At 63.3% G+C, this 113,496-nt stretch carries 106 protein-coding genes (2 of these 106 cut by a window edge); 60 read left to right on the forward strand and 46 right to left on the reverse strand.

What is annotated here, in order from left to right; translation table 11 throughout:
* The 5 genes in view from JHX87_RS11615 to JHX87_RS11635 are tightly spaced (at most 39 nt apart) and all read right to left on the reverse strand, a layout consistent with a single transcriptional unit that may run on beyond the window.
* On the reverse strand, window positions 1-209 hold the 5' end (the start) of the coding sequence (locus JHX87_RS11615; protein WP_271886598.1) for an RluA family pseudouridine synthase. Its footprint begins 448 nt before the window's first position; 209 of the gene's 657 nt are visible here — the first part of the coding sequence; the start codon lies at window positions 207-209; the stop codon falls past the left edge of the window.
* Window positions 206-832, reverse strand: coding sequence for a LysE family translocator (locus tag JHX87_RS11620; RefSeq protein WP_271886597.1), 627 nt, complete (start codon window positions 830-832; stop codon window positions 206-208). Before JHX87_RS11620 ends, JHX87_RS11615 begins: the two co-directional genes overlap by 4 nt.
* Before the next feature lie 13 nt (window positions 833-845).
* A complete protein-coding gene (locus JHX87_RS11625) occupies window positions 846-1,238 on the reverse strand; it encodes a GFA family protein (RefSeq protein WP_271886596.1) in 393 nt (130 codons plus the stop codon).
* Window positions 1,228-1,680 carry a GAF domain-containing protein gene (locus tag JHX87_RS11630; RefSeq protein ID WP_271886595.1) on the reverse strand — a complete coding sequence of 151 codons (453 nt, stop codon included), beginning with the start codon at window positions 1,678-1,680 and terminating at the stop codon, window positions 1,228-1,230. Before JHX87_RS11630 ends, JHX87_RS11625 begins: the two co-directional genes overlap by 11 nt.
* Window positions 1,681-1,719: 39 nt before the next feature.
* On the reverse strand, window positions 1,720-3,303 hold the full coding sequence (locus tag JHX87_RS11635) for an OpgD/OpgG family glucan biosynthesis protein (protein WP_272833680.1): 1,584 nt from the start codon (window positions 3,301-3,303) through the stop codon (window positions 1,720-1,722).
* Between the two features lie 250 nt (window positions 3,304-3,553).
* Between JHX87_RS11635 and JHX87_RS11640 the strand changes: the two genes are divergently transcribed.
* The 7 genes from JHX87_RS11640 to JHX87_RS11670 all read left to right on the forward strand — a co-directional run bounded on the left by JHX87_RS11640 (window position 3,554) and on the right by JHX87_RS11670 (window position 9,058).
* Window positions 3,554-4,069 carry a DUF2478 domain-containing protein gene (locus JHX87_RS11640; RefSeq protein ID WP_271886593.1) on the forward strand — a complete coding sequence of 172 codons (516 nt, stop codon included), beginning with the start codon at window positions 3,554-3,556 and terminating at the stop codon, window positions 4,067-4,069.
* Window positions 4,069-4,341, forward strand: coding sequence for a sulfurtransferase TusA family protein (locus JHX87_RS11645; RefSeq protein ID WP_271886592.1), 273 nt, complete (start codon window positions 4,069-4,071; stop codon window positions 4,339-4,341). The genes JHX87_RS11640 and JHX87_RS11645 overlap by 1 nt, the downstream gene beginning before the upstream one ends.
* Window positions 4,342-4,353: 12 nt before the next feature.
* On the forward strand, window positions 4,354-5,331 hold the full coding sequence (gene mbfA, locus JHX87_RS11650) for an iron exporter MbfA (RefSeq protein ID WP_271886657.1): 978 nt from the start codon (window positions 4,354-4,356) through the stop codon (window positions 5,329-5,331).
* A gap of 22 nt (window positions 5,332-5,353) precedes the next feature.
* On the forward strand, window positions 5,354-6,022 hold the full coding sequence (locus JHX87_RS11655; protein ID WP_271886591.1) for a nitroreductase family protein: 669 nt from the start codon (window positions 5,354-5,356) through the stop codon (window positions 6,020-6,022).
* Window positions 6,022-6,948: an AEC family transporter gene (locus tag JHX87_RS11660; RefSeq protein WP_271886590.1), complete on the forward strand. Its 927-nt coding sequence runs from the start codon at window positions 6,022-6,024 to the stop codon at window positions 6,946-6,948. The genes JHX87_RS11655 and JHX87_RS11660 overlap by 1 nt, the downstream gene beginning before the upstream one ends.
* 28 nt (window positions 6,949-6,976) lie before the next feature.
* Window positions 6,977-7,777, forward strand: a complete 801-nt coding sequence (locus JHX87_RS11665; protein WP_271886589.1) for a crotonase/enoyl-CoA hydratase family protein — start codon at window positions 6,977-6,979, stop codon at window positions 7,775-7,777.
* A gap of 228 nt (window positions 7,778-8,005) precedes the next feature.
* Window positions 8,006-9,058, forward strand: a complete 1,053-nt coding sequence (locus tag JHX87_RS11670; RefSeq protein WP_271886588.1) for a hypothetical protein — start codon at window positions 8,006-8,008, stop codon at window positions 9,056-9,058.
* 82 nt (window positions 9,059-9,140) lie between these two features.
* Here JHX87_RS11670 and JHX87_RS11675 read toward each other — a convergent pair whose 3' ends face one another.
* Both JHX87_RS11675 and dapD read right to left on the reverse strand, forming a co-directional pair.
* Complete coding sequence (locus JHX87_RS11675) at window positions 9,141-9,593, reverse strand: YaiI/YqxD family protein (protein ID WP_271886587.1); 453 nt, start codon at window positions 9,591-9,593, stop codon at window positions 9,141-9,143.
* Window positions 9,590-10,411 (reverse strand): 2,3,4,5-tetrahydropyridine-2,6-dicarboxylate N-succinyltransferase, encoded by an 822-nt coding sequence (gene dapD / locus JHX87_RS11680; RefSeq protein WP_271886586.1) that lies wholly within the window; start codon window positions 10,409-10,411, stop codon window positions 9,590-9,592. Before dapD ends, JHX87_RS11675 begins: the two co-directional genes overlap by 4 nt.
* Window positions 10,412-10,576: 165 nt before the next feature.
* On the opposite strand from dapD, the gene JHX87_RS11685 reads away from it, so the two are divergent.
* Entirely contained in the window at window positions 10,577-11,356 is a 780-nt protein-coding gene (locus JHX87_RS11685) for an LOG family protein (protein ID WP_377776062.1), read from the forward strand.
* Between the two features lie 24 nt (window positions 11,357-11,380).
* Here the strand turns inward: JHX87_RS11685 and rlmN are convergent, their stop codons facing one another.
* On the reverse strand, window positions 11,381-12,553 hold the full coding sequence (gene rlmN / locus JHX87_RS11690) for a dual-specificity RNA methyltransferase RlmN (RefSeq protein ID WP_377776060.1): 1,173 nt from the start codon (window positions 12,551-12,553) through the stop codon (window positions 11,381-11,383).
* 136 nt (window positions 12,554-12,689) lie between these two features.
* Window positions 12,690-13,211 carry an invasion associated locus B family protein gene (locus tag JHX87_RS11695; RefSeq protein ID WP_377776059.1) on the reverse strand — a complete coding sequence of 174 codons (522 nt, stop codon included), beginning with the start codon at window positions 13,209-13,211 and terminating at the stop codon, window positions 12,690-12,692.
* 153 nt (window positions 13,212-13,364) lie between these two features.
* On the opposite strand from JHX87_RS11695, the gene JHX87_RS11700 reads away from it, so the two are divergent.
* Window positions 13,365-14,351 (forward strand): asparaginase, encoded by a 987-nt coding sequence (locus tag JHX87_RS11700; RefSeq protein WP_271886584.1) that lies wholly within the window; start codon window positions 13,365-13,367, stop codon window positions 14,349-14,351.
* A 115-nt stretch (window positions 14,352-14,466) separates the two neighbouring features.
* Here JHX87_RS11700 and JHX87_RS11705 read toward each other — a convergent pair whose 3' ends face one another.
* On the reverse strand, window positions 14,467-15,228 hold the full coding sequence (locus JHX87_RS11705; RefSeq protein ID WP_271886583.1) for a TSUP family transporter: 762 nt from the start codon (window positions 15,226-15,228) through the stop codon (window positions 14,467-14,469).
* 112 nt (window positions 15,229-15,340) lie between these two features.
* Between JHX87_RS11705 and JHX87_RS11710 the strand changes: the two genes are divergently transcribed.
* Entirely contained in the window at window positions 15,341-16,342 is a 1,002-nt protein-coding gene (locus tag JHX87_RS11710) for an NAD(P)H-dependent flavin oxidoreductase (RefSeq protein WP_271886582.1), read from the forward strand.
* Here JHX87_RS11710 and serB read toward each other — a convergent pair.
* Entirely contained in the window at window positions 16,332-17,210 is an 879-nt protein-coding gene (gene serB, locus JHX87_RS11715; RefSeq protein WP_271886581.1) for a phosphoserine phosphatase SerB, read from the reverse strand. The two genes, JHX87_RS11710 and serB, sit on opposite strands and share 11 nt — an antisense overlap.
* Window positions 17,211-17,413: 203 nt before the next feature.
* Between serB and JHX87_RS11720 the strand changes: the two genes are divergently transcribed.
* The 5 genes from JHX87_RS11720 to hspQ all read left to right on the forward strand — a co-directional run bounded on the left by JHX87_RS11720 (window position 17,414) and on the right by hspQ (window position 22,072).
* Window positions 17,414-18,556 carry a phosphoserine transaminase gene (locus JHX87_RS11720; protein ID WP_271886580.1) on the forward strand — a complete coding sequence of 381 codons (1,143 nt, stop codon included), beginning with the start codon at window positions 17,414-17,416 and terminating at the stop codon, window positions 18,554-18,556.
* Between the two features lie 118 nt (window positions 18,557-18,674).
* Window positions 18,675-20,264, forward strand: a complete 1,590-nt coding sequence (gene serA / locus JHX87_RS11725; protein WP_271886579.1) for a phosphoglycerate dehydrogenase — start codon at window positions 18,675-18,677, stop codon at window positions 20,262-20,264.
* 154 nt (window positions 20,265-20,418) lie between these two features.
* On the forward strand, window positions 20,419-21,141 hold the full coding sequence (locus JHX87_RS11730; protein ID WP_271886654.1) for a metallophosphoesterase: 723 nt from the start codon (window positions 20,419-20,421) through the stop codon (window positions 21,139-21,141).
* Window positions 21,142-21,145: 4 nt separating this feature from the next.
* Window positions 21,146-21,625 carry a CreA family protein gene (locus JHX87_RS11735; protein WP_271886578.1) on the forward strand — a complete coding sequence of 160 codons (480 nt, stop codon included), beginning with the start codon at window positions 21,146-21,148 and terminating at the stop codon, window positions 21,623-21,625.
* Between the two features lie 114 nt (window positions 21,626-21,739).
* The gene (gene hspQ / locus JHX87_RS11740) at window positions 21,740-22,072 is read left to right on the forward strand and encodes a heat shock protein HspQ (RefSeq protein WP_271886577.1); all 333 of its coding nucleotides are present in this window, start codon (window positions 21,740-21,742) and stop codon (window positions 22,070-22,072) included.
* Window positions 22,073-22,082: 10 nt separating this feature from the next.
* Here the strand turns inward: hspQ and JHX87_RS11745 are convergent, their stop codons facing one another.
* Complete coding sequence (locus JHX87_RS11745; protein WP_271886576.1) at window positions 22,083-22,577, reverse strand: ATP-binding protein; 495 nt, start codon at window positions 22,575-22,577, stop codon at window positions 22,083-22,085.
* A complete protein-coding gene (locus JHX87_RS11750; RefSeq protein ID WP_271886575.1) occupies window positions 22,577-22,903 on the reverse strand; it encodes an STAS domain-containing protein in 327 nt (108 codons plus the stop codon). Before JHX87_RS11750 ends, JHX87_RS11745 begins: the two co-directional genes overlap by 1 nt.
* A 304-nt stretch (window positions 22,904-23,207) precedes the next feature.
* Here JHX87_RS11750 and JHX87_RS11755 point away from each other — a divergent pair, with 304 nt between their 5' ends.
* The 3 genes from JHX87_RS11755 to JHX87_RS11765 are packed head-to-tail and all read left to right on the forward strand — an operon-like array spanning window position 23,208 to window position 26,427.
* Window positions 23,208-24,617 carry a circularly permuted type 2 ATP-grasp protein gene (locus JHX87_RS11755; RefSeq protein ID WP_271886574.1) on the forward strand — a complete coding sequence of 470 codons (1,410 nt, stop codon included), beginning with the start codon at window positions 23,208-23,210 and terminating at the stop codon, window positions 24,615-24,617.
* Window positions 24,618-24,630: 13 nt separating this feature from the next.
* Window positions 24,631-25,587: an alpha-E domain-containing protein gene (locus tag JHX87_RS11760; RefSeq protein WP_271886573.1), complete on the forward strand. Its 957-nt coding sequence runs from the start codon at window positions 24,631-24,633 to the stop codon at window positions 25,585-25,587.
* A 3-nt stretch (window positions 25,588-25,590) separates the two neighbouring features.
* The gene (locus JHX87_RS11765) at window positions 25,591-26,427 is read left to right on the forward strand and encodes a transglutaminase family protein (protein ID WP_271886572.1); all 837 of its coding nucleotides are present in this window, start codon (window positions 25,591-25,593) and stop codon (window positions 26,425-26,427) included.
* Between the two features lie 309 nt (window positions 26,428-26,736).
* Here the strand turns inward: JHX87_RS11765 and JHX87_RS11770 are convergent, their stop codons facing one another.
* Entirely contained in the window at window positions 26,737-28,710 is a 1,974-nt protein-coding gene (locus JHX87_RS11770) for a bifunctional 2',3'-cyclic-nucleotide 2'-phosphodiesterase/3'-nucleotidase (RefSeq protein WP_271886571.1), read from the reverse strand.
* A gap of 181 nt (window positions 28,711-28,891) precedes the next feature.
* On the opposite strand from JHX87_RS11770, the gene JHX87_RS11775 reads away from it, so the two are divergent.
* From JHX87_RS11775 to JHX87_RS11790, 4 genes are all read left to right on the forward strand, one after another.
* A complete protein-coding gene (locus JHX87_RS11775) occupies window positions 28,892-29,617 on the forward strand; it encodes a proteasome-type protease (RefSeq protein WP_271886570.1) in 726 nt (241 codons plus the stop codon).
* A gap of 128 nt (window positions 29,618-29,745) precedes the next feature.
* Window positions 29,746-30,279 (forward strand): VPLPA-CTERM sorting domain-containing protein, encoded by a 534-nt coding sequence (locus JHX87_RS11780; protein ID WP_272833681.1) that lies wholly within the window; start codon window positions 29,746-29,748, stop codon window positions 30,277-30,279.
* Window positions 30,280-30,596: 317 nt separating this feature from the next.
* On the forward strand, window positions 30,597-32,207 hold the full coding sequence (locus tag JHX87_RS11785; RefSeq protein ID WP_271886653.1) for a BCCT family transporter: 1,611 nt from the start codon (window positions 30,597-30,599) through the stop codon (window positions 32,205-32,207).
* A gap of 166 nt (window positions 32,208-32,373) precedes the next feature.
* Window positions 32,374-34,653: an NADP-dependent malic enzyme gene (locus tag JHX87_RS11790; protein ID WP_271886568.1), complete on the forward strand. Its 2,280-nt coding sequence runs from the start codon at window positions 32,374-32,376 to the stop codon at window positions 34,651-34,653.
* Window positions 34,654-34,695: 42 nt separating this feature from the next.
* On the opposite strand, the gene JHX87_RS11795 is transcribed toward JHX87_RS11790, so the two are convergent.
* The 3 genes from JHX87_RS11795 to pepT form a co-directional block, all read right to left on the reverse strand.
* Window positions 34,696-35,343, reverse strand: a complete 648-nt coding sequence (locus JHX87_RS11795; protein ID WP_271886567.1) for a hypothetical protein — start codon at window positions 35,341-35,343, stop codon at window positions 34,696-34,698.
* Window positions 35,344-35,482: 139 nt separating this feature from the next.
* A complete protein-coding gene (gene trhO, locus JHX87_RS11800; protein ID WP_271886566.1) occupies window positions 35,483-36,367 on the reverse strand; it encodes an oxygen-dependent tRNA uridine(34) hydroxylase TrhO in 885 nt (294 codons plus the stop codon).
* A gap of 69 nt (window positions 36,368-36,436) precedes the next feature.
* Window positions 36,437-37,672: a peptidase T gene (gene pepT, locus JHX87_RS11805; RefSeq protein WP_271886565.1), complete on the reverse strand. Its 1,236-nt coding sequence runs from the start codon at window positions 37,670-37,672 to the stop codon at window positions 36,437-36,439.
* 317 nt (window positions 37,673-37,989) lie between these two features.
* Between pepT and JHX87_RS11810 the strand changes: the two genes are divergently transcribed.
* The 3 genes from JHX87_RS11810 to JHX87_RS11820 are packed head-to-tail and all read left to right on the forward strand — an operon-like array spanning window position 37,990 to window position 41,516.
* Window positions 37,990-39,204 carry an IS256 family transposase gene (locus JHX87_RS11810; RefSeq protein ID WP_272833674.1) on the forward strand — a complete coding sequence of 405 codons (1,215 nt, stop codon included), beginning with the start codon at window positions 37,990-37,992 and terminating at the stop codon, window positions 39,202-39,204.
* Window positions 39,205-39,221: 17 nt separating this feature from the next.
* Complete coding sequence (locus tag JHX87_RS11815; protein ID WP_271883890.1) at window positions 39,222-40,910, forward strand: M10 family metallopeptidase; 1,689 nt, start codon at window positions 39,222-39,224, stop codon at window positions 40,908-40,910.
* 21 nt (window positions 40,911-40,931) lie between these two features.
* Window positions 40,932-41,516, forward strand: coding sequence for a DUF2585 domain-containing protein (locus JHX87_RS11820; protein ID WP_377776077.1), 585 nt, complete (start codon window positions 40,932-40,934; stop codon window positions 41,514-41,516).
* Here the strand turns inward: JHX87_RS11820 and JHX87_RS11825 are convergent.
* The gene (locus JHX87_RS11825; RefSeq protein WP_271883891.1) at window positions 41,513-42,172 is read right to left on the reverse strand and encodes an SDR family oxidoreductase; all 660 of its coding nucleotides are present in this window, start codon (window positions 42,170-42,172) and stop codon (window positions 41,513-41,515) included. The genes JHX87_RS11820 and JHX87_RS11825 overlap by 4 nt on opposite strands.
* A 314-nt stretch (window positions 42,173-42,486) precedes the next feature.
* Here JHX87_RS11825 and thiC point away from each other — a divergent pair, with 314 nt between their 5' ends.
* A complete protein-coding gene (gene thiC, locus JHX87_RS11830; RefSeq protein WP_271883892.1) occupies window positions 42,487-44,280 on the forward strand; it encodes a phosphomethylpyrimidine synthase ThiC in 1,794 nt (597 codons plus the stop codon).
* Window positions 44,281-44,829: 549 nt separating this feature from the next.
* Here thiC and JHX87_RS11835 read toward each other — a convergent pair.
* Together JHX87_RS11835 and JHX87_RS11840 are read right to left on the reverse strand one after the other, a co-directional pair.
* Window positions 44,830-48,279: an ExeM/NucH family extracellular endonuclease gene (locus tag JHX87_RS11835; protein WP_271883893.1), complete on the reverse strand. Its 3,450-nt coding sequence runs from the start codon at window positions 48,277-48,279 to the stop codon at window positions 44,830-44,832.
* A gap of 103 nt (window positions 48,280-48,382) precedes the next feature.
* Complete coding sequence (locus JHX87_RS11840; protein WP_271883894.1) at window positions 48,383-49,495, reverse strand: ROK family transcriptional regulator; 1,113 nt, start codon at window positions 49,493-49,495, stop codon at window positions 48,383-48,385.
* Between the two features lie 124 nt (window positions 49,496-49,619).
* Here JHX87_RS11840 and JHX87_RS11845 point away from each other — a divergent pair, with 124 nt between their 5' ends.
* From JHX87_RS11845 to JHX87_RS11865, 5 genes are all read left to right on the forward strand, one after another.
* On the forward strand, window positions 49,620-50,648 hold the full coding sequence (locus JHX87_RS11845) for a sugar ABC transporter substrate-binding protein (protein ID WP_271883895.1): 1,029 nt from the start codon (window positions 49,620-49,622) through the stop codon (window positions 50,646-50,648).
* A gap of 76 nt (window positions 50,649-50,724) precedes the next feature.
* On the forward strand, window positions 50,725-51,780 hold the full coding sequence (locus tag JHX87_RS11850; RefSeq protein WP_271883896.1) for an ABC transporter permease: 1,056 nt from the start codon (window positions 50,725-50,727) through the stop codon (window positions 51,778-51,780).
* Window positions 51,777-52,550, forward strand: coding sequence for an ATP-binding cassette domain-containing protein (locus tag JHX87_RS11855; RefSeq protein WP_271883897.1), 774 nt, complete (start codon window positions 51,777-51,779; stop codon window positions 52,548-52,550). Before JHX87_RS11850 ends, JHX87_RS11855 begins: the two co-directional genes overlap by 4 nt.
* Window positions 52,551-52,624: 74 nt before the next feature.
* Window positions 52,625-53,203 carry a nucleoside/nucleotide kinase family protein gene (locus tag JHX87_RS11860; protein WP_271883898.1) on the forward strand — a complete coding sequence of 193 codons (579 nt, stop codon included), beginning with the start codon at window positions 52,625-52,627 and terminating at the stop codon, window positions 53,201-53,203.
* A gap of 107 nt (window positions 53,204-53,310) precedes the next feature.
* Window positions 53,311-53,676, forward strand: a complete 366-nt coding sequence (locus JHX87_RS11865; protein WP_272833682.1) for a hypothetical protein — start codon at window positions 53,311-53,313, stop codon at window positions 53,674-53,676.
* 666 nt (window positions 53,677-54,342) lie between these two features.
* Here JHX87_RS11865 and arsC read toward each other — a convergent pair.
* Genes arsC through JHX87_RS11880 form a run of 3 tightly spaced genes read right to left on the reverse strand, consistent with a single transcriptional unit; the run spans window position 54,343 to window position 56,203 of the window.
* Window positions 54,343-54,732, reverse strand: coding sequence for an arsenate reductase (glutaredoxin) (gene arsC, locus JHX87_RS11870; RefSeq protein ID WP_271883900.1), 390 nt, complete (start codon window positions 54,730-54,732; stop codon window positions 54,343-54,345).
* The gene (gene arsB, locus JHX87_RS11875; protein WP_271883901.1) at window positions 54,729-55,742 is read right to left on the reverse strand and encodes an ACR3 family arsenite efflux transporter; all 1,014 of its coding nucleotides are present in this window, start codon (window positions 55,740-55,742) and stop codon (window positions 54,729-54,731) included. The genes arsC and arsB overlap by 4 nt, the downstream gene beginning before the upstream one ends.
* Entirely contained in the window at window positions 55,739-56,203 is a 465-nt protein-coding gene (locus tag JHX87_RS11880; protein WP_271883902.1) for an ArsR/SmtB family transcription factor, read from the reverse strand. Before JHX87_RS11880 ends, arsB begins: the two co-directional genes overlap by 4 nt.
* 128 nt (window positions 56,204-56,331) lie before the next feature.
* On the opposite strand from JHX87_RS11880, the gene JHX87_RS11885 reads away from it, so the two are divergent.
* Window positions 56,332-56,610 carry an SH3 domain-containing protein gene (locus tag JHX87_RS11885; RefSeq protein ID WP_271883903.1) on the forward strand — a complete coding sequence of 93 codons (279 nt, stop codon included), beginning with the start codon at window positions 56,332-56,334 and terminating at the stop codon, window positions 56,608-56,610.
* A 55-nt stretch (window positions 56,611-56,665) separates the two neighbouring features.
* Here the strand turns inward: JHX87_RS11885 and JHX87_RS11890 are convergent, their stop codons facing one another.
* Window positions 56,666-57,226 (reverse strand): SH3 domain-containing protein, encoded by a 561-nt coding sequence (locus JHX87_RS11890; protein WP_271883904.1) that lies wholly within the window; start codon window positions 57,224-57,226, stop codon window positions 56,666-56,668.
* 186 nt (window positions 57,227-57,412) lie between these two features.
* Between JHX87_RS11890 and tsaE the strand changes: the two genes are divergently transcribed.
* The 5 genes from tsaE to trxA are packed head-to-tail and all read left to right on the forward strand — an operon-like array spanning window position 57,413 to window position 66,165.
* Window positions 57,413-58,825, forward strand: a complete 1,413-nt coding sequence (tsaE, locus tag JHX87_RS11895) for a tRNA (adenosine(37)-N6)-threonylcarbamoyltransferase complex ATPase subunit type 1 TsaE (protein ID WP_271883905.1) — start codon at window positions 57,413-57,415, stop codon at window positions 58,823-58,825.
* Window positions 58,810-59,484: a nucleotidyltransferase family protein gene (locus JHX87_RS11900; protein ID WP_271883906.1), complete on the forward strand. Its 675-nt coding sequence runs from the start codon at window positions 58,810-58,812 to the stop codon at window positions 59,482-59,484. The genes tsaE and JHX87_RS11900 overlap by 16 nt, the downstream gene beginning before the upstream one ends.
* Window positions 59,477-62,422 carry a double-strand break repair protein AddB gene (addB, locus tag JHX87_RS11905; protein ID WP_271883907.1) on the forward strand — a complete coding sequence of 982 codons (2,946 nt, stop codon included), beginning with the start codon at window positions 59,477-59,479 and terminating at the stop codon, window positions 62,420-62,422. The genes JHX87_RS11900 and addB overlap by 8 nt, the downstream gene beginning before the upstream one ends.
* On the forward strand, window positions 62,415-65,786 hold the full coding sequence (gene addA, locus JHX87_RS11910; RefSeq protein WP_271883908.1) for a double-strand break repair helicase AddA: 3,372 nt from the start codon (window positions 62,415-62,417) through the stop codon (window positions 65,784-65,786). The genes addB and addA overlap by 8 nt, the downstream gene beginning before the upstream one ends.
* 58 nt (window positions 65,787-65,844) lie before the next feature.
* Window positions 65,845-66,165, forward strand: a complete 321-nt coding sequence (gene trxA, locus JHX87_RS11915) for a thioredoxin (RefSeq protein WP_271883909.1) — start codon at window positions 65,845-65,847, stop codon at window positions 66,163-66,165.
* 117 nt (window positions 66,166-66,282) lie between these two features.
* Here trxA and JHX87_RS11920 read toward each other — a convergent pair whose 3' ends face one another.
* From JHX87_RS11920 to tssH, 11 genes are all read right to left on the reverse strand, one after another.
* Window positions 66,283-66,846, reverse strand: coding sequence for a DUF4123 domain-containing protein (locus tag JHX87_RS11920; RefSeq protein ID WP_271883910.1), 564 nt, complete (start codon window positions 66,844-66,846; stop codon window positions 66,283-66,285).
* Window positions 66,847-66,868: 22 nt separating this feature from the next.
* Window positions 66,869-67,144, reverse strand: a complete 276-nt coding sequence (locus JHX87_RS11925) for a PAAR domain-containing protein (protein WP_271883911.1) — start codon at window positions 67,142-67,144, stop codon at window positions 66,869-66,871.
* Between the two features lie 29 nt (window positions 67,145-67,173).
* Entirely contained in the window at window positions 67,174-68,046 is an 873-nt protein-coding gene (locus tag JHX87_RS11930; protein ID WP_271883912.1) for a hypothetical protein, read from the reverse strand.
* A complete protein-coding gene (locus JHX87_RS11935) occupies window positions 68,046-68,861 on the reverse strand; it encodes a DUF2515 family protein (protein WP_271883913.1) in 816 nt (271 codons plus the stop codon). The genes JHX87_RS11930 and JHX87_RS11935 overlap by 1 nt, the downstream gene beginning before the upstream one ends.
* On the reverse strand, window positions 68,858-69,223 hold the full coding sequence (locus JHX87_RS11940; protein ID WP_271883914.1) for a hypothetical protein: 366 nt from the start codon (window positions 69,221-69,223) through the stop codon (window positions 68,858-68,860). Before JHX87_RS11940 ends, JHX87_RS11935 begins: the two co-directional genes overlap by 4 nt.
* Window positions 69,224-69,270: 47 nt before the next feature.
* Window positions 69,271-70,176, reverse strand: coding sequence for a bacteriophage T4 gp5 trimerisation domain-containing protein (locus JHX87_RS11945; protein ID WP_416381452.1), 906 nt, complete (start codon window positions 70,174-70,176; stop codon window positions 69,271-69,273).
* On the reverse strand, window positions 70,134-70,295 hold the full coding sequence (locus tag JHX87_RS18470; RefSeq protein ID WP_334220879.1) for a hypothetical protein: 162 nt from the start codon (window positions 70,293-70,295) through the stop codon (window positions 70,134-70,136). Before JHX87_RS18470 ends, JHX87_RS11945 begins: the two co-directional genes overlap by 43 nt.
* A 338-nt stretch (window positions 70,296-70,633) precedes the next feature.
* Window positions 70,634-71,140 carry a type VI secretion system amidase effector protein Tae4 gene (locus tag JHX87_RS11955; protein ID WP_271883917.1) on the reverse strand — a complete coding sequence of 169 codons (507 nt, stop codon included), beginning with the start codon at window positions 71,138-71,140 and terminating at the stop codon, window positions 70,634-70,636.
* Window positions 71,137-71,496 (reverse strand): hypothetical protein, encoded by a 360-nt coding sequence (locus JHX87_RS11960; protein WP_271883918.1) that lies wholly within the window; start codon window positions 71,494-71,496, stop codon window positions 71,137-71,139. Before JHX87_RS11960 ends, JHX87_RS11955 begins: the two co-directional genes overlap by 4 nt.
* A gap of 93 nt (window positions 71,497-71,589) precedes the next feature.
* Complete coding sequence (locus JHX87_RS11965) at window positions 71,590-72,066, reverse strand: Hcp family type VI secretion system effector (RefSeq protein ID WP_271883919.1); 477 nt, start codon at window positions 72,064-72,066, stop codon at window positions 71,590-71,592.
* 54 nt (window positions 72,067-72,120) lie between these two features.
* A complete protein-coding gene (gene tssH / locus JHX87_RS11970) occupies window positions 72,121-74,697 on the reverse strand; it encodes a type VI secretion system ATPase TssH (protein WP_271883920.1) in 2,577 nt (858 codons plus the stop codon).
* A gap of 206 nt (window positions 74,698-74,903) precedes the next feature.
* On the opposite strand from tssH, the gene JHX87_RS11975 reads away from it, so the two are divergent.
* From JHX87_RS11975 to JHX87_RS12050, 16 genes are all read left to right on the forward strand, one after another.
* Window positions 74,904-75,962 (forward strand): type VI secretion system protein TssA, encoded by a 1,059-nt coding sequence (locus tag JHX87_RS11975; RefSeq protein WP_271883921.1) that lies wholly within the window; start codon window positions 74,904-74,906, stop codon window positions 75,960-75,962.
* Between the two features lie 94 nt (window positions 75,963-76,056).
* Entirely contained in the window at window positions 76,057-76,572 is a 516-nt protein-coding gene (gene tssB, locus JHX87_RS11980; protein WP_271883922.1) for a type VI secretion system contractile sheath small subunit, read from the forward strand.
* A complete protein-coding gene (gene tssC, locus JHX87_RS11985) occupies window positions 76,572-78,047 on the forward strand; it encodes a type VI secretion system contractile sheath large subunit (protein WP_271883923.1) in 1,476 nt (491 codons plus the stop codon). The genes tssB and tssC (JHX87_RS11985) overlap by 1 nt, the downstream gene beginning before the upstream one ends.
* Window position 78,048: 1 nt before the next feature.
* Window positions 78,049-79,422, forward strand: a complete 1,374-nt coding sequence (gene tssC, locus JHX87_RS11990) for a type VI secretion system contractile sheath large subunit (protein WP_271883924.1) — start codon at window positions 78,049-78,051, stop codon at window positions 79,420-79,422.
* Window positions 79,419-80,207 (forward strand): type VI secretion system accessory protein TagJ, encoded by a 789-nt coding sequence (locus JHX87_RS11995; RefSeq protein WP_271883925.1) that lies wholly within the window; start codon window positions 79,419-79,421, stop codon window positions 80,205-80,207. Before tssC (JHX87_RS11990) ends, JHX87_RS11995 begins: the two co-directional genes overlap by 4 nt.
* A complete protein-coding gene (gene tssE, locus JHX87_RS12000) occupies window positions 80,200-80,697 on the forward strand; it encodes a type VI secretion system baseplate subunit TssE (RefSeq protein WP_271883926.1) in 498 nt (165 codons plus the stop codon). Before JHX87_RS11995 ends, tssE begins: the two co-directional genes overlap by 8 nt.
* Entirely contained in the window at window positions 80,690-82,468 is a 1,779-nt protein-coding gene (gene tssF, locus JHX87_RS12005) for a type VI secretion system baseplate subunit TssF (RefSeq protein ID WP_271883927.1), read from the forward strand. Before tssE ends, tssF begins: the two co-directional genes overlap by 8 nt.
* Window positions 82,465-83,442 (forward strand): type VI secretion system baseplate subunit TssG, encoded by a 978-nt coding sequence (tssG, locus tag JHX87_RS12010; RefSeq protein ID WP_271883928.1) that lies wholly within the window; start codon window positions 82,465-82,467, stop codon window positions 83,440-83,442. The genes tssF and tssG overlap by 4 nt, the downstream gene beginning before the upstream one ends.
* Window positions 83,426-84,535, forward strand: a complete 1,110-nt coding sequence (locus JHX87_RS12015; RefSeq protein ID WP_271883929.1) for an FHA domain-containing protein — start codon at window positions 83,426-83,428, stop codon at window positions 84,533-84,535. The genes tssG and JHX87_RS12015 overlap by 17 nt, the downstream gene beginning before the upstream one ends.
* Window positions 84,532-85,875: a type VI secretion system baseplate subunit TssK gene (gene tssK / locus JHX87_RS12020; RefSeq protein WP_272833683.1), complete on the forward strand. Its 1,344-nt coding sequence runs from the start codon at window positions 84,532-84,534 to the stop codon at window positions 85,873-85,875. The genes JHX87_RS12015 and tssK overlap by 4 nt, the downstream gene beginning before the upstream one ends.
* Entirely contained in the window at window positions 85,872-87,317 is a 1,446-nt protein-coding gene (gene tssL / locus JHX87_RS12025; protein WP_271883931.1) for a type VI secretion system protein TssL, long form, read from the forward strand. The genes tssK and tssL overlap by 4 nt, the downstream gene beginning before the upstream one ends.
* On the forward strand, window positions 87,314-90,784 hold the full coding sequence (tssM, locus tag JHX87_RS12030) for a type VI secretion system membrane subunit TssM (protein ID WP_271883932.1): 3,471 nt from the start codon (window positions 87,314-87,316) through the stop codon (window positions 90,782-90,784). Before tssL ends, tssM begins: the two co-directional genes overlap by 4 nt.
* Window positions 90,781-92,064, forward strand: a complete 1,284-nt coding sequence (tagF, locus tag JHX87_RS12035; protein WP_271883933.1) for a type VI secretion system-associated protein TagF — start codon at window positions 90,781-90,783, stop codon at window positions 92,062-92,064. Before tssM ends, tagF begins: the two co-directional genes overlap by 4 nt.
* 128 nt (window positions 92,065-92,192) lie before the next feature.
* Window positions 92,193-92,750 carry an ATP-dependent protease subunit HslV gene (hslV, locus tag JHX87_RS12040; protein WP_271883934.1) on the forward strand — a complete coding sequence of 186 codons (558 nt, stop codon included), beginning with the start codon at window positions 92,193-92,195 and terminating at the stop codon, window positions 92,748-92,750.
* An 84-nt stretch (window positions 92,751-92,834) separates the two neighbouring features.
* Window positions 92,835-94,136: an ATP-dependent protease ATPase subunit HslU gene (gene hslU, locus JHX87_RS12045; RefSeq protein WP_271883935.1), complete on the forward strand. Its 1,302-nt coding sequence runs from the start codon at window positions 92,835-92,837 to the stop codon at window positions 94,134-94,136.
* A gap of 56 nt (window positions 94,137-94,192) precedes the next feature.
* Entirely contained in the window at window positions 94,193-94,372 is a 180-nt protein-coding gene (locus JHX87_RS12050; RefSeq protein ID WP_271883936.1) for a PLD nuclease N-terminal domain-containing protein, read from the forward strand.
* A 33-nt stretch (window positions 94,373-94,405) separates the two neighbouring features.
* On the opposite strand, the gene JHX87_RS12055 is transcribed toward JHX87_RS12050, so the two are convergent.
* Both JHX87_RS12055 and JHX87_RS12060 read right to left on the reverse strand, forming a co-directional pair.
* On the reverse strand, window positions 94,406-95,005 hold the full coding sequence (locus tag JHX87_RS12055) for a Smr/MutS family protein (RefSeq protein WP_271883937.1): 600 nt from the start codon (window positions 95,003-95,005) through the stop codon (window positions 94,406-94,408).
* Window positions 95,005-95,664 carry a Tim44/TimA family putative adaptor protein gene (locus JHX87_RS12060; RefSeq protein ID WP_271883938.1) on the reverse strand — a complete coding sequence of 220 codons (660 nt, stop codon included), beginning with the start codon at window positions 95,662-95,664 and terminating at the stop codon, window positions 95,005-95,007. The genes JHX87_RS12055 and JHX87_RS12060 overlap by 1 nt, the downstream gene beginning before the upstream one ends.
* Window positions 95,665-95,776: 112 nt before the next feature.
* Here JHX87_RS12060 and JHX87_RS12065 point away from each other — a divergent pair, with 112 nt between their 5' ends.
* The 3 genes from JHX87_RS12065 to JHX87_RS12075 are packed head-to-tail and all read left to right on the forward strand — an operon-like array spanning window position 95,777 to window position 97,493.
* The gene (locus JHX87_RS12065) at window positions 95,777-96,304 is read left to right on the forward strand and encodes an FxsA family protein (RefSeq protein WP_271883939.1); all 528 of its coding nucleotides are present in this window, start codon (window positions 95,777-95,779) and stop codon (window positions 96,302-96,304) included.
* Window positions 96,305-96,359: 55 nt separating this feature from the next.
* A complete protein-coding gene (gene secB / locus JHX87_RS12070; protein ID WP_271883940.1) occupies window positions 96,360-96,881 on the forward strand; it encodes a protein-export chaperone SecB in 522 nt (173 codons plus the stop codon).
* A 6-nt stretch (window positions 96,882-96,887) separates the two neighbouring features.
* Window positions 96,888-97,493 (forward strand): HD family hydrolase, encoded by a 606-nt coding sequence (locus JHX87_RS12075; protein WP_271883941.1) that lies wholly within the window; start codon window positions 96,888-96,890, stop codon window positions 97,491-97,493.
* Between the two features lie 44 nt (window positions 97,494-97,537).
* On the opposite strand, the gene JHX87_RS12080 is transcribed toward JHX87_RS12075, so the two are convergent.
* From JHX87_RS12080 to JHX87_RS12090, 3 genes are all read right to left on the reverse strand, one after another.
* Window positions 97,538-97,849 (reverse strand): H-NS histone family protein, encoded by a 312-nt coding sequence (locus JHX87_RS12080; protein ID WP_271883942.1) that lies wholly within the window; start codon window positions 97,847-97,849, stop codon window positions 97,538-97,540.
* Between the two features lie 80 nt (window positions 97,850-97,929).
* Window positions 97,930-98,487: an ActR/PrrA/RegA family redox response regulator transcription factor gene (locus tag JHX87_RS12085; RefSeq protein WP_271883943.1), complete on the reverse strand. Its 558-nt coding sequence runs from the start codon at window positions 98,485-98,487 to the stop codon at window positions 97,930-97,932.
* Window positions 98,488-98,553: 66 nt separating this feature from the next.
* A complete protein-coding gene (locus JHX87_RS12090) occupies window positions 98,554-99,186 on the reverse strand; it encodes an SCO family protein (RefSeq protein WP_271883944.1) in 633 nt (210 codons plus the stop codon).
* Between the two features lie 88 nt (window positions 99,187-99,274).
* Here JHX87_RS12090 and JHX87_RS12095 point away from each other — a divergent pair, with 88 nt between their 5' ends.
* Together JHX87_RS12095 and JHX87_RS12100 are read left to right on the forward strand one after the other, a co-directional pair.
* On the forward strand, window positions 99,275-100,597 hold the full coding sequence (locus JHX87_RS12095) for an ActS/PrrB/RegB family redox-sensitive histidine kinase (protein ID WP_271883945.1): 1,323 nt from the start codon (window positions 99,275-99,277) through the stop codon (window positions 100,595-100,597).
* Window positions 100,598-100,799: 202 nt separating this feature from the next.
* Complete coding sequence (locus tag JHX87_RS12100) at window positions 100,800-102,248, forward strand: PAS domain-containing protein (protein ID WP_271883946.1); 1,449 nt, start codon at window positions 100,800-100,802, stop codon at window positions 102,246-102,248.
* A 12-nt stretch (window positions 102,249-102,260) separates the two neighbouring features.
* Here the strand turns inward: JHX87_RS12100 and JHX87_RS12105 are convergent, their stop codons facing one another.
* From JHX87_RS12105 to JHX87_RS12115, 3 genes are all read right to left on the reverse strand, one after another.
* Window positions 102,261-106,727: a translocation/assembly module TamB domain-containing protein gene (locus JHX87_RS12105; RefSeq protein WP_271883947.1), complete on the reverse strand. Its 4,467-nt coding sequence runs from the start codon at window positions 106,725-106,727 to the stop codon at window positions 102,261-102,263.
* A 14-nt stretch (window positions 106,728-106,741) separates the two neighbouring features.
* On the reverse strand, window positions 106,742-108,610 hold the full coding sequence (locus JHX87_RS12110; RefSeq protein WP_271883948.1) for an autotransporter assembly complex protein TamA: 1,869 nt from the start codon (window positions 108,608-108,610) through the stop codon (window positions 106,742-106,744).
* Between the two features lie 105 nt (window positions 108,611-108,715).
* On the reverse strand, window positions 108,716-109,645 hold the full coding sequence (locus JHX87_RS12115) for a glucokinase (protein ID WP_271883949.1): 930 nt from the start codon (window positions 109,643-109,645) through the stop codon (window positions 108,716-108,718).
* A gap of 283 nt (window positions 109,646-109,928) precedes the next feature.
* On the opposite strand from JHX87_RS12115, the gene JHX87_RS12120 reads away from it, so the two are divergent.
* A complete protein-coding gene (locus tag JHX87_RS12120; protein ID WP_271883950.1) occupies window positions 109,929-110,360 on the forward strand; it encodes a hypothetical protein in 432 nt (143 codons plus the stop codon).
* 3 nt (window positions 110,361-110,363) lie between these two features.
* Here the strand turns inward: JHX87_RS12120 and JHX87_RS12125 are convergent, their stop codons facing one another.
* Genes JHX87_RS12125 through JHX87_RS12135 form a run of 3 tightly spaced genes read right to left on the reverse strand, consistent with a single transcriptional unit; the run spans window position 110,364 to window position 112,542 of the window.
* On the reverse strand, window positions 110,364-111,104 hold the full coding sequence (locus tag JHX87_RS12125) for an amino acid ABC transporter ATP-binding protein (protein ID WP_271883951.1): 741 nt from the start codon (window positions 111,102-111,104) through the stop codon (window positions 110,364-110,366).
* Complete coding sequence (locus JHX87_RS12130; protein WP_271883952.1) at window positions 111,101-111,775, reverse strand: amino acid ABC transporter permease; 675 nt, start codon at window positions 111,773-111,775, stop codon at window positions 111,101-111,103. Before JHX87_RS12130 ends, JHX87_RS12125 begins: the two co-directional genes overlap by 4 nt.
* Complete coding sequence (locus tag JHX87_RS12135) at window positions 111,775-112,542, reverse strand: amino acid ABC transporter substrate-binding protein (protein ID WP_271883953.1); 768 nt, start codon at window positions 112,540-112,542, stop codon at window positions 111,775-111,777. Before JHX87_RS12135 ends, JHX87_RS12130 begins: the two co-directional genes overlap by 1 nt.
* A gap of 256 nt (window positions 112,543-112,798) precedes the next feature.
* On the opposite strand from JHX87_RS12135, the gene JHX87_RS12140 reads away from it, so the two are divergent.
* Window positions 112,799-113,496, forward strand: the 5' portion of a protein-coding gene (locus JHX87_RS12140; RefSeq protein WP_271883954.1) for a TRAP transporter substrate-binding protein. 271 nt of this gene lie beyond the right edge of the window; the window shows 698 of its 969 coding nt (coding positions 1-698); it begins with the start codon at window positions 112,799-112,801; its stop codon lies off the right edge, out of view.

Below are 113,496 nucleotides of genomic sequence, written 5' to 3' on the forward strand. Positions count from 1 at the left end.
CCCGAGGTATCCTGATCCAGCCTGTGCACCAGCAGGATGGTCGGAAAGGCGCCGCGCAGACGCTCGATCAGGCAATCGGCCTTGTCGGGACCGCGTCCGGGCACCGACAGCAGGCCCGCAGGCTTGCCCACCACCAGAATCTCGTGATCGGCATGCAGGATATCGGCCGCCTCGGGCGGCGGGTCATAGGTAAAGCCCTGCCCGGTCATTTCACCACAAGACGCACGGCCAGACCTGCGAACATGATCGCCGCTACCTTGTTCAGCAGGCCCAGACGCTTGCCGATGACCTGCCCGGCCAGACCGCCGGCCACGCCATAGCCGATGGTCACCAGCGTGCCGGTAAAGGCAAAGATCAGCCCAAGGCCCAGAATCTGCTGCCAGATCGGGCCAAAGGCCGGGCTGGTGAATTGCGGCAGGAAGGCCAGCAGGAACAGGACCGGCTTGGGGTTCAGGATATTGGACAGCGCGCCCCGCCGGATGATGTTCCAGGGCTTGCGCGCGGCCTGTGCGCTTGGATCGACCGGGCCGGCGGTCCAGCTTTTCCAGGCCAGCCACAGCAGATAGCCCGCGCCGATATATTTGATCGCCAGCAAAGCGCCCGGATGGGCCGCGACCACCGCGCCCAGACCGACCGTCGCCAGTGTCAGGTGGAACAGCACCCCCAGCCCGACGCCGAACCCGGCCAGGGCGCCCGCACGCGGGCCGCTCTGGATGCCGCAGGCGCTGGCAAAGAACACGTCCTGACCGGGCGCGAAATTCAGCGCCAGCCCGCCAAGGATGAAGGCAATCATCTGTGCCGAGGGAATATTCGCAAGCGTGTCCCAGATCATGTTCTGAACCCTGTCAAAGATCGCCTGCGGGGTATTCGGGCAACCCGTCCGCGATCGTGTAATAATCGCCCTTATCGGCGACAAAGATATGGCCGCGCAAGCTTAGTCCCGTCGGCTTGTCGATGGCGCCCGCCGCAATCGACAGATCCTGACGGCCATCGACGCGATAGAACAGCGCCGAGCCGCAATCGCCGCAAAATCCGCGTTCCGAGCTTTCGCCGGATCGAAACCAGCGCAGCGACCTGTCATCTGTCAGCGCCAGATCCGTGGCCTGACTGGCCGCCCAGACATGCCCGGACCAGCGGCGGCACTGGCTGCAATGGCAGGCCACCGCGCCGCCCTCTTGCAGCTTCGCCGTGAAACGGACCGCACTGCACAGGCATTGGCCCGTGATCTCAGACGTCATGGAACACCTCGGCCAGAATGGCGGCCAGCCGTGTTGCGTCTTCCTGGGTGAAGGCATCGGGCCGGTCGCTGTCGATATCAAGCACGCCGATCAGTCGGTCATCCGCGCCGAACACCGGCAGCACGATTTCCGAGCGTGTGCTGCTGGCGCAAGCGATATGGCCCGGGAAGGCATCGACATCGGGGACCAGTTGCACCTGCCGCGTCCGCGCCGCCGCGCCGCAGACGCCGCGCGAAAACGGAATGACCAGACAGCCATGCCCGCCCTGATAGGGGCCGATCTTCAGCAATTCGGGCGCGACGACCCGGTAAAAGCCGGTCCAGTCGAAGCGATCATCGGAATGATGCAATTCACAGGCAAGGGTCGCCATCAGGGCAACCTCATCCGTCTCGCCCTCGGTCAGGGCGCGAATCCGGGCGGAAAGGGCGTCATAATCACTCATGGCCGATCCATATTACGCCGCATCGGCCAAGAAAAGCGGTCAGGGCCGACTGGCCAGAAGTTTGCGCAGCTGCGACGGGAAAAGTTGCAGCAAAAGCGTCTCGGTCACCGCGCGGTCGGCGGTCGAGATATAGATCCGCAGATCTATGGGCTTATCCGTTTCGGGATCCATCTGGGCGAAGTCGATATCGACCGTCGCGCGCCAGTTTTCAGTGCCGACAATCGGGCGCACCGCCTGATTGAACATGTTGCCGTCCGAGGTCACGACATTCAGCGCCGGATCATCCTGTGGCGTCAGGCCGGGCGCCGTGAAATCGCAGACCAGCTTGACAACGTCATGGGGGCGGGGCTGGCCCGGAACACCGCCCGCGCCGAATCTGGTCGCGATGAAACGGCCCGACGGAGCCTGAATCGGCACATCCTCGACCCAGGACAGGCGATAGCTGAATTCATGTTCGGAACCGGCCAGCGCATCTTCGGCAGGGCGCCATAAGGCCACGATGTTGTCGTGAATTTCATCATCGGTGCGCAGCTCGACCAGCATCACCGCGCCATCGCCCCAATCGCCCTGCGGTTCGACCCAGGCCGAGGCGCGCTTTTCATAGAAGACGCCATCGTCCTGATATTCGTCGAAATCGCGTTCCCGCTGCATCAGACCGAAGCCCTGCACCGACGGGGCCTGAAAGGAGTTTGCCATGGTGCGCGGCGGGTTGTTCAGCGGTCGCCAGATCCGCTCTCCGCCCGCTGTCAGGATCTGCAGCCCATCGGAATCGTGGACCTCGGGGCGCCAGTCGGGGGCCAGATGACGGGAATTCTTGCCATACCAGAACATCGAGGTCAGCGGCGCAAGGCCCAGCCGCCGGATATCCTTGCGCAGAAAGATCCGCGCCGTCACATCCTGAATGGCGCCATCCTGCTGATGCGAGGCGATGCGATAGGCGCCGGTCACGCTTGGGCTGTCCATCAGCGCATAGGCCGTGACATCGCTGCCTTCGCCGCGTTCCAGCCAGAAACTGGTGAAGATGGGAAATTCCTCGGGGCCTTCGGGCATGGCCGTATCCACCGCCAGCCCGCGCGCGGACAGCCCGAACTGCCCGCTATAGCCCGAGGTCCGCCAGTAAGAGGCGCCCAGGAAGGCCATCCAGTCCCGGTCACCATCGGGGCCCTGAACGCGAAATCCCGCGAAGCCCCGCGTCTGGTCCAGCCCCTGGGCGGGATTGTCGGCGGGGATGTCGAACAGGTCCAGATCGAAGGGCACCTCGGTCGCCATGCCGTCCTGAACCGTGAAGATCCGCACCGGGTCTTTGAAATAGCGGCCCGGAAAGAACATCTGCACGCGCGAGGATCCGTCCACATCCTTCCACAGGGTGCTGTCGGGTTTGAAGCGGATCTGGTTGTGGAAATCGTAATCGACCTGTTCCAGAATATCGCGATCGGCGATTTCGGGCGGCTGATAGGGGCTGGCGGCAAGCTGTTGCGCCATCTGTGTCAGCGCATCCCAGGAAAAGGGCTGCGCCTTGGCCCCGCCGCCCTGGGCGAAGCTGATCCGGGGCAGCAGGAAAAACGCCCCCATTCCCAAGGCCGTCTGCAAGAAGGCGCGGCGATCAAAAGATTGGTCGTGCATAAGGTGCCCAATATGAAACGAAATTTGCCCTACAGCCTGCGCAGCGCGGCAAATTGCGCAAGACATCCGGTTCAGATTGGCCGAGTTTTGCTAATCCGGCAAGTGCGGCTGTGTGACAATCCGCCGAGCCCGGGAATGTGCTATGCTGCGCGGGGCGACCGTCGTGACTTTGCGGCAGCCCGCAAGGAAGGGCTGGACGAGCGCTTGGGGAAGGTGACAAGAATGGCCATGAAATCAAGGGAATCGCATTATGTTGGCCTGGTTCACGCTGACCGATGATGCCCCGGCGGGGGAAGCCAATCGTATTCTTGCGGCGCTGGTCCAGCGCCTGCAGGAGCGTGGGCTGGATCTGGCCGGTGCGGTCCAGCACAATCGCGACCGGGGCGCCGATTGCGCCTGCGACATGGATCTGTTGGTGATCGGGGATGAGGATCAGCCGATCCGGATCTCTCAGTCGCTGGGGGCGGAGTCCAGCGGCTGTCGGCTGGACAGCGGCGCGCTGGAACTGGCAGCGGGGCGGGTCTCGGCGCGGCTGCAGGGGGCGCAGCTGGTGATCGTGCCGAAATTCGGCAAGCAGGAGGCGATTGGCCGCGGCTTTCGCAGCGTGATCGCAACGGCGATGGAAAATGAGCAGCCGGTTCTGCTGCATGTGCCGCGCCAGCAGCGGCGGGCCTTTGATGCCTTTTGCGGCGGGCTGGCCGAAGAGCTGTCGCCGGACCGGCTGGATCACTGGTGCATGGCCAATGTCGCGGTGCAGGTGAGCTGATGTCCGTGACCGAGATCGATGCCCGCGACCTGCTATGCCCCTTGCCGGTCCTGCGCTTGCGCAAGGTTCTGTCGGGCCTGCCCGAGGGCGGGCGCGTGCGGATGCGGGCGACGGATGCGATGGCGCTGATCGATGTGCCGCATTTTTGCGCCGAGGCGGGCCATGCCGTGATCAGCGTGGATGAAATCGAGGCCGGGTTGCATGAGTTCGTCGTGGAAAGGGGGCTGTCTGCCCCCTCGGCCGCAGGCGGCCTCACCCCCGAGGATATTTGAGCACAAAAGATGATGTTGACCGTTCTGCAGCACAGGAAGCGTTTCTCTGATCTGTCGGAGATGGAGGTTCTGGCGCTGGCGATTTCCTCGGAAGAGGATGATGCGCAGATCTATCGCAACTGGGCCGAGTTCCTGCGGCGGGATTACGAGGCGACAGCGGCGATCTTTGACGGCATGGCGGCGGAGGAGGACGAGCATAGGCGGCGGCTGATCGAGCTGTTCCGGGCGCGCTTTGGCGAGGTGATCCCGGTGATCCGGCGCGAACATGTAGCGGGGTATTACAACCGGCGCCCGGCCTGGATGATGCAGACCATGTCGCTGGAGGCGATCCGTGACGAGTCGGCGCTGATGGAGCATGACGCGGCCGAGTTCTATACCCGCGCGGCGCAGGTCAGTACGGATGCGGCGACGCGGAAATTGCTGGGCGATCTGGCCGCGGCCGAGCGTGGGCATGAGAGCACGGCAGAGGAATTGCGGGCCGAGCATCTGGGCGGGGCCAAGCGCGAGGAAGAGGATGCGATCCGGCATCGCGAATTCGTGCTGACCTGGGTTCAGCCCGGGCTTGCGGGATTGATGGATGGCAGCGTGTCGACGCTGGCGCCGATCTTTGCCACGGCCTTTGCCACGCAGGATCCCTGGACGACCTTTCTGGTCGGGCTGGCCGCCAGTATCGGGGCCGGGATCAGCATGGGCTTTACCGAAGCCGCCTCGGATGACGGGGTGGTGTCGGGGCGGGGATCGCCGATCAAGCGGGGCATCGCCTCTGGGGTGATGACGACGCTGGGCGGTCTTGGCCATGCGCTGCCCTATCTGATCCCGCATTTCTGGACCGCCACGGCAATCGCGCTGGTCGTCGTCTTTGTCGAGCTGTGGGCGATTGCGTGGATCCAGCAGCGGTGGATGCAGACGCCCTTCTGGCGGGCTGTCTTGCAAGTGGTTGTGGGCGGTGGTTTGGTATTGGCGGCGGGGATCCTGATCGGGTCAGGATAGGGCCGCCTGAGGGAGGATCGCCATGAGTTACCAGCCATTGCCGCTGCCCGACCGGGTTCAGCTGTCATCCGACGACTCGCTGAAACAGGTTCAGGCCTTTCGCGACTATATGCGCAGGCGTCATTCGGTGCGGGAATTTTCCGACGCACCGGTCGATGCGGCGGTGATTCAGGCCTGTATCGAGGCTGCGGGCACAGCGCCCTCGGGGGCCAATCAGCAGCCCTGGCATTTCGTGGCCATCGCGGATCCGACGATGAAGGCGCGGATCCGGGAAGCGGCCGAAGAGGAAGAGCGCGCCTTTTACGCCGGTGGCGGCGGGGATGAATGGCTGGCCGCGCTGGAGCCGGTGGGCACCGGGCCGGAAAAGCCTCATCTGACCATTGCGCCCTGGCTGATCGTCGTTTTCGCCCAGCGTTACGGGATGCAGGAGGGGCAGCGGCACAAGCATTACTATGTGCCCGAAAGCGTCGGCATTGCCTGCGGCATGTTGATCGCTGCGATCCATCATGCCGGGCTGGTCACGCTGGAACATACGCCCAATCCGATGAAGTTTCTGAACGCGCTGTGCAACCGGCCCGAGAACGAAAAGCCAGTCATGATCCTGCCGGTTGGCCTGCCTGCCTCCGATGCCACCGTGCCCGCCGCCGCGAAGCGCAAGAAGCCGCTGGATCAGATCATGTCCGTCTTTTAATGCTGGCCGTCTTTCTGAAGACATTGCCGTTTTTCGGGCTGATCGCCCTTGGCTGGCTGGCCGCCAGAAGCCGCTTTTTCCCCGAGGAAGGGGCGGCCTGGCTGACCAGATTCGTCTTTTTCTTCGCGCTTTCGGCCATGTTGTTCCGATTTGCGGCGGGTCTGGATATCGGAGAGCTGTTCGATCTGCGCTTTGCATCGGCCTATCTGCTGGGATCGCTGCTGATCTGGCTTCTGGGGCTGACGGCGGCGCGCTGGCGCGGGTTGCCGCTGCCCGAGGCGGCGATGGAGGCGCAATGCTGCATGACGGGAAATACCGGCTTTCTGGGCGTGCCGATGCTGGTGCTGCTTTTGGGCGACAGGGCCATCGGGCCGGTGCTGATGGTGCTGACCATCGATATGCTGGTGTTTTCGACGCTGATCACCCTGATCGTGCATGCCAGCCGCAGCGGCGGGCTGCGGCTGGCCACGCTGCGGCCGATCCTGCGGGGCATCGTCGCCAATCCGATGATCCTGTCGATGGTGGCGGGGCTGCTGTGGTCCGCCTTCGATCTGCCGCTGCCCGGTCCGCTGGATGAATTTCTGGTGCTGCTGGGGGCGGCGGCCACGCCGGGCGCGCTGTTTGCCATCGGGGCAAGTCTGGCGGGGCGTCGGGTTCAGCGGCTGGCGGCCTCGGCCTGGCTTAGCTTTGCCAAGCTGGTGCTGCACCCGGCTGCCGTGGGACTTGCCGCGATGCTGTTTGGCGTGGAACATTTCGCCGCGGGTGTGATGGTGGCAGCGGCGGCGCTGCCGGTGGCCGGGAACGTCTATATCCTGGCGCAATATTTCGGTGTCGCACAGCAGCGTGTGTCGACGGCAATCCTGATTTCGACCGCCTGCAGCATTGTGACCCTGCCCCTGGTCATCCTGCTGATCGGTCAGACATGAACCAGTGAAGACGAGAGAGGAGACCCGGATGCGCGGACTCGACGATCTGCAATTGACGAATATCCGGCTGGAGGTCGATCAGGACGGCATTGCCGCCGTCACCCTGAATCGCCCGGCCAAACGGAACGCGCTGGATCTGGCGACGATAGATGAGCTGGTGGATATCTTTGCCACCTTGCCCCGCGCCGGTATTCGTGCCGCGATCCTGCGCGCCAATGGCGATCATTTCAGCGCCGGGCTGGATCTGGTGGAACATCACCAGAAGGAGCGCAGCGCCGCGGATTTCATGCATGTCTGCCTGCGCTGGCACGAGGCGTTCAACAAGATGGAATATGGCGGCGTGCCGATCATCGCGGTGCTGAAAGGCGCGGTGGTCGGGGGCGGGCTGGAACTGGCCAGCGCCGCGCATATCCGGGTGGCAGGACCCGACACCTATTTCGGCCTGCCCGAGGGGCAGCGCGGCCTGTTTACCGGCGGCGGCGCGACGATCCGCGTGGCCGACCTGATCGGCAAGGCGCGGATGATCGACATGATGCTGTCGGGGCGTTTGTATCGCGGGCAAGAGGCCGTGGATGTGGGCCTGTGCCAATATCTGGTCGAGGATGCCGAGGCGAAAGCGTGGGAGATCGCGCGGGCGGCAGCGCAGAACCCGCCCCTGTCGAATTTCGCCATCTGCAGCGCGATCAGCCATATGCAGAACATGTCGGCGCTGGACGCGGCCTATGCCGAGGCCGTCGTGGCCGGCGTCGTCAATACGCAAGAGGCGGCCAGGGAAAGGCTGGCATCCTTTGCCAAGGGCACTGCGGCCAAGGTGAAGCCGACAGGCTGATCCGGCGGCCTGCAGGTGGCGGCATCGGACGGATCTGCCACCTGAAGAGAACAGTTTTATTACAATGCGATATTTTTTGTGCGCCCAAAAACAGGCAGAATGCCTGTGATTGTTGGCGTCCGGCCCGATTTCGCGCGGGGCGATTATCAAATATAAGTGAAACTGAAAACTGCCGCGCCCGTTTCGCTGACTGAGGAAGAATTCTTTAGTCTCGATAGGTGAGGTAACATGACAGATATCCGACAGACAGGCGCCTATATGCGCGAAACCCAGCTTGACCGTGGCGGACGCTCGGCCTGGGGGGCGATCCTGGTGGGCAGCGTGATCGGCCTGGCCGTCTTCGCCATGCTCAGCCTTCTGGGGGTCGGACTGGGTCTGACAGCCATCGAAATCGGTGAGGATAATCCGCTGGGCGGCGTGCCGACCGCGTCGCCGATCTGGCTGTTTGTCAGTCAGATCATCTCGCTGGGCATCGGTGGTTTCGTGGCCGGCCGCCTTGCCGGTGTGCTGCACGGCATCGGCTCGATGCTGCACGGGGCCGCCGTCTGGGCGCTGTCCACGCTGGTGGCGGCATGGCTGGCCGTCAGCGCCAGCGTCGGCCTGTTCAACATGACCGGTTCCGCAATCGGCATGGTCGGATCCGCCGTGTCCAACGCCGCCAGCGCCACCGGCGGTGCCGTGCAGGCGATGATGCCCGAAGACGTCAACCTGCCGGATCTGGCCGTCAGCCAGCTTGGCCTTGAGGATCTGCCCGATCCGGTCGCCGCACGGCTGCGCGAGGCCGGGATCACGCCGGAAAACTTCCGCACCGAAGCGCGCGAGGCGTTCCGCGACGTGATCAGCCGGTCGGAACAGGCTCGCGCCCGCCGCGCCATTTCGAATTCCGCCGTGGATATCCTGCGCAACCCCTCGGATATCGAGGCAGAGCTGCAGCAGCTGGCCGATACGCTGGTCGGTGGTGAAGATGCCGTCCTGTCCGAGGAAGACCGTGCAGAGGCGCTGCGCGTCATGGAATCGCGTCTTGGCCTGACCCGGCAAGAGGCCAATGCCTATATCGATCAGGTCGAAGCGCGCCTGACCGAGGCGCGGGCCGAGGCCGAGGCCGCAATCGCCGAAGCGCGTCAGTCCTTCGAAGAGACCAAGGCCGCTGCCGTCGAAGCGGCAGATCAGGCGGCGGACATGGCTGCAGCGGCGGCGCTGATGGCGGCGCTGGCATCGCTGATCGGTCTGGTGGCCGCAGCGGCAGGCGCGCATCTGGGCCGACCGGTCGATATCGACTGATCAATCCCGCTGAAAAACCGAAAGCACCCGGTCTTCATGGCCGGGTGTTGTCATATCCGCATTCGTCAGGCTGACCCGGGGATCAGCCCGGCAAACCTGCCGCACGCAGCGCAGCGTCCAGCGATTGCAGGAAGCGAGACCTGTCAGCCTTGTCGAAGGATTTCCCGCCACCCTGATGAAAGGGATTTGCCGCCCGGATATCGGCCATCAGATCGCGGGTCGCCAGACGCGGGCCGATATTGGCGGGGGTCAGCACCTCACCATTATGCTGGATCACCTGCGCCCCGGCCTTCAGACAGCGATCGGCCAGCGGCAGATCCGCCGTCACCACCACATCACCGGGACCGCAGGTCTCGGCGATCCAGATATCGGCGACATCCGGCCCCTCGGCCACGATCTTCAGCGTGACCAGCGGATTTTGCGATGGTCGCAGACCGCCATTGCAGACCAGAACCATGGGAACGCGCAGCCTTGTGGCCACGCGCTCGGCCTCGGCCTTCACCGGGCAGGCATCGGCGTCGATATAAAGCGTCAATCGCGCAGCAATTCGTTGACCGAGGTCTTGGAACGCGTCCTGGCATCCACCCGCTTCACGATCACCGCGCAATACAGATTGATGCCGTTTTTCGACGGCATCGACCCGGCGACGACCACCGAACCGGCAGGCACTTCGCCATACATGACCTCACCCGTCTCGCGATCCACGATCTTGGTGGACTGGCCGATAAAGACCCCCATGCCCAGAACCGACCCCTCTCGCACGATGCAGCCTTCGACCACTTCCGACCGGGCGCCGATGAAGCAATCATCCTCGATGATGGTGGGACCGGCCTGAAGCGGCTCCAGAACGCCGCCAATGCCCACGCCGCCCGACAGATGCACATTCTTGCCGATCTGCGCGCAGGATCCGACGGTGGCCCAGGTATCGACCATCGTGCCTTCGCCCACATGCGCCCCAAGATTGACGAAAGAGGGCATCAGAACCGCACCCTTGGCGACAAAGGCGCTGCGGCGCACGATGGCGCCCGGAACGGCACGGAAGCCTGCGGCGCGCCACTGATTGTCGCCCCAGCCTTCGAATTTCGACGGCACCTTGTCCCACCAGTTGGACCCCTGCGGACCGCCCGACATCTCTTCCATGTCATTCAGGCGAAAGGACAGCAGAACCGCCTTCTTGGCCCATTGGTTCACATGCCAGTCATTGCCCCGCTTTTCAGCCACGCGCAATTCGCCCGAATCCAGCGCCTTCAGCGTCGCGTCGACCGCCTCGCGGACCTCGCCCTGCGTGGCGGCGGTGATATCGGCACGGTTTTCCCATGCGGCCTCGATGGCGGTCTCCAAAGCTTCGGTCATGCTGGCCTTCTCCTTGATCTGTCGCGTCCCGGTGGAATTTTCTCTCACAGGGCTATAAGCGTGAGTCAAAGCCCGCGCAATCCGCGCAGGCCACCTGATGAGGGCTGAATGAAAGAGAAAGAAGACCGCGAACGCGCCCATACCCTCACCCACAGCGACGAGGATATGCAGCGCGCGGACAAAATGGCCGACACCCCCCAGACCCGCGCCCCGGCCTATCGGCTGGCCTTTGCGGATCAGGATTTCCTGCTGCGCGAAGAGTTACGCCCGGTGCGATTCCAGCTGGAATTGCTGAAGCCGCAGGTCATTCTGGACGAACGCGGCATCGAATCCACGGTCGTGATGTTCGGCGGCGCCCGCATTCCCGAACCGTCAAAATCCGACAGCGCGCGGACCAGCACCCTGGCCGAATTGTCGAAATATTACGAACAGGCGCGCCGCTTTGCCTATATGATGACGCAGCGCAGCCTCGAGGCTTATGGCCGCGAATATGTCATCTGCACCGGCGGCGGTCCCGGCGTGATGGAGGCCGGCAATCTGGGCGCGCATGAGGCGGGTGGGCAATCCATCGGCCTGAATATCGTGCTGCCCCATGAACAGGCACCGAATGAATATGTGACGCCGGATCTGTCCTTCAACTTCCACTATTTCGCCATCCGCAAGATGCATTTCCTGATGCGCGCCCGCGCCGTCACGGTCTTTCCGGGCGGCTTCGGCACGCTGGATGAACTGTTCGAAACGCTGACCCTGATCCAGACACAGCGGATGAAACCGATCCCGGTCCTGCTCTTCGGCAAGGATTTCTGGGACAGGATCATCGACTGGAAGGCGCTGGCCGGGGCAGGCACCATCAGCGATGAGGATCTGGATCTGTTCCGCTATGTCGAAACGGCGGATGAAGCGGTCGGGATCATCGACAACTGGCAAGGCGCGACCCGGCCCTGACCGGCACCGCGCCGCCCGCCGGAGCTAGCCCGAGGCTTCGGCGGCGATCTGCGCCTTCGATTTGCGCCCACGCTCGGTCGCGGATTTCAGCTGGCCGCAGGCCGCCATGATATCCTCGCCGCGCGGGGTGCGGATCGGGCTGGCATAGCCCGCCTTGTGCACGATATCGGCGAAGGCCTCGATCCGCTCCCAGCTGGACCGCCGATAGGGCGCGCCGGGCCATTCGTTGAAGGGGATCAGGTTGATCTTGGCCGGAATCCCACGGATCAGCTTGACCAGCCGCCGCGCATCCGCATCGCTGTCATTCACCCCATCCAGCATGACATATTCAAAGGTGATCCGCTCGCTGTTGGACAGGCGCGGATAGTCCCGCAGCGCATTCAGCAGCACCTCGATATTCCAGCGCTTGTTGATCGGCACCAGCTTGTCGCGCACCTCATCCGTGGTGGCGTGGAAACTGACGGCCAGCAGACAGCCGATCTCTTCGGCGGTGCGGGCAATCTCGGGAACGACACCGCTTGTAGACAGGGTGATCCGGCGGCGCGACAGCGACAGCCCCTCGCCATCCATCACCACCTTCATCGCATTGCGCACGGCCTCGAAATTATACAGCGGCTCGCCCATGCCCATCAGCACCATATTGCTGACCAGCCGCGTCTCATCCTTCGGCGCACCGGGAACCGGCCACTCCTCAAGATCGTCGCGGGCCACCAGCAACTGCCCCACAATCTCACCCGCCGTCAGGTTACGCACCAGCTTCTGCGTCCCGGTATGGCAGAAGGAACAGGTCAGCGTGCAGCCCACCTGCGAACTGACACACAGCGTCCCGCGCCCCTCTTCGGGGATATAGACCGCCTCGACCTCATGCCCCCCGGCGATCCGCAACAGATATTTCCGCGTCCCGTCGGCACTCACCTGCCGGCTGACGATCTCGGGCACCGAGATGTCAAAACTCTCGGCCAAAAGCGCGCGGTAATCCTTGGCAAGATTGGTCATCAGCGCAAAGTCGCGGACGCCCCAATGGTAAATCCATTGCCAGACCTGCCCGACCCGCATTCTGGCCTGCTTTTCCGGCGTGCCTGCGGCAATCAGCGCCTCGCGCAATTCGTCACGCGTCAGGCCAACGATATTCATGCGGCCGGTTTCGGGCAGCTTGCGTGGGATGGTCAGAACATCCTGCGTGATGGGGGCAGACATTGGGATACCGGGATTTGCTGAAAGACCCGCACATAACCAGAAACGGGCCGGAAATCAACCGCCCCGCCGCCATTCTTCTTTGCGCAAATATCCTGGGGGAGTCCCGAAGGGACGGGGGCAACGCCCCCTGCCCCACTTACTGGCAGCGCTGCCGTGCCGTATTGGTCGCCGCCGTGATGCCGGACAGGCTGAACGTGTCCTTGGTCGTCGTCCCGCGCGAGGAACGGCCGGTCACCACAGCCGAAGATCCCGCCCGCAGCGCGCCGATCAGCTTCTCATCCTCGGCGGGGCTGCCGGTCCAGGCGCTTTCGCCCTCGGTGAACAGATTGAATTTCGCCCCGCCGATATCGACCTCGACCGTCGAGTCGGGCGCGAAAGGATACCCACCGGCAAAAGAGACTTCACCATTGCTGCCCGGGCGATAGGCCACATACAGGCGGATATCGCCGCGCGTCACGTCGACCTCTTTGCCGTCGCGGGTGTTCTGCGTCGCCTTGGGCGGAGACACGGCCCAGCACTCTTTCGGATTGCTTGCCGCAAAGACGGTCCAGTCACCTTCCGTCGCGACGACATTGGTGGATTCCTGCGCAGACGCAACGCCCAGTCCGCCAATCACGGCAAGGGCGGCGGTCAAGCCGCGCAGCGTGTTGATATTCATGCTCTGGCCTCCTGCCAAAAGTATTTCGCCATTCTTCGGGCGTTTTTCCCGATTACTGTGGTCTTTTCAACCATCTCCAATCAGGATAGCCAAAATGACGATGTGAAAAAAAGACCGCAAGGCAGAAAATCGCGCAATTGTCAGGGGAAATGGATGCGTTCGGCTGAATTAATCGAATTGTGGCGGGGCGGGCAACTGGAAAGCCTGCATCGCGGGCATGTGGTGATCTGCGACAAGCATGGGGTGGTCGAGGCCTGGGGAAAACCCTCTCAGATCATCTTCCCCCGCTCGTCCTGCAAGATGATCCAGGCGCTGCCGCTGATCGAAAGCGGCGCGGCGGATGATGCCGGGCTGACCGACCGCCAGCTTGCCCTGGCCTGCGCCAGCCATAACGGCGCGCGGCTGCATGTCGATGCGGTCGAGGCCTGGCTGAAAGATCTTGGCCTGTCGGAATCCGATCTGCGCTGCGGCAACCAGATGCCCGAGGACAAGGACGAAAAACGTCACCTGATCTGCTCGGAGACATCGCCCTGCCAGTATCACAACAACTGCTCGGGCAAGCATGCGGGCTTTCTGACGCTGAACCGCCACCTGAAAGGCGGCAGCGAATATGATGAGGTCGATCATCCCGTACAGCAGGCCATCAAGGACGCCTTCGAAGAGGTCACCGGCGAAACCAGCCCCGGCTATGGCATCGACGGCTGCTCGGCCCCGAACTGGTCCTGCTCGCTTGAGGGGCTTGGCCGCGCCATGGCCGCCTTTGCCAATCCCGGCAGCGACCGTCGCGGTCAGGCGATGCGGCGGCTGACCGATGCCATGCGCACCTATCCCGAGATGGTCGCGGGCGAAGGCCGCGCCTGCACCACGCTGATGCGGGCGATGAATCACAGCGCCGTGGTCAAGACCGGGGCCGAGGCGGTGTTTGTCGGCATCCTGCCCGAACAGGGTCTGGGCATCGCGTTGAAAATCCGCGACGGCGCCACCCGCGCCAGCGAGGCGGCGATTACCGCGCTGCTGGTTCATCTGGGCCTTCTGGATGAAAAGGATCCCGCTGTCGGCAAATACCTGACAGACCCGATGAAGAACTGGCGCGGCAAGGTTGTCGGCGAAATGCGGACCTCGCAGGGCTTTCCCGCCTGATCCGTCACGAAAGTGATGCAGAAACATGCTTGGATAGCCGTGCAGGTTCCTCCCTGCCCTGTTCCCAAGACGATCACAAAGGCGCCCGCTTGGCAGAGCGGGCGTCGATCCTTTTTCAGCCCAGCATCTGCCAGATCAGCCGCAGCGCCAGCGCGGTCGAGGTCACGACCAGCAGCGGCTTGATCAGCCGCGCCCCGATCCGCGCCGCCAGCCGCGCGCCCAGCATCGCCCCGAAAATCTGTGCCACGCCCATGGCAAGCCCGACCGTCCACAGCGGCGTCGCGACCACGGAAAAGGCCAGCAACCCGCCCAGATTCGAGGCGAAGTTCAGCAGCTTCGTATGGGCCGTCGCCTTCAGCACGCCGTAACCTGCCAGCGTGACAAAGCCGATCATGTAGAAAGAGCCGGCACCCGGCCCCAGCAAACCGTCGTAAAACCCCACCAGCGGCACCACGGTCGCCGCGAATAGCGCAGGCGAGATCCGCTGCACCCGGTCAAGATCGTTCAAGCCGGGTTTCAGCGCAAAGAACAGCGCGATCCCGATCAGGATGACCGGCAGGATCAGACGCAGCCCGTCAGTTGGCAGATAGCTGACCAGAATGGCCCCGATCATGCCCGCCAGCCCGGCAATCACCGCTGATCGCCATTGCTTGCGGATATCCACCAGCCCCCTGCGGGCATAGCTGATCGCCGCCGTGGCTGCGCCGAAAATGCCCTGCACCTTGTTGGTGGCCAGCGCCTGCACCGGCGGGATCCCCGTCAGCATCAGCACCGGCACGGTGATCAGCCCACCGCCTCCGGCGATGGCATCAACAAAGCCCGCAAGAAAGCCGGCGGCGATCAGGATCAGGAAGATCTCGGTGGTCAATTCGAACATGCGGTGCCAATGCGGTGTTATTGGCAATTTGTAAAGCCGCGCCGCCGCGTGGACTTCACCCGCTTGACCTTTGGCGCTATCCAGAAAGCGGGCTTGGCCAAGGGGGACGCGGATGTTACCGGAATTGACGCATCGGGTGGTTCAGGCCCCCATGGCGGGCAGCTCGACCGCCGCATTGGCCGTGGCGGTCTGCGAGGCGGGCGGCCTTGGCTTTGTCGCCGCCGGGGCGATCGATGCGGTGCGCACGGCACAGACCATTCAGGCGGTGCGGCAGGGCACGCGGAAAGATTTCGGCGTCAACCTGTTCTGCCATCGGCCCGCCCGGCGCGATGCCACGACAGAGGCCGCGTGGCTGCGCAAACTGACCCCGGAATTTGCCCAATTCGATGCCCGGCCGCCCACCGAGTTGCGCGAGATCTATCAAACCTTCCGCGTCGATGATGAGATGCTGCGGATGCTGGTCACCGAAAAACCGGCTGTCGTCAGCTGTCATTTCGGACTGCCGGAGCCCGCGCAGATCGCGGCCCTGAAGGCGGCGGGCTGTATGCTGTGGGCGACGGCAACCTCGACACAGGAAGCGCAGCGGATCAAGGCGGCGGGCTTCGATCTGATCGTCGCGCAGGGCTGGCAGGCGGGCGGGCATCGCGGGATCTTTGATCCGTCCGCGCCCGATACGCGGGCCGACACGCTTGATCTTGTCCGCGCCTTGCAACCCATCGGCCTGCCGGTGATCGCGGCCGGGGCGATCATGGACAGGCGCGATGCACAGGCCGCCATCGATGCGGGCGCCGTTGCGGTGCAATCCGGCACCGCCTTTCTGCTGTCACCCGAGGCGGCCACGCCGCCCGCCCATCGCGCCGCAATGGCCAGCGGGCAGACGCAGATGACACGCGCGATTTCGGGGCGTCCGGCGCGCTGTCTGGTGAACCGCTTTACCGCAATACCGGATGAAGACGCACCGGATTATCCGCTGACCTATGATGCGGGCAAGGCGCTGCACGCGGCGGCCAGCGCCAAGGGTCAGCACGGCTATGGCGCCTTCTGGGCCGGGACTGGCGCGGCCCGGGCGGTGGCGCGCCCCGCCGCCGAGACGGTGCTGGCGATCAGCCCGTGACGAAATCGCGCGCCGCGTAGCCTTGCAGATACAACAGCGCCGTCAGATCGCCATGGTTGATCCGTAGCGGCACCTGCGCCGCGACCGAGGGCTTGGCGTGCAGCGCGACGCCCGATCCGGCCAGTTGCAGCATGCCCAGATCATTCGCACCATCGCCCACGGCCATCACCTCTTTGGGGGTCACGCCGCGCCGCGCGGTCACGTCCAGCAGCGCCTGCACCTTGGCTTCGCGCCCCAGAATCGGCATCGCGACCTCTCCGGTCAGAAGGCCGTTTTCGGACAGCAGGACATTGGCGCGGTTTTCGTCAAAACCCAGCATCTGCGAAACCGGGCCGGTAAAGACCGTGAAGCCGCCAGACACCAGCATCGCATAGCCGCCATTGGCGCGCATGGTTGCGATCAACTCGCGCCCGCCCGGCGTCAGGGTGATGCGGCTGTCCAGCACCTGCCGCGCCACCGTATCGTCCAGCCCTTTCAGCAGGCCGACCCGCGCGATCAGCGCCTCATTGAAGTCCAGCTCGCCATTCATCGCGCGCGCGGTAATGTTCGCGACATGGGCACCGACGCCCGCGACCTCGGCCAGTTCATCGATGCATTCCTGCTGGATCATGGTCGAATCCATATCGGCCAGCAGGATCGTCTTGCGTCGGCCGTCCGAAGGCTGAATGGCCAGATCGAAGCCCTGATCCTTCAAACGCGCCCAGATCTGCCAGAAATCGGCAGGCTCGGCGGTCAGGTCGAATTCGGCAGCGACGCTGTCCTTCAACCAGTTGACCGGGCTGCCGCCCCAGTCATTGCGCAGCCCCTCGACCAAGGTAGGGGGCAGATCGGCGCGTGTCGGCGCGGCAAGGATGGTGACGGTGAACATGGCTACCTCGGCGAATAGGGGTTGCCGCCACATAGCGCGAAGCGGGGCGGCTGGCCAGATCGTGCGCCTTTCGGCAGGGCAAGGATCGGCGCGCGCCGCAACCCCGTCGCAAAAATATCTTGCAGGAGTCGTGGCATGGGTATATCGCCATCCGTGGGACACGCCGCCCCAACGCGGCGCTTTATAGCTGGAAGGCTAAGACTATGAGCATCAACGCTCCGGCTGCGCGACCGGTCAATCCGCGCTTCTCCTCGGGCCCTTGCGCCAAATTCCCCCAATATAATCTGGACCTGCTGTCGGATGCCCCGCTGGGCCGTTCGCATCGTGCGGCCATCGGCAAGGCGAAACTGGCCGAGGCGATCGACCTGACGCGCGAGGTTCTGGGCATTCCCGCAGATTACCGCATCGGTATCGTTCCCGCCTCGGATACGGGCGCGGTCGAGATGGCGATGTGGACCATGCTGGGCCAGCGCCCGGTCGAGATGCTGGCCTGGGAAAGCTTTGGCGAAGGCTGGGTCACGGATGCGGTCAAGCAGCTGAAGCTGGATGCCACGGTGCGCAAGGCCGATTACGGCAAGATCGTGGATCTGGCGCGGGTCGATTTCGACCGAGATGTGGTCTTTACCTGGAACGGCACCACCAGCGGCGTGCGCGTGCCGAATGGCGATGCAATCCCGGCGGATCGCGACGGCCTGACCATCTGCGATGCGACCAGCGCGGCCTTTGCCATGGAATTGCCCTGGGACAAGCTGGATGTGGTGACCTTCAGCTGGCAGAAGGTTCTGGGCGGCGAAGCCGCGCATGGCATGCTGATCCTGTCACCCCGCGCGGTTGAGCGGCTGGAAACCTATACGCCCGACCGTCCCCTGCCCAAGATTTTCCGCCTGACCAAGGGCGGCAAGCTGATTGAGGGCATTTTCCGGGGCGAGACGATCAACACGCCCTCGATGCTGGCGGTCGAGGATTATCTGGCGGCGCTGAAATGGGCGCAGTCGATTGGCGGGCGCAAGGCGCTGATCGCGCGGGCCGATGCCAATGCGGCCGCGGTGCGTGATTTTATTGCCGACAAGGACTGGATCGCCGATCTGGCCGAGGATCCGGCGACGGGTTCGAACACCTCGGTCTGTCTGAAATTCACCGATCCGGCGATCAGGGACGGCGCGGCATTTGCCAAGGCGGTGGCCAAGCGGCTGGAGAAAGAGGACGTGGCGCTGGATGCCGGGGCCTATCGCGATGCCCCACCCGGTCTGCGGATCTGGTGCGGATCCACGGTAGAGACATCCGATGTGGCGGCGCTGATGCCCTGGATCGAATATGCCTATCGCGCGGAGCTGGCTGCGCAGTGAATATGCGTCCCGCGACGGCGGGGGGCCAGCCCCCCGCACCCCCCGGGATATTTCAGTCAAAGAAGAAAATGCGCCTGAGAGGCCAATGCCCGGGCGCGGCGTATGAAGGATAAGTGACATGCCGAAGGTTCTTGTGTCCGACAAGCTGTCGGAAACCGCCGTTCAGATTTTCCGCGACCGCGGTGTCGAGGTGGATTACCTGCCCGATCTGGGAAAAGACAAGGAAAAGCTGGCCGAGGTGATCGGTCAATATGACGGGCTGGCCATCCGCTCTGCCACCAAGGTGACGGAGAAGCTGCTGGCGGAGGCCGCGAATCTGAAGGTGATTGGCCGCGCCGGGATCGGCGTCGACAATGTCGATATTCCCGCCGCCTCGAAAAAGGGGGTGATCGTGATGAACACGCCCTTTGGCAATTCGATCACCACCGCCGAGCATGCGATTGCGATGATGTTTGCCGTGGCGCGGCAATTGCCCGAAGCCAGCGTCAGCACCCATGCCGGGAAGTGGGAGAAGAGCCGCTTCATGGGGGTGGAGCTGTTCAACAAGACGCTGGGCGTGATCGGTGCGGGGAATATCGGCTCGATCGTCATCGACCGGGCGCTTGGGCTGCATATGAAGGTGCTGGCCTATGATCCCTTCCTGTCGGAGGAGCACGCGGCCGAGATCGGCGTGAAGAAGGTCGAACTGGACGAGCTGCTGGGCAAATCCGATTTCATCACCTTCCATGTGCCGCTGACCGACAAGACCCGCAATATTCTGTCGCGCGAGGCGATTGCCAAGCTGAAGCCCGGCGTGCGGATCATCAACTGTGCCCGTGGCGGTCTCGTCGATGAAGAGGCGCTGGCCGAAGCGCTGAAGGTCGGGCGCGTGGCCGGGGCCGCCTTTGACGTCTTTGCAGTCGAGCCTGCGACGGAAAGTCCGCTGTTCAATCTGCCGAATGTGGTGGTGACGCCGCATCTGGGCGCCTCGACCAGCGAGGCGCAGGAGAATGTCGCCCTGCAGGTGGCCGAGCAGATGTCGGATTACCTGCTGACCGGCGCGGTGCAGAACGCGCTGAACATGCCCTCGGTCACGGCCGAAGAGGCCGCCATCATGGGGCCCTGGATCAAGCTGGCCAGCCATCTGGGTGCCTTTGTCGGGCAGGCTACGGATGAGCCGATCAAGGCGATCAACATCCTTTACGACGGCGTCGTTTCCGAGATGAACCTGAACGCGCTGAATGCCTCGGTCATTGCCGGGGTGATGAAGGCCACGAACCCGGATGTGAACATGGTCTCGGCCCCGGTCATTGCGAAGGATCGCGGCATCCAGCTGTCGACCACCAAGCAGGACAAGGCCGGCGTCTTCGAGGGGTATATCAAGCTGACGGTGGTGACCGAGAAGCGCGAACGTTCGATCGCGGGGACTGTCTTCAGCGATGGGAAGCCGCGTTTCATCCAGATCCGCGGGATCAATATCGATGCCGAGGTTGGCGCGCATATGCTCTATACCCGCAACAAGGACGTGCCGGGGGTGATCGGTGCCCTGGGTTCGACGCTTGGCGATCTGGGCGTCAATATCGCGAACTTCACCCTGGGTCGCGAGACGGCGGGCAATGACGCCATCGCGATCCTGTATCTGGATGAGGCGATCAGCGATCAAGCCCTGGCCGCGCTGCAGAAAACCGGCAAGTTCCTGCAGGCCCGGCGTCTGCAATTCGAGATCTGAGCAGGCGGTTATGTGACGACCATGATCCCGGCCCGCGCGGCCGGGATTTTTCATGCTGGCAGCGGATAGGCTTTCCCGCCTTGCCATGACCAGCGATCCCGGCCAGACAGGCTGGGCTCAACTGTGTGACGCAAGGCTTTTTACCGGGGGCGGCATGTCGATCTATGCCATTGGCGATATTCACGGACATCTGGACCAGTTGCAGGCCGCGCATCAGCGGATCCGGAAGGATGGCGGGCCCGATGCGCCGATCGTCCATGTCGGCGATCTGATGGATCGCGGGCCCGAGTCGCGCGGTGTCGTGGACTATCTGATGACGGGCCAGGCCGAGGGGCGGCCCTGGATCGTTGTCCGGGGAAATCATGATCGCTTTCTGCCTAAATTTCTAAGCGATAAGGACTGGATTGACCCGATGCTCAGCGGTGGGGCGCATTGGTTGGACCATCCCGGGCTGGGCGCGGTGGCGACGCTGGCCTCTTACGGGGTCGACAGCGATCAGCCGCGTGATGAGGTCTGGGCGCAGGCGCGGGCTGCGGTGCCCGAAGATCACGCGAGATTTCTGTCCTCTCTGCCGCTTTATTACCTGCACCCGCTGGCGCTGTTCGTCCATGCCGGGGTCCGGCCCGGCGTCGGTCTGCGCGATCAGGCCGAGGATGATCTGCTGTGGATCCGCAAGGGGTTTCTGGAAAGTCGCGACGATTTCGGACCGTTGGTCGTGCATGGCCATACGGCGCTGGAAACGGCGCATCACCATGGCAACCGTCTGAATATCGATGGCGGCGCGGGCTATGGTCGGCCGCTTTGCGCGGTTGTCATTGACCAGAACCGCGCCCATCTTCTGACCGAAGAGGGGCGCGTGCCCCTGCAACCGGAGTGATGTGATGCGTCTTTTGTCTTATGTTGCGGTGCTGGCCGCGCTGCCCTTTCTTGCCACGGCCGAAGAGGTTGGCGAGGTCGGCGTCGACTGGGTCGGCAACGATATCGTCGTCGAGGCGATTCAGGATCCCAAGGTCAGCGGCGTGACCTGCCATCTGGCCTATTTCGACCGCTCGGTGATTGACCGGCTGAGCAATGGAAACTGGTTCGAGGATCCTTCGAACAGCGCCATCGAATGTTCGCAGACCGGACCCATCACGCTGGGCGATATCGAGCGCGGCAAGGGCGGCGAGGATGTGTTCAGCGAGGGGCGGTCGCTGATCTTCAAATCGCTGCGGGTCAAGCGGATCTATGATGAGCAGAATCAGGTGCTGATCTATCTGGCCCATGCCAATGAGATCACCCAAGGGTCGGCCAAGATGGCGATGTCCACCGTGCCGCTTTACACGCCGGGGCAAGCGGCCACACCGCAGGTCGCCGAGTAGCGCGGTTCAAGGCGGCAAAATCTGGCAACCTGTGATCCGGTGGACAGAATCGGTCAACAGGATTAGAACGCGGCAATTCCGGCCCACGGGGCCATGTCTTTCTGTGGAAGCGTCATGCAAGGTCAGAACCGCATCGCGAAATACAACCTCGGACAGGTCGTGCGGCATCGCAACCGGCCCTTCCGGGGGGTGATTTTCGACGTGGATCCTGAATTCGCGAATACAGAGGAATGGTATGATTCCATCCCCGAGGATTCTCGCCCGGCCCGGGATCAGCCCTTCTATCATCTCTATGCCGAGACCGAGGCGACCTATTACGTGGCCTATGTGTCAGAGCAGAATCTTGAACTGGACAGCTCGGGTGAGCCACTGGATCATCCCGATGTCTTCGAGATGTTCGGCGATTTCGAGGATGGGCGCTATCCGCTGGCGGTCCATCTGAACTGATCGCGGCGCCTTACGAGGCGGCGAAAGGCACGCTGAAATCCAGAAAATTCCGGCCGCCTTCGCGGTAATAGCACAGCGATTGTGTCAGATCCTGGATCAGGAACCAGCCGAATCCCCCCTCTTCCAGGTCGGGATAGGTGCCACCGGGCAGGTTGCGGGGCTGCAGACATTCGGCAGGCAGCAGCGGCCCGTCATCGGTAATGCCGCAGGCCAGCCCCGCCGGATGGCGCACGATGCTGAGATGGATCGAGGGTTTGGGATGGCCCGGATCGCGCAGATGCAGCACGCCCGCATGTTCTGTGATGTTGTTCATCACCTCGGCCAGGACCAGTTCCAGGCGGCCAAGCGTGTCCAGGCTGACATCGTCGCGAAAACGATCGCGGATATCCATCAGCGTCTGGCGCACCACCGCGGGATCGGCGCAAAGCACGCGATGGAACATCTTTTGCGTTGGTATGGACGGGCAGCCGTCCAGCCCGGCATTCTGCCAGTCGCGGGGGGGCATCAATCCCGTTCTCCGATAGCGCGGGCGCGGATTTCGAACACGCTGTCCATCCGCGTCAGGCGGAAGACCCGTTCGACATTCGGGGTCACCGCATCCAGCACGATCGGCAGGCTGGCGGGCAGTGCCTTGCGCACCGCGATCATGGCACCCAGACCCGAGCTGTCCATGAAATCGACGCTGCGCATGTCCAGCCGGACCGGCTTTCGCGCCTGAAGCACGATCCCCCGCAGCTTGTCCTTGAACCCCGTCGCAATGGCCGCGTCGATGCGCGGTTCCTGCACCGTCACGATCAGGTAGGGCCCGTCATCCGCCACGATCAGTTGCATTATGTCATCCCAAGTTTCGTTCTCGCCTGCCTTGGCTAACAGCAAATAGTTTCTGCTTCGTAACCGGCCCCAAAATCATCCGATCATTCTGCCCATCCGGCAAGAACCGATGCGGCACCCGCCCGTCAAATTGCTGCCTAATTTTCGGGCAGCGCATATCGAAACGCTTTCCCCGGGTTGTAAATCGCGGTGAAAAATCCCGCGATTCCGCCGATTTCCTGCGCTTCCTCTGTGGACTTCCCGCACTCTCCCCTCAATTCTTGGGCAGATGTGATTGCGCGGTACCGTCCTTCCTGGGGGGATTATGGACTATTATAATGAGATGTATTCCGGAACGAAGGTGCGAGAGCCTTATGCGCGCCTGAGTGAATGGGTCGAGACAATGCCGGCCGACTTCCGGCAGATGAAACAGGCCGAGGCCGAGGATCTGTTCCGGCGAATCGGTATTACCTTTGCGGTTTATGGCGAGGGCGGCGATCCCGACCGGCTGATCCCCTTCGACATGATGCCACGGGTTTTCGATCAGAACGAATGGCGCAGGCTTGAACGCGGCATCAAGCAGCGGGCGCGGGCGCTGAACGCCTTTCTGCGCGACGTTTATGGCCGAGGTGAGATCATCCGCGCGGGCCGCATCCCCGGCCGGCTGGTCTATCAGAACGAGGCCTATGAGAAGGCCGTCGTCGGCGTCGTCCCGCCGCGCGGCGTCTATAGCCATATCATCGGCATCGACCTTGTCCGTACCGGCAAGGACGAGTTTTTCGTGCTGGAGGATAACTGCCGCACGCCCTCGGGTGTCAGCTATATGCTGGAAAACCGGGAAATCATGATGCGCATGTTCCCGCAGCTGTTCCGCCAGAACCGGATCGAACCGGTGGACCAATATCCGGAACTGCTGCGCCGGACGCTGGAATCCGTGGCGCCGCCGAAATGCAAGGAACGCCCGACCTGCGTGATCCTGACGCCGGGCCATTTCAACAGCGCCTATTATGAACACAGCTTCCTGGCCAATCTGATGGGCGTGGAACTGGTCGAGGGACAGGATCTGTTTGTCGATGGCGAATTTGTCTATATGCGCACGACGCAGGGGCCAAAGCGCGTCGATGTGATCTATCGCCGGATCGACGATCCCTATCTTGATCCGCTGTGCTTCCGCCCCGACTCGATGCTGGGCGTGCCGGGGCTGATGGATGTCTATCGCTCGGGCGGGGTGTCGATCTGTTCGGCACCGGGTGCGGGCGTGGCCGATGACAAGGCGATCTACACCTTCGTGCCCGACATGGTGCGCTTCTATCTGGGTGAAGAACCGATCCTGAAGAATGTGCAGACCTGGACCCTGTGGAAAGAGGACGACTACAAGCATGTCATGGCCAATCTTCCCGATCTGGTGGTGAAAGAGGTCCATGGTTCGGGCGGTTACGGCATGCTGGTGGGGCCGAAATCGACCAAGGAGGAGATCGAGGTCTTCCGCAAGAAGATCGAGGCCAATCCGGGCAATTATATCGCCCAGCCGACGCTGGCCCTGTCCACCACGCCGACCTTCGTGGACGAAGGCATCGCCCCGCGCCATGTGGACCTGCGACCCTTCTGCCTGTGCGGAGACAGGATCGAACTGGTGCCGGGCGGTCTGACCCGCGTGGCGCTGAAAGAGGGCAGCCTTGTCGTCAACTCGTCGCAAGGCGGTGGCGTCAAGGACACCTGGGTCCTGTCGGAATAAGGAGGGGACAGAGATGCTAAGCCGTACCGCCGCAAACCTCTTCTGGATGGGCCGCCACCTGGAACGCGCCGATACCGCAGCCCGGCTGCTGGATGTCGGTCAGCGGATCACGCTGATGCCCAATACCGAAACAGGCTATCAGAACGAATGGAACTCGCTGCTGCAGGCGGCGGGGACAACAGACCTTTTCGCCCAGAAATACGGCGACAGTACCGAAGAGAATATTCAGGAATTCATCTTCTTCGATCGCGACAACCCGTCTTCGGTCGCCGCCTGTCTGGAAAAGGCCCGTGAAAGCGGCCGGATCGTGCGCACCGCGCTGACCAGCCAGGTCTGGGACGCGCTGAACCTGGCCTATCAGGAGCTGCGCAAGATGGAGCGGCGCCAGCGGTCCAAGCTGGATGCCGCCGCGCTGACCGATTTTACAACATCCGCCACATCCACCGTGCGCGGGGCGATCAATGCGACGCAATTGCGCAATGACGGCTGGCATTTCATGAATCTGGGCTATGGGCTGGAACGCGCGGATGCGACGGCCCGGTTGCTGGACGTGAAATATTACGTGCTGCTGCCCCGGATCGAATTTGTCGGATCGGGGCTGGATACCTATCAGTGGCAGGTGATCCTGCGGGCGCTGTCGGCGCATCGGGCCTATCACTGGGCCTATGGCGGCGATATTACCGCAGGCCGTGTCGCGGATTTCCTGATCCTGAACGGGGAAAGCCCGCGCTCGCTGCTGACCTCGCTTTACGAGGCGGTCTGGAACCTTGAGGGGCTGTCGCGCCGCTATGGGGATGGCGTCTCCTCGACCGCCCGCGACAAGGCGCGCGAGACGCTGGCCGCCCTACAGGCCCGCGATATCGACATGATCTTCGACGAAGGTCTGCATGAATTCCTGTCATGGTTCATTGGCGAAATCGGTGCGATTTCGACACTGGTCCATGAAGATTACCTGCTGGGAGGGGCGTGAGCGATGAAACTGGAGGTGACGCATCAAACCGTCTATCGCTATGACCACCCGATCCGGAATATCGTGCAAAGCCTGCGGCTGACGCCTTCGGTTTTCGAAGGGCAAAAGACGCATGACTGGAAGATCGACGTATCGGATGGCATCAAGGGGCCGGGCTTTCGCGACGGTGCGGGCGACTGGATCGAGGGCTGGACCATCCGCGGCCCCGCGACCGAGGTCGTCATCGCGATTTCAGGCAAGGTCGAGACCCGTGACACCGCAGGCGTTCTGCGCGGTTACCGCGAGGTGATCAATCCGCTGGCCTATCTGCGCGACACGGCTGCGACGACGCCGGATGAGGCCCTGCGCGAGGCCGCCGGCAGCGTGACCGAACATCGCGATGCGCTGGATCTGTCGCATCAGTTGTCGGCGCAGGTCGCCGACCGGATCGCCTATATGCCCGGCGTGACCGAAACCGCGACAACGGCGGCGGATGCGCTGAAACTGGGTCAGGGCGTCTGTCAGGACCATGCGCATGTGCTGATCACGCTGGCCCGTCTGCGCGGCCTGCCTGCGCGCTATGTCTCGGGCTATCTTCACAGCACGGCGGATGGTCAGTCCCATGATGCCGCCCATGCCTGGGCCGAGATCCATGTCGAGGGGCTTGGCTGGGTCGGCTTCGATGCCGCGAACCGCTGCTGCCCGGATGAGCGCTATGTCCGGTTGGGATCCGGCCTCGATGCCTCGGACGCGGCGCCCATTCGCGGCGTTGCCGCCGGGCAGGGCGCGGAAGAGCTGGACGTGGCCGTGCGGGTAGAAGAGGTTGAGAAGTTCCAGTCGCAAAGCCAGTCGCAGACATGAAACGGTGCCCTGCGATGGGCGGCTTTCGTGCATCGCAGGGGGCGCTTTGTATGTGGGCCACGGAACGGCTGGCGGCAGGTCATCTGAGCATGGTCGCCCGTGAGATTCCTGAATTGCCATTGTTGCGCGACGGGCCGGTGTAGGATTGGATATTTGTACAAAGGGGAAAGACACGCCGTCATCGCCCCGATCGGCCAGCCTGATCGCAGCTGGCCGAAAGAGAGTATGAGCCGGACGGCGCCTTGATGCAGGCGCGCCCATCGGTGGCCTTTTATGACGCGGTATCAGGCCGTTTCGTCGGTCTGCCCGCTACAGATACAGGCGATAGCGGGCAAAGCCGTTTTCGCCATCGCCCGCCGCCTCGACCCGCGCGCCCTTGATATCTTCCAGATAGCCGGCGCCGGCGGGGCCGCTGTCAAACAGCACGGTCGCGCCATCCAGCGGCTGGAAGGACCAGTTGCCATCGGCCTTGGGGTCGATCACGCCCTGTTCGACGATATAGCGAACGATCACGTCGCGATTCGTGTCCGGCCCCTCAAAGACGATGGTGCTGCCATCATTGCCCGGGAAGGAGCCGCCACCCTCGGCGCGATAATTATTCGTGGCGACGATGAACTCTGCCGCCGGATCCAGAGGCTGCCCGTCATATTTCAGATCGACGATGCGATTGGCCTCGGGGGCCGCGACCGCGCCGTCCCTGTCGAATTTCGCCGGTTGCGACAGGTCGATGCGATAGGTCACGCCGTCGATCACGTCGAAATTATAGCTGGGGAAATCCGGGTTCAGCAGCATCTGATCGGCCTTGCCCGGCGTGATCTGGTTGAAGGCGCCGGCGCTGCGTTCCAGCCAATCCTTGACCTCTGCGCCGGTGACCTTCACCGCGCGGATCGTGTTGGGATATAGATAGAGATCGGCGACATTCTTGATGGCGATATCGCCCGCCGGGACATCGGTGTAATAATCCGGCCCGCCGCGACCGCCCGCCTTGAAGGGCGCCGCCGCCGACAGGATCGGCAGACCCTCATGCGCCGTGCCCTGCATCATCTGGGCAATGTACCAAGTCTGCGCGTTCGAGACGATCTGGACCGAGGGATCATCGGCGATCAGCGCGAAATAGCTGTAAAGAGGGGCTGCGGTTTTGCCCACCGGACGGCGGATGTAATCCAGCGTCGCCTGATGTTCGGGGGCCACGCTGTCCGCGACCGCCGCGACGCTGTCGACCAGCGGCGTGACATTGCGATCCGCATCACGTTCATAGATCGGACGCGCCTCGGACTGATGGCTGAGGATGGCCCAGCCATCCCCCCGCCGCTCCAGCAGCAGATCGACCAGCCCCATGTGAGAGCCCCAGAACCCGGCCATCACCCCGGGCTTGCCGCCAATCGTGCCGGTGGCGTTATCCACGCCCTCGGTCCCGTCATAATCCGGGCCGGGAAAGACCAGATGCGAATGGCCGGTCAGGATGACGTCGATCCCCTCGACCCCGGCCAGCGGAATGGCGGCGTTTTCCATGCCGGGCTCATGCACAGCCGCGCCGATGCCTGAATGGCAAAGCGCAATGACCAGATCCACGCCCTCGGCCCGCAGCTTCGGCACCCAGGCCTGCGCCGCAGCGACAATATCGCGGGCGGTGGCCTTGCCCTCCATATGCTTGCGGTCCCATTGCGTGATCTGGGGCGGCACAAAGCCGATGATGCCGATGCGGATCGGATGGACCTGTCCGGCACCGTCGGCCAGATTGCGTTCGATGATCTGATAGGGCGGGATCAGGGTCTGGTCCTGATCCGGGCTGTCGCCTTCGGCCGTGGCGACATTGGCGCAGACCAGCGGGAAGTCCGCCCCTGACAGCGTATTGTGCAGAAATTCCAGCCCGTAGTTGAATTCATGGTTGCCGAGCGTACCGCCCTCGACGCCGACCGTGTTCATGGCGATGATGACCGGATGCATCTGGCCCTTTGCCATGCCACGTTCATAGGCGATGTAATCGCCCATCGGGTTGCCCTGCAGGAAATCGCCATTGTCCAGCAGGATCGAATTCCCGGCCTCATCCCTGACGGCCTGGATCAGCGCGGCGGTGCGCGCCAGCCCGACCGTATCGACCGGCTTGTCGGCGTAATAATCATAGGGCCACAGATGCACATGCAGGTCAGTGGTTTCCATGATCCGCAGATGCGCCTGACCGGATTGCGCCCGCGCCGCGAAGGGATGCAGCACGGCCAGACCCAGACCGGCGGCGCCCGCCTGCAGGATACCCCGGCGGCTGATCGAGAACAGATGGGCCATCGTCACCTCCCTGACCGTTTCGGGGGGATCATGCGCGCGACGGCCACGGAATGCGAGTCCCGATCCCGATGCCTGCGACAGATTTGCCGCAACGGGCCCGCGGATGACCCCTGCCCGAAAGCATCAATTGCGATATCGCAATCGCTTGCGTAAACAGCGCGCAGTTTTTGACGGGATCGTAATGACCTATTGTGTCGGATTGAAATTGAATGCGGGCCTGGTGTTGCTGTCGGATACGCGCACCAATGCCGGGCTGGACAATATCGCCACCTATCGCAAGATGTTCATCTTCGAGGAACCGGGCGAGCGTGTGATCGCGATCATGACCGCCGGATCCCTGTCGGTGACGCAGACCACGCTGGCGCGTCTGGATGAGGCGATCCATGACGACATGGCGGATGAGGCGACCTCGATCATGAAGGCCCCGACCATGCTGCGGGTGGCGACGATCATCGGCCATACCCTGTCGGCGACGCGGCGCGAGATCATCGGACAGATGCAGGATTTCAGCCAGCAGGCCTCGGCCAGCATGATCGTGGCCGGTCAGCGCAAGGGCGGGGACATGCGGATGTTCCTGATCTATCCCGAGGGCAATTTCATCGAAGCCACCGATGACACCCCCTATCTGCAGATCGGCGAGCACAAATACGGCAAGCCGATTCTGGACCGCGTGGTTTCGCCCGCGACGTCCCTGGCGGATGCGCAGAAGGCGGTGCTGCTGTCGATGGATTCGACGCTGCGGTCAAACCTGTCCGTGGGGATGCCGCTGGATCTGACGATTGTCGAAAAAGACGCCTGCACCGTCACCGCACAGCGCCGGATTCTGGAAGGCGATCCCGATTTCATGGAGATGAGCGCCGCCTGGTCTGCCGCGCTGCGCGACAGTTTTGTGAAGGTGACGATCTAGGGGCCGCGACCGATGGCTTGCCCGAAGTCCCTGATTTAATTTCCACAAACGGAATTCCTCTGCTAGCATCCCTGCGAGCCATTCTGATTTGGGAGATTGATGCCATGAAGGCAATTCTACTTGGTGCGATGCTGACGCTGGCAGGCGCGGCAACATCCGCATCTGCGGCGGTGTATGACTGGGTTTACATCTTCAACAAGGGATTTGAAGCGCCTGATGTTGCGGTCGCGGGAACGATGGAAGGGACGCTGCAGGATGATCTTGATACGATCATCGTCTCTTCTGTGACCTCTGCCTCTATCGGGGGCGAGGCGCTGACAGGGCCGCTGTACACGTCTGTCGTCTCTGTCGGAGAGACCAATACGACACCCGGCTATGTGACGCTGAGCGGTGCGTCCATGGATCTCTGCGTTGCCTATGGGCCCGGCTGCAATGACGAGGAGCGTGGCGGCGGCATCCTGTTCTCCCTGCAACCACAGGTCAGCTTAGCGCTTGCGGTTGCAGACTTGAACACGGACGCGCTGCTGCTGGAGGTGTTCAATCCCACGGCATGGACCATTACCGAACGCGCACCGGCGCCCGTGCCGCTGCCTGCTGCGGGCTGGATGCTGCTTGCGGGTGTGGGCGCATTGGCGATCCGGCGCAAGCGTCGCGATGCATAATCCGGGATATGGCCGCGAAGATATTCGCGGCCGTCCCATTTGCAATTCTGCCGCAATAAATCCTGATTTTGAAACGCAGCGAATTTCACTATAACAAACTGAACAGTTTGATTTTTGCGCTAACGCTGGCCTTTGCGGGAATATTCCGTTAGAAGCCCAGCCTTCAAATAACACGACGCCGCGAATAACCGCCCGCGTCGCAAATTAATCCCGAAAAGCGCAAAAGGATCACCATGACAAATCTTGCCGATCCGGCAGGCGTAATATCTGCGTCCCCGGACGATGAAGTTCTGGAAGACACCGCAACCGAAGACGTGATGCCTTCGCCCGAAGGCCCGACCGAGGTTATCGAAACCGATTATGAGATTGGCCAGCATAATATCAGTCATTCGGTGACATTCGATTTCGACGTTCACAAGCCGGTCTTTCTGGTCTCGTCGCTTACCATCATTATTTTCACCATCGCCACGCTGACCTTTCAGACCCAGCTTGAACCGGTATTTACCGGGATGCGGAATTACCTGACGGCCAAGCTGGATTGGTTCTTCCTGCTGTCGGGCGATGTTTTCGTGCTCGTCGCCCTGGCGCTGGCGATTTCACCGCTGGGCAGCATCCGCATTGGCGGCCCCGACGCAACGCCGGATTATTCCCGTGCCTCATGGCTGGCGATGCTGTTCGCGGCGGGCATGGGGATCGGCCTGGTATTCTATGGCGTTTCTGAACCGATGAGCCATTATGAAAGCGCCATTGGCGGGATCACGATGGAAAACGGCCTGCGCACCGACTGGGCGCCGCTGGGCGGGGCCGAGGGCAACCCGGCCGAGGCGCGGCAACTGGCCATGGCGGCCACGCTGTATCACTGGGCGCTGCACCCCTGGGCGATGTATGCGCTGGTGGCGCTGTCGCTGGCGATCTTTGCCTATAACAAGGGCCTGCCGATGACGATGCGCTCGGTCTTCTACCCGCTGCTGGGGGAACGCATCTGGGGCTGGCCCGGCCATGTCATCGACATTCTGGCCATCATCGCGACCATCTTCGGGCTTGCCACCTCTTTGGGCTATGGCGCGGAACAGGCGACCGCCGGCCTGGGCTTTCTGTTCGGGATTCCCGCCGGGATGACGACCAAGATCCTGCTGATCGTCGCGATCACCTTCGTTGCCACGATCTCGGTCGTGGCCGGGATGGATAACGGCGTGAAGCGGCTGTCCGAATTCAATATGGTCATGGCCTTCGCCCTGCTGCTGTTCGTGCTGTTCGCGGGCCCCACGCTGGCCATCCTGACCGGCATCTGGGAAAGCGCCGCGGCCTATGCCCGCGACTTCATCCCGCTGTCGAACCCCTTCGGCCGTACCGATGACAACTACCGTCAGGGCTGGACCGCCTTCTACTGGGCCTGGTGGATCAGCTGGTCACCCTTCGTCGGCATGTTCATCGCCCGCGTCTCGCGCGGTCGTTCGGTACGCGAGTTCATTCTGACCGTGCTGATCGTGCCCTCGGTCGTCTGCCTTGTCTGGTTCACGACATTCGGCGGCACCGCATTGTCGCAGGTGGCCGATGGCTTCAGCGGCGTGCTGAATGCCGATCTGGAACTGAAGCTGTTCGAGATGCTGTCGCAACTGCCGCTAACCGAAATCAGCTCTTTGATCGGGATCATCCTGGTGATGGTGTTCTTCATCACCTCGGCCGATTCCGGGTCGCTGGTGGTGGACACGATCGCCGCCGGGGGCAAGCTGAACGCCCCGACGCCGCAGCGCGTGCTGTGGGCCTCTTTCTCGGGACTGCTGGCGATTGCGCTGCTGCTGGGCGGTGGTCTGGCGGCGCTGCAGGCCATGGCCGTCTCGACCGGGTTCCCCTTCACGCTGGTGCTGCTGGCGGCCACCTGGGCGCTGGTCAAAGGGCTGCAGGGCGAACGCCGCGAGGTTATCTGAGGACGCCTGCGCCGGGCGGCACGCTGCCCGGCGCATCCCGCAGGTGCGACGCCGATCCCACGCACTCTTTACCGTTCCGAACGACATTATATTCATCCAGCCCCGTTGAGGCTTCCCGCCACTGCGGGTTAATCATGTCGTCAGGTCATGAGGGGAGGGGATTTTCATGAAAGACAAATCGCGCCGCGGCACACGCATCACAGCGGAAGAGGCACTTGCCTATCACAAAGAGCCGCGTCCGGGGAAATACGACATTGTCGCCTCGACCCCGATGACGACGCAGCGCGATCTGTCGCTGGCCTATTCGCCGGGCGTGGCCGTGCCGGTGCAGGTCATCGCGGACCTGCCCGAAACCGCCTATGACTATACCACCAAGGGCAATATGGTCGCCGTGATCAGCAATGGCACGGCGATTCTGGGTCTGGGCAATCTGGGGGCGCTGGCCTCGAAACCGGTGATGGAGGGCAAGGCGGTTCTGTTCAAGCGCTTTGCCGACGTGAATGCCATCGATATCGAGCTGGACACCGAAGATGCGGACGAGTTCATCAATGCCGTCCGGCTGATGGGTCCGACCTTTGGCGGGATCAATCTGGAAGACATCAAGGCGCCGGAATGTTTCATCATCGAGCAGCGCCTGAAAGAGATCATGGATATCCCGGTGTTCCATGACGATCAGCACGGAACCGCCGTGATTTGCGCTGCCGGCCTGATCAATGCGCTGGAACTGTCGGGCAAGAAGATCGAGGATGTGAAGATCGTCCTGAACGGGGCAGGCGCGGCGGGCATTGCCTGCCTTGAACTGCTGAAATCCATGGGCGCGCAGCACGAAAACTGCATCATGTGCGACACCAAGGGGGTCATCTACAAGGGCCGGACCGAGGGCATGAACCAGTGGAAATCGGCCCATGCCATCCAGACCGACCTGCGGACGCTGGAAGAGGCGATGAAGGGCGCGGATGTGTTTCTGGGTGTCTCGGCCAAGGGGGCGGTCACGCCGGAAATGGTCGAGGGCATGGCCGATAATCCGGTCATTTTCGCCATGGCCAATCCCGACCCGGAAATCACCCCCGAGGATGCCCATGCCGTCCGCCCCGATGCCATCGTCGCCACCGGGCGCAGCGACTATCCCAATCAGGTCAATAACGTCCTGGGCTTCCCCTATCTGTTCCGCGGTGCGCTGGACGTCCATGCCCGCGCCATCAATGACGAGATGAAGATCGCCTGTGCCCAGGCGCTGGCCCAGCTTGCGCGCGAGGATGTCCCCGATGAGGTCGCCGCCGCCTATGGCCGCAAGCTGCAATTCGGCCGCGACTATATCATCCCGACGCCCTTTGACCCGCGCCTGATCCATGTCGTGCCGCCCGCCGTGGCCAAAGCCGGGATGGAAACCGGCGTGGCCCGCCGCCCCATCGAGGATATGGCCGCCTATACCCAGACCCTGCGCAACCGGATGGATCCGACGGCCGCCATTCTGCGCAGCATGCATGCCCGCGCCCGTCAGAAACAGGCCCGGATGATCTTTGCCGAAGGCGACGATCCCCGCGTCCTGCGCGCCGCCGTCGCGTGGCAGCGCAATGGCATGGGGCAGGCCATCGTTATCGGCCGCGAAAGCGATGTGAAGGAAAAGCTGGAGGCCGCGGGCCTGGCCGATGCCGTGCGCGAATTGAACGTCGTGAACGCCGCCAATTCCCGGCATATGGAGGCATATCACGATTTCCTCTATTCCCGCCTACAGCGTCAGGGCGTGGACCGCGAAGACGCCGAACGCTCGGCCAATCGCGACCGCCATGTCTTTGCCGCGCTGATGCTGGCGCATGGGCATGGTGACGGTCTGGTCACCGGCGCGACCCGCAAAAGCGCGCATGTGCTGTCGGAAATGGGCAAGGTCTTCGACCTGCGCCCGCAGGATGGCGCGGTGGGCATCACCAGCGTGCTGCATAAGGGCAAGATCGTGCTGATCGGCGACACGCTGGTCCATGAATGGCCCGAGGCCGAGGATCTGGCCGATATCGCCATGCGCGGCGCGCAGGTCGCCCGTGGTCTGGGGCTGGAGCCCCGCGTGGCCTTCCTGTCCTTCTCGAATTTCGGCTATCCGCTGAGTGAGCGCGCGATCAAGATGGCCGAGGCGCCCAAGGTTCTGGACAGGCGCGGCGTCGATTTCGAATATGAGGGCGAAATGACCGTGGATGTCGCGCTGAACATGGATTCGGCCGCACGCTATCCGTTCAGCCGCCTGACCGGCCCGGCCAATGTGCTGGTCGTGCCCGCGCGGCATTCGGCCTCGATCTCGGTCAAGCTGTTGCAGGAAATGGCGGGCGCGACGGTGATAGGCCCGATCCTGACGGGCGTGCCGCAACCGATCCAGATCTGTTCGACCACCTCGACGGTGAATGACATCCTGAACATGGCCGCCATCGCCGCCGGCGGTCTGGGTCAGGTCAAGTGATACCTGGCGCGGCGGGGGCCGCGACGGCCCCTGCCTGCCGTTTCAGCTTTTGCGGCGGCGCGCGATGGTCGCGCCAGCACCCAATGCCCCCAGCAGCAGCAGACCCGTCGTCGGCAGAGGCACCGGCGACATGGGAATGGATTCCGCGCGGAAGCTGACAAATTCGCCAAGCGCGGTGCCATTGAAGCTGAAGGACACGGTCGAAAGCGGATTGTTCAGAAAGGCATCGACATCGGCAAATGTGGTCGGGGTGCCGGAACCTGCCGGACCATGGACGCTGAAATTGCCGGCAAATGTGCAGCCCAGATTGTTGCAGTTCAGCCCGGCAATGCTGACCGGCAGACTGGAAAATTCGCCGTTGCTGAAACGGGCCCGCTCATTGAAGCCGAACACCGTCGGCAATTCCAGCGCCGCCGTTACCGTCCCGATAGAGGCCGACGCACTTGCAAGCATCGGATCCAGCGGCAGGTCGATATTGACGCCGGTATTGGGATCGTTATCGCCGTCCAGCGTGGCGGCATCCAGAATGAAGCTGACGGTGCCCGTGGTTCCCAGATCGGGCAGCACGAAGCCCTGGTCCGGCAGGTCGCTGCTGTCCACAACCTGCACATCGAACGTATAGGTCGCGGCCAGTCCCTGCGTCGCGATCAGCGAAAAGGCAGCGATTACGGAAAATCGTCCTATAGTCATCTTTAACCCCCGACGTCATGAATACAAAACAGCTGACCGGGGCGGTCGCGCCCCTTGCAGCTATGGGCAGGGTAACATGAATTTTACCTCGGCACGAGGCTGCTGCGCGGCGATCGGAAAACAGCCCGACGATGGCGGATTACAATGTCAGATGCCCGCGCTCGACCTGTTTCTGACGCTCGCGGAAGCGGGCGCGGTCCGCGTCGCTATATTCATCGGCGCAGCGGTGGCAGCAGACACCCTCTTCGTATTCCGAGCGCTGCTTGTCCGCGGCGGATAGCGGACGACGGCAGGCGTGGCACAGATCGTGGGTGCCTTGCGTCAACCCGTGGCCAAGGCTGACGCGCTTGTCAAAGACAAAGCACTCACCCTGCCATTTGCTCTCGGCCTCGGGCACCTCTTCCAGATATTTCAGAATGCCGCCTTTCAGGTGAAAGACATCCTCGACCCCTTGCGACAGCAGGTAATTGGTCGATTTCTCGCAACGGATTCCGCCGGTGCAGAACATCGCGATCCGCTTGTTATGGAAGCGATGCTTGTTTGCCTGCCACCAGGCGGGGAAATCGCGGAAACTGCGGGTGCCGGGGTCGATGGCGCCGTCAAAGCTGCCGATCTCGACCTCGTAATCGTTGCGGGTGTCGATGACGGCCACATCCGGGGCGCTGATCAGTGCATTCCAGTCCTGCGCCTCGACGTAGTGCCCGACCGAGGCTGTGGGATCGACGTCGGGTTGCCCCATGGTGACGATTTCCCGTTTCAGCCGCACCTTCATCTTGCCAAAGGGCATGCTGTCCGCCGTGCTTTCCTTCCAGTCCAGATCCGCACAGCCGGGCAGGCTGCGAATATGGTCCAGCACGGCATCAATGCCCGCGCGGCTGCCTGCGATTGTCCCGTTGATCCCTTCTGGCGCCAACAGCAGCGTGCCGCGCACGCCATGGGCGCAGGCGGTTTTGGCCAGCGGCCCGCGCAGGGCCTCGGGATCGGCGAATCGCGTGAAATGATAAAGGGCGGCGACGGTCAGCATGGGCCACGCGATACGGCGATGCGCGCCCCATGTCCAGTAATCGCGGTATCGCAGGGCGGCAGACGCAGCCTATTTCACCGCCGCCGCCATCAGGTTGACGCAGAATTCCGTGGCCTTGGACATGTCCTGCACCGACACCCATTCCAGCGGGCCGTGGATGTTCTGCATGCCGGTGAACAGGTTCGGCGTCGGCACGCCCATTTCCGTCAGGCGCGATCCGTCGGTGCCGCCGCGAATGGGAACGGAAACCGGCTCCAGCCCCGCCTTGCGGCAGGCCTGATAGGCCAGATCCACCGGCGTCATGTCCTTTTCCAGCCAGTAACGCATATTGCGATATTGCGGGGTGATGGTGCAGGTGATCTCGGCCCGCGGCTCGGATGCCTGAACGGCGGCGCAGATCTTCTGCAGCAGATCGCCTTTCTGCTGCAGGCCCTCCATCTCGAAATCGCGCAGGATCAGGCTGATGCGCATCTCGGTCGAGCCGCCGCGCATCTCGGTGGCGTGGATGAAGCCGTCGCGGCCATCGGTGACTTCGGGCGTCATGGTGGATTGCGGCAGCATCGCGATCACCTTCGCCGCCAGCGTGACCGCATTGACCATCTTGCCCTTGGCCCAGCCGGGATGGATCGAGACGCCCCGGATCACGATCTCGGCCCCGTCCGCCGAAAAGCTCTCATATTCGATCTCGCCCACGGCGCCGCCATCGAACGTATAGGCGAAATCGGCGCCCAGATCCTGCGGCAGGCGCGGATCGACGCCGCGGCCGATCTCTTCATCCGGGGTAAATGCCACACGGATCGGGGGATGCGGCAGATCGGGATTGGCCAGCAGATGCCGGATCGCCGTCATGATGATCGCCACATCCGCCTTGTCATCCGCCCCCAGCAATGTCGTCCCCGAGGCGGTGATGATGTCATGCCCGATCTTCCGGCCCAGATAGGGGAATTCCTCTGGCGACAGCACCAGCGCGGGATCGTCGGGAAAGGTGATCTCACCGCCGTTATAGCCGCGCAGCACCCGTGGCCTGACGCCCGTGGCGTTGAATTGCGGCGCGGTATCGACATGGGCCAGCAGCCCTACGGTCGGGCCGGGCGCCGTGCCCGGAATGCTGGCCAGCACCACGCCGTAATCGGTCAGTTGCACATCGCTGGCCCCCATTTCGGTCAGTTCGGTTTGCAGCAGGCGCAGCATGTCGAACTGGATCTCGGTACTGGGCGAGCTGGCGGAAGAGGCGTCGCTTTGACTGTCGATGGCGGCGTAACGGACAAGACGCGCTTCGACTTCCTGATCGAACTGGCGGGACATGGGGGCTCCTGATTTTGGCGGCTGCGGCAGAAAAGAAGCCCCGCGCTGCCAAGTCAAGTCCGTCCGTCTGTCACCGCGTTGCAGCATCCCTGTAGAATAGGCCAGAAAACGCCGTGACACCGCATGATTTACTTGATCTGTATTGATGGGAATGCTCTGCAATCCGTAAGCAGAGTTGACGATAATTTAAGAGAACCATATGTCCGGCGTCGGAAAATCAATTAACTACACGCAATACTCGAATGACAACACCAGAGAGTGTCCGGTCTTCTGTGGATGGCTGATTGGGTCCATGCTTCCTGAGAGGAGCAAGGACCATGACGATTTCGAACGAACTGCTGGACGAGCTGCTGAAAGGCTGCAAACGGCCTGAGGATCTGCTGGGCGACGCCGGACTGATGAAGGAACTGAAGATCCGGCTGATGGAGCGGATGCTCGGGGCCGAGTTGACGGCACATCTGGGCTATGAGGCTGGTGCGGAGCCGCCGGCTGAGCAGACCAACCGCCGGAACGGGATCGCGACGAAGAGGGTGAAGGGCTCGGACGGCGAGGTGCCGCTTTCGGTGCCGCGAGACCGGGAGGGCAGCTTCGAGCCCGAGCTGGTGAAGAAGGGCCAGACCCGGATCGATGGGGTGGATGACAAGATCATCGGGCTTTACGCTGCTGGGCTGTCGGTTCGGGACATCCAGGCCCACCTGGAAGATCTTTACGGCCTGCGGGTTTCGCCCGACCTGATCAGCCGCGTCACGGATGCCGTGCTGGACGAGGTCCGCGAGTGGCAGCACCGGGCGCTGGACCGGATGTATCCGATCGTCATTTTCGATGCCCTGCGCGTGAAGATCCGCGATGCTGACAGCCGGATGGTCAAAAACAAGGCCGTTTACATCGCCTTGGGCGTCACCCGGGAAGGGGATCGCGAGGTTCTGGGGCTCTGGATCGCCGACAACGAGGGCGCGAAGTTCTGGCTGTCGGTGATGAATGAGCTGCGCAACCGGGGCGTTCAGGACATCCTGATCGCGGTCGTGGACGGGCTGAAGGGCTTCCCCGAGGCCATCACTGCGGCCTTCCCCGAGACCACGGTCCAGACCTGCATCGTTCACCTGATCCGGCATTCGATGAACTTCTGCAGCTGGAAGGACCGCAAGGCCGTGGCGGCCGACCTGCGCCCGATTTACGAGGCCCCCACCGCTGAGCAGGCCGCCCGCCAACTGGGTGCCTTCGAGGAGAAATGGGCCGGGAAATACCCATCCATCGCCCCGGCCTGGCGCCGGGCATGGGCGGAAGTGACCCCGTTCTACGCCTTCAGCGCGGCGATCCGGAAGATCATCTACACCACGAATGCGGTGGAATCGCTGAACCGCGTGCTGCGGAAAACGCTGAAGACCAAGGGCTCGTTCCCAACCGAGGAGGCCGCAACGAAGCTGATCTTCCTCGCCATCCGCAACTTCGAAAAGGGCGGCCGCGCGGTCCGGGAATGGGTTGCGGCCCGCAATCAGCTGGCCATAATGTTCGCAGGGCGCTTCGACGCCTGAACGTATCTGAAAACCGCATGGGCCACATCAGATACACAGAGTTTCAGACACTCCCCAACACCATCGCCGGCATCTTGGAGAGAAAGAGCTGGGGCGATGCGATCACCTATGCTTTCCCCAGAGCGTTCGGCGTCTATGGCTTTTACCCCCAGGCAGAAGGTCTTCCCAGCGAAGGCAACGGTTTCGCGCGGCTGAGCGAAAGCGCAAGGCGCGGTGCCCTGACCATCCTGGAGGATAAGGGCGTCGCCGGAGGCTTCTCAATCGAGGGGCTGACCCAGGCCCAGATCCGCCCCGGACCTGCCGACAACGCAACCATCCGGCTGGCCTATACTGGCATGAAGACGGATGATCTGCTGTATTACGGCTATTCCTGGGCACCGCATAACGATAACGATTACGATGGCTGGCTGGGCCTGTATGCCCAACGCTCGGGCGATGTCTGGCTGAATCCCCGGTTCAATCGCGATCTCGAACCGGGCAACCGGGCCTGGTACGTCACCATGCATGAGATCGGGCATGCCGTCGGCATCAAGCACCCGCATGAGGGTGATGACCAGCTGCCGTTCCGCTTGCAGAACATGTCGAACACGGTGATGAGCTATTCTGCCTATTCGGGCGCGGGCAACAGCTTTTCGGACAATTCGATCGACTATCCGCAGACTTACATGCGTTCGGACATCAAGGCGCTGCAACATATCTATGGCGCCGATTACAGCACCAATTCCGGCGATACGGTCTATGAATGGCGGCCCGGAAACGGCGACACGCTCATCGACGGAGAGGTTGCGATCTCGCCCGGCGATAATACGATCTTCCTGACCATCTGGGATGGGGGCGGGCGCGATACCTATGATCTGTCGGCCTATCGGACCCGGCTGAATGTCGATCTGCGCGCCGGTCGCGCGTCGGATTTCGGCACGGATCAGGATGCCGATCTGGGCAATGGGCGCAGTGCCGATGGCATGGTCTATAACGCCTATCTGTATCGCAATGACCGGCGGGCGCTGATCGAGGACGCGATTGGTGGCGCGGCGGCCGACAGGATCATCGGCAATGTCGCCGATAATGAATTGCACGGGCGCGGCGGTGCTGACCGGCTGATCGGCCTGAAAGGGGATGATAGCTTGCGCGGTGGCGGCGGCGCCGACACGCTGATCGGCGGCAATGGTGACGACCTGCTGATCGGCGACCGGGGCGGCGATCTGCTGCGTGGTGGCGGCGGTTCGGATACGGTGTCCTATGCCGCGTCAGGTCGTCAGGTGACCGTCAATCTCTTCGCGGGGATGGGTCGGGGCGGCGACGCGCGCGGCGACCGCTATCTCTCGATCGAGAATATCGAGGGCTCGCGGAAACACGACGTGCTGATCGGCAGCGCCCGGGATAACGACATTTCGGGCCTGAGCGGTCGGGATCGGATCGATGGCCGGGGCGGTGACGATGTGCTGACCGGTGGCGGGGGCGCGGATGTCTTTGTCTTCGGCAGGGGCCGCACGGGTGAAGATCACATCACTGATTTCGGCTTTCGTGGCCAGGATGATCGCATCAAGCTGACCGGATTTGGCGGCTATCGCGATTACGACCAGCTTGTCGAAAACATGCAGCAGCGCGAATTCGAGGTCGTGATCACCGACAGCGACGGCGATCTTATCATTATCTGGGGTGCCACGCTGGAGGATCTGGGCCACGACGATTTCCTCTTTGCCTGATCCCTGCACAGCCAGATCCCCATGACGAAAGCACCCATGTCGTTTCGCAAATCCCTGCCCTATCTTCTCACCCTCGCGGTAATCGCCGCAGCCGCCGCCTATCTGCTGTGGATCGGACGAGAGCCGATCTGCAAATGCGGCACCGTCAAGCTGTGGCATGGCGAGACGATGAGTTCCGAAAATTCGCAGCATATCGCGGATTGGTACACGCCCTCGCATCTGCTGCACGGGCTGATCTTCTATGGCCTGCTGTGGCTGGTGGCGCGCCGCGTTCCCTTTGGCTGGCGCCTGCTGATCGCCACGCTGATCGAGATCGCCTGGGAGATTGTCGAGAATTCGGACGCGGTGATCGAACGCTATCGGGCCGTGACCATCTCGCTGGATTATTACGGCGACAGCGTTATTAATTCGGTGGCCGATATCCTGGCCATGGTGGCAGGCTTTTTCCTGGCTAGCCGGTTGCCGGTCTGGGCCTCGGTCGCGCTGGTCATCGGGTTCGAGCTGCTGACCATGTGGGTCATCCGCGACGGGCTGACGCTGAACGTGGTGATGCTGCTGTACCCGCTGGATATGGTGCGCGACTGGCAGGCCGCGCTGCCGCGCTAATCGCGGATCAGGGCCTGCATCGCCTCCTCGGCCGACTGGTCGCCATCGGTCAGTTCGATGATCCTGCGGCTGACGCCCGGCTGATCCACCAGCGCAGCCAGCGTCGCCGCCACATTGTCGCGGCTGATATTGCCATAGGGCACGGCCAGACCCGCACGGATCCGCCCGTCGCCCGGCTCATCCGTCAGCGTGCCGGGGCGCAGGATCACCCAATCCAGATCGCTTGCGGCCAGTTCGACATCCGTGGCCTTCTTGATGCGCATGTAGTTTTCGAAACGCTCATTCAGCGCGCGCCCGCGCCCCGCCTCGGGGAAGGCGGATACCTGCAGAAAGCGTGGCACACCCGCCAGCTTCGCGGCCTGCAGCGCAAGGCGAAACCCGTCGCCATCGATGGCATCGGTCAGCTCTGGCCCGCCCTTGCCGCCTGCCCCGGCGGAAAAGACCACGACATCGCTGCCCGCCATCAGCTCTGCAAGTGCCTCGACCGTCAGCCCGGTCAGATCGCCCCGCACCGGCGTGGCGCCCAGATCGGCAAGCGCAGCCGCCTGATCCGGCTTTCGATGCAGCGCCAGCACGCGATGACCGCCTTGCGCCAGACGCCGCGACAGATGACGCCCCACCTGCCCCGCGCCGCCCACGATAAACACCTGTGACATGATCTTTCCTTTCCAGAACCCTCACCTTTCAAAGCTATGGGCGAAACTGCGCATCGCAACCCCGAAGCCAGTTGACGCCGGGACGAAAACTGACAATTCTGCCGCCACGTCAGGGGAGTCCCGCCAAGGGGACTGAGAGGCTGACAGGGGCCATGCCCCGGTGACGCGACCCTTTGAACCTGACCCAGTTGATGCTGGCGTAGGAAGACCGAAGGGCGATTCCCCCCAATTCATGCCGGGGCGGTCCTTTCGGGCCGCAAGGCCCCTTTCTGCCCCCTGTTTCACTTGGGTCTTTTCGCCAGAGGAGACCAGATATGAACCAGCCCGCCCCCACCATCACCACCGGCCCGCTGCCCGCCTCGCGCAAGGTGCATCTGCCCGGCAGCTTGCACGATATCCGCGTGCCCTTGCGCGAAATCGCCCTCTCGGACGAGGCGCCGCTGACCGTCTATGACAGCTCTGGACCCTATACCGACCCGGAATGTCAGACCGACATCGCCAGCGGCCTGCCCGATCTGCGCGGCGCCTGGCTGCGGGCGCGGGGCGATACACAGGCCTATGCCGGGCGCGCCGTCACCGATGCCGATAACGGCTTTGCGCAGGGCAAGCGCCTGACCCCCCGCTTCCCCGTCAGCCGCCAGCCCCAGCGCGCCCGGGACGGCGGCGCGGTCACCCAGCTTGCCTATGCCCGCGCAGGCATCATCACCGCCGAAATGGAATATGTCGCGATCCGCGAAAACGAAGGTCGTCTGGCCGCCGCCGCGCGCGATGGCGAAAGCTTCGGCGCCGAATTGCCCGATCTGGTCACCCCCGAATTCGTCCGCGCCGAAATCGCCGCAGGCCGCGCCATCATCCCGGCCAATATCAACCATCCAGAGCTTGAGCCGATGATCATCGGCCGCAATTTCAAGGTCAAGATCAACGCCAATATCGGCAATTCCGCCGTCACCTCGTCGATGGAGGAAGAGGTCGAGAAGATGGTCTGGGCGATCCGCTGGGGGGCCGATACGGTGATGGACCTGTCCACGGGTCGCAACATTCACAACATCCGCGACTGGATCATCCGCAACGCGCCGGTGCCGATCGGCACCGTACCGCTCTATCAGGCGCTGGAGAAGGTCGGCGGCATTGCCGAGGACCTGACATGGGAGATTTTCCGCGACACCCTGATCGAGCAGGCCGAACAGGGCGTGGATTACTTTACCATCCATGCCGGTGTCCGCCTGCACATTATCCCGATGACGGCGAAACGCGTCACCGGCATCGTGTCCCGCGGCGGCTCGATCATGGCGAAATGGTGCCTGCATCACCACCGCGAGAGCTTTCTCTACGAGCATTTCGAAGAAATCTGCGACATTGCCCGCGCCTATGATGTCAGCTTCTCACTGGGCGACGGGCTTCGTCCGGGCAGCATCGCCGACGCCAATGACGAGGCACAATTCGCCGAGCTGCGCACTTTGGGAGAGCTGACCCGGATCGCCTGGGCCAGGGATTGTCAGGTGATGATTGAAGGCCCCGGCCACGTGCCCATGCACAAGATCAAGGCGAATATGGAAGAGCAGCTGAAACATTGCCACGAAGCGCCCTTTTATACGCTTGGGCCGCTGACGACGGATATCGCCCCCGGCTATGACCATATCACCAGCGCCATCGGCGCCGCCATGATCGGCTGGTTCGGCACGGCCATGCTCTGCTATGTCACGCCCAAGGAACATCTGGGCCTGCCCGACCGCGACGATGTGAAAACCGGCGTCATCACCTACAAGCTGGCGGCCCATGCGGCGGATCTGGCCAAGGGTCACCCGGGCGCGCAACGCCGCGACGACGCGCTGAGCCGCGCCCGCTTCGAATTCCGCTGGCAGGATCAGTTCAACCTCGGTCTGGACCCCGATACCGCGCGAGAGATGCATGATGAAACCATGCCAGCCGAGGCGCATAAGGTCGCGCATTTCTGCTCGATGTGCGGGCCGAAATTCTGCTCCATGCGCATCTCGCATGACATCCGGGCACAGGCCGAGCAGCAGGCGGGCATGGACAGGATGGCCGAGCTGTTCCGCGAAGGCGGCGCGCTTTATGTGCCGCAGAAACAGGATGAACCCGTCGACTAGAAAATACGCTTCGTGGGGCGTCTGTGCAGACCGGTTCTGGCCCGATTTCACGATGGCATGGCGATCGTGACGGGTTTTCGGGCGACATAGGCACGACAACCTGGCAGGTTTTGCCTGCCATGCGCAGACGCCGGCGAAGGTTTTCCGGACTGGATTTTGATGGTTGGCGGCGAGAGCTGCCTGGGACATCACATGCCTTGACAGCCTGCGCGCCGTCAGTGGCGCGTTTGGCGCGGCCGCTTGCCACTTATTTCAATGATCTCTGGCCTCTCAGCGATCTGGACTGCGCTGACAACCAAGTCGACCGCAGCAGCACCGGCCTGCCGGATGCCGACAGGTGCAGCAAGGCCATCGTCTGTCGCAATGACCTGTTCGATCCTGGACCCCGGTTTGGTCATCTGCTGGGTCGGCAGATCTTTTCAGCCGGATGTCCAGTGCTTCAACCGGATCGACCGATCACAGCGTCCCATGCGCCTGTGACCTGCGCAAAGGTCCGCTGCTTCGTGTCAGGTCATTATCTGAAGGCCAAGCATATCCAACGCCCCACGATCAGACGATGACATTCTGGTCCAGATCCAGCCCCACGATCAGCGGGTCGTGGTCCGAGGCGCCATAGGGCCCCGGATCATAGAAACCCGCATCGTTGAAGGCCGAGTTGTAACCCAAGAGGTCAGGCTCATCCGCGTTCACGTGCCATTCGACCGCGCCGGTGACATGATCGGCCAGCCCGTCCGAGGCAAAGCCCTGATCCAGCGTCCCGCGCTGACCGTCGAAGACGAAGCTATAGGCATCCTCCTGCCCGATGAAGCTGTCGATCAGATCGGTCAGCCCGCGCTCTCGCAAAAGCTGCACGGGATCTTCCTGCGCATAGGAGTTCATGTCGCCCAGCAGCAGGTAGTCGCTGACGCCGCCGCCGCGATAGCTTTTGGCCAGCCAGTCGGTCAGCTCGGCCGCCGCATCAGCGCGCACCGCATTCCAGAAGGCCTGCCCATCGCCCTGATCGAAATTGCCATCGCTGGTCAGCGCGTCGATATCGCCCTGGGTAAAGCCCGCCGCATCGCCGTTCTGATCCAGATAGCGCTGCGCCGCCGTTGCCAGCGAGGCAAGGCCGCTGTCGCCCTTTGATTTGAAATGCGAGGAAACAACGGTGAACTGATTGCCCGACGCATCCTCGAATGTCGCGGCGACCGAGGGGCGGTTGCGCTGGAAATCGCCCAGATAGGTCGATTGCGGCAGCGCGTCATCCAGCACCTTGGCCAGCGCGAAGGTGACGGCGGCAGAGGTTTCTTCGTAATCCAGAAACTCGCTATGGATCAGGGTCACGGCGGCGCTGTCATAGATGATCCCGGTGGTGATCGCATCGGTGCCGATGAAATCGCCGGTGCCGGTGGGGTCCACGACGGCATAGCTTGCGCCGCTGCCGCTTTCGGCGGCCCGCGCGTTCAGGTTCCGGGCGATGGCGGCCATGGCCGAACCTTCGCCCGCGCCGTTATTCTCGACCTCTTGCAGGGCAAAGACCTCGGCCCCGGTGCCGGTCATCAGCTCCATCAGCTTTTCGGTCTGGCGCGCCAGATCCTCGGGCGTTCTGGCGCCGCGCGGGCTGAGGTCACCGTTCGGGCCGGTCCCGCCCGTAAGCGTGGTGAAATAGTTCAGCACATTGACCCCAGCGACCTGCAAGCTGCCGCCGACATCTTCCGGCGCGGCGGTTCTTGCGCCGCTGTTCGTGGTCTCATCGACCGGCAGAAGGCCCGAGGGGATCACCGCGTAATCACCGAATTGATAGGTCATCACGCCCTCGACCGGCGCGGTGAATTGCGTGCCCAGCCGCAGCGTGCCGCCATCCGCCCCAAAGCTGTCGCCCGCATCCAGATAACCATTGCCGTTATCGCCTGTCGAATTGTTCGGAATGAATTCGAAGCGGTCGGGGTTCTGGGCGCTGACGCCATCTTCGATGATCAGGCGGTTCAGCGCGTTCCGGGCGGCCAGTTCCGCCACCTGATCGGCCTGGCTCTGGGCATCGTAAAGCTGGGTCGACTGATATTGCACGCCCGCACTGACGACGATTTCGCCGAAGCGATCCAGATTGAAGTTCTCGATCACCGTCAGCGGATCATCGGTGCCGCTGGTCACGGCAACGCGCATGCCTTCGACGGTTTCGTAATTATAGCCCTCGGGCGACAGGGTGACGGACGCGGCGGTGGGCAGGTCGTTACCGCTGGAGCGCACGACCATGTCGGTCACATCCACCAATTCGGTCAGGCCATTGAATTCCGTCACCTCGCCCGAAAGCTGGACCAGATCGCCCAGCGTGACCATCTGGCCGGATCCGGTAAAGACAAAGATGCCTTCCGAGGTCAGCGGGTCCAGATCCGCGTCGCCATCCTCTTCCTGCAGGTAGAAACCGTTCGAAGTGATATGCACGACAATGGCCGATACCTCGACCCGCTGGCCGATCAGGGCCGAGGCGCTGCCCGATCCCTGAATGGCCGAGATCAGGGCAGGCGTCACCTCACCGCCACCACCCCCTTCGCCGGAATTGGCGGCGCCCTTGGTTTCGGCAGCCGGATCGGCCCAGTTGCCTGCATCGTCGCGTTGCAGCGACAGGCCCGGATCGTCGCGCCCGTTTTCCATGACGCCAATATCGGTCGAGGTCATGCCATTGGCCGCGCCATTCGTCGCGGTCATGCTGCCTTCATAGCTGAGGAATTCGATCACGCTGCCATTATTCACCAATGCCAGACCGTCGGGCGCGCCGTTCTGGATGCCGTTGCTGGGCAGATCCCAGACGTAATAATCATAATCGCCATCGCTGGTCATGGTCGCATCGGCGATGCCCAGCACGTCGTAGGTGGCGCCGTTATTGCCATTATAAAGCTCGACCGACAGGCCCGAGGCATCGCCGCCCGCCGTCACCCGGATCTCGACGAATTCGCCGGTATCGCTGCCCGCGTTGTCGTAATGGAATTCGTTGATCCGCGCGGCAAAGGCCGGGGCCTCGTCCAGATCGGTGACGGTGACCGCGATATCAGCGCTGTCTGTGGCGCCCTGATCATCGGTGACGCTGACGGTCACGTCATAGATATTGTCCCCACCCGCATCTGCCGGGTTTTCGAAATCCGGGCCCTGGGCAAAGCGCAGCGCCCCGGTCTGCGCGTCGATGCGGAACAGAGCGGCATCCGCGCCGCCGGTGATGGCATAGGTCAGCGTGCCGCCATCGACATCGCTGGCCGACAGCGTGACAGGGATGGCCGTTTCGTTTTCCGCCACGCTGACGGCGGTTTCCACGGTCAGGACCGGCGCGTCATTGCTGCCGGTGATGGTGACGGTCACGGTTGCGGTATCGCTGCCGCCTTTGCCGTCGTCGACGGTATAGGTGAAGCTGTCGGTCGCTGTCTCTCCCTCGGCCAGATAGTCGAACAGGCCGCCCGGATCATAGCTGATCTGGCCGCCACTCAGCGTGACCGCCGCCCCGGCGGCCGAGGCCGACACCCCGGTGATCACCATGCGGTCGCCGTCAAATTCGCGGTCATTGGCCAAGAGTTCATCGACCGCGATTCTGGTCACGCCATTTTCGCCTGCCGCCGCCATATCGTCGCGGGCCAGCACCGCATTGTTGCGCCGGTCCAGAAACAGCGTGTAATCGTCTGCCTCGAAGCGGATCGCCTCGATGCTTTTCAACAGGTCGGTGCCTTCGTTGCTGTTCAGCGCGGTGACGATGGCACGTTTTCCACCCAGCGTGGTGATGCGATAATCCTCGACCCCACCCTGATAGACGGCCAGATCCTTGCCGCCGCCGCCGAAGATGATGTCACTGCCACCGCCACCGGTGATCGTGTCATTTCCACCCAGACCAAAGATCAGATCGCCGCGCGTGCTGCCGGTCAGGTCATTCGCCTTGCCATTGCCCCGGATCAGCGGCGTGACATGCCAGCCATGCCCCCAACCGTGACCCCAGCCCACTCCCCAACCGAACCCCTTATGGCCACCAAAACCCTTCATCGTGAATCCCCCCACTGTTGTTCAGATGCATTCTTGAACGCTCTGCGTAACGGGACGGTGACCCAAGGGGCGGGCGCTGTCCATAGCAACCATCGGTTGAGGATCAGCCCAATTGCCCGTCCGGCTGGAAGAAATGCGACAAGGGCAATGCGGCGGCCCCCAGAATTCGGGCCTGCCGACCCATGCTGCCCTCGATCACGCGGGGGCGGTCGATGCCTGCGGCGGGGATGGTGTCGATGGCCCGCCGTGTTTCCCGCACCAGACGCGCGCGGGCGGCGGCCGGGATCGCGCCATCGATCACGATCAGCGGCAGATCGACCAGTGACACCGCGGACAGCGCGACGAAGGCCAGCGCGCGGCCTGCGTCGCGGGCCCAGTCCGCCTCGATCTGTTCGGGGACGTCCCAGCCCGCATCGTCCGGCGGCAGCGCGCGGCCCAGACGACGCTCCAGATCCGAGACAGAGGCGATGTCCACCAGCTGCCGCCCCTCGGCAATGGGCATCGATCCAAGTGCGCCTGCGTTTCGCTGCGGACCAAAGCGCAGCTTTCCGTCCAGCACCACGCCGCCGCCCGCGAAATGCGCGATATAGAGATACAGGAAATCCGGCGGCAGATTGCTGCCGCCAAAAACCAGCTCTGCCCCGCAGGCCGTGGTCGCGTCATTTTCCAGAAAGACCGGAAAGGGCAGGTTCTGTGCCAGCTCGGCGCGCAGGTCGCGGCCATGCCATTCGGCCATTTCATCGCCCCAGTCCCACAGCCGGAACGGCGCGGCGATTCCCAGACCGGCGATCCGGCCACGATTCCGTGCGGCAAGGCCGGTCTGAAAGGTCGCGATGCCGTGGCGGGCAAAGGCCAGCATGCGGTCCGGCTGTGGAAAGGGATATACCTCCTGCCGGTGGATTTTTACCTGTCCGGCAAAATCGACCAGCGCCAGTTCTGCCAGCCTGCGCCCCAGCTTCAGACCAACGAACAGGGCGCCATCGGCAGACAGCGACAGCGGGGTGGAGGGCTGTCCGACCCGCCCCCGGACGACCTTTTCAGTGGCCAGAAAATTATTTGATATCAGCTTTCTGGTCAGATTCGTGATGGCCTGTGCCGACAGTCCCGTGGCCTGCGCAAGTGCAGCGCGCGCCATTGGTCCGCGACGGCGGATCAGCGACAGGATAAGCCGCTCGTTCCGGCTGAGATCAAAAGGATCACTGGCATCTTGCGGCATGGTTTCCGTCCTCCGATCATCTATTAATCAAGCAAATTGATTTATTGACAAGTGAAAACTTCTGATGCTTTTTTGAAGGCAATGCGGGGACAGGGATCCCGTGTACAGTGGAGGAGAGAGAAGAATGAAGATGACATCCGTATTGCGCCTGTCGCTGGCCGCCTCGGCACTGGCCATGAGCGCGGGGCTGGCCCAGGCGCAAGAGCCGGTCAAGGCCTGCCTGATCACCAAGACCGATATCAACCCGTTCTTCGTCAAGATGAAGGAGGGCGCGACAGCCAAGGCGGAAGAGCTTGGCGTCGAACTGATGACCTTCGCGGGCAAGATCGACGGCGATCACGAAACCCAGCAGCAGGCGATGGAAAGCTGCATCGCCGCCGGGGTCAAGGGCATCCTGATCACCGCATCCGATACCAAGGCCATCGTGGAAAGCGTCAAGCAGGCGCAGGATGCGGGCGTTCTGGTGATCGCGCTGGATACGCCGCTGGATCCCATTGACGCCGCCGACGCCACCTTTGCCACCGACAATTTCGAGGCCGGCCGTCTGATCGGCGCATGGGCCGCAGGCAAGCTGGGCGATGCCGCGGCGGATGCGCGGATCGCCTTTCTGGACCTGTCGCAAAGCGCGCCCTCGGTCGACGTGCTGCGCGATCAGGGCTTCATGGAGGGCTTTGGCATCGACGTGAAGGACCGGGCCCGGATCGGGGATGAGGATGACGCGCGCATCGTCGGCCACGAGGTGACCTCGGGCAATGAAGAGGGTGGCCGTCAGGCGATGGAAGCCCTGATGCAGATCGATCCGAATATCAACGTCGTCTACACGATCAACGAACCTGCCGCTGCCGGGGCCTATGAGGCGCTGCGGTCCTTTGGCAAGGAAGAGGATGTGATGATCGTGTCAATCGATGGCGGCTGCCCCGGCGTGCAGAACGTCAGCGAGGGCGTGATCGGCGCGACGTCGCAGCAATATCCGCTGAAAATGGCGTCGATGGGGATCGAGGCGATTGCCGCCTATGCCGCCGATGGCACCAAGCCCGAAGCCAGCGAAGGTCTGGATTTCACCGATACGGGGGTCAATCTGGTCACGGATGACGCGGTCGACGGCGTGCCCTCGATCAGCGTGGCAGATGGCACCGATCAGTGCTGGGGCTGATCGCGCCCTGCTGAGCAATTGATCCGATGGTGGCGTCCGCGCCACCGTCTTCACCCATTTCAAAAGGCAGAGGTCCATGTCGGATACCCCTGACCCCGTGGTCGAGCGAAACTCGTCCGAGACGGTCGCATCCTTTCAGCATAATGATCGCGGATTGCTGCATAAGGTGCAGCATTTCCTGCACCGTTATCCCACCATGGTGCCGGTCATCGTGCTGGTCCTGTCGCTGATCGCCTTCGGGCTGATCGCCCCGAATTTCTTTTCGGCCTTCAACCTGTCGCTGATCATGCAGCAGGTGGCGGTGGTCGGCACGCTGGCTGCGGCGCAATCGCTGGTCGTTCTGACGGCAGGGATCGACCTGTCGGTCGGGGCCGTGATGGTGATGATTTCGGTCATCATGGGCCGCTTGTCGATCGATTTCGGCGTGCCGGTGCCCATCGCCATCCTGCTGGGGCTGGGCTGCGGCATGCTGACCGGCTGGCTGAACGGCTTTCTGGTGACGCGGCTGAAGCTACCGCCCTTCATCACCACGCTGGGCACCTGGAATATCTTCCTGGCGTTGAATTATTACCTGTCAGGCCGCGAAACCATCCGCAGTCAGACCCTGGATTCCGAGGCGCCCTTGCTGAAGCTCTTCGGTGAAAGGTTCAACCTGGGCGGGGCGGTGCTGACCTGGGGGGTGGTGCTGATGCTGCTGGTCTTTGGCGTCTTGTGGTATGCGCTGAACAAGACTGCCTGGGGCCGACGCGTCTATGCCGTGGGCGATGACCCGGAGGCGGCGGCGCTGGCCGGGATCCAGACCAACCGCGTGCTGATGTCGGTCTATATGGTGGCAGGGTTCATCTGTGCGCTTGCGGCCTGGTCCTCGATCGGGCGGGTCGGATCCGTAAGCCCGACCTCATTCTTCGAATCCAACCTTGAATCGATTACGGCCGTTGTGATCGGCGGGATTTCCCTCTTCGGGGGGCGCGGCTCGATCATGGGGCCGCTGATCGGGGCGCTGATCGTCGGTGTCTTCAATTCCGGCCTGCGGCTGGCGGGGGTGGATGTGCTGTGGCAGCTGTTCGCGACCGGCTGGCTGATCATCGTCGCCGTTGCCGTGGACCAATGGATCAGAAAGATTTCGTCATGACCGAACCGCTTTTGACAGCCCGTAATCTGGTCAAGCGCTATGGCCGCGTGACCGCGCTGGATCATGCAGATTTCGATCTGTATCCCGGCGAAATCCTGGCCGTGATCGGCGATAACGGCGCCGGGAAGTCCAGCCTGATCAAGGCGCTGTCCGGCGCCGTTCAGCCCGACGAAGGAGAGATCCGATTGGAGGGAAAGCCGGTCAGCTTCGCCAGCCCGCTGGAAGCCCGGCAATCCGGGATCGAGACCGTCTATCAGACCCTGGCCCTGTCGCCCGCCCTGTCCATCGCGGATAACATGTTCATGGGCCGCGAATTGCGCAAGGAAGGCATCATGGGCCGCTGGTTCGGGATGCTGGACAAGGCGCGGATGGATGATTTTGCGCGCGAGAAGCTGACCGAGCTTGGCCTGATGACGATCCAGAATATCGGCCAGCCGGTCGAGACCCTGTCCGGCGGGCAGCGCCAAGGGGTCGCCGTGGCCCGCGCGGCCGCCTTTGGCAGCCGGGTGATCATTCTGGACGAGCCGACCGCCGCGCTGGGCGTCAAGGAAAGCCGTCGTGTGCTGGATCTGATCCTTGATGTGAAATCGCGCGGGATTCCGATTGTCCTGATCAGCCACAACATGCCGCATGTCTTCGAAGTGGCGGACAGGGTCCATATCCATCGTCTGGGCAAGCGTCTGGCAGTGATCGACCCGAAAGAGCACAGCATGTCGGATGCGGTGGCCTATATGACCGGGGCCAAACTGCCCGACGGTGTCGCGGCATGAGCGGAGAGGGGGGGCGCTGCCCCCCGTCCTTCGGACTCCCCCCGGGATATTTTGACACAAAAGAGGGGCAGGATTTGCTGGCCCGGGTCGCGGGGTTGCGGGGCGACCGGCTTTTGATTGCCGTGGCAGGCGCGCCGGGGTCGGGGAAGTCGACATTGGCCGAGGCACTGGTTGGTCAGTTGCGCGACGCCGTGCTGGTGCCGATGGATGGGTTTCATCTGGATGACAGCGTGCTGGATGCGCGTGGTTTGCGTCAACGCAAGGGTGCGGTGGAGACCTTTGATGCAGAGGGTTTCGCGGTCATGGTCGAGCGTCTGGCCCGGCCCGGGCGCGAGGTGATCTACCCGCTGTTCGATCGCAGCCGCGAGTTGGCAGTGGCGGGGGCTGGTGTGGTGGGGTCTGACCAGCGGATCGTGGTGTTCGAGGGGAATTATCTCCTGCTGGATCGGGCGCCCTGGAACCGGCTGCGCTATGATCTGACGCTGTTTCTGGATGTTCCAGAGGATGAGTTGGAGCGGCGTTTGCGCGGGCGCTGGCGGGGTCTCGGGAAAGGTGATGCGGCTGTGGCGGCGCATCTGGCAAATGATCTGGAGAATGCGCGGGTTGTCGGGGAGGGCTCGCGACAGGCGGATGTGGTGCTGAGAAATTCGTGATATGGCAGGCGCCCGGGGCGGGTGCCTTTTTTCGGTATAATTTTCTGACCCGCTCCAAGGCCTGTTGATACCATGGTGAATTGATGATGGCGGCTACGAGATGGATAGTGGCTTTGCAGGTCCGCGTGGCGATACGCTTGAACTCTTTGAGCTCGCAAAAGAAGTTTTCGATCAAATGCCGCCATTCGTACATTTCGGGCCTCGCGCGGAACGGGCTTGCTTCGGCGTGGATGCTGCGAGATGACAATTTTTGCACCGCGCTCATTGAGCTCCGCACCGATGTGGTTGCCATCGAAAGACTTGTCAACAAGCTGTGCGCCGAATTCAATCCCATTGATGAGCGGGGCTACGCGAGCTGTGTCGAAGCGGCGGCCGGGCATCAGGTGGATGCGGTCGAGGTTTCCCGCGCAACGGTCAGGGCCAGCAGCCTGGTTGTCATACCGCATTTGGAGTGGCCTGTGGTCTGGCTCTAAGACACTCTTTTGCGCTTGGCTATGCCGGTGAACCTTGATGATCGTGGCATTAACCATGGCATATTCCATGCCCGGCTCATCCGAGAAAGCATCGAAAATCCGCTCGAAGACGTCAGTTTTGTGCCAGTCGCTGGACCGGCGTAACGGCGTGCTCCGGTTGTCGAACATGGCAGGCAGATCGCGCCGCGGACTGCTGGTCCGGGCAATCCACGGCACCGCCTCCATGAACAGCCGGTTGTTGCACCCGCTGTGTTCATAGCCCGCCGACCTGCCCAAACAATGCTGTCCATCTTCTCCTGGTGGGCGTCGGTCAGTACGAAGCGTTTTATGAAAACCTCAGATCATAGTTTGATGAATGACGATATTGTGGCAGAAAATATTGATCCAAAGGATTTCAGTGGCTTGAGAATGCCATCAGGAAACGAGACCGTTGTTAGGCCCGGGCAGAGCGGTGATCTTGCCCTATGGCTTGCAGGTCTTTTCCGTGTCAGGCAAAGACCGCACGGCGAGCGCCGCCGTATTGCAACGTCGAGATGTCGTTTGGCGGGACCGCTTCCGGGGCCTTTGTCTTCGAAGAAAACGAAAGCCGACTTCCCTGAAGATCCTCCGCGATGACGTCATTCGCCGTGAAAATTGGGGAGAAGCGGATCATTTGTCAGGGGAGGATCATGCCTCTTTCGTCAAAGGGCCGGGCGGCAGGCGGTCGAGCAGATCAAGAACCGTCTCGGACGGGCGACAGAGGCGTACGCCCTTTGGGGTGCAGACGATGGGGCGGTTGACAAGGATCGGATGGGCCAGCATCGCGTCGAGGATCTGATCTTCGCCCACGCCATCGGCGGTCAGGCCCAGCTCTTCGGCGGGCGTGCGCGAGATGCGCAAAGCCTCATGCGGGGTCAGGTTTGCGGCGGCGAACAGCGCCCGAAGCTGCGGGCGGGTCCAGCCCTCTGACAGATACTCGATCACGACCGGCGCATAGCCCGCCGCCTTGACAATCGCCAGCACATTGCGCGAGGTGCCGCAGTCGGGATTGTGATGGATGACGACGGGAAAACTCATGCCGGAAACCTTTCTCGGGTGCGGTTGGCAAAGAAGACCAGCGACAGCATGACCGGGACCTCGACCAGAACCCCGACAACCGTGGCCAGAGCCGCGCCGGAGTTGAGGCCGAAAAGACCGATGGCCACAGCCACAGCCAGTTCGAAGAAATTCGACGTCCCGATCAGCGCGCAGGGCGCCGCCACCTTATGCGGCAGCCGCCAGGCCCAGGCCCAGGCATAGCCAAGCGCGAAGATGCCGTAGGATTGGATGATGATCGGGACCGCAATCAGGGCAATCAGCAGCGGTTGCGCCAGAATCACCTGCCCCTGAAATCCAAAGAGCAGCACGACGGTCAGCAGCAGGCCCAGGACCGAGGCAGGCTTGATCCGTGCGGTGAAACCCTCGACCGACTGTCCACGCGCCAGCAGCGCCCGGCGCGTCAACGCGCCTGCGGTCAGCGGAATGACGATGTAAAGGATCACCGACAGGATCAGCGTCTCCCACGGGACAGAGATTTCGGTCACGCCCAGAAGGAAGGCGACGATGGGGGCGAAGGCCAGGATCATGATAAGGTCGTTCACCGACACCTGCACCAGCGTATAGTTCGGGTCGCCCTTCGTCAGTTGCGACCAGACAAAGACCATGGCCGTGCAGGGCGCCGCGCCCAGCAGGATCAGCCCCGCGATATATTCCGACGCTTTCGTCGGCTCGATGATTCCGGCATAGAGTTGGTTGAAGAACAGCACCCCAAGGGCGGCCATGGTAAAGGGTTTGATCAGCCAATTCACGACCAGCGTGATGATCAGCCCCTTCGGGCGCCTGCCAACATCCTTCAACGATCCGAAATCGATTGCGATCATCATCGGATAGACCATCGCCCAGATCAGCACGGCGACGACAAGGTTGACGGATGCGTATTCCAGCCCGGCCAGCGCCTCGAACAGGCCCGGCACCAGATTGCCCAGCGCCACGCCCGCCAGAATGCAGAGCGCGACCCAGAGGGTCAGCCAGCGTTCGAAAAGGCTCATGCGGTTCTCTCTCTGTCCGGGGCGCAGCAGACGCCCGAGGGTGACGGCGCAAGGATTGCGATAAACTCGGCCAGGGGCTGCAGGGCAGCAGGGCTCAGTGCATAGCAGATACGCGGCCCGTCGATCTCGCCCGCGATCACGCCGGCGGCCTTCAGGATGCGCAGATGTTCGGACACAGTCGACTGGGCCAGGCCGACCGCCTCGACGATGTCTCCGCCGATACATCCCGGCGTGTTGAGCAACAGCCGCAGGATGCGCAACCGGGCCGGATGGGCCAGCGCCTTGGCCAGTTCGGCAAGATGGTTGTCATCGTCCATGCGAAGCTCTCGCTCATAAATCGTTAATCGTCGATAAACGAAATGATGTGGCCGTGCAACCCGCAAGAGGCGAATGCGGGCGTGATTTTTCCAGAGATTCCTGTGGCGCCCGATCCGGCAGAGCGGGCAGGCCCGGTCGGTCATGCGTTTTCCGCCCGCCGAACAACCCGACACCCGCCCAGCCCGGACCTTCAACCCGGTATCCCGTCAGCTGGCCGCTGTTATTTCGCGCCTTGGTGTCGTAGTGATGGCAAAACGATGTGGGTCAAATCATGCGAACGCTTCTTTCTGCTCTTGTTACAATCGTGTTGGTCGCCGGATGTGCCGTGGGTTCGGGTGCCGTGGTCAAGGGGGTCGGGTCGGACGATCTTCTGAAGCTTCGTGAAGGTCCGGGCCTTGAGCACAGGATCATCATTGGATTGCCCGACGGAACACCGCTCATCCGCCAGAATTGCCTCACCAATAGCGGCAAGCTGTGGTGCAAAGTCGCGCTGGCCGACCGGCCCAGCGTCTCGGGCTACGTATCCGCCGATTATCTGGCGCTTCGCTGACAGGCGCATCGGTCGGGGCGCCCCCGGACCGGTCCGCCGCCGGGGAATGGCCTGCCTATTCGTGAGGCAGCGTATTTGTCACCGAGCAGCAGCCGTTCAGGATGCGTGGCCGGGGACCGCCCGGCGACTGGTCGGTGATCAGGTTCGCGGCCAGACCGTAAAGGTAATCCGACATCCCGTCCGAACATTGCACCGGCGTCACCATCAGCGTGATATCGTCGGACAGAATGGCGCGGGTCGGCGTGCGATAGCGGCCCGCCACGACATGTTTGATAGCCTGCGTCTTGACCACCTCGCCCTCGGCCAGGTTCACCAGCCGCAGCTGCTGTTTCGACAGATCGACCGTGGCGTGCCAGAAAGGTTCGGTTCCGAAGCAGCGCAGCAGTTTCGGCGTGCCGTTATCGCGCCAGGGATTCGACGGGGCAGAGAGAAAGCGCATCGCGACCCAGCCGGTGCGCTCATGCACATTGATCCGGCCCCAGCCGCCCTGCGCCTCGATCACCTCGACATTGCGGGCAGCGGCATCCAGGGTGCCGATGACCTCGCCTTTCATCGCAGGCTCGGCGCGGATGTTCAGAACGCCGCCCTCTGCGACGCCGTCAACGTGGTAAAGCATGGGGAAAATCGGGTCTTCCGTTGCCAAGGCAGTCTGACCGAAAGATGCAACAACAAGAACTGTGGCGAAAAAAAGCCGGAACATGGTCCCTCCTGTACTCTTGGACCTGCCCCAACCTAGCGCGGATTGCCGCAATTGGCATCACTTCCTGTTTTCACGGCGATTTTCAGCCGCTAGAACACCGCCATGACAGTGCACCTGATTGCCGATGAAACCCTGACCGCCGTGCTGGCCCGGATGCTGGCGGCATTGGCCGGACCCGGTCAGACGATCCTGTTGGACGGGCCGGTTGGCGCGGGCAAGACGCATCTGGCGCGGGCCTTTATCCGCGCGCGTCAGGGCGATCTGGCCGAGGATGTGCCAAGCCCGACCTTTACGCTGGTCCAGACCTATGACGATCCCTTGGGGACCGAGATCTGGCATGCCGATCTGTATCGCCTGACCGATCCGTCGGAGCTGGACGAGCTTGGGCTGGATGAGGCGATGGACAGCGCCATCAGCCTGATCGAATGGCCCGACCGGATGGAAGCGCTGCCCGAGCATGCGCTGACCATCCTGATCCAGCCGCATGACGATCCCGATCTGCGGCATATCACCCTGACCGGCTGGCCCGATCTGCCACGTCTGGTGCAGCGGGCGCAATTCATCGCCGCCTCGGATCGGGCCGAGGCACGGGTGCTGCCGCTGGCGGGCGATGCCTCGGCCCGGCGCTATTTCCGGCTGATCGGGCCGCAGGGCAATGCGGTGCTGATGGATGATCCCTCGGGCGACAATGCACGCTTCGTGGCAATGACGCGCTGGCTGCGCGGCCATGATTTCGGCGCGCCCGAGCTGCTGGCCGAGGACCCGCAGAACGGCTTTCTGCTGGTGCAGGATCTGGGCGATGATCTGGTGGCCCGCGTGCTGGCCCGCAACCCCGAGGCCGCGCCCGCGATATATACCCGCATCACCGATTTTCTGGTCGCGCTGCATCGCCATCCGGTGCCCGATTTCGTCCAGCCACTGGATGGTCCGACCATGGCCGAACAGGTCGGGATGTTTGCCGAATGGTATCCGGGCGCGGTGGGCGCGCCCCCGCAGGACGCCGCGCAGGTCGCTCCGCTGATCGCCGAACTGCATGCGCGGCTGGCCGCGGATCTGCCGCCGGTGCTGGCGCTGCGCGATTTCCATGCCGAGAACCTGATCTGGCGGGGCGAGGCGCCCTTGGGCCTGATCGACTATCAGGACGCGGTGGCGGCGCATCCGGCCTATGATCTGGTCTCGGCCCTGCAGGATGCGCGCCGCGACGCGGACCCCGCAATCGAAGCGGCCTGCATCGCCCGCTATCTGGCGGAAACCGGGCTGGATCCGGACCGTTTCCACGCCGCCTATGCGCTTCTGGGCGCGCAGCGGAACCTGCGCATCATCGGCATCTTCACCCGGCTGTGCCTGCGCGATGGCAAGCCGCGCTATCTGGACTTCATGCCGCGCGTCTGGCGCTATATCCAGCGCAATCTGGACCATCCCGACCTTGCCCCGCTGGCGCAGGTGATCGGCACCCTGCCCGCCCCTGACGCGACGATCATCGAAAGGATCCGAAGCCAATGTCCAAACCGCTGATGATCTTTGCCGCCGGTCTGGGCACGCGCATGCGCCCGCTGACCGACCTGACCCCAAAGCCGCTGATCGAGGTCGCAGGCGAAACCCTGCTGGACCGCGCGCTGACGCTGGGCCGTCAGGCGGGCGCGCAGCCGATAGTCGTGAACACGCATTATCTGGGCGCACAGGTGCGCGCGCATCTGGCCGGTCAGGACATCGCCATCAGCGATGAGGCGGGCGCGTTGCTGGATACCGGCGGCGGGCTGCGCAACGCGCTGCCCCTGCTGGGCGAAGGTCCGGTGATGACCCTGAACCCCGATGTCGTCTGGACGGGCGCGAACCCGCTGCAGGAACTGCTGGAAGCCTGGGACGGGGATCGCATGGATGCGCTTCTGGCGGTGGTTTCGCTGGGCCGTGCGACGGCACGCAAAGGGGGCGGCGATTTCAGCATCGACGGTGAAGGACGCATCAGTCGGCAGGGCGATTTCGTCTATGCCGGGGCGCAGATCATCCGTCCCGAACTGCTGTCGACGATCCCCGAGACCGTCTTTTCCCTGAACCGGCTGTGGGATCTGCTGATCGCGCAGGGCCGCTGTCACGCCATGGTCCATCAGGGCGGCTGGTGCGATGTCGGCAGCCCCGACACCATCCCCCTGGCCGAGACCTTGCTGAATGGATAAGCCGTTTCACGGGCTTTACGCCTTGCCTCCGGGCGTGGATTTTGCCCGTGAATTCGCGAGCGGCTTTCTGCAGCGTATGCAGGGCCAGCCGCCCGAAGCGATCGCCCGCGTCACCATCTATGCCAATGCCTCGCGCACGCTGACCGAGCTGAAGGCAGCCTTTGACGAACAGGGTCCGATGCTGCTGCCGCAGATGCGTCCGGTGACCAATCTGGACCTGCCCGAGATGCGCGGCACCGCGTTGGCCGCACCGCTGGCCCGGCGGCTGCGTCTGGCGCGGCTGGTGGCGCACCTGCTGCAGACGCGCCCCGATCTGGCAGCGGGGCATTCGGTGCCCATGCTGGCGCGATCCCTGACGGCGCTGATGACAGAAATGCAGACCGAGGGCCGCGATCTGGCCGCGCTGGAGGCCATCGATACCGGCGATCACGCCCGGCATTGGGAAAATGCGCTGGCCTTTCTGCGCATCGCGGCGGGCTATCATCTTGAGGCGCCGATGGTCGATCGCGCCGCCCGCCAGCGCGCCGCCGCACAGCAGTACCTGGATGACTGGGCACGCGGCCTGAACCTGCCCGATGGGCCTGTCATCGTCGCGGGCTCGACCGGGTCGCACGGGGCGACGCGGATGTTCATGCAGGCTGTGACCTCATTGCCGAATGGCGCCGTGGTGCTGCCCGGCTTCGATTTCCACCAGCCGCAGGATGTCTGGGACCGGCTGGACGAACGCGCGGACGATCACCCGCAGGCGCGTTTCGCGCCGCTGATCCGGGCCTCGGGCTATCCGTCGCGCTGGACCGATACCGCGCCGGCCTCGGATGCGCGCAATGCGCTTCTGTCGCTGGCGCTGCGCCCAGCGCCGGTCACGGATCAGTGGATCGCCGATGGCCCGAACCTGCCCGATCTGATCGCCCCGACCCAGAACGTGACCCTGATCGAGGCCGACCAGCCGGGGCAAGAGGCCGAGGCCGTCGCCCTGCTGATGCGCGACGCGGCCGAACGGCAGGAGCGCGCCACCCTGATCACCGCCGATGGCAATCTGACCCGCCGCGTGACCGCCGCGCTGGACCGCTGGCACCTGCGGCCCGATGAAAGCGCAGGCCAACCGCTGTCGCTGTCCGCGCCAGGTCTGTTCCTGCGTCAGGTGGCGGCGCTGTTCGGGCAGGCGCTGACTATCGACCGGCTGCTGATCCTGCTGAAACACCCCGTCGCGATGAGCGGATCGGCCACGCTGCCCGCGAATGAGGCCCGGCGCCTGACCCGCGATCTGGAATTGCGCCTGCGCAAGCGCGGCCCGGCCTTTCCCGACGGCGCGGCGCTGCGCGACTGGGCCGACAAGGGCGATGCCTTGCACAAGGAATGGGCAGACTGGCTGGCCGCCATGCTGGACCGGATCAAGCTGATCGAGGGCGACCACGCGCTGCGCCCCCTGTCCGACCGGCTGGGCGATCTGCGTGATCTGGCGCAAGGGCTGGCGGCAGGGCCGGGCGGGGATGCCGATGCCTCTCGCCTGTGGCAATCGCGGGCCGGTCAACTTGCCCGCGCGGCGATGGATCATCTGGCCAGCCATGCCGCCGAAGGCCCCGAGATGGGGCCGGGCGATTTCAGCGCCCTGCTGCTGGACGAATTTCAGCAACACATGGTCCGGACCGAGGGCGAGGCCCATCCCCTGCTGCATATTCGCGGCCCGCGAGAGGCGCGGATCATCGGCAGCGGCACGGTGATTCTGGCCGGGCTGAACGAAGGCGGCTGGCCCCGCGCGCTGGAGCCTGACCCCTGGCTGTCGCGGCAGATGCGGCTGGATGCCGGGCTGACCGTGCCGGAACGCCAGATCGGACTGTCCGCGCATGACTTTCAGCAGGCCATCGGCCTGCCCCGCGTTTTCCTGACCCGCGCCCGCCGCGATGCCGAGGCGGAAACCATCCCCTCGCGCTGGCTGAACAGGCTGATGAACCTGATGAACGGCCTGCCTCAGCGCAACGGACCCCAGGCGCTGGCCGCCATGCGCGGGCGCGGCGATGACTGGCTGGCGATGGCACAGGCGCTGGCGCAGCCGACCGAGGCATTGCCAGCCGCGCCGCGCCCCTCACCCATTCCGCCGGGACCGCCCTTCCGCGAGTTGCCCGTCACCGATGTGTCGCTGCTGATCCGCGATCCCTATGCCGTCTATGCCAAGCGCGTGCTGGGCCTGCGCCCGCTGAACCCGCTGCGCCCCGAGCCCGATGCCGCCCTGCGTGGCCAGACCCTGCATGCGATTGTCGAGGAACTGCTGACCTCAAAGCCCGACCCCGACAGCAGCCCGGACGATCTGAAGGCCGCATTCCTGCGCGTCACCGCCAAGGTGCTGCAGGCAGAGGTCCCCTGGCCCGCCGCCCGCACGTTTTGGCAGGCCCGGATGGAAAAGATCGCCGATCAGATCGTGACCGATGAACTGGCGCGCATGCAGCAAGGCGAACCGGTCGTAGTCGAACGGCGTGGCCGGGTCCATATCCGCGATCTGGATTTCACCCTGACCGCCAAGCCCGACCGTATCGATCAGCTGCGTGACGGGCAGGTGATGATCTATGACTACAAATCCGGCGCCCCGCCCAGCGATGCCCAGATCAGCCATTTCGACAAGCAACTGGTGCTGGAGGCCGCGATGGCCCGGCAGGGCGGCTTTGACGCGCTTGGCCCTGCGGATGTGGCAGGCATCCGCTATATCCAGCTGGGCGGAGAGGGGAAGACCCATCCGCGCGATTACTCGGCCCAGATGGAACAGGACAACTGGCAGGGGTTTCTGCGCCTGATCGCATCCTATCTGACCGGCGGCGCGGGCTTTACCGCCAAGCGCGCGCCGGAAAAGACCGCCTATGCGGGCGATTACGATCACCTGTCGCGCTATGGCGAATGGTCGCTGTCCGATCCGGCAAGGCCGGAAAAGGTCGGGCGCGATGGATGAGGCGACCCGCAATCAGGTGCAGGCCGCCGATCCGCAGCGCTCGACCTGGCTGACGGCCAATGCGGGCTCGGGCAAGACGCGGGTGCTGACCGACCGGGTGGCGCGCCTGCTGCTGGCGGGCACCGCGCCCGAACGCATCCTGTGCCTGACCTATACCAAGGCCGCCGCGACCGAGATGCAGAACCGCCTGCTGGGCCGTCTGGGCACATGGGCCATGCTGCCCGAGGATCGCCTGCGGCAGGAATTGCACGATCTGGGTGAGCGCGGATCGGTCGATCTGCCCGAGGCCCGTCGCCTGTTCGCCCGCGCCATCGAAGCGCCGGGCGGGCTGAAGGTGCAGACCATCCACAGCTTTTGCGCCGCGCTGCTGCGCCGCTTTCCGCTGGAAGCCGGGGTGCCGCTGGGCTTTACCGAACTGGATGACCGATCCGCCCGCGTGCTGCGTGCCGAGGTGGTCGAAGAGATGGCCGAAGCCGGTGATCCGGCGATGAGCGATCTGACCCTGCTGCAGACGGGCGACAATCTGGACAGCTTTCTGGCCGCCCTGTCCGAGGCGGATTTCACCGATCCCCCCGATCCCGTCGCGATCTGGCAAATGCTGGACCTGCCTGCCGGCCTGACCGCCGATCAGCTTCTGGCGCAGGTCTTTGCCGGCAGCGAAGGCGACCTGATGGGCGCGCTGATCCCGCGGCTGCAGGGCGGCAAGGCCAGCGATCAGAAGCTGGCGCAGAAGCTGTCCGAGGGGAACTGGCGCGATCCGGGCATGGCCGATCTGATGCTGCTCTGCGGTGCCCTGCTGACCGGAGCCAAGACGAAAGACCCTTTCACCGCCAAGATCGGCAGCCTGCCGACCAAGGATCTGCGCACTGGCGCCTGTGCCGGTCTGATGCCGGATCTTGAGGATCTGATGCTGCGCGTTCAGGAGGCGCGGCCCCTGGCGCTGGCCCTGGACCTGGCCCGGAAAACGCTGGCGCTGCATCGCTTTGGCCATGCCTTCACGCAACGGGTGGCCGCGCGCAAGGCGGCGCATGGCTGGCTGGATTTCGACGATCTGATCCGGCGCAGCGCCCGGCTGTTGCAGGAATCAAGCATGGCGCAATGGGTGCTGTGGCGACTGGATGGCGGGATCGACCATATCCTTGTCGATGAGGCGCAGGATACCAGCCCCGAACAATGGCAGGTGATCCGCAGCCTGACCGAGGAATTCACCAGCGGCGCGGGCGCGCAGGACCGGACGCGGACGCTGTTCGTGGTGGGCGATCCGAAACAGTCGATATATTCCTTTCAGGGCGCGGATATCGCCGTCTTCGAAGAGATGCGCGACCGCTTTGACCGCGACTTTCAGGCGGTCCAGCAGCCGATGCAGCAACGCGGGCTGGCGCATTCCTTCCGCTCTTCCCCCGCGATTCTGTCGCTGGTGGATGCGGTCTTTGAGGGGCCCGCCGCGCAGGGCCTTGGCGACCCGCCGCGCCATATCGGCTTTCGCGCCGATCTGCCGGGTCGCGTCGATATCTGGCCACCCCTACCCAAGCCCGAGGCGGCCGAGCGCCCCGACTGGACCCGACCGGTGGATGCGCCCGCCGAAAATGCCGCCGAAACCGAACTGGCCCGCGCCATCGCGCGGCAGATCCGGGCGATGCTGGGCACACCTATCCGCGATGTGAAAACCGGGCAGGCGCGCGGCATCGGTCCGGGCGATATCCAGATCCTCGTGCAGCGGCGCGGCGATCTGTTCAATGACCTGATCCGGGAATTGAAGGCCGCCGATCTGCCGGTCGCAGGCGCAGACCGGCTGAAACTGGCCGCCGAACTGGCGGTGCGCGATATCGTGGCGCTGCTGTCGGTGATTGCCACACCGGAAGACGATTTGTCGCTGGCGGCGGCGCTGCGGTCGCCCCTGCTAGGGCTGAGCGAAAATGATCTGTATCGGCTGGCGGCCAACCGGCCCGAGAAATTCCTGTGGCGGATGCTGTCCCAGTCGGGGCACGCCCACGCGCATGCGATCTTCAGCGATCTCTTCAGCCAGGCCGATTATCTGCGCCCCTATGACCTGATTTCGCGCATCCTGATCCGTCACGGCGGGCGGCAGTCCCTGCTGGCCCGGCTTGGTCCCGAGGCCGAGGACGGGATCGAGGAATTGCTGTCGCAGGCGCTGGCCTATGAGGCGGTGGAAACGCCCTCGCTGACCGGCTTTCTGGTCTGGCTGGCCAGCGATGACGTGCAGGTCAAGCGGCAGCTTCCCGGCGGTGCGGGCGGGCTGATCCGGGTGATGACCGTGCATGGATCCAAGGGGCTGGAAAGCCCGGTGGTGATCCTGCCCGAAACCCAGAAACGCCGCGCCGACAGCCGTGGCCGCACCGTGCGCCTGCTGGATCGCCCGGTCTGGAAGGGCGCATCCGGCGCCCGCCCGCCCAGCGTGGAAGAGGCCGTCGCCGATCACGACCAGCGGCAAGAGGAAGAGCGTCGCAGGCTGCTTTACGTCGCCATGACCCGCGCCGAAAGCTGGCTGATCGTGGCCGCCGCAGGCGATACGGGCGAAGGGATGGACAGCTGGCACGCGATGATCGCCGAGGGCGCGAGCCGCGCGGGCCTGACCCGAAGCGAGGTCGAGATTGACGGCATCGGCACGGCGCTGCGGCTTGGCTTCGGCGACTGGCCCGATCAGGCCGGGCCGGAGGCCGCGCCCGATAACGCCCCTGTGCAGCTGCCCGACTGGGCGCGGCGACATCCACCGACGCCGCCGCCCTCCCGCCTGCCCGTGGCGGCAACCTCGCTTGGCGGGGCAAAGGTACTGGGCGCGCCCACCGCCGACGCCGATCCCGCCGCCGCCATGCTGCGGGGCACCCGATTGCATCTGCTGCTGGAACATCTGCCGGGGCAACCGCCCGAAACATGGCGCGACCTGGCGATTTCGTCCCTTGCCGGGGGCGAAGGCGGGCTGCCCGATGACGACGAACTAAGCGGCCTTCTGGCCGAGGCCCGCGCCGTGATCGATGCCCCCGATCTGGCCGCGATCATGGATCCCGGCCCGGACGCGACCGTCCTGAAAGAGGTCGCGCTGACCGCGCCCCTGCCCGGCATCGGCATCCTGCATGGCACCATCGACCGGCTGATCGTGACAGCGGACCGCATAAGGGCCATCGACTACAAGTCGAACAGCCAGGTTCCAGCCACTGCGGACCGGGTGCCGCTGGGCATCCTTCGCCAGATGGCCGCCTATCGTCAGGCGCTGCGCATGATCTGGCCGGATCGCGTGATCGAGATTTCCGTTCTCTGGACCGCCAGTCAGACGATCATGATCATCCCCGATCCGCTGCTGAATGAGGTCATGGCCACTCTTGACCGTACCGGCCCCGCTTCATAGCTGTAGGGCAAGCAACTTTCGCCGCATCGTCGGCACCCGCCTTTGCAAGGAGCAACCCATGGCAACCGTTCACGTCAATGACAGCGAATTCGATACCGAGGTCCGCAAGGCCGACACCCCGGTCATCGTCGATTTCTGGGCCGAATGGTGCGGCCCCTGCAAGCAGATCGGCCCCTCGCTGGAAGAGCTGTCGGACGAATATGCCGGCAAGGTGAAGATCGTGAAGGTGAATGTGGACGAAAACCCGGAACAGGCCGCTGCCCTTGGCGTGCGCGGCATCCCGGCACTGTTCATGTTCAAGGATGGCGAAGTCGTCTCGAACCGCATGGGCGCCGCACCCAAGGCCGCGCTGAAAAGCTGGATCGACGAAACGATCTGATCCCGGTCAGAACGAACCGAAAAAGCCGCCCGCTGCATGCGAGGCGGCTTTTTACTGCCGCTGATCCAAAGATCAGTCACGCATTGCCACCCGATTAAGACAGCGAGATCCGCAGTATCAACCGCCGTCCTGAGAACACAGATCTTCCCGCCGTGTCAGCAACGCACCATCCTCATTCATGCTGTATCTGACAGCCTGCATCGCGTCGTTCGGGGTCTCGATCAGATAGGCGTCGATGCCCTTCATGAAGCGCTGCAGATCCGCGCCCTCCAGCAAGGGCATGAAAGTCGCAAGATGGCGCGGACGGTAGAATTTGAAGAAATTCTTCTCACCCGATTCAAGCTCGACCATCAGGAATTTCTTCAGATGCGTCTTCAGTTTCGCCATTGGCAGGCGGGATTGGATCAGCACCCCCCAATTCTTGCCCCAGCCTTCCTCGGCAAACCAATCGAACATATCGCCATAGCGTGACGGCGCTGCCAGCCATGGCGCGACCTCACCCGCATTTTCGCCCAATTCTCCGCCGAAAAGACAAGTTGCAGGGTCGGGGAAGGCATCCAGATAGACATGGATCTCGGGGCTGCTGGACGCATCCAGAAGCAGGTAAAGCTGCGCGTCTTCCGGAAGGTCGAAGGCGATCGCGCCCAGGTTTTCGGCAAGATCATCTGTAGGTTTCAGCAAAATCACATCCCGCCCTTCAGCGCTACTCTATCGTCACGCCGGATTTGCCGGTCGTTATCCTGCCGCCATGCGACGTACTATCACCAATGCGCATGACCTGCTGGCCATTGATCCTGACGCGCGACGCGCCGCTGGCCAGGCCGTCCGACCTGGAGGAATCGCACAGACATGACCCGCCCTGGACGGCAAAGGGAATCCCGTTCAGCTTGACATGTGACTGCCCGGCCTGAACGACCGGGCCGCCGCGATGTCGGGGGCAGCTATGCATATCGCCAAGCGTGGCTATGGGTTTTGACATCTTGGCATCTCCCTGGATCCTTCAATGAATCACTTTACAAACTTACCGTTCCAGTCGTCGGGCCGCCAGTCCGGGTCATCAAACCAGATCGAGACCGGGATTTCCCTGTCGGGATGGCCCGTCACCTCGATCCGGCGCGCATCGCGCAACTCGCGCAGTTCATCGCGGACGGGATCATCGGCACGAAATGTAACGCGCATCAGGAAGCGATCGGGCGCCTCATCCGGCAAGGGTTGGCTCAGCGCGGCAGGTGGCATGAAAGATCCCGGGGAAGAGGAATCGTAGTGTCGCACTTCGGCATAGGCCAGCACCTCCGGACTGTCGCAGGGTCGCCAGTAGCCGACCCGTGTCCATTTGGTCCCCGACTTCACCCGCAGAAAGTCCGCCGCCGTGATCCCGTCGGTGACCGAGAAGCCCTGCGGCCCTGCAGGAACGCGCTTCCAGCCTGCGCCGTCAAAACGTCCGATCAACTCCGTAACCATTGCCTGCATGTCGTCCCATGACATCGGCTCAAGGGGGAAGATCGCTTCGATGTCATCCAGGATCGGTCCAACATGACCGAATCTGAACTGTCGGCCCGCCGGAAGCGTGACCGGGCAATCCACCGCTGCATAAGTCAGGACAATTCCGCCGGGGTCGTCGACATAGCGATCATCGGCACGCGCGGTCAGATAATAGGGAAAATCGTCCGGATCTTCATAACGACGAATATTCGCCTCTTCTTTCTGAAGATCGTTTTCGCGAAGAAATTGCGTATATTGCTGCAGAACTCGCGCGCTGATCTCGATAACAGGGCGCTGTGGCGAGGCTTTCGAGGCGGCGCGCATGGTCAATAGGCTCCAGGAAAAAAGAAGGGGGATCGACATAACCGCAGCGATGATCAGAGGGACACGACGCATCATCACAAACCTTCGACGACCATCATGCGGTCCATCAGACGCCGGTAATATCTGACGCGATCTTGCGGATTGCTGATATCCAGATCACCAAGTGGCACTATCTGGTCCGGATCGCGCGTACATTGATAGGCGACGGCGATACTGCTTTGATCGTCATAGCCCAAGGCCCTCAGCGGGGGGAAGCCCGCTGCGAACTCCTCGGCAGCGGCGATGCCTTCAAAAACCTCAGGATAACGTTCGTATACCGGCTGCACGATCTCGGTTTGCTCGTACAAGGCGATCATATCGGCCGCACCCCGCAAATCGCCCTTCTGAAGCAATTCCAGTCCAGCCATGATGTCGTCACTGACCTCGACCTCGCCACGCGCCACACATTCCTTCAGTCGTGCGTAGCCGCAGTCACTCATAAACTTGTTGGCCGGATAGATGCTGGAAAAGATGGTGATATTGGCGTCGCCCAGTGCTTCAAGCGCGTCAGCCGGGTCGACGAACAATCTTCCACCAGTCTGAGCGTCCAGATCCTGTGTGCGCTGCATCGCGCAGCCACCCTGAACAGACACGTAACCCGCCAGTCTGATCCACCAATTATCGGGGGCATCTTTCCCCAGCTGCTGATAAGCTGCCGTAATAGCCTCGTTCCTACGTATTTCGCCGGGTATGAAATCGGTATTCATCGGATGTCCGCGAGCACGGCTAAGACCAGTCATCCGCGCGATCCGGTCGACCTCTGAACTGGCCCGCGCCATAGCCTCGGCGCAATTCCCCGGGCAGGCCTGGACCGGATCGTCGGGGGCCAAGGTCGTACTAAGATCGTTCATGCCACCCTGTCCCCTTCCTTACCTACCGAATGCACGGTCACGAACCGAGCGCGGATATGTCGGCATTTTTCTTCGTTGGTCAGAAGGGGTCGGTTCAGTATCGCGTGAAAGCCAGGATCGCGTTGTATGGCCGTGCCGTTCAGGTACTGCGCTTCGATCAGATCGAACAGATGTTGCTCGGCCTTGAAGCCCAGTGACTGGGCATAGCTGCGCGCTTCTGTCACGGATGCTGTCAGGTCAGTGCAGTCGGGGTCGTTGTCATTGCCATGGATTTCGCGCAACCGCCTGGCAACGCGGGCATCGAAAGCAGCAAGCCGCGCAACTCTGTCGCCATCAATCTGCGCTTCACTCAGCCTTATCATCCGCCCTATCCCACTAACGCGTTCAAAGAGAAATCACGTGGGTTCCTTTAGGATTTCTCATTCTTGCATTCCTCCACGAATGGCAGGTCGGATTTCAGCGCGCTGACCTGATCGGGGCTACCAGAGGTGAAATCGACCTGAGGCGATTTCACCTTGAGATGGGTCGTCTTGATCGTCACCCCGCTGTCGTCGATGATAATGGTGCCGCCCGGCCCGCCGATGACGAATTTCTCTTTCGCGTGCAGCACATGCTTGACGGTTCGTCCAAAGATCGAGCGCTTGACCTCGTAGTCGTAATCTTCGCCCACAACCAGCTTCTTGGTCTTGCCAACCGATGTCGTCATGATGTTTCCGACCACCGTGCTTTTGGCCATGCCGATCTGTTCTGACCGCGCAACGCCCACGGTGTCCGTGCGGAAACGCTCTACCACCGTGTTCAACATGCCCGATCCGCCCAGGAACGAGCCCAACTGCGCGGCAAGCGATGCCGCCGCCCCCGATTGCGCGACGCCCTGTCCTTGGCGATGTTCGCCGGTCGAAACGAAGCCGTTGATCCCCTGCAAGGTCATCATCTCAATCGGAACCTCTGCGCCCTGCATGATCTGACCACCCAGGGCCGTCACGGGCTCGGTGCCGGATTTCTGCCCCGCCTTCTTGAACAGCTTCCCTCCCGCCTGCAGCAACGGCAGCATCTGCGTCAGCAAACCGAAGCCTCCTCCGCCGACGGTCACGCTCTTGCTGCTGCCCACGCGTTCGACGGAATTGACGCCGACCGAGGTCGCTGCATTCTGGCCGATCGTGTCCACCCTGTTGGCCTGGATATTGGCGCTTTGGTTGTTCAGCACCTTGGTGGTCATATCCTTCTGGGCGTGGAAGAACATGTCTTCCTGTCCGGCCTCATCCTCGAAGCTCAGTTCGTTGAAGCCATCGCCCTTGTGTGTATTCGAGCGCAGAACGGTCCGGGTTTTTTTGCAGGTAGGTCATATGGCACCTTCTGGCGCGAATTCGGCACGACGCCTGTGACGACGGGCCTGTCGGGGTCGCCGTCGAGATAGCTGACCATCACCTCCATGCCGATGCGCGGGATCACCTGGCCGCCCCAGCCGGCCCCCGCCCAGTTCCAGCCGCAGATCGACCGGCTTGCCCAGCAGATCCTGCGGCGTCAGATCCGGCGATTTCGACCGCAGCGAGACCCGCCCCTCGAACAGCTCGAAAATCGCCTCGCGCCAATGCAGCTTCTGCGCCAGCAGCTGATCCGCTCCCAGAGCGCTGTCAATGCGCAGAATCCGCTCAGCCTGAAGAAAATCTGCTGCAGCCATGGTCTTACCCCGTCATCGTTAAATGCAGAAAATGCATTTGACCGGGACAGGACATTCCCGGTCATCAATGACTTCAAGACGCCCACACGGATCAAGAGCGCGGCGATCTGGCGAGCGGCCAGAACCACACCTGCTTGGCGCCGAAATAGCAGGCGCTGGCGCAGTTCAACGCGTCGGCGGAGTTGTCGATCAGGTCGATATGACCGCCCCCCGCATAGCCCGCGATGCCGTGAAAGGCGATGATCCCACGTCGCGCGCGCAGGGCGCTGGCAGGGTTTTGGGCCGAGAGGATCTCGGGCTTGCCCAGCCAGGCAGGGGTCGCCAGCAGGTCGGCCAGCTTCGTCATGCTGACCTGCACCCGCTTGCCCTTATATGGCCCGGAAAGAATGCGATGCGAGCCCGCAGTCAGCGGATAGCCGGACTTCACAAGCGCAAGGCTGACGCGGATCGCACAGGTGTTCTGGTAATTCGGATTGCTGATGAATTCGTCCCAGCCGATCTGCCGATACAGATCCGCCAGCGAGACATAGCCCGCGTGGCTTGGTGTCGAGGGCGCGTAATTCGCCCGAAGCGTGTCATAGGGAATATTTTTCGTCATTCAGACTGTCCATCCTCGTTACAGGGACCAAGCTGCTGCAGGGTCTGGGCCACAGCGACTTCGGCGGGCTGATCCTGCGCCTCTGCCTCAAGGCCGTCGATCCGGTCATAGACGCGGGCCAGAACCTCATGCGGGGCGATGCCCGGATCACACCACTCGGTGATTGTGGAAAGCGCTGCGACATAGCCCTCGGCAAAGGCGATGGCGGAATCGCCGTCGCGCATGACCCCGCGATAACTGAAGCCGTCGCCGCGTATGGCATCACGCAGATCGCCGGCGGTCAGAATGTCGTCGGCCGCCGCCGCAGTTGCGATCAGGGCCATTCCGGTCACGAGGCCTGCCAGGATCTTGCGCATGATATCCTCGGGGTATCTTGTCATGTGCCGCGGGAACGGGCGGCTGGCATGGGGCGCCGCAACGCCCCCTGCCTGGTTGTGAAGAAAGCGCGATCAGCCGGCTTTGGTGGTGGCCAGATCGTAGGACGCGATCATCGGCGACTTCGGCTTGTGCTGATCGTCGAACGGGGTGTACTTCACTTCCATCTTGGTGAAGTTCAGGTGCACGGTTTCCACCGGACGGTCGCCCGAGGTATCGACCGAGTAGTTCGAGACCAGCGTGTTGGTCAGCTTGTACTCGATATAGGTATCGCCGGGGTTGCCGGTGGTGACCAGGTGGATGACCGTGGTCTTGCCGGTGCGGCCGGTGCAGGCTTCGGCGAAAAGCTTCGTCGACGAGCTGTCGGAAACCTTGGTGATGACGACTTCGCTGACGGTCGGCTCGGAAGCTTCGCGGTTCGCGGTCGAGCCTGCGGCGGTGTTCATGTTGCGCGCAACATTCCAGTGCAGGGTCTCGATATCCATCCAGTTCTTGTGCGTCTCGTGGGTCGCGTCACCGGGGATGCCGTCAAGCTGAAGATAGATGGGCATATGTTACTCCAAAAAAGTGAAATGAGGTATATTTAACGGGTCCAAGACAGTCTCTTAGCCCGCACGACGCCGCCGCGGTCCGACCGCCGTAACGGTGAGGTCGGATCCTTGGTCAACGTCAATTTCGATGCTGCGCGGCATGGAATTGCGCAGAACCGAATCCAGGAAAAAGTCAGCCAGCCGTGGCAGCAGATCGCGCGACAGCATCGCTTCGATCGCCCGCGCGCCGGTATCGCCCGCCTCAGCCGCGTCGGCCAGCATGTTGCGGGCGGCGTCGGTCACATCCATCTGCGTGCCATAGCTGGTCATCAGCCGGTCGGCGATCTTGCCAAGTTGCAGATCGACGATCCCGGCCAGCACATCCCGCGACAGGGGCAGGAAGGGCAGCACAGAGACGCGGCCCAGGAAGGCGGGCTTGAATTGCGACAGAAGCTCGGGTTTCAGCGTGGCGGTCAGCGCCTCGCCTTCGGGCATGGTTTCGGGATCCTCGGCCAGCGTCGCCAGCGTATCGGTGCCGGTATTCGCGGTCATCAGGATCACCGTATTGCGGAAATCGACATCGCGGCCCTCGCCATCGCGCAACGTGCCCTTGTCGAAGACCTGATAGAAAATGTCCTGAACGCCGGGATGGGCCTTGTCCATCTCGTCCAGCAGCAGCACACCATAGGGCCTGCGGCGGACCGCCTCGGTCAGGACACCGCCCTCGCCATAGCCGACATAGCCGGGCGGGGATCCCATCAGCAAAGAGACTTTATGCTCTTCCTTGAATTCGGACATGTTGATGACCGTCAGGCCCGAGGGACCGCCGAACAGCTCATCCGCCAGCGCCAGCGCGGTTTCCGTCTTGCCCACGCCCGAGGTGCCGACCATCAGGAAAACGCCCTGCGGACGGCGCGGGTCCTGCAGGTTGGCGCGGGCCACGCGCATCGCCTGCGACAGCCCGTCCAGCGCGCGATCCTGTCCCAGAACCCGCGATTTCAACCGTTCGTCCAATGAGGACACGGCCGAGATCTGATCGCGAAGCAGGCGTCCCGCCGGCACGCCGGTCCAGCGCGCAACCACCTGCGCCACGGCACCGGCATCCACGACGCGGTGGACCAGCGGCTCTTCCCCCGCGACCTTGGCCAGCTTGCGTTCCGCCGCGGCCAGATCCTTCATCGCATCCGCGCCGCCTGCGGCCTCGACGGCATCGGCGGCATCAGCCAATTCGCGCTGCTGCGCCAGGCGTTCCCCGGCGGCGGCGGCCTCGGCCTCGGCCTCGGCCAGATCGGCCTTCAACTGGCGCAGCCGCTCGGGCAGCCCGGATTTGGCCGGTTCCAGCGCTAGCGCGTCGATTTCCGCCCGGATCATCTGCGCTTCACGCTGCGGCGCGGCCAGCGCCTCGGGGTCGGTTTCGCGGCTCATGGCGACGGCAGAGGCCGCCGTGTCGATCAGGCTGACGGCCTTGTCCGGCAACTGACGTTCCGGGATGTAGCGGGCCGACAATTCGACCGCGGCGCGCAGGGCATCGTCGCGGATCGGGATGCCGTGATGGGCCTGAAACCGGGGCGCCAGCATCCGCATCATGCGAATCGCGGTTTCGATATCGGGTTCCGCGACCTTCACCGTCTGGAAACGGCGGGTCAGCGCCGGATCCTTTTCGAAATATTTCTTGTATTCGGCCCAGGTCGTCGCCGCGATGGTCTTCAACTCACCCCGCGCCAGGGCCGGTTTCAGGATATTGGCCGCGTCGCCCTGACCGGCGCTGCCCCCTGCCCCGATCAGGGTATGCGCCTCGTCGATGAACAGGATGATCGGCGTGGGCGAGGCTTTGACCTGATCGACAACGCCTTTCAGGCGGCGTTCGAATTCACCCTTCACGCCCGCACCGGCCTGCAAAATGTTCAGATCCAGAACCCGGACCGACACGTCTTTCAGGCGGGCGGGCGCGCGGCCCTCGGCGATCATCAGGGCAAAGGCCTCGACAATCGCGGTCTTGCCGACGCCGGCTTCGCCCACAAGGATCGGGTTGTTCTGGCGGCGGCGCATCAGGATATCGACCATCTGGCGCAGCTCTGCGTCCCGGCCAATCACCGCATCCAGCCGACCGGCCCGGGCATCGGCCGTCAGGTCGGTGGCGAATTGCGCCAAAAAATCCTCGCCCGTGGCGGGGGCAGGGCTGCCCGGCGATTGCGCCGGCTGGGCCGAGGCCAGCTCTTCCAGACGCGACAGGTTCAGTTTCAGCAGCGAGGGCGCGCTGACACGCAGCGCCGCGCGCAGATCGGTTTCGCTGCACAGCGTCAGCAGCAGCACCGGCAGCGTCACCCGATCCTGCGAAAACCGCAGCGAGGCCGCCGCCCAGGCTTCGCGGGCCAGCGTCACCACCGATGTCGCCAGCGAAGGCGCGCCGCTGGCATCGCGCGGCATTTCGGCCAGGGCGGCGTCGGTTTCGGCAATGACGGTGCCGGGCGCGCCGCCACAGATCTCGATCAATTCGGCGGGACCGGCCTCATGGCTCAGCGCGTTCAGGAAATGGGACAGTTCCAGCGTGGCGTGATTATTACGCACCGCCAGCGCAGCAGCGCGTTCAAGCGCGGTCGACAGAACCGGCTCAAGTCGCCCCAACAGTTGATGCAAATCAATAACGGCCATTCAAAAACACACACCCGCAGGGCACCCATATGGCGCGTCCGCAGACCCCAAACAAAGTCCAACCGATTGGCTCGGCATAATGATTGCGGGGAAGCTGCTACCAAAGCAAAAGAAATAGCAACCCTAGAATATATGACAGCAATCGTTATAAATGCGTAAATAAATCGGTGTTTCGTCATGATCGGTGTCAGGTAAGTTTTTGATAGATGGATGATTTTATAGGGAATCCGAATCACGAAATGACGCCGGGTCTGGAAATGGCCATCGGCGGATTATTGCCGACCGGCCCCGATCCCCGGACAACTGAACCGGTCGTTTCAATATACCGGCAATTGCGTGACAGCCGGAATGAGGCGCGTCAGGACGAACGCCAGCAGGAAGCGTCTGAAAACGCCGGAAAAGCGATTTCGCTGAGCCCCGCATGGCAGAATGTCCGGGAAATGGCGACCCGGCTTCTGGCCGATCACGCCAAGGATGTCGAGGCGCTCGTCTGGCTGACCGAGGCCGAAACGCGGCTGGATGGACATGCCGGTCTGGCCCGCAGTCTGAGGCTGATTCGGCAGTTGATCCAGAATTTCGGCACCGCCCTGCACCCCCAACCGGAAGAGCCTGACGACGACACCTTTGCCGCGCTGGCCGGGCTGAACGGCGTCGGCCGCGAGGGCACGCTGATCCAGCCGCTGCGGCTGGTGCCTTTGGTGCCGGGAAGTGGCTGGGGCGAAAATTCGCTGTGGATGACGATGGATGCGACGACCTCGCCCGGTGTCGCCTCGGCCATGGCGGCGGCAGGGCCTGCCGCGATGGGCCGGATCTTTGCCGATATCCGCGCCGCGCAAGAGGAACTGGCGCTGCTGGATCAGGTGCTGACCGACGAATTGGGCGCTGCCGCGCCGCCAACCGCGCAGATCCGCGCCATTCTGGATGATACCGAACGCACCGTGCGTCGGCTGGCCGAACTGACGGAACCACAGGCCGCAGCACCCGAATCGCAACACGAACCGGCGGCCTCGCCCGCGCAGGCGACGGCAACCGGGCCGATCACTTCGCGCGAAGAGGCCTTTGACCAGCTTTTGCGGATCTCGGCCTATTTCCGCAAGGCCGAGCCGCATTCCCCGATCGGCTTCGCGCTGGAAACCCTGGTCCGGCGGGGCAGGATGGACTTCCTGACGCTGCTGCAAGAGCTGATCCCGGATGACTCCGCCCGCGCATCGGTGATGACCAATGCCGGCATTCGAAACCCCGACGGCGATAATTCGCCGGAATGAGGAAACCGCAACCATAGCCTGTTGAGCGACCAGCCCCTGCAGGGCAGACGTCTCGGCAAGCTCGATTTCAGATAGATTTGTTCAGGAGGCCGTCATGGCGAGTATTCACAAGAAACTGGAGAACGTGCGCAAGCCGCGTGTTCACATCAAGTACGAGGTCGAGACAGAAGGCGCGATGCTTGAAAAAGAGCTGCCCTTCGTTGTCGGCGTTCTGGGGGATTTCTCGGGCAATCCGACCCAGGACCTGAAGCCCTTTGGCGAACGCAAATTCGTCCAGATCGACCGCGACAACTTTGACACCGTCATGGCCCGCATGACGCCCGGTCTGAACCTGCAGGTCGAAAACACGCTGAGCGAGGAAGATGAGACGATGCGCGTCAATCTGGCCTTCTCGAAGCTGGATGATTTCGAACCGGCGCAGGTCGTCGATCAGGTGCCCGCGCTGAAAAAGCTGCTGGAAAGCCGCAATCAGCTGCGCGACCTGATGGCCAAGGCCGACCGGTCCGAGGATCTGGAAACCCTGCTGGAGGGCATCCTGCAGGATAACGAGGCTGTTCGCCGCCTGATGGACGAACTGGGCGCCCGCGCCGCTGACAAAGGAACCGCCTGATGTCTGCCACTTCCCAGAAAAGCACCGCCACGCCCCAGCTGCAGGAAAGCAGCCTGCTGGATCAGGTCATCGGCGCCACCCGCCAGACCGAGCCGGATCAGACCGAGGCGCTGCTGCGCAACCTGACCGAAGCCGCCCTGTCCGGCACCGTCAGCTATAACCGCAACCTGACGATCACGCTGAACAAGGCGATCGAGGCGATTGACGCCAAGATTTCTCAGCAGCTGGCCGTGATCATGCAATCGCCCGAATTCAGCAGGCTGGAAGGCAGCTGGCGCGGGCTGCATCACCTGGTCACCGAAAGCAATACCGGCAAGAACCTGAAGATCCGCGTGCTGAACGCCTCGAAGCGCGAGATCGGCCGCGATCTGGCCAAGGCGGTGGAATTCGACCAGTCGCGCCTGTTCAAATCCATCTATGAGGATGAATTCGGCACCCCCGGCGGCGAACCCATCGGCGCGCTGATCGGCGATTACGAATTCGATAACAGCTTCGAGGATCTGGAAACCCTGCAGGGCATCAGCCACGTTTCGGCCGCAGCCTTCGCGCCCTTCATCTCGGCCGCCGGCCCGAAGATGTTCGGCTTCGAGGATTACACCGAACTGTCGCGCCCGCGCGATCTGGCCAAGGTCTTTGACAGCAGCGAATATGCGAAATGGCGCGGTTTCCGCAAATCCGACGATTCCCGTTTCGTGACGCTGACCCTGCCCCGCGTTCTGGCCCGGATGCCCTATGGCGAGGCCGGTCGCACGGTGGATGAATTCGTCTATGACGAAGCCATCGGCTATGAGGGCGACCGCATCCCGCATGACAATTACTGCTGGATGAACGCGGCCTATGTGATGGGCACGAACCTGACCCGCGCCTTCGCGGAATCGGGCTGGTGCACGGCCATTCGCGGTGCTGAGAATGGCGGCCGTGTCGAAGGTCTGCCGACGCATCTCTTCTCGACCGATCAGGGCGATACCGACGTGAAATGCCCGACCGAAATCGGCATCACCGACCGCCGCGACAGTGAGCTGGGCGCGATGGGCTTTCTGCCGCTCTGCCACTACAAGAACACCGATTACGCCGTGTTCTTCGGGGCCCAGACCACCCATCAGCCGGAAAAATACGACAGCCCCGAGGCAACGGCCAATGCCGCGATCTCGGCCCGGCTGCCCTATATGATGGCGACCTCGCGTTTCGCGCATTACCTGAAGGTCATCGGCCGCGACAAGATCGGCTCTTTCATGGAGGCCGATGATTGCGAGGCCTGGCTGAACCGCTGGATCAACAATTACGTCAATGCCAATGACGATGCGGGTCCGGAAATGCGGGCGCAATATCCGCTGCGCGAGGCCAAGGTCACGGTCGAGGAAATCCCCGGCAAGCCCGGCAGCTATAATGCGGTCGTATGGATGCGCCCCTGGCTGCAGATGGAGGAACTGACCACCGCGCTGCGCATGGTCGCAAGGATCCCCGAGAAAGGCTGACATGTCCGCCTCGGCGTTGTTTGTCGAGGCGGGATTGCCGGACGACCCAGGGGCCGCAGCCTGGCGCGGCCTTGCGGCCCGGATCGACCGGCTGATCGCCGCCATCGACGACCAGTTGACGCGCCAGTTGAACGCGATCCTCCACGCCCCCGAATTCCGGGCGATGGAGGCGCGCTGGCGCGGATTGCGTATGCTGGTCGATCAGGCCGGCATCGGGCGCGGCGTCGTCGTGCGCGCGCTGGATGGCGATTGGGCAAGTGTGGGCCGCAATCTGGAACGCGCCACCGATTACGACCAAAGCCATCTGTTCCAGCTGATCTATGATCAGGAATTCGGCATGCCGGGCGGTCTGCCCTTCGGCCTGATCGTGGCCGATTATCAGGTCGCGCCGCAATCCGGCCCCGGCGACCAGATCGAGGTGCTGCGCCGTCTGGCCTCGGTCGCGGCGGCGGCCTTTTGCCCGGTGGTGCTGAACGCCGCGCCGCTGGTGTTCGGCGTCAGGGATTATGCAGAAATCGGCGCCGAAACCGATCTGTCGCCGGGACGCGCCGACAGCCCGGACCTGATCCGCTGGACCGGGCTGCGCAAGGCCGACGATGCGCGTTTCCTTGGGCTGGTGGCGCCCGGCCTGATGCTGCGTGCGCCCCGCAGCCGTTTCCAGAAAGGGCATGTGGACGGCTTTACCTTTGACGAGGCCGCCGACCGACCGCTGATGATCGGTGGGTCTTTCGCCTTTGCCGCCACGGTGATCGAGGCGTTTCTGGACAGCGCCTGGTTCGCGGCCATTCGCGGCGCACGTCAGGATGAAAGCGGCGGAGGGCGGGTGCCGGGCTATGATCCGCTGGATTACGGCACCGACCAGCACGGCCTGTCGGCCCAGCCGCCCGCGCAGTTCCGGCCCACGCCGACGCAGGAACAGGCCATGACCGCGCAGGGGGTGATCCCGCTGTCGACGCTGTTTCACGACCATCAGCCGGTCTTCAACGCGAACCCCTCGCTGCATCTGCCGGGCGTTTACGACAGTGCAGTCGCCACGCAGAACGCACGGCTGGCGGCGATGCTGCAATATGTGCTCTGTACCTCTCGATTCGCGCATTACCTGAAGGTGATCATGCGCGACGAGGTCGGCTCGATCACCGACCGCCGGGTGATCGAGGCGCGGCTGAAAGACTGGCTGCGCGGCTATTGCCTGGGCAATGACGACGCCTCGCAGGCGCTGAAGGCGCAATATCCGCTGCGCGATGCCGGGGTGCAGATTTCCGACATTCCGGGCCGTCCGGGCGCCTATCGCTGCACCATCCACCTGCAACCCCATTTCCAGCTGGACGATATCGAAACCAGCTTTCATCTGATCGCCGAAAGGAACACCGCATGACGGGCAACGTCCTGACCCTGCTGAACGCCGATGCGCTGGACGATGCCGTCGCCGCAGCCGTGGCCACCGTCAAGGCCCGCCCGCAAGACGCCGATGCCCGAATGCTGCTGGCCAGCCTGTCGGTGCTGCAGGGTGACCTGAAACGGGCCGAGACCCACGCCACCATGGCCGCCCGCCTGTCGCCTGATGACGCCGTCGGGCTGGGCCTGTTCCGGCAGCATCTGCGCGGTCTTCTTGCCCGCGCCGCCTGGTGGGACGATGGCGCCGTGCCCAGCTTTCCCGGCGGGCCAAGCGCGACGGATCAGGCCGTGCTGGCGCTGAACATCGCCCTGCGCGAGGGCGGCGATGTCCCTGCCGCACTGGATGCCGTCGAAGAGGCGCGCGGCACCGTCCCCGGCCAGTGGAACGGGCAGCAGGTCGAGGATCTGCGCGATCTGGACGACCGGCTGCCCCATGCGGTCGAGGCCCTGTCCTCGGGCGGGAACTACCTGTGGATCGACATGGCCCGCATCGCCGGGATCGAATTCCGCGCGGTGGAAAGCCCGCTGGATCTGGCGCTGCGCCCGGCGCGGGTACAATTGATCGACGGGGCCGAGGCGGACCTGGTCCTGCCCGCGCTTTATCCCGCGCCACAAAGCGACCAGCACCGGCTGGGCCGCCAGACCGATTTCAGCGACTGGAACGGCGCCACCATCGGACATGGCCAGAAGGCCTGGCTTGTCGGCGACGACATGCAGGGCCTTCTGTCCGCTGAAACCATCACCTTCGGGGACAGTCATGGCTGAGCGGCAGGATCCGGATCTGTTGCAGCCCGCGCTGCTGGACCGGCTGATCGATCTGGACCCCGATCTGGATCGCGATCCGCCGGTGCCTGCTGCCGCACAGCCCGCCGGGCTGCGCGAGGCGCTGCGCCGCGATCTGGAAATGCTGTTGAATACGCGCTGCCGCCCCATCACCCCGTCCGAACATCTGCCGGAACTGCGCGGCAGTCTGCTGAACCTTGGCGTGGGCGATTTCTTTTCCTCGTCTCTGGTGACGCCGGAACAGCGGCAGGCCTTTGCCGCCGATCTGCAACGCCGCATCGCCCTGTTCGAGCCGCGGCTGGAAAACCTGTCGGTCACCCTGCAACAGGACGCCGCCCCCGAACGGCGCAGCCTGCATCTGCGCATCTCGGCCGAGTTTCGCATGCAGCCCGGCCTGCCGCCGATGATCTTCGAATCCCGCGTCGATCCGGTCGGCGGTCTGTTCTCGGTCTCCGAGGGGCGGCATGGCTAAGCGGTTCCTGGAATTCTATAATGACGAGCTGGACGCGCTGCGCGGCCGGGCGCAGCGTTTTGCGCAGGCCTTTCCGAAAATCGCCGGGCGGCTGCGACTGTCCAGCGACGTCTCGGACGATCCGCATGTCGAACGGCTGGTGCAAAGCTTTGCCTATTCCGCCGCGCGGATCCGGCAGAAGCTGGATGATAGCCTGCCCGAACTCAGCGACGGGCTGATCGAGACGCTGTACCCGCATTATCTGGCCCCGGTGCCCTCGATGACGATGGTGCGCTTTACGCCCTCGCCCGCGATGGACGGCGCGCAGGTGCTGGCGCGCGGGACCGAGGTGCTGTCCGATCCGGTCGGCGGGGATCGTGTGCGGTTCGCGATCACGCAGGATGTGACGCTGGCCCCGCTGCGCATCGCCGAGGCGCAGATGATGAACCGCCCCCTGCAGGCGCCGCCCCGTCCGGGCGGGGCAGCAGCCGGGGCGCTGCGGCTGACGCTGGCACCGACCGGCAAGGTGCGCCTGAACGAGATGGGCGTGACCCGGCTGCGCCTCTATCTGTCCGGGCCACACCATCAAGCGATGGCGCTGTTTCACCTGCTGCATCAGGGCTGCATCGGCATGTCACTGGCCCATCACAGCGGCGATCCCGATGCCCGCCACCTGCCTGCATCGGCGCTGCGACCGGCGGGACATGCCGATGATGAGGGGATGCTGCCCTATCCCGAAAACAGCTTTCGCGGCTATCGCAGCCTGACCGAGTTCTTTACCCTGCCCGAGAAATTCCTGTTCTTCGATCTTGAGATCGGCCAGATCACGGGTCGCGACCGGCAGGATATCTATCTGTATTTCGATCAGCCTCCGGGCGTGCTGGAACGTCAGATCGACCTTGGCGCCTTTGCGCTGTTCGCCAGCCCCGCCGTGAACCTGTTCCCGACACAGGCCGAACCGATCACGCTGAATGGCGCGCGCAGCACCTATCCGCTGATGGCGGATGCGCGGCGGCCCGATACGCGGGCGGTCCATTCAGTTCGCAGTGTCACGTTGGCCTCGGGCGATGGCACGGTCGAGACAGCCCGCCCCTATTTCCACCGCATGACCGAACGCGGGACCGAGGGCGTGTTCTGGCAGATCCGCCGCCATTCCGATGATGCGACGCGCCGTCCGGGCAGCACCTCACTGGCCTTTGTGGATACCCGCAATCAGGCGATGGCCCCCGGCATGCAGACCGCCAGCGTTCACGTGCTGGCCACGAATGCCGATCTGCCGCGCCGCCTGCCCTTTGGTGGCGGTCAGCCGCGCCTGTCGCTGCGCAGTCAGGCCGATCATGTCGCGGGCATCACCTGCCTGCTGCCGCCCACCGCACCCCGCCGCGCCGCGCCCCCGGCCGACCGCGCATGGGAGCTGATGTCGCATCTGTCGCTGAACCACCAGTCGCTGACCGCCGGTGGCACGCCGGTTCTGCGCAATATCCTGCGGCTTTACGATCTGGGCGACAGCCGAGAGACTTCGGTACTGATCGACGCCATTGCCGAGGTCAGGGCCACCCCGGCCTTTGCCCGGATCGGTCAGGTGATGGTGCCGGGCAGCGATATCCTGCTGACCTTTGACAGCGACCGGATCGAACCGGCCACTGCCAGCTTTTTCGGCGCCGCGCTGGACCGGTTCTTTGGCTGCTATACCACGCTGAACAGCTTTACCCGGCTGACGCTGCGCATGTCGGGCCGCAGCGATACGCTGGCCCGCTTTCCCGCCCGCGCGGGCGAGGAGGCGCTGATATGAGCCTGTTCGACCGCCTCTCGGACAATCCGGCGGAGTTCGAGCCGCTGGTCGCGCTGCGTATCGCGCAGGCCGAGGCGCAGCGCCGGAACCTGCCCTTGCAGGTCCATGCCCGCCCGCAATCCGGTCTGGCGCCGCTGGCGGTGGACCGGGTGACGGCGGATGCCGAAGGGGTCCATGTCGACAGCCACCTGTTCAGCTATCTGGGCCCGCTTTCGCCCCTGCCGCCGGGCTATACCGAAATCGCGGCGGCGCAGCGGCGCAGACGTGCCGGGGGGTTCGCGGGTTTTCTGGACCTGTTCACGGACCGGCTGACATGGCTGTTCGTCGAGGCGGCCGAGAAATACGATCTGGCCGCCCTGCTGCGCTGGTCCCGGCCTGCGGATAACCGCATCCTGACCGCCTTGCGCGGGCTTCTGGGCTTTGCCGCGCAGGATGCCGTGATGCCGCTGCGCGAAAACGAGGCGCTGCGTTTCGCGGGACTTCTGGCGCAGCGCACCCGCAGCGGCGAGGGGCTGCGGGCCATGGCGCAGGCCGAACTTGGTCTGCCGGTGCGGCTGGAACAGTTCCGGCTGGTCTGGCGCGATATTCCCGATGCCGAACGCTCTCGCTTCGATGGCGGGATGCAATTGGGGCGGAACGCGGCGGCGGGGTCGAAGGCGCAGGACCGATCCGGCCAGTGCCGCCTGATCGTCGGGCCGGTACGCTATGCCGATTTCCTGTCGCTTGAAAAGGGCCAGCCGCGCATGGACCGGCTGATGCAACTGGTCCGCCATTACATCCCGCCTGGCATCGATTACGATATCCAGATCGTGCTGGACCGGCGCGATATTCCCGAAACGCAGCTGGGCGGCCCGCTGGCCCCGCGCCTTGGCTGGAACAGCTGGGCACGCATGGCGCCTGCGCCTATCGACAGCGGCGATGCGATCATCCGCCCCGATTCCGATGACGGAGGCTCCGATGCGATTGCGGCTTGAGATGCTGGACGGTCGGCAGGCCGGCGCCGCGCGGGTCAGCGATCTGACCGCGCCCTTCTCTGTCGGGACCGGCGCGGAGGCGACATGGGCGCTGCGCAGCGATCAGGGGATCGAGGGGCACGCCCTGTTCCAGCGCGATGGCAGCGGCATGATCCTGACCGCCAGTGGCGAGGTCACGGTCGAAGGACGACCGGTCGGCAGCAGCCCTGTGACGGTCAGCCACGGCAATGTCATCACGGTTGCGGGTCGGCAGTTCCGCCTGACGGTGGAAACGGGCGGCGAAGGTGCCTTTGGCATCGACGCACCGTCGATCAGCGCGATCCTGTCGGATATCGCGCCGGGCGGCGCCTCGGCCGATGGGCCGCTGCCGGGCCATGTCGCGACCTCGCCTCTGGACATGCCTGCGCAGGCACGCCCCAATGCCGAACGCTACTGGCAAGAGCCCCGGGCCTTTGCCGAAGAGGAAACCACCCTGCGCAAGCCGGCCGCGATCCTGCCCGATGACTGGGCCGAGGACAGCGCCGAATTGTCCGACCGCACCAGTCAGGGCGCCGCACCGCTGGGCCGGACGAATGTAAACCCGCCCTCGCACGCGCCGGTGCAGATCGCTGATACGCGCAACCCCAAGCGGCAGGAGGGCGACGACCCCGCGCTGGCCCTTGCCGCATTGGCGCAGGCGCTGGACGCGCTGGCGCTGATCGAGGATGGGCTGCAAAGCGCATTGGCCGATCTGGGCATCGCCACGCTGGCACCCAGTCAGGCGCTGACCCCGGCCGCGCTGATGGCGGATCGCGATGGCCATGCCCGTGCGGCGCTTGCGCTGCGGGTGCAGTCCATTTCCGGCATGCAGCAGGCGATCATGGCGGGCAGCCGCAAGACCATCGCGCAGGCCGCCCAAAGGCTGGACCCCGACAGCATCATCCGCGACAGCAAGGGCGGGCTGGCCGCAAAGATCACCCCCGCCACCGGATATTGGGCCGAATTCCGCGCCCGCATGACCCCCGGCGACGCCGATCCGCCCTTGTCGGATCGCGCGCTGGCAGAACAGATACGCGCTGCCCTTGGCCGCAAAGACCAGACGAAGGACGAATGATGAAGACCGAAAACCGCGTTGTCTGGACCGAAGGCATGTTCCTGCGCGTGCAGCATTTCCAACAGGCCGACCGCTGGACCGACCGGCTTGTGCGCGATCTGACCCGGCCGCTGGCGCCCTTTCCCTGGGGCTTTGGCGAATTGGCGATTGACCGCAGCGCGTTGGGTATTGGCCGGATCGCGCTGACCTCTTGCGCGGCGATCCTGCCCGATGGCACGCCGATCAGCGCGCCCGATCAGGCCGACCTGCCCGCGCCGCTGCAACTGGCCGAAGGCGTCACCGACAAGCTGGTCTATCTATGCCTGCCCATGCGCCGGCCCGACCGGGCCGAAGTCGCGGGCGCCGATGGCGCGGGCGCGGCGACAGCGCGGCTTGCCCCGTCGGAATACGATGCCGAGGATGCCAATGCCGACAGCGCCCTGACCGCGCCCATCGCGGTCGGGCGGGCCACGCCGGTGCTGAAACTGGAGGGGGACGAACTGGCAGGCTTCGAACATCTGCCCATCGCCCGCATTATCGAGGTGCGCGCCGATCTGTCTGTGGTGCTGGCCGAGGAGATGATCCCGCCCGCGCTGAACCTGGCGCTGGCGCCGCGTCTGATCGGCTTCGTGACGGAAATTCTGGGCCTTGTGCGCCACCGCGCCGCCGCCATCGCCCGGCGGGCGGGCGACCCATCGGTCCGCGGCTCGGCCGAGATCGGCGATTATTTCATGCTGCAACTGCTGAACCGCGCGACGCCGATCCTGTCGCATCTGGCGGCGCAGGCGGGGCAGATGCATCCCGAGCGCGCATGGCGCGACCTGACCGCGCTGGCGGGCGAATTCGCGACTTTCACCGCCGCCAATCGCCTGCCCGCCGAGATGCCCGATTACGACCACATGAACCCCGCCGCCTGTTTCGAGCCGGTGCTGGACGAATTGCGCCGGTCGCTGTCGGCGGTTCTGGATCAATCGGCCATCGCCATTCCGCTGGAGGAACGCCGCCACGGTGTACGCGTCGGCATGCTGGCCGATGCCGAATTGCGGGCGGGGGCTGGCCTTGTGCTGGCCGTCCGGGCCGAGATGCCCAACGAACAGCTGCGCCGCCAATTCCCGAACCAGATCAAGATCGGCTCGGTCGAGCGGATCGCGGAACTGGTCAATGTCGCGCTTCCGGGGCTGGGCATTCGCCCGATGCCGGTGGCGCCGCGGCAATTGCCCTTCCGATCCGGCACCGTCTATTTCGAGCTGGAAACCAGCGGAGAGATCTGGCGCGATATCAGCCAGTCGGGCACGCTGGCCATGCATCTGTCAGCCGATTTCCCGGGACTTGAGATCGAGCTGTGGGGTATCCGTACATGAGCCATCCCAGCGATCCCGGTGATGATGGCCCGCGCCTCATCCTGCCGACGCCGGGCCGCCGCCCGGTTCAACCCGCCGCGCCCGTGCCGCAGGCCGCGCCCGCGATGCCCGAGGATAACTTCTCGGCGCAGGCGATCATGCGCGGCTTTCGTCTGGACGGGCGCGACTTCCCGATCATGGTCAGCGACGCGGCGGGGCTCTTGAACCTGGCGCATTCTTTGCGCCATCGCAAAACCGCCCCCGATCTTCAGACATTGCGCAGCGATACGATTGCGGCGGTGCGTGAATATGAGGTGAAACTGGGCAGCGCGGGCATCCTGCCGGAACAGGCACGCGCGGCACATTACGTCATCTGCGCCACGCTGGACGATGTGATCCGCAATATGCCCTGGGGTCAGGGCTGGTCGCAGCGGGGGCTGGTCTCGACCTTCCACCACGATGTGACCGGCGGCGACAAGGTCTTTGAACTGCTGACCCATTTCCAGTCGCGCCCCGGCAGCAATCGCGACATCCTGCTGCTGATCTATCTGTGCCTGTCGCTGGGCTTCGAGGGCCGGACCCGCGTCTCGGCCCGGGGTGCGCTGGAGCTGGCGCAGATCCGCGACAATCTTTACCGCCTGCTGCGACAGCAATATGGCGCGGCGGAACAGGATCTGTCACCGCTGTGGAAGGGCGAGGACATGCGCCACCGCCCGCTGCGGCAGGGCAAGCTGTTCTGGCTGCTCAGCGGGTTGGCGGTGCTGCTGCTCTGCGGGCTGTTCGTGGCCTTCACCTTTCTTCTCAGCCGCGACGCGGATCTGGTCACCGCTGCCATGGCGGATCTGCCGCCGGGCGAAACGCCCTCGCTTTTCATCCCCGAACCCGCGCCTGCGCCCGTGCCCCAGCCTGAACCGGAACCGCAACCCGCGCCGGTAGTCGAACCCGAACCGCAGGAACAGCCCATCGACACGCTGATCGCCTTTCTTCAGCCCGAGGTCGATGACGGTCTGGTCAGCCTGTATCGCGACGGTGACGCCGTGCTGGTCCGCATCGCCAATAACGGTGCGTTCGAACCCGGCGGGGCCGAGGTTCAGCCCGAATTCCTGGACACGTTCCGCCGCATCGGTCTGGCCCTTGCGGCCGAGGATTTCGATGTCACCGTGCTGGGCCATACCGATGATCAGCCGATCCGCACGGCGGCATTTCCATCGAATTTCCACCTGTCCACGGCCCGGGCGGCGGCGGTGCGCGACATCCTTCTGGATTATGTCCCCGCCAACCGCGTCACCATCCGGGGCGAGGCCGAAACCCGCCCCATTGCGGATAACGCCACGCCCGAGGGACGCGAAGCAAACCGCCGGACCGAGATCCTGGTGTCCGAGGCGGGCAGCCGCGTGCCGCCCAGCCTTCTGGAACAGGGCGGCAGCCTGACAGCACCCGGCAATCAGGAGGACGCGCCATGATGAATTTCGTCGGGATGTGGACCTCGTTCAAATCCACGCTGGACAGCTATGTCAGCGTGGTCGGACGGCGGTTCCTTGTGCTGGTCTGGGTCGCGGCCATTGCGGCGCTGATCTGGATCTTTGGCCCGCGACTGGTGATCGGCGATTTCGGACCTCTGGTCCCAGCCCGCAACCGGATCATCGCCATTATCGGGCTGTTCGTGCTGTGGGCGATCTGGGCACTGATTTCATGGTGGCGCGGGCGCAAGGCCGATGCCGCGCTGATCGACGATATCGCCGACAGCCCCGAGGCGCGCGCCGAGGCCGAAACCAAGGCCGAGATTGACGAATTGCGCACCCGCCTGCGCGACGCCATGGCGATGATGCGCAAGGTGGCGCGGCGGCGCTATGGCTATGTCTACGAATTTCCATGGTATCTGATGATCGGCGCGCCCGGCGCGGGCAAGACGACGCTGCTGACCAATTCCGGGCTGAAACTGCCGCTTGGCGATGCATTGGGCGGCGAGCCGGTGCAGGGCGTCGGCGGCACGCGGAACTGCAACTGGTGGTTCACCGACCGCGCGATCCTGATCGACACGGCCGGGCGCTATACCACGCAGGATAGCGGCCATGAACGCGACAAGGCGGGCTTTGCGGGTTTTCTGCAAATGCTGCGCAAGCGGCGGCGCGCACAGCCCATCAACGGCATCGTCCTGACGCTGTCGCTGACCGATCTGCTGGGCCAGTCGCCCGAGAACCGCCTGCGAGAGGTGCGCGCGATCCGTCAGCGCCTGGCCGAGATGGCCTCGACGCTGGATGCGCGCATCCCGGTCTATCTGGTGCTGACCAAGGCCGACCGTCTGGCCGGCTTTGCGCAGTTCTTTGAACATCTGGGGGCAGATGCGCGCGAACAGGTCTGGGGCATCACCTTCCCCTATGAGGAAACCGCGCAGGGCGATGTTCCGGCCATTTTCAGCCGCGAATATCACCGCCTGACCGAACGGCTGAACGATCAGCTTCTGGACCGGCTGCAGCATGAGATCGATCTGGATCGCCGTGGCCGCGTCTTCCGCTTTCCGGCCCAGATCGCGGCCCTGCATGACAGCCTGCGCGAAATCATCGAAGAGCTGTCATCGGGCACCGGCAAGGTCGAACAGCCGCTGCTGCGCGGGGTCTATCTGGCCTCGGCCACGCAAGAGGCGGATGACCGTCGCGACATGGGCGTGGCCCGGTCGATGAATCGCAGCTTTTTCGTGGATCGCCTGTTCAGCGACGTGATCCTTGGCGAAAGTGGCATCGTCGCGGGCGACCGGCGGGTGACCCGGCGGCGCAAGATCATGCAGGGTCTGACCTATGGCGCGCTGACCGCCGCCGCGCTGCTGCTGGCGGGATCGTGGCTGTCCAGCTATCTGGTGAACAGCCGTGCCATCGAACAGGTGCGGCTGGATCTGACGCGCTATGACGATCTGGCCTCGGGGATCCCGGTGCGCGATGTGGCCGATACCGATTTCCTGCGCGTTCTGCCTGCGCTGGATGCGCTGGCCAATGTCCCCGAAAGCTTTGCGCGGCAGTCGGATGAGGCCCCGATCGGCGTGCCCCTGCATAAGGTCGCGCTTGGTCTGGATCGCGAGGATGCCATCGCCCAGCCCTATCAGCGGCAATATGACCGCGCCTTGGGGGCCTATCTGCTGCCGCGTTACATGGTGGCGCTGCAGAACCGGCTGAAACAGCCCGACCTTGGCAAGGGCGAGGCGTTCGAGACGCTGAAACATTACCTGTCGCTGGCCGGTCTGGGTCCGGTCGATCCCGATGGGCTGCTGCTGCAATCCGAGGATATCTTTGCCACGCTTTACCCCGGTTCCGGCCGTGCAGGCACGCGCGAGCGGCTGTCGGTGCATCTGCAGGCCATGCTGGAACATGGCGAGTTGCCGGTCATGGCCATCGATGACGAACTGGTGGCAAAGACCCGCGAAAAGCTGACCGGCATGGATCCGGCCCAACGCACATATGAGATGCTACTGTCGCGCCGCGCGACGCAGGAACTGGGCGACTGGACACCTGCCGGGGCGCTTGGCCCGACCGGGCGGCAGATCTTTACCCGCGCCTCGGGCGATGGGTTGAACAGCGGCATTTCGCGGATCTTTACGCGTCAGGGCTATCAGACCATCGTGCTGCCGCAAATCACCGCGCTTGCCGAGATGGCCGAATCCGAAGGCTGGGTGCTGGGCATCCCCGAAACCGGCGCCCGCACGCAGGGCAGCAGCCAGATCGCGGCGGATGCGGTGGCGCTGTACTGGTCGGAATTCACCCGAAGCTGGAACGACACCCTGTCGGATCTGGTAATCCGCGATGCGGATGATCTGCGCACCGCCTCTGATCTGATCGCGGTGATCGCCTCGGAAAGCCGCCCGCTGGAACGGCTGGCGGCGGATGTGGCACAGCAGACATGGCTGACCGGGACCGACAGCGGAATCTCCCTGCCCGGTGACGGCTTTGCCTTCGATCCGCTGGCCGCGCCCGATCCCTATGCCCCGCTGCGTCGCGGGCTGGAACCGCAGGGCGAGGATGGCGGGACGATCTTTACCCCGCTGACGCCGCTCTTCGACAATATCTACCAACAGCTCAGCCGCGCTTCGGCCAGCGATGCCCGCACGGCCGAGATCTTTGCCGCGGATGGCGCGCTGATGACCGCCTCGCAGGACCTTCTGGCCGAGGGGCAGCGCCTGCCCGCCCCGGTCGATCAATGGGTCGTCGGGCTGGCGGCGCGGGTGGGCGAAGCCTCGGTCGCCGGGGCGCGTGCGTCGCTGAACCAGATCTGGGGCGCGTCGGGCGTCGCGGAATGCCGGCGCGCGGTCGAGGGGCGCTATCCCTTTGACCGAAGCTCTCGTCAGGATGTGACGGTGACGGATTTCGCCCGGATCTTCGGACCGGATGGGCTGTTCCAAAGCTTCTTTGACGAAAATCTGGCGGGGCTGGTCGATGTCTCGACCAATCCCTGGCGGTGGAGCGGCGGTCTGGGCACCACCGGCAAGGAAAGCGAGGCCTTGGCCCAGTTCCAGCGCGCCGATGCCATCCGCACGGCCTTTTTCCCACCGGCGGCCACTGCGCCGCGCGTCGATTACTCCTTCGATCTGCTGTCGCTGGACAATGCCGAGGTGGCGCTGATCGAGATCGGGGGCACCAGTTCCTATTACGGTCAAAGCCGCACCCGAGAGCGCAGTTTCAGCTGGCCCGGAGAGGGCGGTCGCAGCGCACAGCTGACGCTGCTGCCGGGCTCCCGCGCCGAGGCGCTGACGGCGACCGGTCCCTGGGCGCCCTTCCGGCTGATCGATCAGGGGCGCGATCTGTCGCCGGTCTCGGATAATGAATTCGACATCACCTTCGACGTGCAGAACCGCGCCGCGCGGATGAGGATCACGGGCGGATCGGTCAATAACCCCTTCAACCTTGATGCCATGCAGCGCTTTTCCTGCCCCGGTTCGCTATGAGCCAGCCCGGCGATCAGATCAAATCGGGCTATTTCGGCAAAGTGCCGTCACAGGGCGATTTTGTGACCCGGGGTCTGGGGCATGTGCTGGCCGATCGTTTCGACGGCTGGCTGCGCCAATGCGTGCGCCACAGCCAGTCGCGGATGGGGCGCGACTGGCTACAGGCCTTTCTGGTGGCGCCGATCTGGCGCTTTGCCATCGGGCCGGGGCTGTTCGGGCCGGATGCGATCATGGGGGTGATGATGCCCTCGGTCGATCGCGCGGGGCGGTATTTTCCCTTTGTCATCGTCGCCACCCTGCCCCAGCGGCGGATCGGCCCGGCTGCGCTGTCACGGCTGAGCCCCTGGTACGATGCCGCGGAAGAGCTGGCCCTGGCGACGCTGGACCCGGCTTTCACCCTGTCGCAGGTGGACGACCAGATCGCCGGGCTGCGCCTGCCCGGGTCGATGCTGCCGGAAGGTGACGACACCACCGGGACGCTGTGGTGGACCGCGCAGGGCAATGCACCCGAGGTCGTCCTGTCACATATGCCCGAGCCCGAGGATTTCGACCGTCTGTTCCTGACCGAGATACAGCCGGTCCCGGATGGCACAGCGCCCAGCCTGCCCGCGCGCGCGCCCCTGCGGGCGCTGATCGGATCGGATATTCGCAACACGACGCGCCGCCTGCTGCCTGCGGATCGCGTGGCGGTCAATGGCGACGGGCAGGCGATCAGCCTTGTCAATGGCCTGGGCGAGGCGCGGGGCATGTCCTCGGCCCTGCAACTGACCGTGGATTGCCTGTGCCGCATCGACGATCCCATGTCGATGAACGACCTTGTGGCGGGTGCCAAGGGTCATCTGGGCACCGCCAACAGCCTGCTGATGACGCGGCGGGCCGCGACGGGGGAAAGCTATGCGATTTCTTTCGCGACGCTGCTGATTCAGGGGCATCTGTTTTCGGTCCTCTGGGCGGGGAATACGCGGGGTTACCTGCTGCGCGACGGGGCGCTGTCGCTGCTGACGCGGGATCATCTGGATCGCCGTCTGACCGGGATCCTGACGCGCAGTCTGGGCATCGCCAAGCAGATGGTTCCCGACATTTTTGCGGGCGAGGCGCGGCCGGGCGACCGCTTCCTGCTGTGTTCGGGCAGTCTGGCGGCGGTTCTGTCGGATCAGGATATCGGCACCGTGCTGCATCAGGCCGCCTCGCCGGAAGAGGCCGCCCGCGCCCTGACGCAGGATGCCGCCATTGCCGGGGCGCAGGCCAGCCTGTCGGCGGTCGCGGCCTTTATCACCTGACAGTTGGCGGGATCGCGGGGGCTGTCATTTCTGCCCGTGGCCCGGGCGATTGCCGCTCAAGGACCCGCGCAGCGGTTGCGAAGGCCGCGCAGCGCCCCTATCTGAACCCAAACGAACGGAGACGCTTCATGTCGGAAGAGAAATTTCCTGGCTGGCACGGCACCACGATTCTGGCTGTGCGCCGCAATGGCAAGGTTGTGGTTGCGGGCGATGGTCAGGTCAGCGTCGGACAGACGGTGATGAAGGGCTCGGCCCGGAAGGTGCGGCGGCTGAAACCCGGCGGGCAGGATGTCGTCGTGGGCTTTGCCGGATCGACGGCGGATGCCTTTACCCTGCTGGAGCGGCTGGAGAAGAAGCTGGAGGCCGCGCCAGGCCAGTTGCAGCGCGCCTGCGTGGATCTTGCCAAGGACTGGCGGACCGATAAATATCTGCGCAATCTGGAAGCCATGCTGATCGTGACCGACGGGGCGCAGATCTATGTCGTGACCGGGGCCGGCGATGTGCTGGAGCCGGAACATGATGTGGCGGCGATCGGCTCGGGCGGGAATTTCGCCCTGTCGGCGGCGCGCGGGCTGTTGGAGAGCGATCTGGATGCCGAAGCCGTGGCGCGCAAGGCGATGGCGATTGCGGCCGATATCTGCGTCTATACCAATGGAAACCTGACGGTGGAAATCCTTGAAGGGTAAGGGGGCGCTGCCCCCTCGGTCCGTGCCGGACCTCACCCCCGGGATATTTATGCAAAGAAGAAAGCCAATCGAGGCCAAACGACCATGACCGACCTGACCCCCCGCGAAATCGTCTCTGAACTGGACCGGTTCATCATCGGGCAGAAAGACGCGAAACGCGCCGTTGCCGTGGCCCTGCGCAACCGCTGGCGGCGCAAGCAATTGGGCGATGATCTGCGCGATGAGGTCTATCCCAAGAATATCCTGATGATCGGGCCGACCGGTGTCGGCAAGACCGAGATCAGTCGGCGGCTGGCCAAGCTGGCCAATGCACCCTTCATCAAGGTCGAGGCGACGAAATTCACCGAGGTGGGCTATGTCGGCCGCGATGTCGAGCAGATCATCCGCGATCTGACCGATGCCGCCATGATCGATACGCGTGAGCGGATGCGGGAAGATGTGAAGGCGCGCGCCCACAGCTCTGCCGAGGAGCGGGTGATCGAGGCGCTGGCCGGTGAGGGTGCGCGCGACGGCACGCGGCAGATGTTTCGCGACAAGCTGAAGCGGGGCGAGTTGGACGATACCGTCATCGAGCTGGAATTGCAGGACAGCTCTAACCCGCTGGGCATGATGGAGATTCCGGGGCAGCCGGGCATGGGCGGCATGATGGATCTGTCAGGGCTGATGAAGGCCTTTGGCGGGCGTCGGGTGCGGCGCAAGGTGACGGTGGCCGAAAGCTATGATCTGCTGATCGCGGAAGAGGCCGACAAGCTGCTGGACGATGAGGTCGTCAAGGCGGCGGCGCTGGAATCGGTGCAGGAAAACGGCATCGTCTTTGTCGATGAGATCGACAAGGTGGCGGCACGGACCGATGCGCGGGGTGGCGATGTCAGCCGCGAGGGGGTTCAGCGCGACCTGTTGCCGCTGATCGAGGGGACCACGGTGTCCACCAAATACGGGCCGGTGAAGACGGATCATATCCTGTTCATCGCCTCGGGGGCGTTCCATGTGGCCAAGCCAAGCGATCTGCTGCCGGAATTGCAGGGGCGTCTGCCCATTCGCGTGGAATTGCGGGCGCTGACCGAGGAAGATTTCATCCGGATCCTGACCGAAACCGACAATGCCCTGACGCGGCAATATACCGCGCTGATGGCGACCGAGGGCGTCACCGTCAGCTTTACCGATGACGGTATTGCAGCGCTGGCGCGGATCGCGGCCGAGGTGAATGCGGCGGTCGAGAATATCGGCGCCCGACGTCTTTACACGGTGATCGAGCGGGTGTTCGAGGATCTGTCCTTTGCCGCGCCGGATAAAAGCGGCGAGTCGGTCAGTGTGGATGCGGCTTTCGTCGAAGAGCATCTGGGCGATCTGGCGCGCTCCACCGATCTGTCGCGCTATGTGCTGTGACGGAACCAACTGGCCCCATAGCCGTTTGATCCGAGAGCAAAAAGGGAAAAGCGGCTATGAAGTGGATATTTGGCGTTATCATCTTCGTGCTGGATGTCTGGGCAATCGCTTCGATCATCAACACGAATGAATCCATGGGTACGAAGATCCTGTGGATCCTGCTGATCGCAGTTCTGCCGGTCATCGGCTTTGTGATCTGGTGGTTTGCCGGACCAAAGGCGAATTATTCAGTCTGACCTGACAGGGCCCGGTTTCGACCGGGCCTTTTGCTATCCGGGCAGGCGGCGCAGATAGACGTAATAGGCGCCCTCGCCCCCGTGACGGTAATGGGCCGCGTTCACCTGTTGCACCAGGGGCGACAGCGGCGGGCTGTTCAGCCAATGCGGCACCTGATGGCGCAGCGCGCCGGGCCGTGTGGGCAGCGGGCCATGATCGCCCCTGCCCTTGCCCGTGATCACCAGCACCAGCCGACGGCCAGTCGCTTGGCAGGACATGATGAAGCGGATCAGTTCCGGCTGCGCCTGCGCCAGGGTCATGCCATGCAGGTCCAGCCGCGCCTCGGGGACAAGCTTGCCTTGCGACATGCGCTTATGGGTTTTCTTGTCCATGCGCAGGGGTTGGGCCGCCAGACGCTGCGCCGGGCTGGAGGACAGATGCCTGTAATCCGGCACAGGGAGCGTACTGGCCTCGCCGATCCGGAAATGCGGAGCGGGCTTCTTTGGCGCGGGGCGGGGCTTGCTGTCGGTCAGGAAAGGGTTCGACCCGCCCCCATCGGCAGGTCGGGTCGGGTTCAGCGGTGTCGTCGTTTTGGCGACGCGGGACCAGAGCGCTTGCTCATCAGGCGTCAGGCCCCTGCGTCTGCGAGACATCAGTTCGTCGCGACAAGCTGCCAATTCGGGTCGTCCTGACCCATGCGGCGGGCGAAGGTCCAGACATCACGCTGCTTGCGCGCCGATTTCGGGTCGCCTTCGATCACATTGCCATCCGCGTCGCGGGTGGCGGCGATCAGTTCGGACACGAAGCGGACAGACAGCTCGGCCATGCCATCGGCGCGGTTGAACTCTGCCGCGGCCAGCGCGGTTTCGCGGGTGCCCAGATATTGCGCCTCGACCGTCTGATTATTGGCGGCACGGGCGTCGATGACGGATTGGAAAGCTTCGGCCACCGGCGCATCCAGGAAGGCGCGGACTTCGGACAGGTCGCCGTTTTCGAAGGCCATCAGGATCATCTCATAAGCCGATCTTGCGCCCGTCAGGAATTCGCCCACGGCAAAGGACGGCTCGACCGATTTCATCGCGGCCAGCGCCTCGGCCGTCGGGCTGCCAGCCTCGGCATGGTCGAGAATGTCGTGATCGACCTCTTCTGCGGTGCCGTCGATCACCTCGAAACGATCCCGGCGCGTTTCCGGCTGATCGGTCTGCGTCGGCTCGAAGCCGTCACGCGTGCCCAATACGTTGCGCAAGCGCAGGATCAGGAAGATCGCGATCGCAGCCAGAGCAAGCAGTTGGAGCAGCGGACTGGAAGACATTCGTTCTGGCCTCATTTGGCGGTGGGTTTATTGGTATCGGCGTCTTGCGTCATTATGTAGGGATGGGGCGGCGGCAAGTCCAGCTATCGCGCCGATAAGGAGGTTTTTTCGCATGTGGCTTCTGGCTGTCTTTGTTTTATTGCCGATCGTCGAAATCGCATTGTTCATTCTGATGGGCGGGGCGATCGGGCTGTGGCCGACGCTGTCGTTGGTGATCCTTGGCGCGGTTCTGGGCGTTGTCGTGATCCGCAGCCAGGGCCGCAACGCCTGGCTTGAGGCGCAGCGCAGCCTGGCCGAAGTACGCGATCCGTCGCGACCGCTGGCCCATGGGGCGATGATCATGACGGCGGGCATGCTGTTGATCATGCCGGGATTTTTCACCGATACGATCGGTCTGCTGTTGCTGCTGCCCTTCGTGCGCGACGCGGTCATGCGCTTCATGGGACGGCGGGTTCAGGTCCGTCGCGGGCCGTCGGGACAGTCCGGCTATCGCCCGCCCTATGCGGATGGAGTCATCGATGGCGATTACGTGGTCGAGGATGAGCCGCAGGATGGCCGCCGCCCCGGCCCGCCCGATCTGGAACCGCCGCAGGATCGCAGGCAGGGTCGTCCCGGCGGATCGGGATGGACGCGCCATTGAGGCATCTTCGCTCGCCTGTTAGATAAACATCAATCCGAATATACGAGGAACCATCATGGCCGAAGAACATACCCCGAATGCCGAGGAGGCCAGCGCCCAACCGCAGGTGCGCATGCAGATCCTGGCACAATATATCCGCGATCTTTCCTTCGAGAACGCCGTCGCCACCAAGGGCGCACCGCAGGGCGACGTGCAGCCGGAAATGACCGTGCAGGTCAGCCTCGATGCCCGCAAGCGCGGCGCCGAGCATCAATACGAGGTCATCACGAAATTCCGCGTCACCTCGACCAACAAGGCGGATGATTCCACCATGTTCCTGGCCGAGCTGGATTATGGCGGGGTGTTCCACATCGAGGGCGTGCCGGAAGATCAGCTGCATCCCTTCCTGATGATCGAATGCCCGCGCATGCTGTTCCCCTTCGTGCGCCGCATCATCTCTGACCTGACCCGCGACGGCGGTTTCCCGCCCTTCAACATGGATCCGGTGGATTTCGTCGCGCTGTACCGTCAGGAACTGCAGCGTCGCGCGCAGGCCCAGACCGAGAACGGCGCACCGGCCGATCAGCGCCTGTCCTGATCGGGGATGGCCGCACAGAATCGTCGGGCCTGGCAACGCATGTTGTCAGGCCGGCGTCTGGATCTGCTGGATCCGACGCCTTTCGACATCGAAGTTTCCGATATTGCACATGGACTGGCCTTCGTGGCGCGCTGGAACGGTCAGACGCGCGGCGACTGGCCCTATTCCGTGGCCGAGCATTCGCTGCTGGTGGAAGAGATCTTTTCCCGCATGAATCAGGCCGTTGACAGCAGATGGCGGTTGGCGGCGCTGCTGCATGATGCGCCGGAATATGTCATCGGCGACATGATCTCTCCGGTGAAATCGGCGCTTGGCAGCGAATATAAGGCAATGGATGAGCGGCTGACGATTGCGATCCATCGGCGGTTCGGCCTGCCCGCCACCCTGCCCGCCGCGATCAAGAAGAAGATCAAGATGGCGGACCGGATCTCGGCCCGGTTGGAGGCGGTTCAGATCGCGGGCTTCACCGACAGCGAAGCGCGAAAACTGTTCCCCCTGCCAAATGAACTGTTTCTTTCGGATTTAACGATTAACCTTCGGCCCCCGGCCGACGTCAGAATTGCTTATCTCGAAAAATTTAACGTATTGCTGAACAGTACGGATCAGAGTTGAAATAGAAAATTAAAAAAGGCCGTCCTTATCGGCGGCCTGTTTTATCAAATCAGAAGGTCTTCCAGGCTTTTCCCGCCATCCAGATTTTCCTGCACCCAGCGCGGCTTGCGGCCACGGCCGGTCCATGTCTGCGTTGCATCGTCGGGATTGGCGTATTTCGGCGCGACTGTACCACCGCGACGTGTTTTTGCACCGGTAAGTTCAGAGAGATTGAAGCCATGCTCTCTGGCGGCTTCCTCGACAGCGGCCAGCGCCTGACGACGTTTACGCTCTTGATAAGAGTTGATGGCACGGTCAAGCTTTTCACGCAGGGACCGCATCTCTTTCAGCGTCATATTGTCGAAATCATAGTCCATTTTGACCATTTCCGTTTAGTTTTATATTACGTATCTTCAGCCTATACCTTTTGATAAATCACCCAAAAAGGGGTTTTCTTTTATTTTGGACCTCTTTTGGCAAGAATCCGCTGCAATGTCCGGCGATGCATATGTAAACGGCGTGCGGTTTCGCTGACATTTCGGTCGCATTGTTCATAAACACGTTGAATATGCTCCCAGCGGACGCGGTCGGCCGACATGGGGTTTTCCGGCGGCGAGGGCAATATCTCTCCGGTCGCCAGCAGCGCTGAGGTGACATCATTGGCATCTGCGGGCTTGGCCAGATAATCGGTCGCGCCCATCTTGACGGCAGCCACGGCGGTGGCGATGGCGCCATAGCCCGTCAGCACGATGATCCGCGCATCGCCGCGCGTGTCGCGCAGCATCTCGACAACGTCCAGCCCGTTGCCATCCTCCAGCCGTAGATCGATCACGGCATAGGCGGGCGCGAATTTCTGTATCATCGATTTCGCATCGCGCACGCTCAGCGCGGTCTGAGGCGCGAACCCGCGTTTTTCCATCGCCCTCGCCAGGCGCGTGACGAACATCTCGTCATCGTCCACAAGCAAAAGCGAGGGATCGGGTCCAATATTCAGGGATTTTTTATCATCTGTCATGTGTCGGCCTTTCACAGCCAGCATTACGCCCACCGGCTGGTGGACGCAAACACAAGGCAGACGGGATCAGTTCATGGCGTCGATAAAACAGCCCACACGTTCGGCCATAAGCTCTGGTTCGACGTCGCGGCCGAAAAATTCGACCGTCTTGTTTCCCGGCAAAACAAGATAGGTATTGGTCATGTGATCGACGAGGTAATATTCCTTATCCTCATCATCATTCGCGCGATAGTAATTGCGCCAGCCCTTATTGACGGCGGCGATTTCCTCATCCGAACCGGTCAGTCCAATCATATCTTCCGAAAAAAGATCGGTGAAATCCTTCATGACCTCGGGCGTATCCCGCCGGGGATCGACCGTGATCATGATCGTCTGGACGTCTTTTCCCTGCTCTTTCAACAGCGTTTCGGCCTCGGCATTGCGGGCGCTGTCCATCGGGCAGACGTCAGGGCAGCTGGTATAGCCGAAATACAGAAGCGAGGGTTTGGTAAAGACCTCTGCCGCCGTAACCCGCTGACCGTCATCCCGCGTCAGGGTGAAATCCGTGCCGAAACTCTCCATGCCGCCCGCGACATTTCCCTTTTGGCAAGAGGCGAAATCAGGATCACCCGAATTTGCCTGCGTCATATAAACGCCACCGGCGATCAGGACCAATGCGGCAACAACGCTGCCCATAATCAGTATTTTCTTGTCGGACATGTCGCTGCTCCTGCTTCTGAAAACGCACGCATTGATCGCGTATCATCGTCCACGTATCAAGGTCGCTGATGTCGCAGCCGAGGTGTCCATGACCGGATTCTCACACGAAATTGAAGCAGATAGCATCACCCCGCCCGAGTTGGAGCCCATTCGGCTGCGAACGTTGGTGCTGCTGCGCTGGTTCGCGATCACGGGTCAGCTTGCGGCGGTTTTTGCCGCACGAATCATGGGGATCCAGTTTCCCATCGGACCGGTCCTGGCGCTGATCGCGGCGGCGGCCATCATCAATCTGTGGCAGATGCTGAAGCCGCATCAGCGCATGTCGGCCAGCCAGACGGCCGGTCAATTGTCCTTCGACCTGATCCAGCTATCGGCCTTGATCGGGCTGACCGGGGGCTTGGTCAATCCCTTCGGTCTGCTGGTTCTGGCGCCGGTGACGGTTGCGGCAACGGTGCTTGACCGACGCCGGACCCTCGCCCTTGGCATCGCGACGATCATTTTGATTACCCTTGCCTCGGTTCTGGCGGTGCCGCTGCATGACGCCACGGGGACTGAGTTGAGCATGGCCCCGATATTGCTGCTTGGCCATTGGGTCGCGCTGGTCATCGGGGTGGTGTTCTTTGCGGTCTATGCGCATCGCGTCGCGGCCGAGTTGAAGGCAACCTCGACCGCGCTTTTCGCGACGCAAATGGCGCTGTCGCGCGAACAGAGGTTGCAGCATCTGGGCGGGGTCGTCGCTGCTGCGGCGCATGAAATGGGCACGCCGCTTGCCACGATCAAGCTGATTGCCGGCGAATTGGGGGATGAGCTTGAGGACCGCCCGGAACTGCGCGCCGATGCCATGGCGCTGCGCGATTCTGCGGATCGCTGCGCACAGATCCTGCGCAGTATGGGCCGCGCGGGCAAAGAGGATCTGCATCTGCGCAGCGCCCCCGTGCAGGCCGTTCTGGAAGATGCCGCCCACCCCCATGCGGACCGGGGGCCGGTGGTGGAAATCACCGGCTCTGGCCCTGATATCCGGCGCGATCCCGGCGTGATTCACGCCCTGCGCAACCTGATCCAGAACGCCGTCGATTTCGCCCATTCCCGCGTCGTGATCGACGCCCATGCCAGCGCCGACCATCTGACGGTCACCATCCGCGATGACGGCCCGGGCTATTCACCCGCCGTGCTGTCGCGGATTGGCGATCCCTTTGTGACCAGCAAGCGCGGCGGCGCGCAGCGCAGCGGGTATGAGGGGATGGGTCTTGGCATGTTCATCGCCAAGACCCTGCTGGAACGCTCCGGCGCCAGCCTGACTGTCGCCAATGCGCAGCCCGGCGCGCTTGTCACCGTCAGATGGCCGCTGGAGCGTATCAAGGCGACCAGCCGCGTGGCCCTTGGCCAAAACCCCAGTTTCGATAAATTTTAACTGTTTTTTAAATTTGCTCTCTCTATGGTTGATTAACTTTTGAGGAGAGAGAGTTTTGTTGCTGCAGGGTGTCTGGATGATTGTCGCGGCAATTGTGGCGGGAACAGCGTCGCTTATCCTTGCGATAATCGCGATCCGATGGTGGGACAGCCACTGTAAAACCCCTGTCGGCAGAAAAACCACCGGACATCTGGAAGGCGAATTGCGTCCCGCCGTTTTCCTGTTTCGCGATGAGGCCCTGATCGACGCGACCTCCCCGGCCCGGGCGCTGCTGGAACGCACCGCCAGCCCCGGCAGCGATTGGTCGCGGCTGATGCGTTGGGCGGGCCCGCGCTTCCCCGAGGCTGAAAAGAAACTGCAACAGCTGTCCCGGCTGGGTCGGGTGGAACTGGCTGACAAGACGGAAAACGGCAGCGCGATGTTGCGGCTTGTGGCGGAATCCGTGGGTGAGGGCATGACCCGCATCACCATCACCGATCCGCAGACCGACGGCACCGGGATCATCGTCGATGCCATGTCCCAGCAGGCGATGGAGGAAGAGCTGGACCTGCTGCGCCGCGCGCTGGATCAGACGCCGATGCTGGTCTGGCGTCAGGATCAGGACAGCCGCGTGACCTGGGCCAATGCCGCCTATCTGCGCCGGGCCGAAGCTCAGGCAAAGGAACCGGTCTCATGGCCCCTGCCCCGGCTGATGGATATCTCGATCGGGCCGGATATGGCGCCCACCACGACACAGCGGGCCTCGCTGGAGGATGATGGCATCGTTTCCTGGTATGACTGCACCACGCATGAGCTGGAAAACGATTCGCGGATGCTGTTCGCGGTGCCTGCGGATGCGGCCGTCCGCGCCGAACGTAGCCTGCGCGAATTCGTCCAGACGCTGACCAAGACCTTTGCCGATCTGCCCATCGCCTTGGCAATTTTCGACCGCGAGCGGCATCTGCAACTGTTCAACCCCTCGCTGATCGATCTGACGGGCCTGCCCGCAGGTTTCCTGACCGCGCGACCGACCCTTTTCGATTTTCTGGATAAGCTGCGCGAATTGCGCATGGTGCCAGAACCCAAGAATTATCGCCACTGGCGACAACAGATGGCGAATCTGGAAAATGCCGCGAAAACCGGGCGTCACGTCGAAACCTGGTCCCTGCCCGGCGGACAGACCTATCGCGTCACGGGACGCCCGCATCCCGATGGCGCCGTCGCCTTCCTGATCGAGGATATCACCTCGGAAATCTCGCTCAGCCGCAAGTTCCGGGCTGAACTGTCGCTGGGCACCAATGTGCTGGACGGGATCGACGATGCGCTGGTCGTCTTTGCGCCGGGCGATCAGGTGGTGATGACGAATCAGGCCTATCGCAATCTCTGGGGCGATCCCTCTGAATCGATGAGCGGCGCGCTAAGCCAATGGCTGCGCCAGATCGAATCCGGGCCGGGTTTCAATGCGTTGCAAGACCGTCTGACCTCCAATCCCGACGGCGAGGCCCGCGACAACGGGGTGATGTTCGGCCCCGACCGGCAGATCCTGCAATGGTCGGTGGCACCGCTCAGCGTCGGGCGTCAGATGGTCCGGTTCCGCAGCTCTGAACTGCCGATAGACACGGAAGATACCGTCGAGCTGCAGGAACTGGCCGAGGCCGTCAGGGCGGGCTGACCCGCCTCGCCTTCAATAGTCACGCTCGAAGAAAATACCGATCGAGCTGTCGCCATCGCTGCCGACAGAGCCGCGCGCCCTCAGCGATTCGGAAATATCGAGGTTCAGGTTGATCGAACTTTTCCCGTCATCCCCGACCGACACATCGGTATAAAGGTTATCGCTGAGGTATTTGCCGGCGCGCAGCTCGACATTCCCGTCGTCATCGGTGGCAAGATCAAGATCGTCCAGACCCATGCGCGTGCGCAGATTGCCGATCACACCGACGCCGCCCCGCCCGGCCAGAACCGCAACGGCATTGGCCAGCTGTGCCGCCTGCAGCGCGCTGATATTATCCAGACCGCGACCGAACAGCAGCTGCGACAGCACCTCTTCCTCGGGCAGTTCGGGCGAGGATTCGAAGGTGATATCGGGATCGCGCACCTCGCCATCAATGATGATCCGCGTGGTGATGCCGTCATTGCTGGATTCCGCGACCAGACGGATCACCGGGATCAGGCTGCCCTGCAATTCGACAAGCCCTTCGGACAGATCGAACCGCTTGCCCAGCAGATCCACCCGGCCCCGGATCAGTTCCAGATGACCGATGGGAATGACATTTCGCGTCGTACCCTGCACCTGCAGGTCGCCGCCCAGTTCCGCATCGATCCCGCGCCCCCGGATAAAGACCTTGTTCGGCGCATTGATGAACAGATCCAGACGCGGCGGCGCGGCTGGCGGGGTCGATGGCGGCGCAGCCATCCCGGCATCGCGCGAGGCCTGGCTGGGATATTCCTCGACCCCCGCCTTGGCGCGTGTGGCGCGCACGGGCCGGGTATCGCCGACATGTTCGATATCCAGAATCTCCTTGGCGCCGCCAAACCCGGTCGACGGAATGCGGAACTCGGTCGTGCCCAGATCGACCCGCCCGGAAATCAGCAGGCCAGATGCGGTGTTGCCGCTCATGCTCAGGCGGCCGCTGATCTCTGTCTCGTAAAGGTTCGGATCGCGCGCGATCACGCGGTTCAGCGCGATTGTCAGATCAAGGCTGGTGCCGTTGCTGAGATTGATCGGGCCGCTGACCTCGACGCTGCCACCCGCCTCGACATTGCCGGTCGCGTTCAGCTGGATCCGGCCACCGCTGAGATCTGCGGTCGCGTTCAGACCCTCGATGGCAATGCCCGCACCGGGATCGGCGATGGTGGCATTCGTCAGCTGCACCCGTCCCGACACCGCATTCAGCGACGGCGCGCCATTGATCCGCAGGTTCAGCTGCACCGGCCCCTCGATGCTGCGCGTCCGCAGCGAGCTATTGGCGATCGAGGCATTGCTGCTGCCCGTGATCGCAAGATCGGTGGTGGAGAAATCACGCGCCGCCGTCCCCGCGATATTCAGGCGGGTGTCACCGGGTGCGGTCGTGTTCAGGTCGAGGACGAAATTCCGGCCGCTTTCGCGCACGGTGCCGTTCACCTCGACCGCGCCGGGGAATTCGGGCCGCAGCAGCGCCAGATCGACCAGCCGCGCATTCAGGTTAAGCCCGGTGGTCGTATCGCCATCTGCCTGTACCTGCAGCTGCGGATTGCGGATATTCGCCCGCTGGACAGAAAATCCCGAAGCGGATTGCGTCGCCGCGACATCGAAGCTGGTCTGACCCGCCAGCAGCCGGTCAGCCTCGGCCTGCCCGACCGACAGGCCGTTCGCGTTGCCCGTCGCGCTGATCCGGCGGATGCCATTCTCTTCGCTCAACTGCGCTTCGGCCGTGACAGAGCCGCCGAATCCGCGGCCAAGAAAACGCAGATCGCGGGCATTCAGATTAGCGGTCAGATCGGTCTGACCGCCGCCCAGCGTGCCAGAGGCATTGGCCGCAAGACGCGGGTTTTCGACCTCTGCCTGCTGGAAGGTAAAGACCCCGTCGCGTTCGATGGCCCGCACCGCCAGCCGGGTTTCCCCCGCCAGCGCGCCATCCAGTTGCGCCTGACCGAAGGCCAGATCAGTGCCGGTGCCGGTCATCTGCAACAAACGCTCGCCATCGCCGGCCTGTTTGAAACTGCCATTGGCCCGCATCGATCCGCGCCAACCCTGACCCAGAAAGGCCAGCGAACGGATATCCACATCCGCCGTCACATCGGTGACGCCCTCACCATAAATCCCCGTAGCGCTGGCCGTCATTTGCTGGTTGTTCACCTGCACGTCGCGCAGCGTGATCACGCCATCCTTTTCCTCGGCCTGCACGGTCAGTCGCGTTTCACCGGTCAGCGTGCCCTGGGCATTCCGCTGACCGAAGCTCAGATCCTGTCCGCTGCCGGTCAGGTCGATAAAGCGGGTTCCGGCATCTTCGGACAGCTTGGCCTGCGCCTGAAAACCGCCGGTCCATTCGCTTTGCAGCGCCGACAGATCGGGCAGAGAGAAACTGGCCGTGGCATCCAGCGACCCTTCGGCAAAATTGCCTTCGCCCTGTGCGCTGAGCTGCGGATTAGTGAAGCTGAAGGTTTCCAGCGCAAAGCCAGCTTCCGATTGCTGCGCCGCGGCCCGCAGCAGGGTTTCCCCGCGCAGTGCATTATCCAGCACCTCCATGCCAAGGCCCAGATCCACAGCGCGCCCATCGATGGTCAGCCGACGCTGCCCGTCCGGCCCGGTCAGCTTGGCATCCGCCAGCAATTCGCCCGACAGCGCGGCATCCGCGCCCGCAAGCGACGGCATGGAGATCGTCGCTGTGACATTGCTGGCCCTGCTGTTCAGAAAGCCCTTGGCCTCGGCCGTCAGGCGTTCGGAATTGACGGTCAGGTGGTCAAGCTCGATCCCGGTCGTGTCGCGCCGGGCGACAAGCTCTATGGTCGAACGGCCTGCCAGCAGGCGATCCACCTGCTTTTGATCGATCGAGATATCGGTGCCGGTCGCCGTCGCATCGATATCGAACCCATCGGTCAGCAGGACGTAATAGCCGATCAGATCGACATCGGCACGGCCCGTCACATTGCGCCCCGAAATCGTCGACAGGCGGGTCAGATCCTCGTAGCGGGCATTGGCATCCAGCGACAGCGTGATCCCGCTGCCCAGCCCCGAGACAAGGAAATAACCGCTGAGACCGTAATCCGTGCCATCGATCTGGAAGGTCGGGAATTCGACGGCATTGCCGGGGGTAAAGCTGAAATCGGTCGAGCCGGTGATCTGATCGCCCACCGCATCGGCCAGCCCCGGATCGCGAAAGGCCAGATCAGAGCCGCCAAAGCTGATATCCCCGGTCACGCCCGACAGCGCCCCGCCATCCAGCGCCACCTCGCCGCCGCCTTTCAGCCTCAGCGCGCCGATTTTCACCGTTGGCAGGTCAAGCTGCCCGATATTGCCATCCAGCGTCCAGCCAGAGCCCTTGCTGGCGTCATAGTCCAATATCACCCGGCCCGATTCGACCGTCGCGCCGTCACCTGCGAAGGGCAGGGCGACCGGCACCTGCGCCGCGCCCGCGTCACGGCCCAAAGTGATCAGCATATTCGCGCGCTGCGGGGCACCCTTGTCATTGGTCGAGAAAGAGCCGTCCATGGACAGCGCGTTGGTCGAAATGCTCAGCTGCGGAATGTCCAGGCGACCGGTTTCGCCACGCCAGCCCTGCGCCTGCATCTGGGTGTTTTCGCCGAAAAAGGTCCGGTTCTGGGGGCTCAGCAGGGCCGCGACATCGCCGCCCAGCCGGAAATCGAACCCGGTGCCCGGCTCGCCGTCGGGACCTGTCGCACCCTTGGCACTGATCTGACCGGTGATGCGGGGCTGACCATCGGTTGCCAGTTCGATATTCGCGGCGAAATCCGCGATTTCACCTTCACCGCTGATCGTCGCCCTGACCGAGGGTTTGCCATAAAGATCGACCAGATTGACAAGGATGCCATCCGCGTCCTCGTCCAGATTGAAGTCCAGTTTCAGCGACTTGCTGGCATTCGAATAGCCCGCATCCAGAACGAATTCGCCGCGCGGACCGTCAAGGCGCTGAACGTCGAGCTTGGCATGGCCTTCGCCCCCATCCAAGTTCATGCTGCCGCTCAGCGAAATCGCGGCGGCAAGGCCGAAGACAGGCTCGCCCAGTTCTACGCGCTGAACGGTAATCTGGTCGATATTCAGCGAGACCGGCAGATCGGGCAGGGCGAATTCGCGGGTTTCGGCCTGCGGGGCGTCGCTGCCACCGCCGGGCAGGCGGGGCAACAGGATCTCTTCCGCCGAAAGCTCGGCGATCTGGACACGGCCACGCAGGAGCGCGGTGCGCGTCCACTGGATCGCGCCATTGTTCAGGGTCAGCCAGACGCCATCTTCGTCGGCAATGGTGATCCGGCTGAACGTCGCGCGCGAAGATAGTGCGCCCTCGAACCCGTCGATCACGACCGAGCGGCCCTCGCCCGACAGATTCTTTTCCAGCAGGTTCGTCAGAAAACCGCGGTCATCATCGACCTGCTCGGACAGTTCAGCGGCGCTTTGCGCCCATGCCGCCAAGGGAAGCAGGAAAACGAATAAAATCAACCATATCTTTCGCATCAGAATGCCTGCCCCAAGCCGATGTAAAGCTGCACGCCCTCGCCGGTATCGCCGCCGGTCGGGGTCGCGATATCAAAGCGCAGCGGCCCGATCGGCGTGGAATAGCGCACACCGACGCCCGCGCCGGAATGCCAGTCGGTATTGCCCGACCAGCTGGATTCCGTCCATAATTTGCCGTAATCGGTAAAAGCGACCAGACCGATCTTTTCCCGGACCTGCCAGCGGAATTCGGCGCTGAAGATCGCCTCGCTCATGCCGCCGGTCTTGATCGGGCCATTGGGGCCCATGATCTCTTCGACACCCAGCGATTCATAAGGCTGGCCCCGCACGGTGCCGCCACCGCCGGAAAAGAACAGATAGTCGCGGGGCGTATCCTGGATATCCGATCCCAGAACGCTGCCTGCACGGGCGCGTCCCGCAAGGGTAAAGCGATCCTCTTCCCCCAGCGAATAATAGGCGCGCGCCTCACCCTCGACCACGGCGCCAGAGCCGGTGTCATCAAAGCCCTTGAAGGGTCTGAGATCGCCGACCAGGTAATAGCCGTGCCTGGGGTCTTTCTCATTGTCGCGGCGATCCCAAAGGACCGAGAAGGGAAAGGCCAGCACCTTGAAATCCGTCTCGCCCAGATCGTCATAGACGCGGGAAAATTCATAATTCACGCCGAAATCCAGCGTGAAACGGTCGCTGAAGATATGATTGAAGCCGATCCCGACCGAGGCATTGTCGGAATCGTAATCCTCTTCGCGCAGCCGCGCGACCGATGCCTCGATGAAGGCGGTCGTGTCAGGCGTGATCGTCGCAGGTCGGTCCAGCCGCACGGTCAGCTCATCATCGCGGCCGCTGGTATCAGAGCCGACATCCCTGACCTCGCCATCGATCCGCAGCCGTTCACCCCCGCCCAGCAGGTTGCGATGCATCCAATAGGCCGAGAATTGCGAGCCGTCATTGGTCGAAATCTCGAAACCCGCGCCGATGCGGCGGGGCTTTTGTTCGACCACCGTCAGATTCACATCCATGCTGTTATCGGGGCCAAGCTGATCGGCCTCTTCCAGCGTGATCGCGGAAAAGACACCGCTGCGGCGCAGGCGCTTGCGCACATCCTCGATCTCTTCGGGATCGAAACGCTCACCTTCGGGAAGGCCCGCGATCTTGACCAGACGGGCGGTGCGCAGCCGCTGGTTTCCCTGGGTATTCAGCTTGCCAAAGGTCACGACAGGGCCGGGGGTCACGCCGATCCGGCTGTCGACACTGTTCTGGATGTGATCGGCCACGATATCCTGGGATGAGACATCCGCCTTGGCATAGCCGTAATTGCGCCATCCTTCGACCGCAGCCCGCGCGGCTGATTTGATTGTGCCGGTGCCCGCGATTTCGCCCCGGCGATAGTCTTGCGGGATGTCGCTGTCCGGCGCGACGGGCGCAAGCTCGGCCCGGGAAAAACGAAAGCGGGGGCCGGTATCGACCTGAACGACCACATTCCTGACCACATGCGGCGCGTCCAGCGGCGCGATCTCGGCCGCCTCGACCCCGTCCAGCTTGATATAGATCAGCGCGGAATAGAAACCCTCATCATAAAGCGCGCCAAGGATGCGGGCGTAATCGGCGCGGGCGGCGGCAAGGATATCCTGCCCCGTGCTGCGGTTTTCATTCAGCGCCCCCTGAATCAAAGAGCTGTTTGCCAGCGTGCGTTCCAGATCCTCATGGCCCTCGACCTGAAAACTCAGCGAAACGGGGCTTTCCGCGTCGCTGTCGCCACTGAACCAGCCAGAGATCTTTGAAAATGGATTGGACGAAGACTGCGCCAGCGCGACATCACCAACCCCCACAGCCGTCGTCGCGATCAGCGCCGCCCGCAGATACACCCGCATTCTTTACCTGCCCTGCATGTCTTGTTTGCCCGCATTTGAACAGGAACAGGCGCCATAATCCAGCAAATCATGCAGAATAAGCAATCTTTGCGTCGATGGTTGCCCTTAGGACAGGGCCTCAAGACAGCCATGCAGCGCGGCCATGTCATCGTTGATCAGAAAGATCGGCGTATTTTCAGGGATATGCCGCATATAAGGCTCTGCCAGAAAGGATTTTTCGAAGCGGTCCATGCGTTCGGCAATGCTGCGGCCGACGCTGCCGGCCAGAAACAGGCCCTCCAGCGGCATGAAGCGCATCGACAATTCGCGGCACAGCAGGCCGACCATATCGGTGAACAGCTCATAGGTCGCGGTCGCCTCGGGCTCGCCTTCTTCGGCGGCGCGGGCAATTTCTTCGCTGCGCACGGCGGTGGTGCGGGTGCGGGCGGCATGCAGATGCGACAGACCGCGCCCCGCAAAGGTTTCCTCGGTCGAGGTAAAGCCCGCGGCGGCCTCGGCCCCCATCAGGTCGATCAGCATCCGGTAGATATTCGCGGGAAGCTGGGTATGACCCTCTTCCGCCTCCATGGCGATGACGCCGCCATTGGGCAGTGAGCGCACGGCACAGACATTGAAGCCGGTGCCCAGACCGACGACCAGCGATTGCCCGTTGGTGATCCGATCCGACGGCGCCTCACGCAACACGCGCAGGCCGCCGTCGCGCCGCAGGGTCGGGGTGGCATAGCCCAGCGCGGTCAGATCATTGATGATGCGGACGTGATCGGCATCGGTCAGCCGCGCCAGCCCGTCTTCGGTCATGTCCCAGTCGCGGTTGGTCAGCCGGGCGCGTCCGCCGCTGACCGGGCCGGCCGCCGCGACGCTGGCAGAGCTGATGCGCGGCTGGTCGAAATCGGACAGGAACTGACGCACCACGTCGTCGAAGGTCGCGTAATCGTCACCGCGATAGCGCGTCACCGTTTCCGCATCGATGACGCCATTGCGCGCCAACGCAAAACGCGCATTCGTTCCGCCGACATCCCCCAGAAGAACCGCCATAATCGCCCTCACCCCAATGTTTGCGGTAACCGTTAACCCAATTGACTATCGTATTCGAGGTCTGATCGCCAGCTTAGCGCGAAAATTTCGGCGGGACAGGCAAATTCGCCGGGCCGGGCGGGAAAATCGAAATATCGCGGTCTCAACGAAATTCTACCGGATTTCAGGTGGTTGCGAAAGATCTTGTCGCTTCTGACGGGCGGGCTTCCCGGCGGGAACAGGAACTATGGCATTCCCCGGACGTTTTCGTCATAAGAAACCGCAAAATGAAAGACTGTCGCCCATGTGCCGTACCACAAATCGCATTGCCCGCCTGACCGTGATCGGCAGCGTCGCGCTGCTATTGGCGGCGCCGTCCCATGCTGCGGTGCGCAGCGATCAACCGGTGCAAAGCTGGCCCGCGATGATGGGCGTGGACACGCCCAGCTTGTTGCAGCAGGCGCAGGATCTGCCGACCTCGGACATGGCCATCGGCGATCAGCCCTATTGCGCCCATGACAGTGAAATCCAACAGACCCTGTCGCAGGATTTCCACGAGGATCGCATCGACGACAAGGCCCATCAGGGGACCGAGCTTTGGGGCTCGGACAAGCTGGGGACATGGACGCTGGTTGCGCCGCGCAGCGACAATACCAGTTGCATCATCGCCTCGGGCATCGGTTTCGACAAGAAACGCGATGTCGAGGTGTATTACCGGAATGCGGGCCTGCGCTGACGCTTAGCCCACACGCCGCAGGAAGGCCCGTGTCCGTTCATCCTTGGCATTGCCGAACAGTTGATCGGGCGGGCCCTGTTCCACGATCTTGCCACCATCCATGAAGATGATCCGATCCGCGATTTCGCGGGCGAATTGCATCTCATGCGTGACGATCAGCATGGTCTGGCGGCCATCTGCGATGCGCCGGATCAGGTCCAGTACTTCACCCACCCATTCGGGATCCAGGGCACTGGTCGGTTCATCAAACAGCATCAGATCGGCATCCAGCGCCATCGCGCGGCCAATGCCCACGCGCTGCTGCTGACCGCCTGACAGGGCGGCGGGATAGGAATCGCCGCGGTCGCCCAGCCCGATCTGCGCCAGAATTTCATCCGCCCGCGCGGCGGCCTTGTCCCGCGACCAGCCGCGCACAACGGTCAGCCCCTCCATGATGTTCTGACGGGCGGTCTTGTTGGCGAAAAGGGCATAGTTCTGAAAGACAAAGCCGGTCCGGCGACGTACTGCCAGAATGTCGCGCGTGGTGGCGCTTGCCGCATCGACCGACAGATCGCCCAGCGTAAAGCGGCCTTCATCCGGGCGATCCAGAAAGTTCAGGCAACGCAGCAGGGTGGACTTGCCGGTCCCCGAGGGGCCGATGATCGCCACACGCTCGCCCGGTTGCAGGCACATGTCGATGCCGTTCAGCACGGTATTCTGGCCGAAGCGCTTGACCAGCCCGTCAACGGTAATTTCGCAACTCATCGTGCCACCGCCTTTCCAAGACGTCTTTCCATCCAGCGCTGGCCGACCGACAGCGTTTCGACAATGACCCAATAGAAGATGGCGACGACCAGAAAGGTCTCGACATAGAGAAAGCTGCCGGCGGCCTCTTTCTGTGCCGCGCCCATCATCTCGGTCACGCCAAGGGTAAAGGCCAGAGAGGTGCTTTTGATCATGTCGATGAAGTAATTCATCAGCGTCGGCGCCACTGTCCGCGCCGCCTGCGGCAGGATGATGCGCCGCAACAGCTGGATCTGGGTCATGCCGATGGATTGCGCGGCCTCCCACTGGCTGCGATCGACGCCAAGGATCGCGCCCCGGATGCTTTCCGCCATATAGGCCGAGAAATGCAGGGTCAGGCCCAGTATGGCGGCGCTGACCCCGTCGATTTCCACCAGAAAGCTGAAGATCTGCGGCAGGCCGAAGTAGAACAGGAACAGCTGTACCAGCAGCGGCGTGCCGCGAAAGAAGCTGATGAACACCGCCACGATCCAGTCCAGGACGGGAACGCGCATGACCCGGATGACGGCCAATATGGCCGCCAGGATCAGCGCCGCGATCATCGACACGACCGCCATGAACATGGTCAACGGAACATACCCGGCAATCACCGGGATCAGGTCCAGCATATAGGCGATGTTCAACCCTGCCATTACTGGGCCGCAGCCTCATCTGCGGGGACGGTTACGTCGGTCGCCAGCCATTTCTGCGAAATCTCGGCCAGGGTGCCGTCCTCTTTCAGCTTGGTCAGCGCGGCATCGACCTTGTCGCGCAGGGCGGTTCCAGCCTCATCATTGCGGAAGGGCAGGGCGTTGCGGATCTCATCGAAGGGCTTGCCCGCCAAGGCCAGCGGCAGCGGGCTTTCCGCGATCAGCTGACCCGAAGACACGCGATCCATCACGAAGGCATCCACACGGCCAAGCGCGGTATCCTGCGCGATGTTGGTTTCATAGGTGCGGATATCGATTTCATCCGCATAGGGCAGATTGTTCAGCAACTCTTCGAAATTCGAGCCCAGATTCACCGCGACCGAACGGCCCTTCAGGCTTTCAGGACCGGTGATGTCGTCCTCATTGCCCTTTTTCACCACCACCTGGGCGCCGTCATAGACATAGGGCTGGGTGAAGGCGAATTTCGCCTCACGCTCGGGCGTGATGGTGATCTGGTTGGCGATGGTGTCGATACGGCCGGATTCCAGCGCGCCGATCAGGCCGGAAAAGGACATGGTGACGAATTCGATCTCGTCCCCGGTCTCGGCGCCGACAGCCTCCATCAGATCGACCTCGAATCCCTGAAGCTCGCCGCCACGGGTGAAGGTAAAGGGAAAATATCCTCCGGACATGCCGACGCGGATGGTATCCGCCGCTGCGGGCAGGGCCGTCGAAAGCGCCAATGCGGCGGACAGTATGATGCTGCGCATCGTAAAACTCCTTCTGTTGTCGGCAGTTAAGTGTAACGCATAGGCCCTACCCACAACCGTCCGTGGCAAATAAAGACAGTGTCAGTCGGCCCCACGGCCCGACAGGAACAACCGTTTTCCCTGAACGGTTCCTGTGGAAATTTGTTCCCTGAAATCGTCACCCGCAAGGCCATTCGGATCACGTGAAGCCTTCGCAATCATTGCGCTTTTTCGCAAGGTCGCGCAAAGTTCGCCGGAATCACGGGAGGGGAGATCCATGAAACAGCTATTCACCGCAGCACTGTTTTGCGCCGCAGCGGTCGTTCCGGCGGCCGCACAAGAGATCAAGATGGGCTATGCGCTGGCCGAGGACAGCCATTACGGGGCAGGGGCCAAGGCGTTCGAGACCTCGCTGACCGAAAGCCTGGGCGATCAGTTCACCTTCCGCCACTTCCCGTCCTCAGGCTTGGGCGGAGAGCGCGAGGTGATCGAGGGGCTGCAGCTTGGCACCGTCGAAATGACCATCGTGTCCAGCGGCACCCTGTCCAATTTCGTGCCCGAGGCCGGTATATTCGACGTGCCCTTCCTGTTCCGCGACAAGGCCCATGCCCGCGCGGTTCTGGATGGCGAGATCGGGCAGGAAATGCTGGCACGCTTTGACGATGCGGGCATTCACGCGCTGGCCTGGGGCGAACAGGGCTTTCGCCATATCACCAATAATCGCGGTCCGATCCAGACACCCGAAGACGCGCAGGGCCTGAAGATCCGCACCATGGAAAACCCGGTTCACATCCAGGCTTTCCGCGCGCTTGGCGCCTCGCCCACGCCGATGGCATGGCCCGAGGTGATCGGCGCGCTGGAACAGGGCGCAATCGACGGGCAGGAAAATCCTCTGTCGGTGATCGTCTCGGCCAAGCTGAACGAGGTGCAGAAATACCTGACGCTGGACGGGCATGTCTATTCGCCGGCCATCGT

The sequence above is a fragment of the Paracoccus fistulariae genome (assembly GCF_028553785.1).
Classification (GTDB): Bacteria; Pseudomonadota; Alphaproteobacteria; order Rhodobacterales; family Rhodobacteraceae; genus Paracoccus; species Paracoccus fistulariae.

Excerpts from the sequence above, each read along its gene's own strand:
- JHX87_RS12130 (WP_271883952.1), bottom strand. The coding sequence starts at position 111,775 with ATGGCAGGGTTGAACATCGCCTATATGCTGGACCTGATCCCGGTGATT.
- JHX87_RS11760 (WP_271886573.1), top strand. The coding sequence starts at position 24,631 with ATGCTAAGCCGTACCGCCGCAAACCTCTTCTGGATGGGCCGCCACCTG.
- tssK (WP_272833683.1), top strand. The coding sequence starts at position 84,532 with ATGATGAAGACCGAAAACCGCGTTGTCTGGACCGAAGGCATGTTCCTG.
- JHX87_RS11925 (WP_271883911.1), bottom strand. The coding sequence starts at position 67,144 with ATGTCAAAACCCATAGCCACGCTTGGCGATATGCATAGCTGCCCCCGA.
- JHX87_RS12060 (WP_271883938.1), bottom strand. The coding sequence starts at position 95,664 with ATGTCTTCCAGTCCGCTGCTCCAACTGCTTGCTCTGGCTGCGATCGCG.
- secB (WP_271883940.1), top strand. The coding sequence starts at position 96,360 with ATGGCCGAAGAACATACCCCGAATGCCGAGGAGGCCAGCGCCCAACCG.
- JHX87_RS11975 (WP_271883921.1), top strand. The coding sequence starts at position 74,904 with ATGGATGATTTTATAGGGAATCCGAATCACGAAATGACGCCGGGTCTG.
- JHX87_RS11700 (WP_271886584.1), top strand. The coding sequence starts at position 13,365 with ATGCGTTCGGCTGAATTAATCGAATTGTGGCGGGGCGGGCAACTGGAA.
- JHX87_RS11840 (WP_271883894.1), bottom strand. The coding sequence starts at position 49,495 with ATGCCGCAAGATGCCAGTGATCCTTTTGATCTCAGCCGGAACGAGCGG.
- tssM (WP_271883932.1), top strand. The coding sequence starts at position 87,314 with ATGATGAATTTCGTCGGGATGTGGACCTCGTTCAAATCCACGCTGGAC.
- JHX87_RS18470 (WP_334220879.1), bottom strand. The coding sequence starts at position 70,295 with ATGGAGGTGATGGTCAGCTATCTCGACGGCGACCCCGACAGGCCCGTC.
- JHX87_RS11745 (WP_271886576.1), bottom strand. The coding sequence starts at position 22,577 with ATGCCCCCCCGCGACTGGCAGAATGCCGGGCTGGACGGCTGCCCGTCC.
- dapD (WP_271886586.1), bottom strand. The coding sequence starts at position 10,411 with ATGACCGAAGCTTTGGAGACCGCCATCGAGGCCGCATGGGAAAACCGT.
- JHX87_RS11890 (WP_271883904.1), bottom strand. The coding sequence starts at position 57,226 with ATGCTTTACCACGTTGACGGCGTCGCAGAGGGCGGCGTTCTGAACATC.
- mbfA (WP_271886657.1), top strand. The coding sequence starts at position 4,354 with ATGTTGACCGTTCTGCAGCACAGGAAGCGTTTCTCTGATCTGTCGGAG.
- JHX87_RS11770 (WP_271886571.1), bottom strand. The coding sequence starts at position 28,710 with ATGGCCCATCTGTTCTCGATCAGCCGCCGGGGTATCCTGCAGGCGGGC.
- JHX87_RS11755 (WP_271886574.1), top strand. The coding sequence starts at position 23,208 with ATGGACTATTATAATGAGATGTATTCCGGAACGAAGGTGCGAGAGCCT.
- rlmN (WP_377776060.1), bottom strand. The coding sequence starts at position 12,553 with ATGTCTGCCCCCATCACGCAGGATGTTCTGACCATCCCACGCAAGCTG.
- JHX87_RS11780 (WP_272833681.1), top strand. The coding sequence starts at position 29,746 with ATGCTGACGCTGGCAGGCGCGGCAACATCCGCATCTGCGGCGGTGTAT.
- pepT (WP_271886565.1), bottom strand. The coding sequence starts at position 37,672 with ATGTCCCGCCAGTTCGATCAGGAAGTCGAAGCGCGTCTTGTCCGTTAC.
- JHX87_RS11730 (WP_271886654.1), top strand. The coding sequence starts at position 20,419 with ATGTCGATCTATGCCATTGGCGATATTCACGGACATCTGGACCAGTTG.
- JHX87_RS12065 (WP_271883939.1), top strand. The coding sequence starts at position 95,777 with ATGTGGCTTCTGGCTGTCTTTGTTTTATTGCCGATCGTCGAAATCGCA.
- JHX87_RS11645 (WP_271886592.1), top strand. The coding sequence starts at position 4,069 with ATGTCCGTGACCGAGATCGATGCCCGCGACCTGCTATGCCCCTTGCCG.
- JHX87_RS11655 (WP_271886591.1), top strand. The coding sequence starts at position 5,354 with ATGAGTTACCAGCCATTGCCGCTGCCCGACCGGGTTCAGCTGTCATCC.
- hslV (WP_271883934.1), top strand. The coding sequence starts at position 92,193 with ATGTCGGAAGAGAAATTTCCTGGCTGGCACGGCACCACGATTCTGGCT.
- JHX87_RS11640 (WP_271886593.1), top strand. The coding sequence starts at position 3,554 with ATGTTGGCCTGGTTCACGCTGACCGATGATGCCCCGGCGGGGGAAGCC.
- JHX87_RS11750 (WP_271886575.1), bottom strand. The coding sequence starts at position 22,903 with ATGCAACTGATCGTGGCGGATGACGGGCCCTACCTGATCGTGACGGTG.
- serA (WP_271886579.1), top strand. The coding sequence starts at position 18,675 with ATGCCGAAGGTTCTTGTGTCCGACAAGCTGTCGGAAACCGCCGTTCAG.
- JHX87_RS12050 (WP_271883936.1), top strand. The coding sequence starts at position 94,193 with ATGAAGTGGATATTTGGCGTTATCATCTTCGTGCTGGATGTCTGGGCA.
- hspQ (WP_271886577.1), top strand. The coding sequence starts at position 21,740 with ATGCAAGGTCAGAACCGCATCGCGAAATACAACCTCGGACAGGTCGTG.
- JHX87_RS11935 (WP_271883913.1), bottom strand. The coding sequence starts at position 68,861 with ATGAACGATCTTAGTACGACCTTGGCCCCCGACGATCCGGTCCAGGCC.
- JHX87_RS11825 (WP_271883891.1), bottom strand. The coding sequence starts at position 42,172 with ATGTCACAGGTGTTTATCGTGGGCGGCGCGGGGCAGGTGGGGCGTCAT.
- JHX87_RS11960 (WP_271883918.1), bottom strand. The coding sequence starts at position 71,496 with ATGCGCAAGATCCTGGCAGGCCTCGTGACCGGAATGGCCCTGATCGCA.
- JHX87_RS11835 (WP_271883893.1), bottom strand. The coding sequence starts at position 48,279 with ATGAAGGGTTTTGGTGGCCATAAGGGGTTCGGTTGGGGAGTGGGCTGG.
- tssG (WP_271883928.1), top strand. The coding sequence starts at position 82,465 with ATGAGCCTGTTCGACCGCCTCTCGGACAATCCGGCGGAGTTCGAGCCG.
- JHX87_RS11850 (WP_271883896.1), top strand. The coding sequence starts at position 50,725 with ATGTCGGATACCCCTGACCCCGTGGTCGAGCGAAACTCGTCCGAGACG.
- JHX87_RS11995 (WP_271883925.1), top strand. The coding sequence starts at position 79,419 with ATGACGGGCAACGTCCTGACCCTGCTGAACGCCGATGCGCTGGACGAT.
- JHX87_RS11685 (WP_377776062.1), top strand. The coding sequence starts at position 10,577 with ATGCAGCGCGCGGACAAAATGGCCGACACCCCCCAGACCCGCGCCCCG.
- JHX87_RS11635 (WP_272833680.1), bottom strand. The coding sequence starts at position 3,303 with ATGCACGACCAATCTTTTGATCGCCGCGCCTTCTTGCAGACGGCCTTG.
- thiC (WP_271883892.1), top strand. The coding sequence starts at position 42,487 with ATGAACCAGCCCGCCCCCACCATCACCACCGGCCCGCTGCCCGCCTCG.
- JHX87_RS11930 (WP_271883912.1), bottom strand. The coding sequence starts at position 68,046 with ATGATGCGTCGTGTCCCTCTGATCATCGCTGCGGTTATGTCGATCCCC.
- tssE (WP_271883926.1), top strand. The coding sequence starts at position 80,200 with ATGGCTGAGCGGCAGGATCCGGATCTGTTGCAGCCCGCGCTGCTGGAC.
- tssH (WP_271883920.1), bottom strand. The coding sequence starts at position 74,697 with ATGGCCGTTATTGATTTGCATCAACTGTTGGGGCGACTTGAGCCGGTT.
- JHX87_RS11625 (WP_271886596.1), bottom strand. The coding sequence starts at position 1,238 with ATGACGTCTGAGATCACGGGCCAATGCCTGTGCAGTGCGGTCCGTTTC.
- JHX87_RS12095 (WP_271883945.1), top strand. The coding sequence starts at position 99,275 with ATGACCGGATTCTCACACGAAATTGAAGCAGATAGCATCACCCCGCCC.
- JHX87_RS11670 (WP_271886588.1), top strand. The coding sequence starts at position 8,006 with ATGACAGATATCCGACAGACAGGCGCCTATATGCGCGAAACCCAGCTT.
- JHX87_RS11940 (WP_271883914.1), bottom strand. The coding sequence starts at position 69,223 with ATGATAAGGCTGAGTGAAGCGCAGATTGATGGCGACAGAGTTGCGCGG.
- JHX87_RS11965 (WP_271883919.1), bottom strand. The coding sequence starts at position 72,066 with ATGCCCATCTATCTTCAGCTTGACGGCATCCCCGGTGACGCGACCCAC.
- JHX87_RS11765 (WP_271886572.1), top strand. The coding sequence starts at position 25,591 with ATGAAACTGGAGGTGACGCATCAAACCGTCTATCGCTATGACCACCCG.
- JHX87_RS12090 (WP_271883944.1), bottom strand. The coding sequence starts at position 99,186 with ATGTCCGACAAGAAAATACTGATTATGGGCAGCGTTGTTGCCGCATTG.
- JHX87_RS11630 (WP_271886595.1), bottom strand. The coding sequence starts at position 1,680 with ATGAGTGATTATGACGCCCTTTCCGCCCGGATTCGCGCCCTGACCGAG.
- JHX87_RS11880 (WP_271883902.1), bottom strand. The coding sequence starts at position 56,203 with ATGACCGACCGGGCCTGCCCGCTCTGCCGGATCGGGCGCCACAGGAAT.
- tssL (WP_271883931.1), top strand. The coding sequence starts at position 85,872 with ATGAGCCATCCCAGCGATCCCGGTGATGATGGCCCGCGCCTCATCCTG.
- tssC (WP_271883924.1), top strand. The coding sequence starts at position 78,049 with ATGTCCGCCTCGGCGTTGTTTGTCGAGGCGGGATTGCCGGACGACCCA.
- JHX87_RS11705 (WP_271886583.1), bottom strand. The coding sequence starts at position 15,228 with ATGTTCGAATTGACCACCGAGATCTTCCTGATCCTGATCGCCGCCGGC.
- JHX87_RS12120 (WP_271883950.1), top strand. The coding sequence starts at position 109,929 with ATGTGCCGTACCACAAATCGCATTGCCCGCCTGACCGTGATCGGCAGC.
- JHX87_RS11845 (WP_271883895.1), top strand. The coding sequence starts at position 49,620 with ATGAAGATGACATCCGTATTGCGCCTGTCGCTGGCCGCCTCGGCACTG.
- JHX87_RS12015 (WP_271883929.1), top strand. The coding sequence starts at position 83,426 with ATGCGATTGCGGCTTGAGATGCTGGACGGTCGGCAGGCCGGCGCCGCG.
- tssF (WP_271883927.1), top strand. The coding sequence starts at position 80,690 with ATGGCTAAGCGGTTCCTGGAATTCTATAATGACGAGCTGGACGCGCTG.
- tagF (WP_271883933.1), top strand. The coding sequence starts at position 90,781 with ATGAGCCAGCCCGGCGATCAGATCAAATCGGGCTATTTCGGCAAAGTG.
- JHX87_RS11695 (WP_377776059.1), bottom strand. The coding sequence starts at position 13,211 with ATGAATATCAACACGCTGCGCGGCTTGACCGCCGCCCTTGCCGTGATT.
- hslU (WP_271883935.1), top strand. The coding sequence starts at position 92,835 with ATGACCGACCTGACCCCCCGCGAAATCGTCTCTGAACTGGACCGGTTC.
- JHX87_RS12055 (WP_271883937.1), bottom strand. The coding sequence starts at position 95,005 with ATGTCTCGCAGACGCAGGGGCCTGACGCCTGATGAGCAAGCGCTCTGG.
- JHX87_RS11955 (WP_271883917.1), bottom strand. The coding sequence starts at position 71,140 with ATGACGAAAAATATTCCCTATGACACGCTTCGGGCGAATTACGCGCCC.
- JHX87_RS11790 (WP_271886568.1), top strand. The coding sequence starts at position 32,374 with ATGAAAGACAAATCGCGCCGCGGCACACGCATCACAGCGGAAGAGGCA.
- addA (WP_271883908.1), top strand. The coding sequence starts at position 62,415 with ATGGATGAGGCGACCCGCAATCAGGTGCAGGCCGCCGATCCGCAGCGC.
- JHX87_RS11795 (WP_271886567.1), bottom strand. The coding sequence starts at position 35,343 with ATGACTATAGGACGATTTTCCGTAATCGCTGCCTTTTCGCTGATCGCG.
- tsaE (WP_271883905.1), top strand. The coding sequence starts at position 57,413 with ATGACAGTGCACCTGATTGCCGATGAAACCCTGACCGCCGTGCTGGCC.
- JHX87_RS11665 (WP_271886589.1), top strand. The coding sequence starts at position 6,977 with ATGCGCGGACTCGACGATCTGCAATTGACGAATATCCGGCTGGAGGTC.
- JHX87_RS11775 (WP_271886570.1), top strand. The coding sequence starts at position 28,892 with ATGACCTATTGTGTCGGATTGAAATTGAATGCGGGCCTGGTGTTGCTG.
- JHX87_RS12080 (WP_271883942.1), bottom strand. The coding sequence starts at position 97,849 with ATGGACTATGATTTCGACAATATGACGCTGAAAGAGATGCGGTCCCTG.
- serB (WP_271886581.1), bottom strand. The coding sequence starts at position 17,210 with ATGTTCACCGTCACCATCCTTGCCGCGCCGACACGCGCCGATCTGCCC.
- JHX87_RS11720 (WP_271886580.1), top strand. The coding sequence starts at position 17,414 with ATGAGCATCAACGCTCCGGCTGCGCGACCGGTCAATCCGCGCTTCTCC.
- JHX87_RS12115 (WP_271883949.1), bottom strand. The coding sequence starts at position 109,645 with ATGGCGGTTCTTCTGGGGGATGTCGGCGGAACGAATGCGCGTTTTGCG.
- addB (WP_271883907.1), top strand. The coding sequence starts at position 59,477 with ATGGATAAGCCGTTTCACGGGCTTTACGCCTTGCCTCCGGGCGTGGAT.
- JHX87_RS11785 (WP_271886653.1), top strand. The coding sequence starts at position 30,597 with ATGCCTTCGCCCGAAGGCCCGACCGAGGTTATCGAAACCGATTATGAG.
- JHX87_RS11885 (WP_271883903.1), top strand. The coding sequence starts at position 56,332 with ATGCGAACGCTTCTTTCTGCTCTTGTTACAATCGTGTTGGTCGCCGGA.
- JHX87_RS12075 (WP_271883941.1), top strand. The coding sequence starts at position 96,888 with ATGGCCGCACAGAATCGTCGGGCCTGGCAACGCATGTTGTCAGGCCGG.
- arsB (WP_271883901.1), bottom strand. The coding sequence starts at position 55,742 with ATGAGCCTTTTCGAACGCTGGCTGACCCTCTGGGTCGCGCTCTGCATT.
- JHX87_RS12135 (WP_271883953.1), bottom strand. The coding sequence starts at position 112,542 with ATGCGCAGCATCATACTGTCCGCCGCATTGGCGCTTTCGACGGCCCTG.
- JHX87_RS11810 (WP_272833674.1), top strand. The coding sequence starts at position 37,990 with ATGACGATTTCGAACGAACTGCTGGACGAGCTGCTGAAAGGCTGCAAA.
- JHX87_RS12110 (WP_271883948.1), bottom strand. The coding sequence starts at position 108,610 with ATGCGGGTGTATCTGCGGGCGGCGCTGATCGCGACGACGGCTGTGGGG.
- JHX87_RS11660 (WP_271886590.1), top strand. The coding sequence starts at position 6,022 with ATGCTGGCCGTCTTTCTGAAGACATTGCCGTTTTTCGGGCTGATCGCC.
- JHX87_RS11855 (WP_271883897.1), top strand. The coding sequence starts at position 51,777 with ATGACCGAACCGCTTTTGACAGCCCGTAATCTGGTCAAGCGCTATGGC.
- trhO (WP_271886566.1), bottom strand. The coding sequence starts at position 36,367 with ATGCTGACCGTCGCCGCCCTTTATCATTTCACGCGATTCGCCGATCCC.
- JHX87_RS11620 (WP_271886597.1), bottom strand. The coding sequence starts at position 832 with ATGATCTGGGACACGCTTGCGAATATTCCCTCGGCACAGATGATTGCC.
- JHX87_RS11735 (WP_271886578.1), top strand. The coding sequence starts at position 21,146 with ATGCGTCTTTTGTCTTATGTTGCGGTGCTGGCCGCGCTGCCCTTTCTT.
- JHX87_RS11820 (WP_377776077.1), top strand. The coding sequence starts at position 40,932 with ATGACGAAAGCACCCATGTCGTTTCGCAAATCCCTGCCCTATCTTCTC.
- tssB (WP_271883922.1), top strand. The coding sequence starts at position 76,057 with ATGGCGAGTATTCACAAGAAACTGGAGAACGTGCGCAAGCCGCGTGTT.
- JHX87_RS11710 (WP_271886582.1), top strand. The coding sequence starts at position 15,341 with ATGTTACCGGAATTGACGCATCGGGTGGTTCAGGCCCCCATGGCGGGC.
- tssC (WP_271883923.1), top strand. The coding sequence starts at position 76,572 with ATGTCTGCCACTTCCCAGAAAAGCACCGCCACGCCCCAGCTGCAGGAA.
- JHX87_RS12085 (WP_271883943.1), bottom strand. The coding sequence starts at position 98,487 with ATGACAGATGATAAAAAATCCCTGAATATTGGACCCGATCCCTCGCTT.
- arsC (WP_271883900.1), bottom strand. The coding sequence starts at position 54,732 with ATGAGTTTTCCCGTCGTCATCCATCACAATCCCGACTGCGGCACCTCG.
- JHX87_RS11815 (WP_271883890.1), top strand. The coding sequence starts at position 39,222 with ATGGGCCACATCAGATACACAGAGTTTCAGACACTCCCCAACACCATC.
- trxA (WP_271883909.1), top strand. The coding sequence starts at position 65,845 with ATGGCAACCGTTCACGTCAATGACAGCGAATTCGATACCGAGGTCCGC.
- JHX87_RS12125 (WP_271883951.1), bottom strand. The coding sequence starts at position 111,104 with ATGAGTTGCGAAATTACCGTTGACGGGCTGGTCAAGCGCTTCGGCCAG.
- JHX87_RS11900 (WP_271883906.1), top strand. The coding sequence starts at position 58,810 with ATGTCCAAACCGCTGATGATCTTTGCCGCCGGTCTGGGCACGCGCATG.